At 71.5% G+C, this 96222-nt stretch carries 86 protein-coding genes, 2 pseudogenes and 1 riboswitch; of the genes and pseudogenes, 44 read left to right on the plus strand and 44 right to left on the minus strand.

All coding sequences use genetic code 11. The features are described from left to right. Nucleotides 1-1618, plus strand: a 1618-nt coding sequence (locus tag IEY93_RS08105) for a M1 family aminopeptidase (RefSeq protein ID WP_189162341.1), incomplete at its 5' end; no start/stop codon positions are given. A 1373-nt stretch (nucleotides 1619-2991) separates the two neighbouring features. On the opposite strand, the gene IEY93_RS08110 is transcribed toward IEY93_RS08105, so the two are convergent. The 9 genes from IEY93_RS08110 to IEY93_RS08145 all read right to left on the minus strand — a co-directional run bounded on the left by IEY93_RS08110 (nucleotide 2992) and on the right by IEY93_RS08145 (nucleotide 13614). Next, on the minus strand, nucleotides 2992-4215 hold the full coding sequence (locus IEY93_RS08110; protein WP_189162342.1) for an NAD(P)/FAD-dependent oxidoreductase: 1224 nt from the start codon (nucleotides 4213-4215) through the stop codon (nucleotides 2992-2994). Nucleotides 4216-4230: 15 nt separating this feature from the next. Then, nucleotides 4231-5571, minus strand: a complete 1341-nt coding sequence (locus tag IEY93_RS08115) for a metallopeptidase TldD-related protein (protein ID WP_189162343.1) — start codon at nucleotides 5569-5571, stop codon at nucleotides 4231-4233. Further along, a complete protein-coding gene (locus tag IEY93_RS08120; protein WP_189162344.1) occupies nucleotides 5555-6934 on the minus strand; it encodes a TldD/PmbA family protein in 1380 nt (459 codons plus the stop codon). The genes IEY93_RS08115 and IEY93_RS08120 overlap by 17 nt, the downstream gene beginning before the upstream one ends. Continuing rightward, nucleotides 6925-7830 carry a methyltransferase domain-containing protein gene (locus tag IEY93_RS08125; protein ID WP_189162345.1) on the minus strand — a complete coding sequence of 302 codons (906 nt, stop codon included), beginning with the start codon at nucleotides 7828-7830 and terminating at the stop codon, nucleotides 6925-6927. The genes IEY93_RS08120 and IEY93_RS08125 overlap by 10 nt, the downstream gene beginning before the upstream one ends. After that, nucleotides 7785-9305, minus strand: coding sequence for a radical SAM/SPASM domain-containing protein (locus IEY93_RS08130; protein ID WP_189162346.1), 1521 nt, complete (start codon nucleotides 9303-9305; stop codon nucleotides 7785-7787). Before IEY93_RS08130 ends, IEY93_RS08125 begins: the two co-directional genes overlap by 46 nt. Before the next feature lie 115 nt (nucleotides 9306-9420). Beyond that, entirely contained in the window at nucleotides 9421-9555 is a 135-nt protein-coding gene (locus tag IEY93_RS39315; RefSeq protein WP_259402773.1) for a hypothetical protein, read from the minus strand. 105 nt (nucleotides 9556-9660) lie between these two features. Then, nucleotides 9661-11337: an OPT/YSL family transporter gene (locus tag IEY93_RS08135; RefSeq protein WP_189162347.1), complete on the minus strand. Its 1677-nt coding sequence runs from the start codon at nucleotides 11335-11337 to the stop codon at nucleotides 9661-9663. 190 nt (nucleotides 11338-11527) lie between these two features. Beyond that, nucleotides 11528-12256 carry an MIP/aquaporin family protein gene (locus IEY93_RS08140; RefSeq protein WP_203968423.1) on the minus strand — a complete coding sequence of 243 codons (729 nt, stop codon included), beginning with the start codon at nucleotides 12254-12256 and terminating at the stop codon, nucleotides 11528-11530. Nucleotides 12257-12660: 404 nt separating this feature from the next. Further along, complete coding sequence (locus IEY93_RS08145; RefSeq protein WP_189162349.1) at nucleotides 12661-13614, minus strand: TIGR01777 family oxidoreductase; 954 nt, start codon at nucleotides 13612-13614, stop codon at nucleotides 12661-12663. Nucleotides 13615-13837: 223 nt separating this feature from the next. Between IEY93_RS08145 and IEY93_RS08150 the strand changes: the two genes are divergently transcribed. The 3 genes from IEY93_RS08150 (at nucleotide 13838) to IEY93_RS08160 (ending at nucleotide 15736) form a co-directional block, all read left to right on the plus strand. Next, the gene (locus tag IEY93_RS08150; RefSeq protein ID WP_229690967.1) at nucleotides 13838-14392 is read left to right on the plus strand and encodes a class I SAM-dependent methyltransferase; all 555 of its coding nucleotides are present in this window, start codon (nucleotides 13838-13840) and stop codon (nucleotides 14390-14392) included. A gap of 318 nt (nucleotides 14393-14710) precedes the next feature. Beyond that, nucleotides 14711-15052 (plus strand): DUF6153 family protein, encoded by a 342-nt coding sequence (locus IEY93_RS08155; RefSeq protein WP_268241544.1) that lies wholly within the window; start codon nucleotides 14711-14713, stop codon nucleotides 15050-15052. 168 nt (nucleotides 15053-15220) lie between these two features. Continuing rightward, the gene (locus IEY93_RS08160; RefSeq protein WP_203968425.1) at nucleotides 15221-15736 is read left to right on the plus strand and encodes a DUF305 domain-containing protein; all 516 of its coding nucleotides are present in this window, start codon (nucleotides 15221-15223) and stop codon (nucleotides 15734-15736) included. A gap of 74 nt (nucleotides 15737-15810) precedes the next feature. Here IEY93_RS08160 and IEY93_RS08165 read toward each other — a convergent pair whose 3' ends face one another. Together IEY93_RS08165 and IEY93_RS08170 are read right to left on the minus strand one after the other, a co-directional pair. Further along, the gene (locus IEY93_RS08165; RefSeq protein WP_189162352.1) at nucleotides 15811-18246 is read right to left on the minus strand and encodes a heavy metal translocating P-type ATPase; all 2436 of its coding nucleotides are present in this window, start codon (nucleotides 18244-18246) and stop codon (nucleotides 15811-15813) included. Between the two features lie 115 nt (nucleotides 18247-18361). Further along, a complete protein-coding gene (locus IEY93_RS08170; RefSeq protein WP_189162353.1) occupies nucleotides 18362-19336 on the minus strand; it encodes a C40 family peptidase in 975 nt (324 codons plus the stop codon). 257 nt (nucleotides 19337-19593) lie between these two features. Here IEY93_RS08170 and IEY93_RS08175 point away from each other — a divergent pair, with 257 nt between their 5' ends. Together IEY93_RS08175 and IEY93_RS08180 are read left to right on the plus strand one after the other, a co-directional pair. Continuing rightward, nucleotides 19594-19968, plus strand: a complete 375-nt coding sequence (locus IEY93_RS08175) for a BlaI/MecI/CopY family transcriptional regulator (protein WP_189162354.1) — start codon at nucleotides 19594-19596, stop codon at nucleotides 19966-19968. Beyond that, complete coding sequence (locus IEY93_RS08180; protein WP_189162355.1) at nucleotides 19965-20912, plus strand: M56 family metallopeptidase; 948 nt, start codon at nucleotides 19965-19967, stop codon at nucleotides 20910-20912. Before IEY93_RS08175 ends, IEY93_RS08180 begins: the two co-directional genes overlap by 4 nt. A gap of 134 nt (nucleotides 20913-21046) precedes the next feature. On the opposite strand, the gene IEY93_RS08185 is transcribed toward IEY93_RS08180, so the two are convergent. From IEY93_RS08185 to IEY93_RS08210, 6 genes are all read right to left on the minus strand, one after another. After that, nucleotides 21047-22540 carry a CehA/McbA family metallohydrolase domain-containing protein gene (locus IEY93_RS08185; protein WP_189162356.1) on the minus strand — a complete coding sequence of 498 codons (1494 nt, stop codon included), beginning with the start codon at nucleotides 22538-22540 and terminating at the stop codon, nucleotides 21047-21049. 174 nt (nucleotides 22541-22714) lie between these two features. Then, on the minus strand, nucleotides 22715-23596 hold the full coding sequence (locus IEY93_RS08190; protein WP_189162357.1) for a carbohydrate ABC transporter permease: 882 nt from the start codon (nucleotides 23594-23596) through the stop codon (nucleotides 22715-22717). Beyond that, nucleotides 23596-24537: a carbohydrate ABC transporter permease gene (locus IEY93_RS08195; RefSeq protein ID WP_189162358.1), complete on the minus strand. Its 942-nt coding sequence runs from the start codon at nucleotides 24535-24537 to the stop codon at nucleotides 23596-23598. The genes IEY93_RS08190 and IEY93_RS08195 overlap by 1 nt, the downstream gene beginning before the upstream one ends. A 74-nt stretch (nucleotides 24538-24611) precedes the next feature. Next, on the minus strand, nucleotides 24612-25979 hold the full coding sequence (locus IEY93_RS08200; protein ID WP_189162359.1) for an ABC transporter substrate-binding protein: 1368 nt from the start codon (nucleotides 25977-25979) through the stop codon (nucleotides 24612-24614). 201 nt (nucleotides 25980-26180) lie between these two features. Beyond that, on the minus strand, nucleotides 26181-28346 hold the full coding sequence (locus IEY93_RS08205; protein ID WP_203968426.1) for an alpha/beta hydrolase: 2166 nt from the start codon (nucleotides 28344-28346) through the stop codon (nucleotides 26181-26183). A gap of 144 nt (nucleotides 28347-28490) precedes the next feature. Continuing rightward, nucleotides 28491-29513, minus strand: a complete 1023-nt coding sequence (locus tag IEY93_RS08210) for a LacI family DNA-binding transcriptional regulator (RefSeq protein ID WP_189162360.1) — start codon at nucleotides 29511-29513, stop codon at nucleotides 28491-28493. A 490-nt stretch (nucleotides 29514-30003) separates the two neighbouring features. Here IEY93_RS08210 and IEY93_RS08215 point away from each other — a divergent pair, with 490 nt between their 5' ends. From IEY93_RS08215 to IEY93_RS08225, 3 genes are read left to right on the plus strand one after another with little or no spacing between them, the layout of a single operon-like run. Beyond that, nucleotides 30004-30903: a copper resistance CopC family protein gene (locus IEY93_RS08215; protein WP_189162361.1), complete on the plus strand. Its 900-nt coding sequence runs from the start codon at nucleotides 30004-30006 to the stop codon at nucleotides 30901-30903. Nucleotides 30904-30959: 56 nt separating this feature from the next. Further along, the gene (locus IEY93_RS08220; RefSeq protein ID WP_189162362.1) at nucleotides 30960-31337 is read left to right on the plus strand and encodes a cupredoxin domain-containing protein; all 378 of its coding nucleotides are present in this window, start codon (nucleotides 30960-30962) and stop codon (nucleotides 31335-31337) included. Between the two features lie 8 nt (nucleotides 31338-31345). Further along, nucleotides 31346-32665 (plus strand): hypothetical protein, encoded by a 1320-nt coding sequence (locus IEY93_RS08225; protein WP_189162363.1) that lies wholly within the window; start codon nucleotides 31346-31348, stop codon nucleotides 32663-32665. A 68-nt stretch (nucleotides 32666-32733) separates the two neighbouring features. Here IEY93_RS08225 and IEY93_RS08230 read toward each other — a convergent pair whose 3' ends face one another. From IEY93_RS08230 to IEY93_RS08240, 3 genes are all read right to left on the minus strand, one after another. After that, entirely contained in the window at nucleotides 32734-33954 is a 1221-nt protein-coding gene (locus IEY93_RS08230) for a Dyp-type peroxidase (RefSeq protein ID WP_189162364.1), read from the minus strand. A 4-nt stretch (nucleotides 33955-33958) separates the two neighbouring features. After that, nucleotides 33959-34504 carry a copper chaperone PCu(A)C gene (locus IEY93_RS08235; RefSeq protein ID WP_189162365.1) on the minus strand — a complete coding sequence of 182 codons (546 nt, stop codon included), beginning with the start codon at nucleotides 34502-34504 and terminating at the stop codon, nucleotides 33959-33961. Between the two features lie 189 nt (nucleotides 34505-34693). Continuing rightward, a complete protein-coding gene (locus tag IEY93_RS08240; RefSeq protein WP_189162366.1) occupies nucleotides 34694-35188 on the minus strand; it encodes an MFS transporter in 495 nt (164 codons plus the stop codon). Nucleotides 35189-35495: 307 nt separating this feature from the next. On the opposite strand from IEY93_RS08240, the gene IEY93_RS08245 reads away from it, so the two are divergent. The 5 genes from IEY93_RS08245 (at nucleotide 35496) to IEY93_RS08265 (ending at nucleotide 41368) form a co-directional block, all read left to right on the plus strand. Continuing rightward, nucleotides 35496-36065 carry a hypothetical protein gene (locus IEY93_RS08245; protein WP_189162367.1) on the plus strand — a complete coding sequence of 190 codons (570 nt, stop codon included), beginning with the start codon at nucleotides 35496-35498 and terminating at the stop codon, nucleotides 36063-36065. A gap of 161 nt (nucleotides 36066-36226) precedes the next feature. Beyond that, nucleotides 36227-37612: a PepSY-associated TM helix domain-containing protein gene (locus tag IEY93_RS08250; RefSeq protein WP_189162368.1), complete on the plus strand. Its 1386-nt coding sequence runs from the start codon at nucleotides 36227-36229 to the stop codon at nucleotides 37610-37612. Between the two features lie 173 nt (nucleotides 37613-37785). Next, nucleotides 37786-39012: an ATP-grasp domain-containing protein gene (locus IEY93_RS08255; RefSeq protein WP_189162369.1), complete on the plus strand. Its 1227-nt coding sequence runs from the start codon at nucleotides 37786-37788 to the stop codon at nucleotides 39010-39012. Continuing rightward, entirely contained in the window at nucleotides 39009-40220 is a 1212-nt protein-coding gene (locus IEY93_RS08260; RefSeq protein WP_203968427.1) for an MFS transporter, read from the plus strand. The genes IEY93_RS08255 and IEY93_RS08260 overlap by 4 nt, the downstream gene beginning before the upstream one ends. After that, complete coding sequence (locus IEY93_RS08265) at nucleotides 40217-41368, plus strand: acyl-CoA dehydrogenase family protein (RefSeq protein ID WP_189162370.1); 1152 nt, start codon at nucleotides 40217-40219, stop codon at nucleotides 41366-41368. The genes IEY93_RS08260 and IEY93_RS08265 overlap by 4 nt, the downstream gene beginning before the upstream one ends. 12 nt (nucleotides 41369-41380) lie before the next feature. Here the strand turns inward: IEY93_RS08265 and IEY93_RS08270 are convergent, their stop codons facing one another. Continuing rightward, nucleotides 41381-42220: a class I SAM-dependent methyltransferase gene (locus IEY93_RS08270; protein WP_229690969.1), complete on the minus strand. Its 840-nt coding sequence runs from the start codon at nucleotides 42218-42220 to the stop codon at nucleotides 41381-41383. A 67-nt stretch (nucleotides 42221-42287) separates the two neighbouring features. Here IEY93_RS08270 and IEY93_RS08275 point away from each other — a divergent pair, with 67 nt between their 5' ends. The 8 genes from IEY93_RS08275 to IEY93_RS08310 all read left to right on the plus strand — a co-directional run bounded on the left by IEY93_RS08275 (nucleotide 42288) and on the right by IEY93_RS08310 (nucleotide 49412). Then, nucleotides 42288-43028, plus strand: coding sequence for a class I SAM-dependent methyltransferase (locus IEY93_RS08275; RefSeq protein ID WP_189162371.1), 741 nt, complete (start codon nucleotides 42288-42290; stop codon nucleotides 43026-43028). 67 nt (nucleotides 43029-43095) lie between these two features. Further along, the gene (locus tag IEY93_RS08280; protein ID WP_268241545.1) at nucleotides 43096-44220 is read left to right on the plus strand and encodes a FecCD family ABC transporter permease; all 1125 of its coding nucleotides are present in this window, start codon (nucleotides 43096-43098) and stop codon (nucleotides 44218-44220) included. Next, entirely contained in the window at nucleotides 44221-45063 is an 843-nt protein-coding gene (locus tag IEY93_RS08285) for an ABC transporter ATP-binding protein (protein WP_189162372.1), read from the plus strand. Next, nucleotides 45060-46070 (plus strand): ABC transporter substrate-binding protein, encoded by a 1011-nt coding sequence (locus tag IEY93_RS08290; RefSeq protein ID WP_189162373.1) that lies wholly within the window; start codon nucleotides 45060-45062, stop codon nucleotides 46068-46070. Before IEY93_RS08285 ends, IEY93_RS08290 begins: the two co-directional genes overlap by 4 nt. A gap of 9 nt (nucleotides 46071-46079) precedes the next feature. Next, complete coding sequence (locus IEY93_RS08295; protein WP_203968428.1) at nucleotides 46080-46991, plus strand: GHMP family kinase ATP-binding protein; 912 nt, start codon at nucleotides 46080-46082, stop codon at nucleotides 46989-46991. After that, on the plus strand, nucleotides 46984-48009 hold the full coding sequence (locus tag IEY93_RS08300) for a pyridoxal-phosphate dependent enzyme (protein WP_203968437.1): 1026 nt from the start codon (nucleotides 46984-46986) through the stop codon (nucleotides 48007-48009). The genes IEY93_RS08295 and IEY93_RS08300 overlap by 8 nt, the downstream gene beginning before the upstream one ends. Before the next feature lie 63 nt (nucleotides 48010-48072). Then, nucleotides 48073-48630 (plus strand): hypothetical protein, encoded by a 558-nt coding sequence (locus IEY93_RS08305; RefSeq protein ID WP_229690970.1) that lies wholly within the window; start codon nucleotides 48073-48075, stop codon nucleotides 48628-48630. Nucleotides 48631-48833: 203 nt separating this feature from the next. Next, nucleotides 48834-49412, plus strand: a complete 579-nt coding sequence (locus IEY93_RS08310; RefSeq protein ID WP_189162377.1) for a sigma-70 family RNA polymerase sigma factor — start codon at nucleotides 48834-48836, stop codon at nucleotides 49410-49412. An 87-nt stretch (nucleotides 49413-49499) separates the two neighbouring features. Here the strand turns inward: IEY93_RS08310 and IEY93_RS08315 are convergent, their stop codons facing one another. Then, nucleotides 49500-51320 carry a cellulose binding domain-containing protein gene (locus tag IEY93_RS08315; RefSeq protein WP_189162378.1) on the minus strand — a complete coding sequence of 607 codons (1821 nt, stop codon included), beginning with the start codon at nucleotides 51318-51320 and terminating at the stop codon, nucleotides 49500-49502. Nucleotides 51321-51833: 513 nt separating this feature from the next. Here IEY93_RS08315 and IEY93_RS08320 point away from each other — a divergent pair. After that, nucleotides 51834-54119, plus strand: coding sequence for an alpha-L-fucosidase (locus IEY93_RS08320; RefSeq protein ID WP_189162379.1), 2286 nt, complete (start codon nucleotides 51834-51836; stop codon nucleotides 54117-54119). Between the two features lie 93 nt (nucleotides 54120-54212). On the opposite strand, the gene IEY93_RS08325 is transcribed toward IEY93_RS08320, so the two are convergent. The 3 genes and pseudogenes from IEY93_RS08325 to IEY93_RS08335 all read right to left on the minus strand — a co-directional run bounded on the left by IEY93_RS08325 (nucleotide 54213) and on the right by IEY93_RS08335 (nucleotide 56033). Next, the gene (locus IEY93_RS08325; RefSeq protein WP_189162380.1) at nucleotides 54213-55307 is read right to left on the minus strand and encodes a transcriptional regulator; all 1095 of its coding nucleotides are present in this window, start codon (nucleotides 55305-55307) and stop codon (nucleotides 54213-54215) included. A 32-nt stretch (nucleotides 55308-55339) separates the two neighbouring features. Next, nucleotides 55340-55615: pseudogene (locus IEY93_RS08330) on the minus strand (alpha/beta hydrolase); the annotation flags it as partial. A gap of 148 nt (nucleotides 55616-55763) precedes the next feature. Next, nucleotides 55764-56033 (minus strand): putative quinol monooxygenase, encoded by a 270-nt coding sequence (locus tag IEY93_RS08335; protein WP_189162381.1) that lies wholly within the window; start codon nucleotides 56031-56033, stop codon nucleotides 55764-55766. 19 nt (nucleotides 56034-56052) lie between these two features. Between IEY93_RS08335 and IEY93_RS08340 the strand changes: the two genes are divergently transcribed. From IEY93_RS08340 to IEY93_RS08350, 3 genes are all read left to right on the plus strand, one after another. Continuing rightward, nucleotides 56053-56544, plus strand: a complete 492-nt coding sequence (locus tag IEY93_RS08340) for a helix-turn-helix domain-containing protein (RefSeq protein WP_229690971.1) — start codon at nucleotides 56053-56055, stop codon at nucleotides 56542-56544. A gap of 215 nt (nucleotides 56545-56759) precedes the next feature. Then, on the plus strand, nucleotides 56760-57245 hold the full coding sequence (locus tag IEY93_RS08345) for an SDR family NAD(P)-dependent oxidoreductase (RefSeq protein WP_203968429.1): 486 nt from the start codon (nucleotides 56760-56762) through the stop codon (nucleotides 57243-57245). 179 nt (nucleotides 57246-57424) lie between these two features. Further along, the gene (locus IEY93_RS08350) at nucleotides 57425-58819 is read left to right on the plus strand and encodes a PBP1A family penicillin-binding protein (protein ID WP_189162382.1); all 1395 of its coding nucleotides are present in this window, start codon (nucleotides 57425-57427) and stop codon (nucleotides 58817-58819) included. Here IEY93_RS08350 and IEY93_RS08355 read toward each other — a convergent pair. From IEY93_RS08355 to IEY93_RS08370, 4 genes are all read right to left on the minus strand, one after another. Next, the gene (locus IEY93_RS08355; protein ID WP_189162383.1) at nucleotides 58764-59990 is read right to left on the minus strand and encodes an anhydro-N-acetylmuramic acid kinase; all 1227 of its coding nucleotides are present in this window, start codon (nucleotides 59988-59990) and stop codon (nucleotides 58764-58766) included. The two genes, IEY93_RS08350 and IEY93_RS08355, sit on opposite strands and share 56 nt — an antisense overlap. A 263-nt stretch (nucleotides 59991-60253) precedes the next feature. After that, nucleotides 60254-61039 (minus strand): glycoside hydrolase family 25 protein, encoded by a 786-nt coding sequence (locus IEY93_RS08360; RefSeq protein WP_189162384.1) that lies wholly within the window; start codon nucleotides 61037-61039, stop codon nucleotides 60254-60256. A 10-nt stretch (nucleotides 61040-61049) separates the two neighbouring features. Then, a riboswitch (cyclic di-AMP (ydaO/yuaA leader) is annotated at nucleotides 61050-61195 on the minus strand. A 225-nt stretch (nucleotides 61196-61420) separates the two neighbouring features. Beyond that, nucleotides 61421-62263, minus strand: coding sequence for an oxidoreductase (locus tag IEY93_RS08365; protein ID WP_189162385.1), 843 nt, complete (start codon nucleotides 62261-62263; stop codon nucleotides 61421-61423). 58 nt (nucleotides 62264-62321) lie between these two features. Then, on the minus strand, nucleotides 62322-62654 hold the full coding sequence (locus IEY93_RS08370) for a nuclear transport factor 2 family protein (protein WP_189162386.1): 333 nt from the start codon (nucleotides 62652-62654) through the stop codon (nucleotides 62322-62324). Between the two features lie 92 nt (nucleotides 62655-62746). On the opposite strand from IEY93_RS08370, the gene IEY93_RS08375 reads away from it, so the two are divergent. Continuing rightward, nucleotides 62747-63700, plus strand: coding sequence for a TetR/AcrR family transcriptional regulator (locus tag IEY93_RS08375; RefSeq protein WP_189162387.1), 954 nt, complete (start codon nucleotides 62747-62749; stop codon nucleotides 63698-63700). On the opposite strand, the gene IEY93_RS08380 is transcribed toward IEY93_RS08375, so the two are convergent. From IEY93_RS08380 to IEY93_RS39695, 9 genes and pseudogenes are all read right to left on the minus strand, one after another. After that, nucleotides 63649-64854, minus strand: coding sequence for an FAD-dependent monooxygenase (locus tag IEY93_RS08380; RefSeq protein ID WP_189162388.1), 1206 nt, complete (start codon nucleotides 64852-64854; stop codon nucleotides 63649-63651). The two genes, IEY93_RS08375 and IEY93_RS08380, sit on opposite strands and share 52 nt — an antisense overlap. Nucleotides 64855-65026: 172 nt before the next feature. Further along, complete coding sequence (locus IEY93_RS08385) at nucleotides 65027-65677, minus strand: PadR family transcriptional regulator (RefSeq protein ID WP_189162389.1); 651 nt, start codon at nucleotides 65675-65677, stop codon at nucleotides 65027-65029. A 177-nt stretch (nucleotides 65678-65854) separates the two neighbouring features. Then, nucleotides 65855-66940 (minus strand): AbrB family transcriptional regulator, encoded by a 1086-nt coding sequence (locus IEY93_RS08390; protein WP_203968430.1) that lies wholly within the window; start codon nucleotides 66938-66940, stop codon nucleotides 65855-65857. Between the two features lie 295 nt (nucleotides 66941-67235). Further along, entirely contained in the window at nucleotides 67236-67526 is a 291-nt protein-coding gene (locus IEY93_RS08395) for a hypothetical protein (RefSeq protein ID WP_189162391.1), read from the minus strand. Continuing rightward, nucleotides 67523-67957, minus strand: coding sequence for a hypothetical protein (locus IEY93_RS08400; RefSeq protein ID WP_189162392.1), 435 nt, complete (start codon nucleotides 67955-67957; stop codon nucleotides 67523-67525). Before IEY93_RS08400 ends, IEY93_RS08395 begins: the two co-directional genes overlap by 4 nt. Continuing rightward, nucleotides 67954-68229 carry a hypothetical protein gene (locus IEY93_RS08405; protein ID WP_189162393.1) on the minus strand — a complete coding sequence of 92 codons (276 nt, stop codon included), beginning with the start codon at nucleotides 68227-68229 and terminating at the stop codon, nucleotides 67954-67956. The genes IEY93_RS08400 and IEY93_RS08405 overlap by 4 nt, the downstream gene beginning before the upstream one ends. A gap of 660 nt (nucleotides 68230-68889) precedes the next feature. Further along, entirely contained in the window at nucleotides 68890-70107 is a 1218-nt protein-coding gene (locus IEY93_RS08410; protein WP_189162394.1) for a helix-turn-helix domain-containing protein, read from the minus strand. A 356-nt stretch (nucleotides 70108-70463) separates the two neighbouring features. Further along, a complete protein-coding gene (locus IEY93_RS08415) occupies nucleotides 70464-71471 on the minus strand; it encodes a hypothetical protein (protein WP_229690972.1) in 1008 nt (335 codons plus the stop codon). 3 nt (nucleotides 71472-71474) lie between these two features. Continuing rightward, nucleotides 71475-71687: pseudogene (locus tag IEY93_RS39695) on the minus strand (helix-turn-helix domain-containing protein); the annotation flags it as partial. A 140-nt stretch (nucleotides 71688-71827) separates the two neighbouring features. Between IEY93_RS39695 and IEY93_RS39700 the strand changes: the two are divergent. Then, nucleotides 71828-72007: a transposase gene (locus IEY93_RS39700; RefSeq protein WP_203968431.1), complete on the plus strand. Its 180-nt coding sequence runs from the start codon at nucleotides 71828-71830 to the stop codon at nucleotides 72005-72007. 126 nt (nucleotides 72008-72133) lie between these two features. On the opposite strand, the gene IEY93_RS08425 is transcribed toward IEY93_RS39700, so the two are convergent. Next, nucleotides 72134-72472: a VOC family protein gene (locus IEY93_RS08425; protein WP_229690973.1), complete on the minus strand. Its 339-nt coding sequence runs from the start codon at nucleotides 72470-72472 to the stop codon at nucleotides 72134-72136. 288 nt (nucleotides 72473-72760) lie between these two features. On the opposite strand from IEY93_RS08425, the gene IEY93_RS08430 reads away from it, so the two are divergent. Both IEY93_RS08430 and IEY93_RS08435 read left to right on the plus strand, forming a co-directional pair. Beyond that, nucleotides 72761-73747, plus strand: coding sequence for an NAD-dependent epimerase/dehydratase family protein (locus IEY93_RS08430; protein ID WP_189162397.1), 987 nt, complete (start codon nucleotides 72761-72763; stop codon nucleotides 73745-73747). A gap of 544 nt (nucleotides 73748-74291) precedes the next feature. After that, nucleotides 74292-74687 (plus strand): VOC family protein, encoded by a 396-nt coding sequence (locus tag IEY93_RS08435; RefSeq protein WP_189162398.1) that lies wholly within the window; start codon nucleotides 74292-74294, stop codon nucleotides 74685-74687. A gap of 200 nt (nucleotides 74688-74887) precedes the next feature. Here the strand turns inward: IEY93_RS08435 and IEY93_RS08440 are convergent, their stop codons facing one another. After that, nucleotides 74888-76702 (minus strand): hypothetical protein, encoded by a 1815-nt coding sequence (locus IEY93_RS08440; protein WP_203968432.1) that lies wholly within the window; start codon nucleotides 76700-76702, stop codon nucleotides 74888-74890. A 316-nt stretch (nucleotides 76703-77018) separates the two neighbouring features. On the opposite strand from IEY93_RS08440, the gene IEY93_RS08445 reads away from it, so the two are divergent. The 4 genes from IEY93_RS08445 (at nucleotide 77019) to IEY93_RS08460 (ending at nucleotide 81100) form a co-directional block, all read left to right on the plus strand. After that, the gene (locus IEY93_RS08445; protein WP_189162400.1) at nucleotides 77019-77675 is read left to right on the plus strand and encodes a glycosyltransferase family 2 protein; all 657 of its coding nucleotides are present in this window, start codon (nucleotides 77019-77021) and stop codon (nucleotides 77673-77675) included. Nucleotides 77676-78022: 347 nt separating this feature from the next. Then, entirely contained in the window at nucleotides 78023-78850 is an 828-nt protein-coding gene (locus tag IEY93_RS08450) for an MEDS domain-containing protein (RefSeq protein WP_189162401.1), read from the plus strand. A 301-nt stretch (nucleotides 78851-79151) separates the two neighbouring features. Then, complete coding sequence (locus IEY93_RS08455) at nucleotides 79152-80369, plus strand: class I SAM-dependent methyltransferase (RefSeq protein ID WP_229690974.1); 1218 nt, start codon at nucleotides 79152-79154, stop codon at nucleotides 80367-80369. Between the two features lie 2 nt (nucleotides 80370-80371). Then, nucleotides 80372-81100, plus strand: coding sequence for a class I SAM-dependent DNA methyltransferase (locus IEY93_RS08460; protein WP_189162403.1), 729 nt, complete (start codon nucleotides 80372-80374; stop codon nucleotides 81098-81100). A gap of 275 nt (nucleotides 81101-81375) precedes the next feature. Here IEY93_RS08460 and IEY93_RS08465 read toward each other — a convergent pair whose 3' ends face one another. Continuing rightward, the gene (locus tag IEY93_RS08465; RefSeq protein WP_189162404.1) at nucleotides 81376-82485 is read right to left on the minus strand and encodes a DegT/DnrJ/EryC1/StrS family aminotransferase; all 1110 of its coding nucleotides are present in this window, start codon (nucleotides 82483-82485) and stop codon (nucleotides 81376-81378) included. Nucleotides 82486-82519: 34 nt separating this feature from the next. Beyond that, the gene (locus tag IEY93_RS08470) at nucleotides 82520-83944 is read right to left on the minus strand and encodes an NDP-hexose 2,3-dehydratase family protein (RefSeq protein WP_229690975.1); all 1425 of its coding nucleotides are present in this window, start codon (nucleotides 83942-83944) and stop codon (nucleotides 82520-82522) included. A 170-nt stretch (nucleotides 83945-84114) separates the two neighbouring features. On the opposite strand from IEY93_RS08470, the gene IEY93_RS08475 reads away from it, so the two are divergent. Next, nucleotides 84115-85464 carry a nucleotide sugar dehydrogenase gene (locus tag IEY93_RS08475; RefSeq protein WP_189162405.1) on the plus strand — a complete coding sequence of 450 codons (1350 nt, stop codon included), beginning with the start codon at nucleotides 84115-84117 and terminating at the stop codon, nucleotides 85462-85464. 4 nt (nucleotides 85465-85468) lie between these two features. Next, on the plus strand, nucleotides 85469-86482 hold the full coding sequence (locus IEY93_RS08480) for an NAD-dependent epimerase/dehydratase family protein (RefSeq protein ID WP_189162406.1): 1014 nt from the start codon (nucleotides 85469-85471) through the stop codon (nucleotides 86480-86482). Between the two features lie 65 nt (nucleotides 86483-86547). Here IEY93_RS08480 and IEY93_RS08485 read toward each other — a convergent pair whose 3' ends face one another. Beyond that, complete coding sequence (locus IEY93_RS08485) at nucleotides 86548-87261, minus strand: class I SAM-dependent methyltransferase (protein ID WP_189162407.1); 714 nt, start codon at nucleotides 87259-87261, stop codon at nucleotides 86548-86550. Between the two features lie 366 nt (nucleotides 87262-87627). Between IEY93_RS08485 and IEY93_RS08490 the strand changes: the two genes are divergently transcribed. The 3 genes from IEY93_RS08490 to IEY93_RS08500 all read left to right on the plus strand — a co-directional run bounded on the left by IEY93_RS08490 (nucleotide 87628) and on the right by IEY93_RS08500 (nucleotide 91553). After that, entirely contained in the window at nucleotides 87628-88917 is a 1290-nt protein-coding gene (locus IEY93_RS08490; protein ID WP_189162408.1) for a nucleotide disphospho-sugar-binding domain-containing protein, read from the plus strand. 47 nt (nucleotides 88918-88964) lie between these two features. Beyond that, nucleotides 88965-89837, plus strand: a complete 873-nt coding sequence (rfbA, locus tag IEY93_RS08495) for a glucose-1-phosphate thymidylyltransferase RfbA (protein WP_189162409.1) — start codon at nucleotides 88965-88967, stop codon at nucleotides 89835-89837. Between the two features lie 438 nt (nucleotides 89838-90275). After that, a complete protein-coding gene (locus tag IEY93_RS08500) occupies nucleotides 90276-91553 on the plus strand; it encodes an acyl-CoA dehydrogenase family protein (protein WP_189162410.1) in 1278 nt (425 codons plus the stop codon). An 8-nt stretch (nucleotides 91554-91561) separates the two neighbouring features. Here IEY93_RS08500 and IEY93_RS08505 read toward each other — a convergent pair whose 3' ends face one another. Continuing rightward, the gene (locus IEY93_RS08505; RefSeq protein WP_189162411.1) at nucleotides 91562-92173 is read right to left on the minus strand and encodes a methyltransferase domain-containing protein; all 612 of its coding nucleotides are present in this window, start codon (nucleotides 92171-92173) and stop codon (nucleotides 91562-91564) included. Nucleotides 92174-92563: 390 nt separating this feature from the next. Here IEY93_RS08505 and IEY93_RS08510 point away from each other — a divergent pair, with 390 nt between their 5' ends. The 5 genes from IEY93_RS08510 to IEY93_RS08530 all read left to right on the plus strand — a co-directional run bounded on the left by IEY93_RS08510 (nucleotide 92564) and on the right by IEY93_RS08530 (nucleotide 96154). Then, the gene (locus IEY93_RS08510) at nucleotides 92564-92977 is read left to right on the plus strand and encodes a TOBE domain-containing protein (RefSeq protein WP_189162412.1); all 414 of its coding nucleotides are present in this window, start codon (nucleotides 92564-92566) and stop codon (nucleotides 92975-92977) included. A 13-nt stretch (nucleotides 92978-92990) separates the two neighbouring features. After that, nucleotides 92991-93779 carry a molybdate ABC transporter substrate-binding protein gene (gene modA / locus IEY93_RS08515; RefSeq protein WP_189162413.1) on the plus strand — a complete coding sequence of 263 codons (789 nt, stop codon included), beginning with the start codon at nucleotides 92991-92993 and terminating at the stop codon, nucleotides 93777-93779. 77 nt (nucleotides 93780-93856) lie between these two features. Then, complete coding sequence (locus IEY93_RS08520; RefSeq protein WP_229690981.1) at nucleotides 93857-94627, plus strand: ABC transporter permease; 771 nt, start codon at nucleotides 93857-93859, stop codon at nucleotides 94625-94627. A 191-nt stretch (nucleotides 94628-94818) separates the two neighbouring features. Beyond that, nucleotides 94819-95853, plus strand: coding sequence for an ABC transporter ATP-binding protein (locus IEY93_RS08525; RefSeq protein WP_189162415.1), 1035 nt, complete (start codon nucleotides 94819-94821; stop codon nucleotides 95851-95853). Nucleotides 95854-95878: 25 nt separating this feature from the next. Then, a complete protein-coding gene (locus IEY93_RS08530; RefSeq protein WP_189162416.1) occupies nucleotides 95879-96154 on the plus strand; it encodes a hypothetical protein in 276 nt (91 codons plus the stop codon). Nucleotides 96155-96222: the final 68 nt, after the last annotated feature.

Below are 96222 nucleotides of genomic sequence, written 5' to 3' on the forward strand. Positions count from 1 at the left end.
GGACGAGATGCTCTTCCACGAGATCTCCCATCAGTGGTTCGGCGACCTCGTCACGCTGCGCTGGTGGGACGACCTGTGGCTGAGCGAGGCGTTCGCCACCTGGGCGGGCGTCCACGCGCTGACCCGGCTCACGGGGGACACCGGCGCCTGGGCCGACTTCGCCGCGGGTAAGAAGGCGCACGCGTATCTCCTGGACCAGTCGGCCGCCACGCACCCGGTCGTGACCGGCGTCCCCGACGTGGACGCCGCCGGGTCGGCCTTCGACGCGCTGACCTACCACAAGGGCGCGAGCGTGCTGCGCCAGCTCGTGGCCCGCGTGCGGCTGGAGGCGTTCCTTGCGGGCATGCGGCGCTACTTCGCGGACCACTCCTACGGCACCGCCGGCCGGGCCGAGATGCTCGGCGCCCTGGCGGCGGCAGGCGGCCGGGACCTGACCGCCTGGACGGACGCCTGGCTGCTGACGGCCGGGCTCAGCGAGGTACGCGCCGACTTCGACGTCGACGAGGCCGGGTACTTCACGCGTTTCGACCTGCTCCAGACCGGATCGCCCCGGCCGCACCGGCTCGCGGTGGGCGTCTACGCCGAGGACCGCCAGGGCGAACTGGTCCGGGTGCACAGGCACGAACTCGACGCCGACGGCCCCCGCACGAGCGTGGACGCGCTCATCGGCAGCCGGTCCGGCCCGCTGGTGCTGCCCAACGACGGCGACCTGACGTACTGCCGGATCGTGCTGGACCCGCGCTCCACCGAGGAGGTCGTCCACCACATCGGCCGGCTGGCCGATCCCATGGCCCGCTCACTCTGCTGGACGGCGGCGTGGGACATGGTCCGGCACGGGGAGCTGCCGCCACGGCGGTTCCTGGCGATGGTCCTCGGCGGGCTGACGGCCGAGACGCAGATCGGCGTGTTCCAGCGGCTCCTCGTCCGGGTCTCCACCGTGCTGACGGCCTACACCGAGCAGGGCTGGGCCCGTGCCCACGGCTGGCCCTCGTACGTGGACCACCTGCTGCGCGTCGTCGGCACCGACGATGGCGACGCGGATCAGCGGCTGGCGGCGGCGCGGGCGGTCGCGGACGCGGCGCTGACGGCCGGCCAGCTCGACACGGTGCGGAAATGGTTCCACGGAGCGGCCCCTATCGACGTGGACGACGGGTTACGTCACCGGCTCGCCCGGTCCCTGGTCGCGCATGGCGAGCCCCTGGCGGACGTCAGCGGCGCCTTCACCGTGGTGGGAGACCGGCTCGCCGAGCGGCTGAAGGCGTCGGCGCCCACCGCGGAGGCCAAGCAGTGGGCGTGGACGACCATCCTGGCGAGTGAGAGCGTCGCCCAGGTCCGCGCGCTGGCCGACGGCTTCGCCCACCCCGCGCACCATCACCTGCTCACGCCGTTCGTGCGGCGCTACGCGCAGGACATCCCCCCGCTGCTGGCCGCCGGCGGAGACCGGGAACCGGCGCGGACGATCGCCGTCCAGATGTTCCCCGCCTGGGCGGTCTCACGGGGCACGCTCGGCGTGGTCGACCGCATGCCCGCCGACGACCGGTTCGTCAGGCTGGCCGGCGCGGCCCGGGCCGAACTCGCCCTCGCCGTGGACCTGTCCGAGCGGGACGCCGCCGGGTGACAGCCATTCCTCCGCGCCGTCGCCCGCGGCGAACCTCGCGAAGAGCTCCCGCATGGCCGGCCCGGCGTCCGAACCCGCGTACCACCGCTCCCCCGCCCGGCCGGCCAGGTGCTCCCACAGCGTCTCGCGCAGCGCGAACGCCTGGTGGTAGACCAGCGGATAGCAGGGCTTGCCCTCCAGGTACGTCTGCATCCGATCCCACGCGGCCCCTCGGTCCACCGTGACACCGAACTCCCGCTCGTACGAGCGCACGTACTTGGCGGCCGGGTCCGGGTGACCGTCGTGGACGGCCATCTCGAAGCAGAGGCTGGTCGCCACCAGGCGCCGGACGTGCTCACGCGCGAAGGCCAGTCGCTCCACGGCCTCGGCGTCCACCGTGACACCGAGATGGCGCCGCTGCCAGTCCGGCCGCCGGACGACCCGTTCCAGGGTGAAGCCGAACGCCTCGGTCAGCGCCGGATGCGTGCGCCACAGGTCGGCGGGGTGCCGGGTGCCCGCGGTGAAGTGCAGCGCGTGCCCGAACTCGTGCAGAAGCGTGGCGTAATGCCCCAGTGTCGTGCCCGGTGTGGTGGACACCCGCACGTCGGCAGGCGGCGCGACCGGCGAGCAGAACGCCGCGCCGGACTTGCCGGGCCGTGCGACGTCGTCCACGAGGATGCGTTCCAGGCATCCGCCGAAGCCCCACTCTCGTACGGTGGAGCGGACACTGGCGAGCGCGCCGCCGGCGCCCTCGGGCAGGACGGCACGCGCGGCGACCAGGCGGGCGTCTCCCATGGCCGGGGCGGAGTGCCCGTCGCGTGCCCGCCAGCCGTCCCAGCGCCGGAGGAACGCGGCCCGCGTGGCGTCCAGCCAGTCCCGGGCGTGGATGACGAACCGGTCCACCTCCGGGTGCAGTGCCCGCACGAGGGCGGCGTGCGTCGGGAACCCCAGCTCGGCCCGCGCCTCGGCGTACGCGTCGAGCCATCGCCGCCGGCCCTCGCGCAGCCGCTCGCCGACGTCCGCCAGCGCCACCCTGACCTCGGCACGCCGCCGGTCGTCGGTGACGGTCCGCGAGAAGGCGACCAGCTCGCCGTGGGTGAGCGCCCTGCCGCCGACCTCGGCGGTGACGGTGCGCTGGAGCAGCCGTAGCCGCGCGGTCGCCTCCGTCAACCGGACGCGGAAGTACCACAGGACCAGTTCCCCGGCGTAGTGCAGGTCCCCATGCTCCAGTGCGAGCAGGACGAGCCGGCCGTCGGTCAGCCGGTTCGGCCCCTCGGGCAACGCCGGGTGATCCTCGCCCTGTCCCGTCGCGGCCAGCCAGCGGGCATGGGCGACCCGGGCCTGGAGCGCCACGAGATCCTCGACATGACCGGCCAGATAGCCGGGAACGGTGGTCACGACGGGTTCACGGAGGCCGCCGGGGGCAGGCCGAGCACCTCCGAGGCGCCGTCGGCGACCCGCTGCCAGAAGTCACGCCGGTCCTCGGGGAGCCCGGCGAACAGCTCCGAGCAGCGGCGGGTCATCTCCAGTGCCAGCCCGGGATGGGCCAGCACGCCGCGGATCCAGGCGAGCTGGCCGGGCTCGGGCGGGGCGATGCGCAGTCCGGCGAGACCCGCGCGGACCTTGCGCCCGACGCGTTCGTCCAGGGTGGTCGCGTAGCTCTCCCGGGCCTGGGGCGTGTCGCCGTCCACCGCGAGGGGCACCGTGGCGGCGAGGGACTCCGCCGCCGCGCAGGCGTCGGTGATGCCCGCGCCGAACAGCGGGTCCTTGTGGCAGTAGGCGTCGCCCGCCAGCCGCCAGCCCGGCCCCGCCGGCTCGCGGTGGAAGTTCCGCAGGCTCTTTCCCGCGTACACGGGCGAGACCCGCCGTGCCGTGCGCAACCGGTCCGCCATGGCGGGGATCGACCGGAGCAGGCGCTCGTACCCCTCGTCTCCCCGGAGGGCGGCGTACTCCGCCACGGGCGCCGACAACATGATCACCCACCGCCCGCCGTCGCACGGGCCGACCTGGAGCAGATGGCCGCTGTCATGCCACAGCTCCAGCGCGGGCGAGGGCAGCGGGACGACGTCCTCCCAATAGGCGTGGAACGTGCAGCGCATGGCCCCGGCGTCGAAGGTCATGGCCGCGCCGGCCTGACGGGCGGTCGCGGATCCCCGCCCGTCCGCGCCCACGACGATCTTGGCCTTCTCCGACCACCCCGCGCCCTCGATGCCGACGACCTGGTCACCGTCCCAGGTCAGGGACCGGACCGCGCTGCGTTCCCTGATCTCGGCCCCGTACCGGCTCGCGGCGCGCAGCAGGACCCCGCTGAGGGTCTCCCGGCGTACGCACAGGTTGTAGTGGTACGGCGAGCGGGGCAGCATGGGCGCCCCGTAGTACCCGCCCTCCACCTCCAGGTGCCAGCGTCGCAGCGGTGGCGCGCCGGTGGCGAGCACCTCGTCCAGCACACCGAGCCGGTCCAGGAAGGCCAGCGTCGTCGGGCCGAAGAAGTGGGTGGAGACGGCCGGGGCGGGCAGCGGGGTGCGGTCGCACACCAGGACACGCAGACCCTCGCGCGCGAGCAGGGCGGCGCTCGCGGCTCCGGCGACGCCGCCGCCGACCACGATCACGTCATACATCGGCCACTCCTCGCGTCATGTCCCGCCGGCCAGTACGAACGGCAGGCGGCCCGACCAGATCCTGCTCACGGCCCACCGGCGGTCGCTGACCGCGCGGAAGCGGCGGCCGAGCACCTCACGCAGGTCCAGGGCGATCGGACGCTGGCGCAGGATCCCGGCCACCCGTCCGTCCCTGATCAGGAACCCGAGCCGCAGCCTGCCCTCCACGACCGGTGAGAGGCCGGCGCGCTGGTGCCCGCCCATCAGCGACTCGACGAGCACCCCCTCGCGGACGCCCGCCAGCAGGTCGTCGAAGGAACCGACGTCGGCCGGTTCGGCGGACAGCGTCGCGCCGTTGAGCACCGGCGTGGCGGGCTTGAGCACCGTACGGCGCAGTGCGTTGCCCCGGAACCCGTGCCCGGTGGGCGCCGTCCCGCATGCGGCCGCCGTCCGGACACTGTGGTACGCCCGGACCGGGACACCGCGCTCGACCAGCGTGAGGGGCGCGCACGGCACGCCGTCGTCGTCGCTGCCCGGCCAGACCAGCCCGCCGGTGCCCTCCTCGTCCGGTGCGGCCGGCGCCCAGGGATGGTCGCGCAGGCCGATCGAGGGGTGCAGGAACGGCTCGCCCAGGTGCCCGGCGACGAACGAGCGGCCCGCGGTGACGGCGGTCCCGTTCAGCGCTGTGACCAGCGGAGTGAGCAGGGTGTGCACCGCGGACGGGGCGAGCAGCACGTCATGGTCGCCGGAGGGCGCGTCGGCGGCGGGCAGCCCGTCCCAGCCGGCCGCGGCCGCAAGCCATGTGGAGAGCGCGGCGGGCAGCACCGGAGTGCGGGTCCAGCCCGTCCAGGGCAACTGGACGGCCGTTCCTTCCGCCAGCGCGGCGATGTGAAAGAACCGGTCGGAGGTCGTGGTCCGCCCGTCGGGGACCGCGCGGTGCACCGCCTGTTCGGTGCGGGTCACCGTGCCGTGCACCGTCAGCCCGGTCGCGCGTTGCAAGGCGCCCAACCGCTCGGCCAGGAGCCGGACCGATCGGGTGCCCTGATCCGCGGCGGACGTCCCGGCGGCCTCAGGGGCGGCGCTCCTCCCAATGACGGGGTCGCGTACCGCCGGGGGCCCGTGCGCCGCGTTCCGTACGGCATCGCCGACCAGCCCGTGCACGTCGTCGAGGCAGGTCGTGGTGGCCGTGCCCACCCGGCCGTCGCGGTGCACCCGCAGGCACAGCGCCGTCTCGCGCGCGGACCTGACCAGGTCGGGCACGCCCGAGCCGACCTCCACCACCGTGTCGTCGCGCTCGACGGCCAGGACCTCCCAGTGCTCGGCGTGCGCCGCGGCCTGCGCACCGACCTGGTCCAGCCGGTCAGCCAGAGGTGACACGGATGCCTCGCAATCGCAGCGCCGGGGCCCAGGAGCTGACCGGCAGCCGATTCTGGCCCTGCTTGCCGCAGCTCGCCGAGGTGTCGCCGCGCCACTGCTCCCGGCCGATCGCGTCGATGGCCGCGAAGGCGCCGAGCACGTCACCGGACAGCACCACGCCTCTGACCCGTCCGCGGACCTCGCCGTCGCGGATCTCCCGGCACTCCGCCGGCAGGAAGGTGAAGCCGGCGCGGTCGGTCTGCCCGCCGAGCACGCCACGCGCCAGCAGCCCGCGCGCCACACCGCCGATCATCTCCTCCTCGGACGCGGCGCCGGGGGCGATGGCGATCGTCCGCAGCCGGGGCAGCGGCGGGTGGCGGAAATTCAGGGCTCTGGCGTTGCCGGTGGGCTCCTCGCGGAAGGCCGCCGCGGTCGAGCGGTCGTGCAGCCGCGGCCGGGTGACGACGCCCTCGCGCAGCAGCTCCACCGGATGCCCCGCCGTGCCCTCGTCGTCCACCGGCACGAACCCCCGCGCGCCGGGACGTCCGGGGTGATCGGTGATCGTCAGCATTGGCGGGCCGAGCCGCCGCCCGGGAGCCAGGGACCGTTGCAGAGGCGCGTCCCCGAGGTGATGGTCCGCCTCGGCGAGATGCCCGATCGTCTCGTGGGCCCAGATGCCGGCCAGCGGGCCGTCGCAGACCACGTCGTACTCCCCGGGCGCCACGACGGGGGCGGCGCGCAGCTCCACGGCGGTCGCGACGGCGGCCTCCACGTCCGGGGCCAGGCCGCGTACCACGGAGAAGTCGCCGCCGCTACCGGCCGACACCGAGCCCGCGGTCCGCGCCGCGCCGCCGTCGGCGTAGACGGTGATCTGCAGTGTCAGGTCCCGGCGCCGGTAGGAGACGCCGGTCCCCTCGCTGGTGAACAGCTCCACGTCCGCGACCGATTCGCGGTAGTAGACCAGGGCCCCGGTCACGCCGGGGTGCGCTGCCAGCGCCGCCGCGTGGTAGGCGCCGAGCAGTTCCACCTTCTCCGCCAGGCCGACCGTCTCCGCGAGCTCACCGGCCTCGCCGGGAGGGTCGTCCCGGTAGGGCCGGTGTGCGGCGAGACGCCCCGCCGCACACCCCAGCTCGACGGCGTCACGCGCGGCCCGGCGCAGCACCGGGCCGGCGTCCATGGCGGTGCTCGACGCGAACGCCGAGCCGGACCGGCCGATCACCCGGGCACAGCACCCGTCATCACGGCTGGTCACGCTGCTTTCCAGGCCGTCGCCGCGCCACACCAGATCGACGGTCCTGGCGCGTTCGAGGCGGACCTCGGCGTAGTCGTCCGCCCGCAGGCCGGCGTCCCGGAAGAGCGCGGGTGACCCGCCGGTCAGCAGCACGGTTGCGCGGGGCTGTCGTCCCGGTAGGCGAAGATCATGGCGCTGGTGACCTGCGCGCCGTCCCGGTACGGGACGAGCCCGTCGCTGCGCATGTCCACGCTGCCGAAGCCCGCGCCGAGCACCAGGTCCCGGTACTGGCTCTCGGTCATGCCCACCACGCACCGGGCGAAGTCCTCCGCGCCGGCGGACTCGCCGGCCGCCACGTCCGCCGGGGGCGGGCCGTCGTCGGAGTACACGACGTCGGAGATCACCGCCACCCCGCCCGGGCGCAGGACGGCCGCGACCGCGTGGAGCACTTCCTTCTTGTCGGGGAACATGCCGAGGACGCAGTTGCTCATCACCACGTCCACGCTGGCCTCGCGCAGCGGCGGGCGCCGGATGTCGCCGACCCGTACGTCGATGTTGGTGAGGCCCATCTCCTTGGCCGCGCGGCGAGCCGTCCTGACCATCTGCATCGACGCGTCCACGCCGATGACCCGGCCCGTCTCGCCCACCCGGCGCGCGGCGATCAGCAGATCCAGGCCGGCGCCGCAACCGAAGTCCACGACCGTCTGACCGGGGCGCAGGCCGATCGCGTTCATGGGAGAGCCGCAACCGCTGGACAGCTCCAGGACCCAGTCGGGGATCTCGGCGAGCTCCTCCGAGGTGTACACCGACGTGGGAGAGCAGCACAGTGTGCTGGTGCCCTGCACCGCCAGCGCGTCGTAGCGCTTCTTGACGTGCGTCTCGACGGGGACGGGGCCCTGGTCGGCCGGGGCCGCGCAGCAGCCCGACGCCTGGTCCGCGCCCTCCGGCGCGCATCCGCAGGCGTCCGGCTCGGCGACCACCTCGGCGATCGGCCGCGGCCGGATCAGCTCATCCAGGGAAACGAACCCACGCGTGTCATCTGCTCCCACGTTCCCTCTTCTCCTTCCGGTCGGTTCGCGTGCTCCTGCCGCCGGCGCAGCGCCATGGGCAGCAGGTAGGCCAACTGGGTCTCGACACGCGTCGTGATGCTGGACACCTTGGGGCAGTAGCAGGTGTTGAAGTCGCCGCCGTTGGCCGCCCACGCCTTGATCGGGCAGCCGCCGCCCCCGCAGAACAACTTCACGTTGCAGTCGCGGCACATGGGCACGGTGTCCACGTGGCGGTGCCGCCAGGGGTCGCGGTAGCCGGCCGCGTAGCTGAACTCGGGGTAGAACGTCCCGCAGGCGTGCTGGGGACGGCCCACCGTCTCCGGGCAGCCGTAGATCTTCCCGTTGGGGTCGAAGGCGACGACGCTCGTACCCGCGCTGCACCCCTGGAGGTTGGGCCGGAGGCGGTCGCCCTCCAGGACGGCCGACCTGATGCGGGCCAGGTCGGGCTGCAGCATGCGGTCCACCAGGGGGTTCTGCTGGACCATGGCCCAGAAGGCGTCCTGGAGCCCGGCCTTGACGTCTCCCCGCACCATGCGCTTGCGCTTCTCCTCGGGGTGGTCGGGGGTGACGTACAGGAACGTGGTGGCCTTGGTGAAGCCGTTGAACAGGCGGATCTTCGGGTGGTCGATCCACCCCTTGGCCTGCGCGAACTCCGCGAAGCGCGGCATGTCGTCCACGCTGTCCTCGTCGATGAGCACCCGGATCAGCACGCGGATGCCGGCCTCCGCGGCCACGTCGATGCTGCGCTCGATGAGCTCGAACGTCGGCTTGCCGTTGCGGAACACCCGCCGGGTGTCGTGGGTCCTCGGCGTGCCGTCCAGGCTGACCTGGACCTCCTCGCAGCCGTACTTGAGCAGCATCGGCACGTACGCGTCCAGCGCCACGCCGTTGGTGATCGCGGTGACCGGGTAGCCGCGGTCGTAGGAGCCGCGCAGGATCTGCTCGACGGCGCCGCGCTGGTAGGCGGTGTCCAGCAGCGGTTCCCCGCCGAACAGGGTGATGTACGGCGGGCCGGAGTTCTGGTGCCGTTCCTGGATCTCCGGGATGGTGTCGAACGCGGCCTCGATCATCTCCTCGTCCATGCGCGGGCTCTTGGTGGTCAGCTCGCCCTCGAAGCAGTACGGGCACGCCAGGTTGCACACGAACGACGGGATGAACATGAACTGGAACGGCGCTTCCTGGATCGCCTGGAAGTAGCCGTCGACGATCGAGCGGTAGCGTGCCTCCTCCTCGACCGGGTCGGTGCAGACGTACCCGCGCTCGATCAGGCCGGCCACGAGCTCACCGCCGACGGTGGCGTCCCCGGCGCGCACCCGTTCCAGCACGGCGACTTCGGCGGTGGTGACGATGTCCATCGATCCGGACACCGCGTTGGCGAGGACGCTCACCTTGCCGCTCTCGTCGAGATAGGCCGGGTCCAGGGTGCCCTCGGGAAGCTCGACCGAGAAGGTGACGGTGTTCGGGCTCACAAGCATGGTGTGTCTCCCAGGAACGGTGTCCGTGGTGTCGCCGGGGGTCGGGTCAGGGGGTGGACCGGGGATTGGAGGGCGCGGCAGGGGATACCTCTGCAATACGGTCCGTCGGCCACGGTCACTCGCAGCCGTCGGGGTCGTTGGCCATGATGCTGGTCACGACGTCGAGGTTCTTCCGGCCGCGCATGGCGGTGCAGCAGTCGGTCTGCTTCTCGGACACTTCGGCGTTCTCGATCATGGAAATGGCGATCATAGGTATCACCTCCTCCGCTGTGATCTCTGCCGCGCTCTCCGGCCCGCTCCCCGGCGCGACGCGGCGGGGAGAGTCGTTGGTGGGGCACGCGCCCCAGGTGGCGGGTCACCGCAGGACCTCCCGCACGATGAGCACCGCCACGGTGATCAGGCCCTCGCCGATGATCAGTCCGGAGGCGACGATCTCGGTGGCGCTGCGCCGGCCGGGATTGCGGCGGGTGAGCAGCCACTGGGTCAGGCCTCCGGCGGCGAGGGTCAGCGAGTAGGCGGGGGGAAGCAGCACCCCGAGGCCGATCATCGTGGGCATGGCCGAGGTGAAGGCCAGGCCCAGGCCCAGCGGACCGGAGACGGCCAGCGCGAGGGCCACGGTGGCGGGGTAGTCGGCCGATCCCCGTACGGTGGCGTCCACGAACTGGACCGCCGTGGCCACGGGGGCGGGGAAGGAACCTCCTCCGAGCACACCCGCGCGGCTGAGCACCGCGATCACCAGGACTCCGACCACGGCGCCGGCCAGGCCGCCCGCCAGTTGCGTCCAGCCCGTCAGCCGCCTGGGCGGCTCGGACAGGCCCTCGGGACGTTCGTGCGCCACCTTCACCGAGTAGGTGAAGTAGACCGCGGCGAGGGCCGCGCAGCAGATGGTCGAGGCCATGAGCAACGCCGCCGTCTGGTCCGCGCCGGACATGGCGAAGACCACGACGCTGAAGTACAGCGCCGGGGACAACGGCACCAGCCCGATCTCGCCACCGGCCCGGGTGAGGAACACGGTCATCACGGCGAGCAGCACGACGCCGAGCAGGCCGTAACCGAGGTAGCGCAGCAGGGACGGGTACATCAGCGCCACGAGCGCCGTGCCCACGAGGACGGCGACGGCGAGCCATCGAGTACGCCCCGGGAGCGGGCGGCCTCCCTGGATGGAACGCACCAGCGGGCCGCGAACCCGGGCGATCGAGGCGAGGGAGTAACCGAGGATGAGGCCGACACCGGCGGCGAGCACCCAGGGATAGGACAGATGGTCGTTGTAGGCGACGGTCCGTCCCGCCGTGCCGTCCTGGACCGCCCACATGACGACGGTGTACGCCGCGCCGGCCGCCAGCCAGGCGCACGCGCGCGGGCCGATGAGGAAGCCGACCCCGTACAGCAACGGCGAGAGGGCCAGGGCGAGATGGGTGCCCGTGATCTCCGGCGTGACGTCGTGACCCCACAGGGCGATCCCCAGGGCCGACGCGGCGCCCACGCCGGCGGCGATGGGGAGCAGGCGGCCGAGCCGGTCGTTCTCCCCGTCCTTGGGAGTGCTGAGCGACGCCATCAGGGTGATGGCCGGCTTGAGGGTCGGATAGGGCAGTTTCTCGGCGACCACCAGCGTCCGCGCGACGAGCCCGCCGAGCAGGATGCCCACGGCGTTCGCGGCCATCGCCAGCACCATCAGGAAACCCCAGGCCGGCAACTCACCGGCCCGCAGTACGACCGCTCCGATGCCGGTGTCCAGCGCGGCCGTCGCCATGTATCCACTGGAGGCGATGGAGAAGACGACGAAGAGGCCCTGCCAGTTGAGCGCTCCCGCCACCCGGAGCAGCGCCGCGCCCAGCGCGGCCACCAGCGCCGACCCTCCGAAGGACGTGCCGGTGCGGAACAGGACCAGCACGTTGAGGACACAGAGCAGCACGCCGATGGCCAGGCCGATCAGCGTGGCGCGGACGTACGAGCCCTGCCAGCCGGCCGGGGCGTCCAGTGCCAGGGTCGATCGCGATGTGGCGGAGGATGCGGTGCGCTCCTTTCCTCCCACAGAACGCCCCCCATCTCGACCAAGTGAAAACATTGATAGTTATCGATGCAGCCGACGAGTGCACATTAAATGGGCCGACGGCGACGGTCAAGAGCCTTGACGACATTGCCTATTCGTGCATACAGCCCGTGTTACGTGACCATTGCGATACTTTTCGTAATTACGCCATGCACCATTTCGGCCCGCCGGATCACAGGGTGCGATCGGCGAGCAGAGGGTCGCCGTCCCCATGTCCGGTCGTCACCACGCCCGGATCCCGGCCGTACAGCCCGGCCACCAGAGCGAGACCGATCGCGCCGCCGATCAGCTGGACGACGACGAACCCCGGCACCGAGGACGGGGCGATCCCGGCGAAGGTGTCGGAGAAGGCACGGCCGATGGTCACGGCCGGGTTCGCGAAGCTGGTCGACGAGGTGAACCAGTACGCCGCGCCGATATAGGAGGCGACCGCGACCGGCGCCAGGCGGGCGTTGTCCGCGCGGACCAGCAGGAAGATGACGAGCACCAGGCCTGCCGTGGCGACCACCTCGCCGAGCAGGAGGTTTCCGGCCGAACGGTCGTGCGTGGACCAGGTGACGGCCGCCTTGCCGAACATCGCGTTGGCCAGCACGGCCCCGCTGATGGCGCCGGCGATCTGCGCGGCGGCGTACACCCCCACGTCGGAGAGCGAAAGCCTGCGGTGCACCCACCAGTCGGCCAGCGTGACCACCGGATTGAAGTGCGCTCCCGAGATCGGGCCGAGAATGAGGATCAGCACCCCGAGCCCGAAGACCGTCGCCATCGAGTTCTCCAGCAACTGGAGTCCCACGTCATTGGGCGAAAGCTCCTGCCCCGTGATCCCCGATCCGACCACCACCGTCACCAGCAGCAGCGTGCCCACGTACTCGGCCAGCGCCCGGCGGGGCAACGCCGGACTCATCGGGAACCACCGACCCGATCGAGGCGGACTGAGGATTCGCGCACGTTCAGGCCTTTCCCTTGACATGACACAGCGCATGACGCCCTGCCACACCGCACCAGCCGACCTGTCGTTACCTGACGCCAGGCACCCCTACCAGCACTATCCGAACCGATATTTACAGATATCAATGCGATTTGGTAGGGCCGATTTCCAGGAAGATCCGCCAAGCACGGCGCCAAGGCTCCGGCGCGCGATGACGCATTTACGGACAGACCAAAAAGGCGCGATCACTCGGCGGCAGACGGGCTTGCCCGTGCCGATCAGCGGCTCGACAACGGCCACCACCGAGACGGCCGCGTGGGACGACGTCAGGGACACTCGCCGGGTGCGCGAGCCGGTGGCGGCGAGGAAGGGCTCAGGGATCAGTTGCCGGTGGGCCCGGTGCGTGCGCGCTGCAGGAGGTCGGCGGCGGCGCCGGGCCAGTGGGGGTGGCCGAAGGTGAAGCCCGCCTCCAGGAGGCGGGCGGGGACGACGCGGCGGCTCTTCAGCAGGAGTTCGGTGTCCGAGCGCAGCGCGAACGCGCCGATCTCGGCCATCCATTTCGTGGCCGGCAGGCCCACGGGAACGCCGCACGCGGCGCGCAGCACTCGCATGAACGCGCGCTGGGGCACAGGCGCGGGAGCGGCGAGGTTCACCGGGCCGGCGAGGTCGTCCCGGGCGGCGAGGAACTCCACGGCGCGGACGAAGTCGTGGTCGTGGATCCACGACACGTACTGCGCGCCGCCCGCCACCGGGCCGCCGAGGCCGAGCCGTGCCAGCCGCAGCAGGACGTCGAAGACCCCGCCGCGGTCAGGGCTCATCACCATGGCCGTGCGCATGGCGACCTTGCGCGTGTGCGGGGTCTCGGCCCGGTCCTGCTCCCGCTCCCACGCTTTCGCGATCTCCACGCTGTAGGCCCAGTAACCCGGCACGCCGGGTTCCGCGCCGCCGAGCACGCCGGTCGCCTCGTCGTTGGCCGCGTCGAAGCGGTGGGCGTAGATCGTGGCGGTGCTCATCTGCAACCAGACCCGGGGAGGCCGCTCGGCCGTCGCGATGGCCTCTCCCACGACCCGGGCCGAACGCACCCGCGAATCCATCATGGCCCGCAGGTTGGCCGGGGTGTAGCGGCAGTTCACGCTGCGTCCGGCCAGGTTGATGACGATGTCGGCGCCGTCGACCTCCTTGGCCCAGGGCCCGAGGCTCGCGCCGTCCCAGTGGACCTCATGGCGGCGTGCCGGCCGTCTGGTCAGGATCACGACGTCATGGCCCGCGGCGGTCAGCGCACGGTCGAGGATGGCGCCTACCTGCCCGGTTCCTCCGGGTATCACTACCTTCATCGGTGATCCCCTCAGCCGGCTGGGACGAGCCTAACCCAGTGGCTTGAACGCGTTCAAGACAAGTCGATGCCAGATCCGGTGTTCCACATCTGGACGGCGTACGTTTCACATCCGGGCGGTGATTCGGCGTCCCGGCTTGGCGAGGATCGCTTTCGGCAGGTGGAACGGATCCGGCGTTCGCCGGGCGAGAGGGAAGCGAGCCGTGTCGTTCTTCGTCGAGTTCGTGAGAAGTCCCCTGACGGTCGGCGCGGTGGCGCCGAGCGGTCCGGCGCTGGCCGCGGAGGTCACGGCTCCGGTGCCCCGGACGGGGTCCCCGGTCGTCGTCGAGCTCGGTCCTGGCACCGGCTCGTTCACCGCGGCCATCCAGCGGCGCCTCGCGGGTGACGGCCGGCACATCGCCCTGGAGATCAACCCGCGGTTCGCCGAGCGGCTGGCCGGCCTCCATCCGAAGGTGGACGTCGTGACCGCGGACGCCGCGGACCTCGGCACCGTGCTGGCGGAGCGTGGCCTCGAGCAGGCCGATGTCGTGGTCAGCGGCCTGCCATGGGCGGCGTTCGCCGAGGGCCAGGAGCGCGACGTGCTGTCCGCGGTGGCCGCGGCCCTGCCACCGGACGGGGTGTTCACCACGTTCGCCTACGTGCACACCCGGTGGGCGCCGCCGGCCCGGCGCCTGCTCGGTTCGCTGCGCGGGCGGTTCGACGAGGTCATCATCAGCCGCACCATCTGGGGCAATCTGCCGCCCGCGCTGGTCTACCACTGCCGCCGCCCGAACACCTGAACCGCCCGCCCATACCTGTCCGGCCGCCGGCCCGTCCGGCACAGGTCGTGGTTCGCCGACCCCAACGGCCGTCGCGTTGGCCCGCTACGGGATATATCGCGTGCCGCCGTCGAGGGTGAGCAGGACCCGAGCTGCGGCCGCCGGCATGATCGGCAATGGCACGCGGGGGCTGTCAGGGGCGGTCCAGGACGGCCGCCGGTTCATCCGAAGGCGGATAGTAGCTCGCGGGACATCCGCTACGCTGGCTCTGTGGGCAGGAAGGGATCATCCGAGGTGATAGGCCAGGTTGTTGCCTGGCAAATCCTACTATGTGCACTAGTGGCGGGGTTGTTCGCCATGCATGGCCTTCAGCCCACGCCGGGGCCGGCCGAGATGCCCGTCGTCTGGACCATGCGAGTCGTCCAAGACGGGATGCCCTCCTACGCCCCGGGCGCCTCCGACGCCCACGACCGGCAGATGCCCGCCCATGACGGGCACGGTGGCGGGGAGGTGTGCCTCGGCCTGCTTCTGATGGTGGCCTTGACGTTCCTCGTGGCCAGAGCGCTCGGCACGAGCCGGGGCCTCGAACCTCGCGTCCTCGGCCGGCTCGTGCCCAGAGCCACCTCCGCGCCCCTGGCACGCGGACCTACTCTCACCCAACTCTGCGTGCTTCGGCGGTGACATCCTCTGCGGCGCTCTGCGGCCGCCTTCGGATCAGTCACCTAACCGAACCACGGAGTTGTGCACATGAAACGTCTCGTCATCGCTTCGGCCGCTCTGGCCACGGCCGGGCTGCTCGCCACCGCCTGCGGTGGACAGGAGCCAGGAAGCGGCCATGGCATGTCCTCGATGGCGTCGCCCGCCGCCACTTCCACCAGCGGTGCCACCGGCACCTCGTCGGCGGACCACAACGAGCAGGACGTGATGTTCGCCCAGATGATGATCCCTCATCATCGGCAGGCGATCGACATGGCCAAGCTCGCCGGCTCGCGGGCCTCCAGCCCTGACGTCAAGCGGTTGGCCGAGCAGATCGAGGCTGCCCAGGGACCCGAGATCACGACCATGAGCGGTTGGCTGACCGCCTGGAACGCCGAGAGTCCGGGCGACGACATGTCCTCGATGGGACACGGCATGGACGGAATGATGTCGGCCGACGACATGAAGGAGCTCGAAGGGCTGTCGGGCGGCGCCTTCGACAAGGCATTCCTCACGATGATGATCGAGCATCACGAGGGAGCGGTCGTCATGGCGGAGAAGGAGCAGGCTTCCGGGACCTACGCACCGGCCAGGGAACTGGCCGGCGCCATCGTCACGAGCCAGACGGCGGAGATCGGCACGATGAAGCAGATGCTTCGATCCAAGTAGCCCACAGGTGTCCTGGGGGCGCATCTCCCGATGCGCCCCCAGGGCGCTTCCCGACGAGGCAGGAAGCCGCGAACCTACTCCGTACGGCCGGGGAGGCGGAGGCGCTTCAGCATGAGGGCGTTGACCGCGACGATCACACTGGAGCCCGACATCGACAGCGCCGCGATCTCGGGCCGGAGAGTCAGGCCGAAGGCGGGCTCGAAGACCCCGGCCGCGATGGGCAAGGCGATGGCGTTGTACCCGACGGCCCAGCCGAGGTTCTGCCGCATCTTGCGCAGCGTCCCTCGGCCGATCCGCAGCGCCGTAGGGACGTCCAGCGGGTCGGAGCGCATGAGGACGACATCGGCGGTCTCGATGGCGACGTCGGTGCCGGCGCCGATGGCGATACCGAGGTCGGCCTGGGCGAGAGCCGGGGCGTCGTTGACGCCGTCGCCCACCATGGCCACCTTCCGGCCGTCCCGCTGTAGTTCGACGATCTTGCCTGCTTTGTCGCCCGGTAGTACATCCGCGATGACGGTGTCGATGCCCAGCCCTCCGGCGATGCGCCGCGCGGTCTGTTCATTGTCACCGGTCAGCATCACCACCTCGATGCCAAGGTCGTGCAGGGCTGCCACCGCGGCGGCGGAGGTGTCGCGCGGCGCGTCGGCGATACCGATCAGCCCGGCCGCGCGGCCGTCCACCGCGGCGACCACGACGGTGCGCCCGCCGGAGGCCAGTTCGTCACGCCGGGACATGAGCCCGCCCAGTGAGATCCCTTCCCGTTCCATGAGCCGCCGGTTGCCCGCAACGACCCGTCGGCCGTCCACGGTCGCGATCGCCCCGTGACCGGGGACGTTGTGGAAGTCTCGCGCCTGGAACACCGGGGCGTCCCGCCTCTCCGCGTAGCGGACGACGGCCTCGGCGAGCGGGTGTTCCGACTCGCGCTCGACCGCGGCCACCAAGGCGAGGAGCTCCGGTTCGCCGATCCCGGCGGCGGCCAGGTCGGTGACCTCCGGCTCACCCTTGGTCAGAGTGCCGGTCTTGTCCATGACGACCACCTCGATGCGGGCGCCGGTCTCGATGGCGCTCGCGTTCTTGAACAGCACGCCGCGCTTGGCGCCGAGCCCGGTTCCCACCATGATCGCTGTGGGGGTCGCCAGGCCCAGGGCGTCCGGGCAGGTGATGACCACGACAGTGATCGCGAACAGGATGGCCAGGCTGAAGGCCGCCCCCACCACCAACCAGGTCAGCAAAGTGGCCGCCCCACCGGCCAGGGCCACCAGGACCAGCCAGAACGCCGCCCGGTCGGCCAGTCTCTGGCCGGGCGCCTTGGAGTTCTGGGCCTGCTGGACGAGCTCGACGATCTGCGCGAGTGCCGTGTCGGAGCCGACCTTGGTGGTTCGCACGCGGAGCGTGCCGTTCTTGTTGATGGTGGCTCCGATGACGGGCGAGCCCGGCTGTTTGTGCACCGGCATGCTCTCGCCGGTGACCATCGACTCGTCCACCTCGCTGTCGCCGTCCTCGACGACCCCGTCCACGGCGATCTTCGTGCCCGGCCGGACGAGCAGCAGGTCGCCGACCACGACCTCGGCGGTGGGCACTTCGACCTGCCGGCCGTCCCGCAGCACCAGAGCCCTGGGGGGTGCGAGGTCGAGCAGCGTGCGAATGGCGTCGTTGGCCCCGCCCCGCGCACGCATCTCGAACCAGTGACCGAGCAGCACGAACGAGGCGAGCACGGTGGCGGCCTCGTAGAACGCCTCGCCGCCGCCGGTCAGGGTGACGACCAGCGAGTACCCCCAGCCGGCGCCGATGGCGACCGCGACGAGCACCATCATGTCCAGCGTCCGCGCGCGCAGCGCCCGGACGGCCCCGTCGAAGAAGATCGAGGACGAGTAGAAGATCACCGGCAGGCTGAGCAGCAGTGCCCAAACGTCCTCGCGCAGGCCGAACGGAACGGGGACGTGGAGGTTCAGCACCTCTCGGCCGATGGGCGACCACACCACGATCGGGATCGAGAACAGCAGCGCCACCAGGAAGCGGTTGCGCATGTCGGCCACCATGGCCGCCATCGACATACCCGCGTGGCCGCCGTGCCCCATCGCGTCATGCGGTGACATCGCCCGAGGTGGCGCCTCCTGAGCTGGAGCCGCCGGCCCGTGACGAGGGTGTGCCGGCATCGCCGGCGCGGGTACGACATGCCGGTCGTGCGCGTGGCCGGGCATCTCGAGGGCCGACGGCGCAGACGTCCCGTGACGGCCGCTGGGCGGATCCGGTTCCTGCATCGGGTCGCAGACATGAGTCGGCACCGACCGGCCCGCACAGTGGTACCCGCACTCGCGCACCCAACGGCGCAGCTCGGCCACCGACGTGAGCGCCGGATCGAACCGCACGGACGCCGTCTGAGCGACCGGGTTGACCTCTACCCGCAGCACGCCGGGCCGCCGGCCGAGGCTCGCGGATACGACGCCCTGCTCACTCGCCCAGTGCAGACCTCTCACGTCCAGCACCACGGTCTTGCCGTCATCCGCCATGCCGACTCCTACTAGTGGCCTTAGTACCAAGGTAGCGACAGGTGGCGCTCTCCGGACCGGCGGCACGTGCGTACGGCACGGTCACCGCATGCCTCGCGATACGTGCTACTCCGCCTCAGGGGCGGACGGCGCCGAGCAGGCGTCCACGCCAGTAGTCGTCCAGCGAGACGACCTTCACCACGTCGCCCGTGCGGGGGGCGTGGATCATCTTGCCGCCGCCGACGTACATGCCCATGTGGCCGAGTCCCTTGCTGAACAGCAGATCACCCGGCTGGAGCGCGTCCAGCGAAACGCGACGGCTCGCCCCCCAGGACCACTGGGTATAGGTGGTGCGCGGCAGGCTCACCCCCGCCTTCGCCCAGGACGCCTGGGTGAAGCCGGAGCAGTCGTAGGAACCGGGGCCGGTGGCGCCCCACCGGTAGGGCTTGCCGATCTGGGCGAAGGCGAACTGCAGGGCCACGCGGGCGTTGCCGGAGGCGGGACCGGTGTACCTGACCCCGGCGCTGTTGGGGTCGCCGGGGTTGAACCGATTGAGGCGGCGCAGCAGGCGTTCCTGCTCGCCGACGAGTTTCTCGACCTTCTTGCGCTCCCCGCGGACCTCCTCCAGGACGTCGCGGGCCTCATCCAAGGCCGCCTTGGCCTTGGCGCGCCTGTCACGCAACCCGCGGTTGGCCAGGTCGAATTCGCGCAGGACGCGGTCGCGCGCGGCGGCGAGCTGGTTGCCGGCCGCCAGCCCGGACAGCATCGCCGCCGGATCCTGCTGGTTGACGAAACCTGGCCAGAGCAGTATGTCACCGGACTGGTAGGTGCCCACGGCGGTGGCCACCAGGTCCTCGCGCAGCTCCGCCACCTTGGTCAGTTCGCTTTTGAGCTGCCCGCCGAGCCGGTCGTACTTCTTCTTCGACGCCTTGTACTTCTCCGCGACGGTGTTGTACCGCTCGACCATCTGGTCGGCCTGGTCCTCCAGCTTGGCCAGCTTCGCCTCGGCCTGAGCCACCGTCGGACGAGGCTCGGCGATGGCGCTGCCCTGCGTGAGCAGTACCACGATGGCTGCACATAGCGCGCCCGCCAGCGTGGCGCTCCGTCTCATGCGGCGCACGGCCAAGCGGCACCATCCTTGATCTACCGGCCTTTTACACGAACCCGACGCGTGATCCTACTAAGGGACGTAGGGGATCGCACCGGCAAGTACAGACCTGGGCCAGGGCCGGTTCATATGGTTCATGCGGATCTGGCCGGTCGGTGCGCGGGGCCGACCAGATCAGCCGTCAGAAGGACCTCATCGGGACCTGTGGCGCCCCTACGAAGCTCGATAGCATTGGCCGCAAGCACGGGAGAGGTAGGCGGATGCTACGGGGCCTTGGAGACCTTGAGTCGGTGGTGATGGACCGCATGTGGTCCTACCGCCGACCGGCGTCGGTCAGGGACGTGCTCGAAGACCTCCGCCAGGAGCGGCAGATCGCCTACACGACCGTCATGACCGTGATGGACAACCTCCACAAGAAGGGGCTGCTGCGACGCGAGCAGGTCAGCCGCGCGTATCTCTACGAGGCGACCGCCTCCAAGGAGGCCTACACGGCCGAGTTGATGCGTAGCACGCTGGCCAACGGTGGCAATCGAGCCGCCACGCTGGTGCACTTCCTGGAGCGCCTGACCCCCGAAGAGGCCGAGGCCCTGGAGGCCGCGCTCCAGGTCTATCCCCCCAGAGGCCGAAGCTCATGATCATCGCAGCCGTGCTGGCACTGTACGCCCTGTTCGGAGTGGTGGCCCTGCCGCGCCTGCTCGCCCGGGGCGGCTGGGCCGACCGGGCCCCTCGCCTGGGCATCGCCATGTGGCACGCGGCGTGCGCCTCCGTGCTCACCTCCGCCGTCCTGGCCGTGCTCGTGGCCGCCATACCGGCCTCAGTGGTCGGACACGGCCTCGCCGACCTCTTCGAGGCGTGCGCCGCGCTCCTGTCCGATGCCACGGCCGTGTCCCCCGCCGGAGTGCTGATCGCGCTTTCATCGGCCGGCCTCGTCGCGGGACGGCTGGCCTACTGCGCGGCAGCCGTGCTGCTGAAGGCCCGGCGGGAGCGGCGCGAGCACTCCGCGATGCTGGGCCTGCTCGGCAGGCACGACAGCACGCTGGGAGCGGTCGTGCTGGACCACACCGAGCCGATCGCCTACTGCCTGCCGGGCGAAGGCCGCACGGTCATCACAACAGGAGCCCTGCGCTCCTTGCCACCGGAAGAGGTGGCGGCCGTACTGGCTCACGAACAGGCCCACCTGCACGGCCGGCACCATCTCGTGGTCGCGGTCGGCGAGATCCTCTGCCGGGCCTTTCCACGCGTACCCCTCTTCCAGCGGGCCAGGAGCGAGATCGCCCGCCTGATCGAACTCCAGGCGGACGACGTCGCGGCCCGCCGGCATGCGCGCATCCACATCGCCAGCGCCCTCGTCCGCCTGGCCACGGGACGGGTGCCCGCCTTCTCCCTGGGCATGGGTGGCGAGAACGCCCTGACCCGTGTACGCCGGATGCTCGGTCCAGAGATCCCCCTCAACCGTCACGAACGCCTCACCACCGTTGCCGCTGTAGGCCTGTTGATCGCCGGACCGGTCGCCCTGGCGCTGACACCAGGTGTGAGCGCGTTCCTGACGCATCACTGCCACGATCTCCTGGCCTTGTGACCTTGAGCCAGCAGGGGTCGACAACCTGCACCCCAGGGTGACGGGCGACGCGTACGCGATCCCTGCGGCGCCTCGCAACGCAAGCCTGGCCGGTGGGGGCGGCCCGCGGGAGGCGGGCCGCCCTGATCAGCGGACTAGCGGACGCGGATGAACACGGGGTTGGAGTAGAACCACAGGTCCTCCCACGGGCTCTCCTTGCCGTCGGCCTGCGGCTCCATCTCGTCGGTGCTGGTGCCGCGCACCCGGAGGTAGCTGTCGGCCCCCACGTCGCGCAGGGTGTGGCGGATGACGCAGTCCTGTCCCTGGCGGCGCCAGTCCTTCGGGCCGAACCGCGCGACGACCTTGGTGGTGGGGTTGGTGTCGGCGTCGAGGTTGGCGCTGACGCCGGTGACCTGGCCGACGATGAGGTCGACGCGCCGCACCTCCGGGCGGTCGCCGTGGGCGTTCTTGCCGTCCAGCGGCCGGAAGCGGATCTCGACCTCGACGTCGGAGCGGTTGCGGCGGTTGACCACGAGCGTCTCGCTCACCGTGGCCTTGCCGCCCTGGCTGCTCGCGGTGACGTCGAGAGCGGTGACCAGGTCACCGGTGGTGACGAAGATCCGGCCGTTGCGCAGCCCGTCCATGATGTCGCCGTAGTCCTGACGCGCCGCCACGTAGGTCTTGCTGTACTCGCCCGGCCAGAAGTCCGAGCCGCCGCGGGTCCAGTGCACATGCGAGTCGGAGGTGGCGGTGATCCACCAGTGGCGGCCCTCGCCGAGGAGGGAGTCCCACAGACCGCCGACCCGGGCGGTCATCTGGTCGAAGCCGCCGTAGGTCGGGTGGTTGCCGTAGCCGCCGCGGGCGCCGCCGTTCAGCGGCCCGGCCTGGTGGCCGGGAGCGCCCTCGAAGCCGACGTAGACGTCCGGGGCGGCGTTGTTGCCGTTGCGGAACTCACGCGGGGTGTCCTGCCCCCACACGCCCAGGCCGGTCGCCGAGCGCGAGGCGTGGTGAGCGATCACCAGCGGCTTGCGGGGCATGTCGCGGGCGGCCTTGAGGAACTCCACCATCTTGGCCTCGGTGTCGCGGCCGGGGTCGGTGGGGAAGGCGTCGTACTTGGCGAAACGGCTCTCCAGCTCGAACAGCTGCCGGGCCTCGTCCGCGTGGTGCGGGATCATCAGCGTGTGGTGGTCGAGCGCCGGGGCGTCGAACTCCATGCCCCAGAACTGCAGCACCTCGGGGACGAGTACGCGCGAGCGCAGCAGGTCGGGGTAGGCCTGCTCCAGGTTGACCTTGGAGTGCGTCGGGCCACCGTGGTCGGTGCACATCGCCCAGGTCAGGCCGAAGTACTTGGCCATGATCGCGTTGGTGACGATCGGGTACACCGCGTCGGCGCCCTTGTGGAACGTCGGCGGGTTCGTCTTGGTGTCGAACTCGCCGCTGTACTCGGAGTGGACGTGATGGTCGCCGGCCCGCCACCTGCGGCCCTTGTCGCCGCCGTTGCCGAACTTGCGCTCGTCATCGGCCTGTGCGGGGGTGCCGCCCACGAGGGGGACCGCGGCGGCGAGGGTCGCGCCGACACCGGCGTACTTGACGAGCTGACGCCGCGAAAGCCCGGACTGCTCGGACTCCCGGGCCTTTTCGTTCTTCACTGTTGAGCCTTCCTGGAGGTCGCTGCCAGCCGACCAACCTCCTGCACAGGCCTGAACGTGACGTGAACGATGCCCGGGTAGTCCAAGAACAATAAATTTGCACCTTGTGTCCGATTAGCGCGTGGTCCACCGGCCCGGCGGGCGCGTGCCGCCGAGTACGGGGAATCAGCCGGGCTACCGCAGGCCTCCGACGGAGAGGCCGCCGCGCCAGTGTCGCTGGAGGGTGAAGAAGGCGATGATGAGCGGGACCACCGACACGAGCGCGCCCAGGATGATGAGGCTCCACAGGGAGGTGCCGCCGGAGTTGTTGGCCGAGGCGATGCCCTGCCAGACGCCGAGCCCGACGGTGACCGGGAACAGGCGGTTGTCGGAGAGCATGGCGAGCGGCAGGAAGTAGTTGTTCCACGATGCCACGGCCGACAGGAGCAGCACGGTGACCACCGCGGGCCGCATCAGCGGGAACGCGACCCGCAGGAACGTCCGCAGTTCACCCGCGCCGTCGACCCGCGCCGCGTCCAGGATCTCGTCGGGGACCGCGTCGCGCGCGTACACGTGCATCAGGTAGACGCCGAACGGGTTGAGCAGCGACGGGAGGATCACCGCCCAGATGGTGTTGGTCAGGCCGAGCCCGGAGAACATGATGAAGGTCGGGATCACCAGGGCCGTTCCGGGCACCATCAACGCGCCGAGCAGGATCGAGAAGCTGAAGCGCCGGCCGGCGAACCGGTACTTGGCGAACCCGTAGCCGGCCATGACGGCGAGGATGGTGGCCCCGAGTCCGCCCGCGAGCGCGTACAGCGTGGAGTTGAGGATCCACCTGCCGTAGATGCCGCCGTCGTAGGTGAACAGCCGCTCCAGGTTGCCGAGGTAGTCGACGTTGTCGGTGAACCACAGCGTGTTACCGCCGCTGAACAGGCCGGGGGAATCCTTGGAGCTGTTGACGATGACCCACCAGAACGGCACCAGGAAGTACACGACCAGGAAGCCGAGGAGCACCTGCAGGGGAAGGTGGCGTTGCGGCCTGCGGCGTCCGCCGGCGCGGGAGACGGTGGTCATCAGAGGAAGCTCCTCCGCTTGCGGGTGAAGAACAGGAAGGCGTAGACGCACGCGAACACGATGCCGCCGAGGGCGAAGGAGATCGCCGATCCGTAGTTGAAGTTGGCGAGCTTGAACGCCTGTGAGTACGCGTACATGTTGGGGGTGAAGTCCGGTCCGATCGTGCCGGCGGCGAGATAGCGCAGGATCTGCGGTTCGTTGAAGAACTGCAGGGTGCCGATGAGCGAGAAGACCAGGATCAGGACGAGCGCGGGGGCGATCAGCGGGATCTTGATCCGGAGCGCGATCTGCCACCTGCCGGCGCCGTCCATGCGGGCGGCCTCGTACAGCGTCGGGTCGATGCCCTGGAGCGCCGCGTACAGGATGATCATGTAGTAGCCGGCCCACTGCCAGGTGACGACGTTGAGCAGGCCGTAGAAGATCAGGTTCTTGCTGAAGAAGTCGGGCGCCGTGCCGCCGAACAGGGCGAAGATGTCGGTGAGCGGCCCGAAGCTCTTGCTGTACAGGAAGCCCCACATGACCGCCCCGATGACCGTGGGGATCGCGTACGGCAGGAAGATCATCAGCCGGGAGAAGCGGATGAACACCGAGGTCACCGCGTCCAGGATGAGGGCCATCCCGAGCGCGAGGAGGATCTGCAGCGGGATGGCGAACAGGGCGAAGCGGATGACGAACCACGCCCCGGACAGGAAGCTCGGGTCGGTGAACGCCTTCGCGTAGTTGTCGAGGAAGACGAAGCTGGTGCCGCCGATCAGCTTCTTCTGGAAGAGGCTGAGGTACAGCGCGTACGCGAGCGGCGCGATGAGGAACGCCAGGAAGACGAGGCCGAACGGCCCGACGAACAGCCATCCCATCAGGTGCTCACGGAGGCGCACCTTGCCGTGGGTGGTCTTCGCCTTCTCTTCGGTGCGTGGTGGGTTCTCCTCGATCAGGAGGGTCATCATGGGCTCCGGGGGTCGGTGCAGGGGGCGTGGCGGGGTGGGCCGGCCGGGAGCCGGCCGGCCCACCCTCGGGGTCACTGGACGGTGAAACCTTGCTCCTTGGCGTAGTTCACCACGTCCTCCTGGAGCCGGTCAGCAGCCTCGGCGCCGCTGACGGAGCCATCGATGATCGCGCTGATCTGCTTGGTCAGGGCATCGAAGTAGTACTGGCCGAACGGGCTGTAGGTGACGCCCTTGTAGCCGTCGGCCGCGGGGACGTAGACCTCCTTGTTCGCCTGCTGGCCGTCGAAGAACTGCACCTTGAGGTCCACGAACTCGGGGGACTTCAGCGCCTTGAGGTTCAGCGGGAAGATGATCTGGTTGGTCCAGCCGTCGGTGAGCGAGGCGTCGTCGGCGTAGATGCCGTAGGCCACCTTCGCCGCGAGCTCGGGGTTCTTCGCCTGGCTGGTCACCGAGAAGGCCGACCCGCCCCAGTTCACGTGCACCGGGTTGGCGGCGTCCCACTGCGGCAGCGGCGCCACCGCGAACTTGCCGGTGTCCTTGCCCTTGCCGACGCCCGCGCCGGTGAGGTATCCGGGCGCCCAGGCCGCCGAGATGTACGTCGCGTACTTGCCGTTGATCACGCCGGCGATGTACTCGGGGGTGAACTGGTCCTGGGTGCCGACCAGGCCCTTCTTCGCCAGGCCGCCCCAGTAGTCGAGCACGTCCTTGGACGCCTGGTCGTTCAGCTTGATGCCGATCGACTTCGGCTGCGCCGGGTCGTAGGTGAACGGGGTGGCGCCCTTCTGGATCTGCAGGGCCATCGTGACGGCCGCCACGTTCGAGCCGAAGTCGCCGAAGTTCGGGCCGCCCGCGTCCTTCACCTTCTGCGCGGCCTGCTCGTACTCGGCCCACGTCTTCGGCGGCGTGATCTTGTACTTGTCGAAGATGTCCTTGCGGTAGATCATCGCCATCGGGCCGCCGTCGACCGGCACCCCGTAGACCGCGTCGCCGACCGAGACGTCCTTCCAGGCGCCCTCGCTGTAGTTGGCCTTGACGGCGTCGTAGCCGTACTTCTTGATGTCGACGAGCGCGTTCTGGATCTGGAAGGTCGGGATGCGGTCCATCTCGACCATGATCACGTCAGGTGCGCCGGTGCCCGCGGAGATGGCCGTCTGGAACTTCTGGTACTCGTCACCGCCCTGGCCGACGTTGGTCCAGCAGACCTGCACCTCGTTGTTCTGCTTGTTGAAGTTGTCCACGACGAGCTGCGTGTTGGGGTACCAGCCCCACATCGTCACGACCGGCAGGTCCTTCTTGGTGATCGTGTTCGTGCAGCTGCTCGCGTTGTTCCCTCCCTCGGTTCCCCCACTGGCCGTGCCCTTACCCGCGTCGGGGGAGCAGGCGGCGAGCGCGGTCGCGGCCGTGAGCATGGCCGCCGTGACAAATAGGCTCTTCTTCATTGACATATTTCCCCTCCGGGATCGCGGCGCACGGAAAGTCCATGCGCCGCCGCTGCGGCCGAGCGATTGACCAGGACAGGGCACGGGTGACACCACGACCCGTGCCCTGTCCTGGCCGATCCTCGTGTGGAGGCTCAGGTTCGTGCCGGGCATCACCGGGGGCGGGAACGTCCCCGGTGATGCCGCCTCCAACGGGCTCGCCTAGCTCTTGAACAGGCGCGGCGCCAGGTCGATGAGGTTCTTCTGCCACACGTCCCAGCCGTGCGGCCCGGGGGTTACCCCGTCGAACTCATAGCGGACGCCGAGGTTGTCCATGGTGGTCAGTCCGGCCATGAAGGACGGGTACACGAAGTCGGTCACGTCGCCGACGTACACGCGGAACAGCTTGGTGCCGCTGTTGATCGCCGCCACGTCGACGCCGGTGCCGCCGCCGAACCCGGCCGAGAACGCCGCGACGTAGGCGAACCGCCCCGGGTAGGCCTTGAGCACGCCGATCGCCTGGCCACCGCCCATCGACAGGCCGGCGAGGGCCTGGCGCGAGGGGTCGTCAGAGATGTGGTAGCGGGCGCGGGCCGCCGGGACGATGTTCTCCAGCAGTTCCTTGGTGAAGTTGGACGAGTTGCCGTTGCCCATCACGACCACCATCGGGGTCAGATCCCCGTCGAGGAACTGGTGGTCGAGGATCTGCTTGGCGCGTCCCATCTCGGTCCAGTCGGTGTAGTTCTGACCGCTGCCGTGCTGGAGGTAGAGGACGGGGTACGGCTCCGCGCGGTCGGGGTCGTACCCGGGCGGAGTCCACACCAGCGCGGTCCGGTCGGCGTTCGCCACGTTGCTGCGGTACGTCAGGCTCTCCACCTTTCCGCCCTGGCCGGCCGGAACGTCGGTGAGCAGGCGCGCCGCCTCGCCGGGGACGAGGAAGGTGCTCCAGGCCGGCTCGGAGGTGACCTTCGTGGGGTTCGAGGCGTCCTTGACCCCCACCCGGTCCACGATCCACCGGTAGTAGTAGAACCACGGCTCCAGCGGGCCGATGGTCACCCGCCACCGGTCACCCTCACGGGACATCGGGACGCGCAGCCAGCTCCCGCCGGGAGCGATGTTCGCCCACACCGTGACGTGCTGGGCGTCCTTGTACTCGGTCGTGGTCTCGAAGGTGACGAAGCCGTCCTTGATGAACGGCGTCGGGGTGGTGCCGGGCGCCGGCGGGGTGAACTCGCCCTTCAGCGGCCCGTGACCGTCGCTCGGACCGTGGTCGCCCGCCTTGCGGAACAGCCGCGGCAGGAAGTCGATCAGGTTCTCCTGCCAGGCGGCCCAGTTCGGCCCGCCGTCGGGGTTGACCCCGTCGAACTCGTACTTGACCCGGGCGCGGTCGAGCGCCTTCGTCAGGCGGACGGTCGCGTTGTAGGCGGGGTCGGTCACGTTCCCGGTGTACAGACGCACCAGCTTGCCGGCGCCGGGGCCGGGCTTGCCGGCGACCTCGGTCAGCAGGCCCGAGAACGAGCCGGCGTAGGCGAACTGCCCCGGCCCGGTCAGCGCGGCGCGCAACGCCTGCGCCCCGCCCTCGGACACACCGGCGATGGCCTGGTGCTCCCGGTCGTGGTGGACGCGGTAGGCGTCCCCGACCGCCTTGCGGAGGTCCTTCAGCTCCTTGTCGTCGTCCGGTCCGCGGCCGTCGGTGATCACGACCACCATCGGCTCGATGGCGCGGTCGGCCGACAGGTTGTCGAGGATCTGCTTGGCCCGGCCGAGGTCGAGCCAGTCGCTCGCGCTCCGGTCCGTGCCGGACTGCAGGTACAGCACCGGGTACGGCTTGCCGGGCTTGGCGGAGTACCCCGGCGGTGTCCACACCAGGGCCGACCGCTGCTGCTGCTTGGTCCGGTAGGTCAGGGTCTGTACCGTGCCGCCCTGGGGCGCGTCCGCCAGCAGGCGCGCGGAGTCGCCCGCGACGAGGAAGGTGCTCCAGAGCGGCTTGGCGGCCACGCCGGTGCCGTTCGTCGGCTCCTTGAAGCTCTTGGTGTCATCGGCCGTGACCTGGTAGTAGTACAGCCCCGGCTTGAGCGGGCCGAGGGTTCCCGACCAGGCGTCGCCCCGGCGGGTCAGGCCGAACTCCGTCCAGCCGGATGAGGGGCCGAAGTTCCCCTCGATGACGACCTGTGACACCTGGCCCACGTTGGTCTGCACGTAGGCCGCCGGGACACTGAACGTCGCGTAGCGGTCGGCGGAGACGTCCAGCCATGGCGTGTCCGCCGCCGCGGCCGGTCGTGGCGCCGTGAGCAGGACCGCCGCGATCGCCGTCACCCCGGCCATGAGCATCGTGGAGAGCCTGCGTATGCGCTCGTGGCGCAGGCCGCCGTGATAGAGTCGTGTCATAATCACACTCCTTTGATGGCCGGTAGCGGATGCGACCCGACTGCCGGCCTGGTTTCACCGTTGGGTGTTGCCGTGGATTGTGCGCCTCACCTCCGTCGTGGCCTTGCCTGAGCCTTCGGTGTGCCTGGATGGTCTATGGGTGTGTCACGGTTCGACGGTGCTCGCCGGGGGTGAGGTGGAACCGCGGATCACCAAGCCGGTCGGGAGCAGCAGCCGGCGGTCGCCCTGCCACTCACCGGTCACCAGTGACTTGAGCATGCGCGCGGCCTCGTATCCGAGGCGGTACATCGACTGGTCCACCGTGGTCAGCCCCGGCTCGGCCAGCGCCGACTCCGGTATGTTGTCGAATCCGACCACCGACAGGTCGCGGGGAACGACGAGCCCCATCTGCTTGGCGACCTCCAGGACCTTCAGCGCCATCCCGTCGCTCGCCGCGAAGATCGCCGTCGGAGGGTCGGGCCTCTCCAGTAACGCGCGGGCCAGCGGAGCGGCGGACTCGGGGTTGAAGTCGCCTCTGCCGATCAGCTCCGGATCGACGGGCACCCCGGCCGCGACCAGCGCCCTGCGGTACCCCTCCTCACGCGACCACGCGGCCTCCAGCCGGGACCGGCCCGCGATGAACCCGATACGCCGGTGCCCCAGGGCGAGGAGATGCTCGACCACCGAGGTGGCACCCGCGAGGTTGTCCGCCGTCACCGACGGCACCGATGAACCTTTCACCGGGTCGATGACGACGACCGGGATGCTGCTCCGCACCTCGCCCCAGGGGGTGACCACGATGCACCCGTCCGTCAGCGTGCCCGCCAGCCGGGTCAGGTGCCGCTGCTCCCAGCCTTCCGAATACGTTTCGTACAGGTCGCTGTTGGCGTAGATGATCAGGTCGAAGCCCGACCGGCTCAGCGCCTGCATCACGCCTTTGAGCACTTCGGCGGTGTAGGACTGGAAGCTGTGGGTGACCAGGCCCAGGACGTTGGTACGGCTGCGCCGCAGGCTGGTCGCCACCAGGCTGGACTCATAGCCCAGTCGCTCGATGGCCGAACGCACCTGGGCGATCGTGCTGGCGCTGACGCCGTAACGGCCGTTGACCACCCGCGACACGGTCGCGGTGGAGACGCCCGCCGCTCGCGCGACATCGCTCATCGTCACCGGAGCACCGACCTCGGCCATTGCGGGCCTCTCCACTGCAAACGTTATCGATTACGTTTCCAGCGGTTAACGTAACTGAGAACTTTTCCGCACACAAGACCTTTTCGACCGTCCAAGAATGGGTTAAAGGGCGGGCCCGGATCGCGCGGCCGGCCGGGGTGGAGCAGCGCCGCACGAGGCGGATCCGCCCGCGAATCGGGCGGACCGGACGCCCGCGATCGGCCGGCCGGCGTCACCCGGTGCGGGCCCGCCGCGCCCGGGCTTCGCCGTCCGTACCACGCGGAAGGGTTGACGGTCGGCTGAACCGATGGCGAAGATGTGACCGGTATCCGCCGGGCCAGGGAATCGGCACCCTCACCGCCCGTCGGGGCTTACGTTGGATGTCACGTGGTCGGCGCACGCGTATTCCTGAGAAAGGATTTCGTTGCCTCCGTCCACCGTCACCCCTCCCTGGCCGGCGCCGTCAGCGGGCATCGCCGCGGCGCTCCGGCGGTCGCACCGCCGAGCGGTCATGCCGTTGCTCCGGATCCTGCTGCCGGCCCTCGCGGGATGTCTCGTCCTCGTCGGGCTGGCGTCTCCGGCGCAGGCCCACGGGCAGTTGGCGCTGTCGGTGCCGGCCAAGGACAGCACGGTCACCGACCCGTTGGACGCGGTGTCGCTGTACTTCACCGAGCAGCCGGTCTCGTACGGGTACTTCACCGTCACCGCCCCGAGCGGCGTCCGGGTGGACCGGCCCTGGTCCCCCGGCGAGACCAAGCGCCTGGACGAGCCGGTACGGGAACTGTTCCTGGTCAACGGCGTGTGGGAGCCGAAGCTCTACCACGAGGGGTTCGAGGCGCGCGTCCCGGTGGGCTACTGGCCGGAGAAGGGCGTCTACGTCGCGCACTACTGGCACGTGGCCTCGGACGGCGACAAGGTGCGCGGGGAGCTCCGGTTCACCTACACCGGCCCGACCACCAAGCCGCCCAAGGGCTGGAAGACGCCCACGAACGCTCCCGACCCCGCTCTGCTCGCCGCCTCCGGCGAGACCACGAGCGGGTCCTCCCCGGAGGGGGCGCAGGCCGGGCCGAGCGCCGGGGCCTCGCCGGCCTGTACGCCGAGGACCATGCCGGAGACCGGCTGTGACCAGGGCTCCGGCGACCAGTCCGGGGCCGCCACTCCCGTCGCCGCGCCGGGCGACGCGACCGGGTCTCCCGCGTCCTCCGGCGTGGACCTGTGGGTGTGGCTGCTGCCCGCCCTGCTGATCGTCGGCGTGGGCGTCATGGTTGCGCGGGCCGCACGACCGCGGACCGCCGGCGGGCGACCGGCGTCCAAGAAGCCCGCCGGCCCGCGCGGGAAGCCCGCCGCCGCACGCGGGCGCCCTACCCCGTCGAAGCGTGCCGGGAAACCGGCACGCCCCCCACGGCGCTGAACCCCCTCCCCAAGAGATCGACCCCTTTTCCGCTTTTCCGCACCTGGAGTACGACAGTGAGACTCTTCGCTTCCCGGATCCGTCTTCTCGCCACCGGCGCGCTGCTCGGCGCGACGCTGCTCGGCGCCTCCGCCTGTGGCGGAGCGGACGCCGGCGCGTCCGCCCCGGCCACGGTGAAGGAGATCGCGGTGACCATCAAGGGCCGGGCGGTGACACCGCCCCCGGGACGCGTCGAGGTCGCCAAGGGGCAGAAGGTGAAGATCACCGTGACCAGCGACGTCGCCGACGAGGCGCACGTGCACGGCTACGACAAGGGGGCCGACCTGCAGCCGGGCACTCCGGCCACCATCGAGTTCGTGGCCGACCAGACCGGGCTGTTCGAGGCCGAGACCCATGAGCAGGAGCTGCAGCTCTTCCAGCTCGTGGTGCGCTAGGCGACCGGGTGCTCACCCTCGCGCACGGCATCGGCGGCCGCCAGGACCTGCCGATCCCCTTCGTGGCCGCGCTGATCGGCGCCGTCGTGGCGTTGCTGGTGTCGTTCGCCGGGCTGGGCGTGCTGTGGACCGAGCCGCGGCTCGCCGGGGCGCTCCAGTACGCCCGCCCGGTGGCCGCGGGGATCCGGGGCCTGGTGAACGCGGCGGCGTGGCGCTGGGCCGTACGGGTGGCCGGGCTGCTGGCGGCGGCGTACTTCTGCGTCGGGTTGCTCTTCGGACCCGACCGGGCCGCCAACCCGACGGCCGGTGTGTTCTACGTCCTGTTCTGGGTGGGCCTGGTACCGCTGTCGCTGCTCTTCGGCCCGGTCTGGCGAGCGCTGAACCCGTTGCGCACGCTGCACCTTCTGGCCTGCGCCGCGCTGCGGCGCGACCCCCGGCGCGGGATGCGGCCGCTTCCTGAAGGGCTGGGGTACTGGCCTGCCGCCGCCGGGCTGTTCGCGTTCACCTGGCTGGAGCTGGTCGGCCCCGAGCGGGCCACGCTGCCGGTCATCGGCGCCTGGCTCGCGACCTACAGCGTGGTCATGCTCGCAGGCGCGGTGGTGTTCGGCTCGGGGTGGTTCGGCAAGGGCGACGCGTTCGAGGCCTACAGCGATCTCATCGGCAGGCTGGCCCCGATCGGCAGGAACCCGGACGGTGCCCTGACCTGGCGCAATCCGCTGGACGGCATGGCCGGGCTGGAGCGCGCGCCGGGCCTGGTCGCCCTGGTGGTGCTGTTGCTGGGCTCCACGATGTACGACAGCCTGTCGAACGCGCCGATCTGGGTGCGGTTCATCCAGGAGAGCGGGATCCCCGCGCCGGTGCTGGGCACGGCCGGGCTGGTGGTGGTGATCGGCCTGGTGCTCGCGGCCTACCTGGCGACCACGGCGTGGGCCGGGCGCCTGGGCGGCGCCGAGCCGGGGCGGACGGCCGGGGAGCTGGCCCACTCGATCGTGCCGATCGCGGTCGGCTACCTGATCGCCCACTACTTCACGCTGCTGCTGCTCGAAGGCCAGCGCACCCTGGCCCTGCTGTCGGACCCGCTCGTCGTGGGAGCCGACTGGCTGGGCACGGCCGGCTGGACCGTTAGCGCGGCGGGCCTGAGCCCGGCGTCCATCGCCATGCTCCAGGTCACGGTGATCATCGTGGGCCATGTCATGGGCACCGTCCTGGCCCACGACCGCGCCCTGGCCCTGTTCCCCCGGCGCACCGCGGTCATGGGCCAGATCCCGCTGCTCGTCCTGATGGTGGTCTACACGGTCACCGGCCTGATGCTGCTGTTCGCCGCCTAGCGGTCCGTCTGGACGGGCTCCGGTGGAGCGGCCCGGCCCCGGCGGGGCCGGACCGCTCCGTGGCCGGGTCAGCCGAGCAGGGTTTCGCCGACCCAGCCGGCCGGGCCGCAGCCAGGTGGGATGGCGAACACCGCCGATCCGATCGGTGTGGTCCACTCGTTCAGCAGATCGGCCTCGGCCAGGTTCCGTTGGACGGGGAGGTACTGGCCGGCGATGTCGGCCTGGTAGGAGGCGAACAGCAGCCCCGAGTCGGACCTGCCCTCCGCGGTGACCCCCTCGTCGTAGTTGTAGGGCCGGCGCAGGATGCGTATCGCGGGGTCCTGCACGTGGGCCCGCCTGATGTGGGCGTATTCGGAGATGACCGGCAGCCCGGCGGGGGTGAGCCGGTCGAAGTCCGGCTCGTCGTGTTCGGCCTGGCCGGTCAGGGGTGCGCCGTCGCCGAGGCGCCGCCCGATGGTGAACTCCCTGGCCGTCCGGTCCGCGGCGTCCCAGGTCTCCAGTTCCATGCGGATGCGCCGCAGCACCAGCGTGGTGCCGCCGCGCAGCCACTGCGGCCCGTCGGCGGCCCAGACCGCCTTGTCGAACTCCGGTGAGCCGGGCCGCGGGTTGACGGTGCCGTCCAGTTGGCCCATCAGGTTGCGCTGCGTCGTGCCGGCGGCCTGCGTGTGGGCGCTGCGGCGGAAGCCGCGCTGGGTCCAGCGCACCGTGGTGAAGGCCCGCGCGTCCTTGGTGATCACCCGGAGCGCGTGGGCCACGGTGAGCGCGTCGTCGGCGCAGATCTGTACCAGCAGGTCGCCTCCGCTCCACCGCTTCTGCAGCTTGTCGATGGAGAAGGACGGCAGGTCGGCCACCGAGCGGGGGCGCAGGTGGCCGGCGTCGACGGCGGTGAACAGTCCGGGGCCGAATCCGAAGGTCACCGTGAGCCGGGCGGGCCGTGCCGCCAGCTCGGCCTCCATGTCGGCCAGGGCGGGCCGTCCGGCGGTGAGCCGGCGGGCGTCGTCGGTGAGCAGGCGCATCAGCCGTACGACGGCGTCCCGATCGGTGCCCGGCCGCAGGTCCAGGCCGAGGAACACGGCGTGGGCCTGCGGATCCGTGGCGACTCCGGCCTGGTGCGGTCCGTGGAACGGCTCCACCGACGTGGCGGCGGCCACGGGTGCGACGGTGGCCGCCGGCTCCGCCGGAGCGGGTCGTTCGGCGGCACAGGCCGCGAGGGCGCCGGCCGCGGTGACGGCGGCGCCTCCGGTGAGCAGTCCTCTGCGGGTGAGGCGGGGTTCGGGGGTGGAGGGCACCGTCTCAGCCCTTGTCCATGTCCATGCCGGGCTGGTAGTCCTCCTTGCCGCCGGCGAAGTCCTTGCCGACCGCGGTGAACTCCAGCTTCCCGCCGGCCTTGAAGGTCAGGGTGAAGGGGACCTGCGCGCCGGGCTTCACCTCCTGGCCGACGTCGATGAGCATGATGTGGTCACCACCGGGCTCCAGCGCGTGGGTGCCGTGCGCCGGGACGGTGAAGCCGCCCTCCTTCGGCCGCATGATCATCTTGCCGCCGGAGTCGACGACCTCGTGCAGTTCGACCTTCGGGGCGGCCGGTGAGGCGGCGGAGACGATGGTGATCGCGGTGTCGGTGTCGTTGACGAGGGTGCCGAACGCCGCCGTCATCCCTTCCTTGGTCGTCTTGACCCAGGGGTCGGTGATGGTGAGGGCGGCGGCCGGGGTGGAGCCGGTCACCGCGGCCGCCGGCGTGGCGGCGGCCGGTGCCGGGGTGGCCTGCGAGCCGCACCCGCCGAGGGTGACGGCCGCGGCGAGGGCGAGCCCGGCGGGCAGGGTGAGACGACGAACGAACATGGTCAGGCCTTCCTGTGGCGGTCCGGGCCCGGCGCATGCCGGAAGAAGCCTCGGCGCGCGGGCACCGGACACGGGAGAAGAGGTCACGATGGCTTTCCTGCGGCCACGGCGGCACGAAGAGCGGCCGTGGCCCCCGCCGGAGCGGGCACAGGGGACGGCGAAGGCGTTCCCGGCGGCCGGAGCGGCCGATCAGCCGAGAACGCCGGCCGGTGCCGGGGAAGGCGGACCACGCCTGGTCAGCGCGTGGCGCAGCAGGGCCGAGCGCGGCTCCCGCGGCTCGGCGTCACCGGCCGGGACGGACGCCGGCATCGGTACGGGCCGCAGGTGGGCCAGTAGCAGCCGGCAGAGTCCGACGCCGAGCCGGCGCAGCAGTCCCCAGAGCACGGCCTCGCCGTGGGCGAGCCACAACGCGGTCAGGGTCACCGCCCACGCGTGCATGATCAGCATGCCGATGCCCGGCACCAGGCCGGAGTGCGCGTGCCCGCCGGGCGGCCCGAGCGGGACCAGGTGCGCGAGCGAGAAGATCAGGTGCAGCGCGACCTGCACGGCCGCCAGAAGGGGCAGGATGACCCGGAGCGTGCGCTCCCGGCCGGTCAGCGGCAGCGCCGCGCCGAACGCCAGGACCAGGCCGCCGAACACATGCGGCGTGGACAGCGCGCCGCCGGCCAGCACGTGCGCTCCCATGCCAAGCCCCAGGCACACCGCTGCGAACGTGGCGGCCCGGAGGAGACGGAAGGGGAGGCTCGCGGTCATGGTCCGGCCATCATCCTATGAGGCCACGCCGGGGCGATAGCTGGGGCGCATATTCAGGGGGCCCACACCGATGCGCACGCCGGGTGAGCGTTTCACGGGATTTGCGGAAATTCAGGCGCGTCTGACCGGCGAGTACGGGCCGGTCATCCGCCGTTCAGAACGAGCCCAGCGTTCTGGGGGGACATGTCCGTATTTTTACACATAGACGGCTTGTAGGGGGTCTGGCACGATTACGCCCGTGCACATCGGTCGGCCGTTCTGGCGCGCGCTACGTGCCGCGGTGTTCGCGGTGGCGTGCGTGCTGGTTTCGGCCGCACTGCACGTGCTGGCCGGCGGCGCCCCCGTGAGCGCGGGCACCCTGGCCGTCGCGCTGGTGCTGACCTGGGCCGGAGCGTTCCTGCTGGCCCGTCGTCAGCGCGGGCTGGACGTCCTGCTGGTGGCGTGCTTCGCCGCGCAGTACGGCCTGCACCACCTGTTCCTCGTCGGCGCCATGACCGGCCCCTCGTCACCGTGGACCGACGAGCACGGCACCGGCCTCGGCATGCTGCTGATCCACGCCACGATGGCGGTCTTCTCCGCGTTCACCCTCGAACGCGGCGAGACGGCCCTGGCGACCATCGTGCACCTCGCGGTCACGTCCGTCCACGCCCTGCTGGCCGTCATCGGCCTCCTGCTGGGCGCGCCCGCCGACATCGTCCCGCACCGGCACGGTCGCGTACCCGACACCCGTTCCAGGGCGCCCCGCCGGTCCGACTTCGGCGTCGTGGTGTCACGGCGCGGTCCACCGCTCAGCCTCTCCGTTCTCTGATCCGGGCTGCCGCCGTGTCCGACCGGCGGCAACGGCTCGTCATGCCGTACGCCCGAATGCCGCCCCGCGCCGCGTGCGCGCGTACCTGCGGCCGGACATCCCCTCGCTGACGTGACGCGCATCGTTGACGTGCGTGTTCACCGTGAACGGAGAAGCTTCTCGTGACCTCTACCGCTGACGTCGACCGCGCCGTCGACCCCGCCCGAACTCCCCCGCCCCGGCGGGCCACCTGGGCCGCGCTGCGCCCGCTGGTGCTGCGCCTGCACTTCTACGCCGGCATCCTCATCGCCCCGTTCCTGCTGGTCGCCGCGACCACCGGCCTGCTGTACGCGCTCTCCTTCCAGATCGAAAAGGTCGTCTACCAGCACGAGCTCACCGCACCCGTGGGCCAGACGCGGCTCCCGCTGAGCGGGCAGATCGACGCGGCCCGTAAGGCGCACCCCCAGGGCACGATCACCTCGGTACGCCCCGCCGCCGAACCCGGTGAGACCACCAGAGTCCTGTTCGACCAGCCGGGCCTGCCCGAGAGCACGCAGATGGCCGTGTTCGTCGACCCCTCGACCGGGCAGGTGCGCGGCGAGCTGGCGAGCTACGGCGGCTCCGGCGCGCTGCCGGTGCGCGCCTGGATCTCCGAGCTGCACCGTCGCCTGCACCTGGGCGAGCCGGGACGCATCTACAGCGAGCTCGCCGCGAGCTGGCTGTGGGTCGTGGCCCTCGGCGGGCTCGCGCTGTGGCTGAGCAGGCGCCGCCGCAGCGGCGGCCGGCTGCGCGGCCTGTTCACTCCCGACCGCGCCGCCACCGGGTCGCGCCGCACGCTGTCCTGGCACGGGTCGGTCGGCCTGTGGGCGGTCGTCGGCCTGCTGTTCCTGTCCGCGACCGGTCTGACCTGGTCGAAGTACGCCGGGGAGAACATCGGCGACCTGCGCGCCGCGTTCGGCTGGCAGACGCCCTCGATCAACACCGGCGGCGGCGGGCACGCCGGGCACTCCGGATCGGACGCTCCGGCGGCCGGCTCCCCGGACGCGGGCATCGACCAGGTCGTGACGGCCGCCGCCGGCAAGGGGCTGTCCGGCCCGCTGGAGATCGTGTGGCCCGCCAAGCCCGGCGGCGCCTACGTGGTCAAGGAGATCGACAAGACCGTGCCCGAGCGCCTGGACCAGGTCGCGGTCAGCCCGGCGGGCCAGGTGGTGGGCGAGCTGCGGTTCGCCGACTACCCGCTGGCCGCCAAGCTGACCACCTGGGGCATCGACGCCCACATGGGGCTGCTGTTCGGCCTGGTCAACCAGATCGTCCTGGCGGCGCTCGCCGCCGGCCTCATCGCGCTGATCCTGCTCGGCTACCGGATGTGGTGGCGCCGCCGGCCGACCCGCGGCTTCGGCCGGCCGTACCCCCGGGGCACCTGGCGGGCGGTGCACTGGGCGGTGCTGGCGCCGCTCGTCGTCGTCGCGCTCGTGGTCGGGTACTTCCTGCCGCTGATGGGGATCTCCCTGGCCGTCTTCCTGGTGATCGACGTCCTGCTGGGCCTGCGCGCCCGGGCCGCCCGCTAGGCCGTACCGGAGTCCGGAGCCGCCGGGGCATCCCGCCCCGGCGGCGCACCGGTTCGGGCTCCGGACCCGCGATCCGCGCGACACGCCGCCGCAGGGGAACCGATCGCGCGCGCCGGACGACTACTGTCCCGACGGGCGAGGAGCGGACGCGGCATCGTGGATTGGAGCGCCGGGTGACCATCGCCGTACTCGAAGCACTCACCTTCGGACTCGGCCGGCTGGCGGCGGCGGCGGGCGAGGCCGGGGAACGGCTCTGCCTGCTCACCGGGAACCGGGAGATCTACCGCCACGAGCTGGACGGACCGGCGTCCGACGCGCTCACGATCGTCGATGTCGACACCCGTGACGTGGCGCGGTGTTCGGCGGTGCTCTCCGCACTGCCGGACCTGCGCGGACTGATCAATTCGACGGACACCTGGCTGGTCGCCGGCGCCGAGCTGGCGGCACGGCACGGTCTGCCCGGCACCGATCCGGCCACGGCCCGGCTGATCAGGGACAAGCTCGCGGTGCGCCGGCTGCTGCACGCGCGCGGCCTGTCCCACGGCACGGCGGTGGCGGTGCCACCGGACGCCACCGCCGAGACGGTTCGGCGGGCCGTCGGCCTGCCCGCCGTACTGAAGGACTCGGCCGGCACGGGATCGCGGAACGTGTGGCTGGTGCGGGACGCCGGGCAGCTCGGCCGGGCGCTGGCGGAGGCGGCCACGCGGTCGCTGATGGGACGGTTGTTCGCCGAGCCCTACTTCACCGGCACCCTGTACAGCGCGGAGACGCTGAGCTGGGCGGGCCGCACCCGGCTTCTCGGTGTCACCGGCCGGCTGCTGTCGGCGCGCCGCTTCGGCCGCGAAGAGGTGCTGTCGTTCCCCGCGATGCTGCCCGCCGCCGATCTGACAGCGATCGAACGGTGGGCCGGCGAGGTGCTGGCCGCGGTGGGCCATGGTCAGGGGTTCGCCCATGTGGAGTTCGTCCTGACGACCGGCGGCCCCGAGCTGGTCGAGATCAACGCGAGGATCGGCGGCTGCCTCGCCGGCGAGGCGATGTGCCGCTCGCTCGGGGTGAACGTCTACGCAGCCATGATCGACATGGCCCTCGGTCGTGCACCCGCCCTCCTGGACGCCCCGTTGGACCCCGCGGCGACCATGGAGGCGACGGCGACCGTGCTGGTCTACCCGGACGGGACCGGAACGCTCGCCGCCGTCGAGGGCGTGAAACAGCCGGCCTCGCATCCCGGCGCGCCCGAGTGGTACCCGACCATGGCGATCGGAACGCGAGTGGCGGACCTCGGCGACCAGCGGGCCTGCGCCGGGCTGCTGCTCGCCACGGGCCCGACGACCGAGCTCGCGCTGTACAACGCGCTCAGCGCCGCCCGCGCGGTCCGGCCGGTCATGGCGGACGGCAGTTGAGCGGTGCACCGGCCTTCACCGGTCCCCAGCGCTTCATGCTGGTGAGCTCCTTCGTCACCACGCTCGGCAGTTTCGCCGTCCTCCCGTTCACCTCGGTCCTGCTGCGCGAGCGGCTCGGCTGGGAACTCGGGACGGTCGGGAGGGTGCTGGCGGTGGCCTCGCTGCTGCAGTTCGCCGGCTGCGTGGCGGGCGCGGCCGTCGCCGAACGCCTCGGCCTGCGCCGGACGCTGCTGATCGCCCTGGTGCTGCACGTCGCGGGATTCGCCGGCTTCACGGCCGGGGCACGATGGCCGGTCGTGACGGTCGCCGGCCTGGTCACCGTCTGCTGCGGCGCCGCGCTGTACCTGCCCGCGGCCAAGGCGTACCTGGTGCAGGACGCGGACGAGCGGCGACGTCCGCGGCTGCTCTCGGCGAGCAACGCGGCGCTGAACGCCGGGGTCGCCCTGGGACCCGCGGCGGCGGGCCCCTTCGCGCTCGGCTCCTCCACCGCGGTGTTCACCACGGTGACGGTGCTGCTGGCGCTTCTCACCCTCGGGCATGTGGCGCTGCCGCCGCCCGCTCCCGATGACGGGCGCCGGCCGGCGGAACCGGTGTGGCGCGTGCTGGACCGGATCGCGGCCGCGCCGTTCGCGGTCACGGCCTGGACGCTCTATCTGCACATGTGCTTCTACTACTACCTGCCGGTCTACACCGTCCCCCGGGTGTCCGCGGCGTTCTACGGTCTGGTGCTGATGCTGCACTCGCTGATCCTGGTGGTGCTGCAGCCGCTGCTGGCCGAGCGGGTGGGCCGGGCCGGCTACGTCCCGGCGATGTGCCTGGGGTTCGCGGCCATGGCCGCGGGCATGGCCGTCCTGGCGCTGGGCGGCGCCGCCGCGATCGTGGCCGGGGCGGTGGTGATCTGCCTCGGCGAGGTGGTGCTGTTCCTGAAGAACGACCTGGAGGCCCTGGCCCGCTCCCCCCGCTCCGCCGCCGTGGTCTTCGGGCAGCAGCGGGTGGCCATGGGCATCGGCGCGTTCGGCGGCGGCCTCGTCGGCGGGGCCGGGTACGGCGCCCTCGACCAGGCCGGGCACGCCCCGGTGTTCTGGCTGGCCGTGGCCGCGCAATGTGCCCTGGTGCCGCTGCTCGTCCCCTTCGCCCGGCGGGCCCTGGCAGGACGTGCGGGACGAGCCGGCGTCCCGGCCGGCGACGACATCGCGAGGATGGGATGAACACTGACGATGCTTTGACGGCGGCACGGAAGGTGGCCGGGCTGCTGCACGGCGACGCCGCCGAACGCGATCGAGCCGGCCGGCGGCCGGTGCGGGAGGTGCGGGCCCTGCGCGAGTCGGGCCTGCTCGGCCTGGCCCCGGACGACCACGTGACGACGCACGCGGTCGTCCGGATCGTCGCCGCGGCGGACGCCTCGATCGGCCACCTGCTCGGCTACCACTACCTGCACCTGTGGCGGATCGGCCTCTTCGACCGGCCGGAGCAGGCCCGGCGGATCTGGCGGGACACCGCGGAACGGAACTGGTTCTGGGCCGCCGCCACCAATCCGCAGGACACGATCCGCGCGACCCCCTCGCCGGACGGGCTGGTCGTCAACGGGAGCCGGGCCTTCGCCACCGGAGCCGCGGTCGCCGACCGGCTGGTGGTCAACGCCACCCGGGACGACGGTGGTGACCGGCTGACCATCGTGATGGACGCCCGCCTCCCCGGCATCGGGCACCCCGACGACTGGGACAACATGGGACAACGGCTGTCGGCCAGCGGAAGCGTCACCTTCGACGGCGTACGGGTGCCGCACGAGCAGGTGGTCGGCGCCCTGCCGGCCGGCCGGGACGACCCGAGGATGGTCCGCCTGTCGCTGTCGGCCCTGGCCTACCAGTCCGTCCTCACCCAGGTGCTGGTCGCCATCGCCGAGGGCGCGCTCGCCGAGGCGGCCCGCTACACGCGCGAACACGCCCGCCCCTGGCCGCTCGGCGGGGCCGAGTCGGCCGGGCGGGACCCGTACATTCTGGCGGGCTACGGTGAGCTGGTCGCGTCGGTGCGCGCGGCCGGACTGCTCGCCGACCAGGCGGCGAGCGCGTTGCGGGCGGCGTCGGATCTCGGCCCGGCGCTGACGGCCGAGGTGCGCGGCGAGACGGGCGTGACGATCTCGTCGGCGAAGGTGGTCGCCACGCGGGTGGTCCTGGAGACGACGACCCGGATCTTCGACTTCATCGGCGCGCGGGGTACGGCGGGCCGGTTCGGCTTCGACCGGTTCTGGCGTGACGCTCGTACGCTGACCCTGCACGACCCGGTGGTCTACAAGGCGCGGGAGGTCGGCGCGCACTTCCTCACGGGCGAGTTGCCCCCGCCGACCGCCTACAGCTGAGGCCGGCCGAGGTCAGCGCACCGCGACCAGGACCACGTCGTCACCCGCCTGCCACACCGTGCCGACTTCGCGAAAGCCGCCGGCCCGCAGGAGCTCGGCGTGCCGGCGCACCGACAGTTCGGTGAGGCCGCCGCGCGCGCCGCGGCGTTGGCGTTCGGCGACGGCGGCGGCCAGCGCGGGCTCGGCCGTCACGGCCCGCCACCAGGTGGCCCAGTCCTCGCCCCCCGCCCCCGCCCGGGCGGCCCGCTCCTTCAGCACCGCGGCGGCCAGCCGGGCCACGGCCGGCTGCTCGTCGTAGAGGTTGTCGGCGTTCACCAGCACACCGCCGGGACGCAGCAGCGTGGCGGCCTCCTCGTACAGCCCGCCGAGCCGGTCCTCGGGGATCCAGTGCAGCGCGGTGGAGGACACGATGGCGTCGACCGGGCCGGTGAGCCCCAGTTCCTTCGACCAGCCGGGCGCGGCGAGATCGGCGTCGGCGAAGCGCGCGATGTCGCGGTAGGCGTCGCGCGCCAGGGCCAGCAGGACCGGGTCCTGGTCGACGCCCACGACGGCGGCGCCGGGAAACCGGCCGGCCAGCCGGACGGACATCGAGCCCGGTCCGCAGCCGAGGTCCAGGATCAGCGGCGGCGGACCACCGGCGGTGACGCCGGCGACCACGTCCCCGACCACGGTGAAGCGTTCCTCCCGGTCGGGGAGGTAGTTCTCCTGCTGGCGGTCCCAGCGCCGCACCCAAGCCCGAGCCTCGTGCGCGTCCATCATGCGTGCCTCCTCGGCGTCCCGCGCGGTCATCCCAGCTAGTCGTCGCGGGCGGTCGCCGGGTTCCACCGGCCGGGAACCGGGGGCGTCGTTCACCCGACTCCTCCAACAGGACGGTGTCGCGCACCCCGTGGCGGGCGCCCCTTCGAGGAGGTCGGCGGACATGGACTGGTACGAGGACGAGGACCTGTGGACCGGCTTCGCGGAGGTCATGTTCTCCCCGGAACGCGCGGCGCAGGCCGAGCGGGCCGTCACCGACTCCCCGGTGCTCCGCTTCCCGGACGGGTCCCGGGTGCTCGACCAGTGCTGCGGGATGGGCGTGTTCACCGTGCCGCTGGCCCGCGCGGGCCACGCCGTCACGGGGATCGACCTCAGCCCGATCATGTTGTCCCGCGCCGAGCGGGCGTGCGCCGAGGCCGGGGTGCAGGCCGAGCTGGTGCGGAGCGACATGCGGGACTACGTGCGGCCGGGGGCCTTCGACGCGGTGATCAACCTGTACACCTCGTTCGGGTATTTCGCGGAGCCGGAGGAGAACCTGCGCGTGCTGCGCAACGCACACGACTCGCTCGCGCCCGGCGGCGTGCTCGTCGTCGACCTCATGGGCAAGGAGACCTACGCGCGCTGGGCCGGGCGGCCGAAGGTCGTGAACGTCCCGGGCGGCCAGGTGTTCATGTCCGACACCATCCTGGACGACTGGACCCGTTATCGCACCGAGTGGACGCTGGTGCGCGACGGGACGGCCCGGAGCGCGGCGCTGACCTGCTTCGTCTACAGCGCGGCCGAACTGCGCGCGCTGTTCCAGGACGCGGGATTCGCCCGCGTGGAGTGCTTCGGCGGGTTCGACGGCCGGCCCTACGACGACAGGGCCGACCGCCTGATCGTACGCGGCACCCGTTCGCGGTGATTCGCCGGGAACTTTCCGGGCGTCGCGCCCGACTGGTGAGGCGACGGCGGCCGAAGGGAACACGGCGATGACACCGGACGTGAACTCCGTTCCGGGGTCTGCCATGCCTCCCGTCGTCGCGGACGCGGAACCGGATGACCGGGGTTCCCGGCGCGGCGGACGCGGCCGCCTGGTGTCCGCCCTGGTGCTGTCGGCCGCCGCGCTGCTCGTGACGGTCATGGCCGGGGTCGCGCTCGGCCCGACGGTGATCCCGCTGGACCAGGTGGCGCGGTACGTCGGCGCCGCCGTCACCGGCGGGACGATCAACGCCGACGAGGTGCCCGCCTACAGCATCATCTGGCAGGTCCGCGTGCCCCGCGTGCTGCTCGCCGTACTGGTGGGCGCCGGGCTCAGCGTCGTCGGCGTGGCCGTCCAGGCGATGGTGCGCAACGCGCTGGCCGACCCGTTCGTGCTCGGCATCTCCTCCGGCGCGTCGGTGGGCGCCTCCGCGGTCGTCGTGTTCGGCCTGTTCGCCGGGCTCGGCATCTACGCGGTCTCGGCCGCCGCCCTGCTGGGCGCGCTCGGCGCCTCGGTGCTGGTCTACCTCGCCGCGCGCGGCCGGGCCGGCCTGACCCCGCTCCGGCTGGTGCTCACCGGAATCGCCCTGGCCTACGGCTTCCAGGCGGTGACCAGCCTCGTCGTGTTCCTGTCCCCCAACTACCAGGCGGCGGCCACGGTGCTGTTCTGGCTGCTCGGCAGCCTCGGCGCGGCCACGTGGGGTTCGCTGCCGCCCGCAGCGGCCGGGGTGCTGTGCTGTGTCGTCGTGCTGCTCCGCCACGCCAGGGCCCTGGACGTGCTGTCGATGGGGGACGAGACCGCGGCGAGCCTGGGCGTCGACGCGATGGCCACCCGCCGGTGGATGTTCGTCCTCACCTCGGTGGTCACCGGCCTGCTGGTGGCGGTCAGCGGCGCGGTGGGCTTCGTCGGCCTGGTGATGCCGCACCTGGTGCGGATGCTCGTCGGCTCCGGCCACCGCCGGGTGCTGGCGGTCGCGCCGCTGGCCGGCGGGTGCTTCATGGTGTGGGCCGACATCGCCTCGCGGACGTTCTTCTCCCCGCAGGAGCTTCCGCTCGGGGTGGTCACGGCGCTGGTGGGGGTGCCGGTGTTCATCGCCCTCCTGCGCCGCCACGGCTACCTGTTCGGGGGACGGTAGATGGAGCTGCGCCTGGACGGGGTGTCGGTCGAGGTCGCCGGCCGGGCACTGGTCCGCGAACTCCGCCTCGACGTCGGCGCCGGCGAGGTGGTCGGCCTGATCGGCCCGAACGGGAGCGGGAAGTCCACCACGCTCCGCTGCGTCTACCGCGCGCTGCGCCCGACGGCCGGAGCCGTGCTGCTGAACGGCGCCGACCTGGCCGCGATGACGCTCCGCGACAGCGCCCGGGTCATCGCCGCGCTCACCCAGGAGAGCCACGGCGAGCTGGACTTCACCGTCGAGGAGGTGGTGGCGCTCGGCCGTACCCCGCACCTGCCGCACAGCCGGGCCCTCAGCCGGGAGGAGCGCGAACTGTGCCGGCGGGCGATGGCCCGCGTGGATGTCGGCCACCTGGCCGGACGCGGCGTGCTGACCCTGTCCGGCGGTGAGCGGCAGCGGGTGCTGATCGCCCGTGCTCTCGTGCAGCAGCCCCGCGTGCTGGTCCTGGACGAGCCGACCAACCACCTCGACGTACGCCACCAGGTGGAACTCGTGACGCTGCTGCGCTCCTGCGGGCTGACCGTGCTCGTCGCGCTGCACGACCTCAACCTCGCCGCCGCGACCTGCGACCGGCTCGGTCTCCTGTCCGGCGGACGGCTCGTGACCACCGGGCGCCCCGCCGACGTGCTGACCCCTGAACTGGTCCGGCGGGTGTTCGGCGTGGACGCCACGGTCGTGCGCCACCCGCGGACCGGCGCGACGCAACTGCTCTACGACCTCACCACCCCGGCCGGTACGGCCGCCGACGGCCACGACGACGCCGGGCCCACCGGCGACGCCATCGCGAAAGGTATCCGCCCATGAGGGGTTCCCGACTCCGCCGGACGCCGGCCCCGTTCCTGGCCGCGTTCCTGGCCGCGGGAGTGCTCGCCGCCGGGTGCGGTGCGAACGTGCGGCCCCGCGCCGACGCCGCCCCCGCACCGGTCACCATCACCAACTGCGGCGAGCAGGTCACCTACCCGCGCCCGCGGCGGCCGGTGGCCTACGACGTCAGCGCGATCGAGAAGATGTTCGCTCTTGGGCTGGCGGGGCGGATGCAGGGCTACGTGATGAACACCCTCTTCGACAACGCGATCGCGAAGTCGCCGTGGCGGGACGACTACCGGCGGGTCCCGCGGCTCGGCAACGGGCGGATCAGCAAGGAGATCGTGGTGAACGCCAAGGCCGACTGGGTGATGTCCTACTGGGGCGGCGGCTTCAGCGAGGACCGGGGCATCACCCCGAAGCTGCTCCAGCAGGTCGGCGTGCACAGCTACGTGCAGAGCGAGAGCTGTTTCGGCTACGGGGACATGAAGCCGGTGCCTCCCATGGAGTCGGTGTACACCGACCTCGGCAACCTCGGGAAGATCTTCGGCGTCGAGGAGAAGGCGCGATCCGTCGTCGCCGGGCTGCGCGGGCGCATCGACGCGCTGAAGCGGTCCCGGCCCGCGGGGGCCGCGCCGCCGCGGGTGTTCGTGTACGACTCGGGCACCGACCAGCCCTACACCGCCGGGAAGTACGCCTCGCCCACCGCCATCATCGAGGCGGCCGGCGGGCGCAACGTCATGGACACCCTGGCCAAGGGATGGACGACGGTCGGCTGGGAGCCGGTCGTGGCCGCCAGACCTGGGGTGATCATCATCGTGGACTACGGCGACCAGCCGCTCGCGGCCAAGCGCGCGTTCCTGGAGTCCGCTCCGGCGCTGCGTTCGGTGCCGGCCGTCCGGGACCGCCACTACTTCGTGCTGGACTACGGCGCGGCGGTCAGCGGCCCGCGCAACGTCGCGGCCGCGGAGGAGTTCGCCGCCTACCTGCGTTCGATCGGCCGGTGAGCCATGCCGGTGTCGCCCCGAAGGTCATCGGTCACCACCCGGGCCACCAGGGTGAACGTCCGCACCGCCGGAGGAGTGTGCAACGGCACGCTCGGCGAGCTGTTCCAGGGGCCGGTCACCTATCACGGGAGGGAGAGCATCGGACTGATCTCCTTCCCGGTCGACCGCTACGCCTGGGCGTACTTCGCGGAAGGCGACGGTGATCCCGACCCGGTCCCGGCGATGCCCAAGGCGGCACGGGCCGCCCGGCTGTTCCTGCGCCGGTACGGCCTCCGGCTGCCTCCCGGGCGCTGGAGCCGGCACAGCGAGCTCGACGTCGGCGCCGGGATGGCCAGCTCCACGGCCGACATCGTCGCCACGCTCCGGACGCTGTTCCAGTTCTTCGGACTGCCCTACGACCAGGAGGTGGTGACCGGCGTCCTGGCCCGCATCGAGCGGGCCGACAGCGTCTTCCTCGACGACTTCGCGCTGTACCTCAGCGATCGGCACCAGGTCGTGGAGGGCCTCGGCACCTCGGTGGGCTTCCACACCTGCTCGGTGGTGGAGGCCGGCGTCGTGGACACCTGTGCGGTCACCCCGGCGCTGCTGCGGCACTACCGGGCCCACCGCCACTCCTACGAGGCGTGCCTCGCGGAGATGCTGCGGGGCTTCCGGACCGGGGACGCCGCCGCGGTCGCCCGGGCCGCCACCGTCAGCGCCGGCCTGTCCCAGCAGGTCCTGCCCAAGGAGACCTACGAGGCCGTCGCCGCCAACCGCGCCCACTTCGGCGCGGACGGCGTCTTCGTCGCCCACACCGGGGGTGTCATCGGCTACCTGTTCACCCGGCGCCTCGCCCGGTCGCGGATGGACGACCTGTCGGCGTTCTTCCGGGAGCTGGGCCACCAGTGCTCGTTCGCCTGGGGCGGCTATGGCGGTGCGTGACCACATCGCCGAGGCACTCAAGACGCCGCACCTGGTGCGGCTCGGGCCGAACCTGGTGCTGGCCAGGTTCGAGACGCTGAAGATCTACTCGGCGCTCGCCGCCGTACGCCACCTGCTCGAACAGGGGAAGATCACCCCCGGGCAGACCCTCGTCGACAGCTCCAGCGGCATCTACGCCACCTCCCTGGCCCTGGCCTGCCACCGCTACGGGATGCGCTGCCACATCATCGCCTCCACCACCGTGGACGCCGCGGTCCGCGCCCAACTGGAGATCCTCGGCGCGACGGTGGAGCAGATGCCCCCGTCATCGTCGCTGCGGCTGGATCAGGAGGCCCGCGTACGGCGGGTGCGCCGGCTCATGGCGGAACGGCCGGACGTGCACTGGATGCGGCAGTACCACGACGACGTCCACTACCTGGGCTACGCGGAGTTCGCCGACCTGGTCGCCGGCGAGCTCGGCGTGGACGGGCTCACCATCGTCGGCGGAGTCGGTTCGGGCGCCTCGACCGGTGGTCTCGCCGAGTCGTTGCGTCGCCGCGTTCCGCAGGTGGAACTCGTGGGGCTGCAGCCGTTCGGCAGCGTCACCTTCGGCAGTGAGCACTTCGACGACCCCGAGGCGATCATCGCCGGCATCGGCAGCTCGATCCCGTTCGACAACGTCCGCCACGAACTGTACGACGCCGTCCACTGGCTCGACTTCCGGCACGCCATGGCCGGAACGGTCGCGCTCATGCGCGACCACGCCGTGTTCGCCGGTCTGTCCACCGGCGCCGCCTATCTCGTCGCGGGATGGCTCGCCGCGCGCGCACGCGACCGGACCCACCTGCTGATCGGCGCCGACACCGGGCATCGCTACGTCGACCGGGTCTTCGCCCGCCACCGGGAGGCGCTGGAGGTGTCGAAGCTGACGCCCAAGGAGATCCACTCTCTGGCGGACCTGGAAATGCCCTGGTCGGCCATGCGGTGGGATCGCCGCCCCTGTCCTTCCCGGCCCGAGCGGGAGCGGCCGGTCGCGTGAACGGCGCCGAAACCCCGCCCGCCGCCCTTCTCATCGGCATTCGCGGCTGAAACCATGGAGGTCGTGTCGGCCGAGGACCGCATCCTGCGCCTGGTAAGGGCCGCCGTCTTCGCGACGGTGTGCGTCGTCATCTCGTCGGCCGGACACACCTTCGCCGGCGGAGCGCCGATACGCCCGGACATGGTCGTCATGGGAACGCTCGGCGCGCTGGGCCTCGCCTACACGCTGAACGGGCGGGAACGCGGGCCCGAGGTCGTGCTGGCCGCGTCGATGGGCGCGCAGATCGCCCTGCACGAGCTGTTCGCCGCGACGTCCGTGCCGATGACCGTCGTGGCGGGCCCGCGGCACGGCCACCTGACCTTCGGCATGACGCTGCTCCACCTGACGCTCGCGGCGATCACCGGCTGGTGGCTGTACCGGGGCGAGAGCGCCGCATGGCTCATGCTTCGTCTCTGGCGCATGCCCTTCCCCGCGCTGTCGTGGCTCCTCCCCTGCGTCGCCACGGCCTTCCTTCCCCCGCCCTCGCCATTGGGGGCCGGGGAGCCATGGCTGTGCCCCGTGGCGGACATCCTCCCGGCCCTCCACCGCCGCGGCCCCCCGGTGCGGCCCACCGCCGGCTGACGCTCCTTCTCGCGCCGGCCGGCCCACCGGTGTACCGGCGCCCGCGGCACCGCGCGGCGTCCGTCCGCCCTGCCCGGCGACGGTCCGGGACCTCGTGCGCACAGCTCCACGGGCACCGCTCCCGGCCGTGCCCGTCGTCGCCCGCGCCCAGGCCGTCGCCGGTGCGCCCGGCACGTCACCCGCGACCCCAAGGAACCAACACCATGACCTCTGGCTCCCGCACCGACCGGAACACCGACGACCAGCGGTTGACGTCACTGGCATTGGCCGCGCGGAAGGGCCGGCCCGGAGACGTCGAAGCCTTCACCCGTGCCGCCTACGCGGACGTGCAGCGGTTCCTCACCTACCTGACGGATCCGCAGTCCGCGGAGGACCTCACCCAGGAGACGTTCGTGCGCGTGCTGCGCAGCCTGCCGGGGTTCGCCGGACGATCGTCCGCGCGCACGTGGCTGCTGTCCATCGTGCGGCGCGTCGTCGTGGACCGGTTCCGCGCCGCGGCGGCACGACCGGTCATCGCCGACCTGGCCGACTGGCGCGTCGCCGCGGAACGCTGCCAGCCCCGGGGAATGCTGGGAGCCGAGGAGAGCGTGGCCCTGGCGGACCTGCTGGACAAGGTGCCGAGCGACCGGCGCACGGCGTTCGTCCTCACCCAGGTGGTCGGCCTTCCCTACGCCGAGGCCGCCGAGGTGATGGGCTGCCCGGTGGGCACCATCCGCTCCCGGGTGGCCCGGGCCCGTGACCAGCTCATATCGTCCTTACTGGAGGCCGACCGGGCCGCCTAGGTGCCGGCCATGGCCGCGTACCGGGGAAAGGCCGGGGCCCCGCGCCGCGGGTCGGCGGCGGCGGGGCCCGGGCTCACCTGCGCCGGGTCAGGTCGCGGTGCAGGTGATGGGAGACGGGACGCCGCCGGTCCCGTTGGCGGTGAAGCCGAACGTGGTGGACGCGCCCGCGCCAAGCGCGCCGTTGTAGCTCGCGTTCTTCACGGTGACCGCGGCCCCGGACTGGCTCAGCGTGCCGCTCCAGAGCTGGCTGATCGTCTGGCCGCCCGTGTAGGTCCAGCCCACCGTCCAGCCGTTGATCGCCCGGCCCGCGGTGACGGTGACCTCGCCCTGGAAGCCGCCCGGCCAGGAGTTGGTCACCCGGTAGGCCGCGCTGCACCCCTGCCCAGGGGACGGGGACGGGGACGGGGACGGCGACGGGCTCGAGCTCGGTGAGGGGGTGGGCGACGGGCTCGGGGACGGGCTGGGCGAGGGGTTGGAGCCGCCCGAGCCGGCCTTCAGCACGGTGATGGAGTACGGCGGGAGGGTGATCGACGTCGCCGAGGACCCCGTGGTGGTGCTGATCGAGGTCGCACCCTTCTGCCACTGCACGACGGTCGGGCTGCCGGACGGCGAGAACCCGGAGTAGGACAGCGAGACCGTGGTGGAGTTGTTCAGGTCCTTGTTGACCAGCACGACGTTCAGGCCGGTGGCGGTCTTCACCGCGTGCGCGGACAGCAGCGAGTTGGACGAGGACGCCTGCACGAGGGTGTCGCCCGGCGATCCGGCCTTCCCGACCATGGCCAGGCCGTAGTACGTCGGGAACGGGGTGTTGGCCGCCGGCTCCCCGGAGGCGCCGGAGGACAGGATGCCCTCGTCGTGGTAGTCGGTGGTCCCGTCGTCGTTGCGGCCGGGGCTCTGGCTGGTGCCGTTGTGCAGGTTCCACCAGTCCAGGTTGATCGCGCCGTTCTCGAACCAGGTCAGCGAGCTGTCGGCGGCGAACAGCGCGGCGGTGGCGCTGTTGAGCTGGTAGCTCGGGTTCATCTCGGTGACCGCGATGCCGATGGAGGAGGCACTGCTCCCGGCGTACCTGCTGATCAGGGAGCGGACCGTGCTGGTGATCGTCGAGATCTGCGACACCTTGTTCAGGCTGTCGGCCGCCGACGAGGCGCCCGGATACCAGTGGACGATCGCGAAGTCGGCCTTGTCCTTGACGATGGACATGACGGTGTTGTTCCAGTCGGCGCTGTCCCCCGAGCCGACGATGCCGTCGGGCCAGCCGCCGGGCGTGGTGAGCACGACGCCGATCTTGATCGAGGAGTCCACGGCCTTCATCGCCGAGATGTACTGCAGGACGTTGTTCGCGTACGCCCGGGGGCTCTTGTCCGCGTGGTTGTCCTGCTCCCAGCCCGACCCGTAGTGGCCGTTGCCGTAGACCTCGTTGCCGATCTCCCAGTACTTGACGCCGTATCCCTTGGTGACGTTGGCGTACCGCACCCAGTCGGCCGCCTCCTGGGCGGTGCCGGTGCCGTAGTTCGCGATGACCACCGCCTGCGCGCCGGCCGACCGGACCGTGTTCATGTAGGTGTCGAACTCGGTGCCGGGGGCGACGTACCCGCCTTCGGTGGTGTGGGTCTTCCAGTGGTAGATGTCGCCGTAGGACCCGCCGGGGTAGCGCACCGCCGTGAAGCCGGCGTTGCGCAGCAGGCCCGATATGGACGAGTGGTTCATGTTCCCGTCGTAGACGGCGACGTTGACGCCGTGCCCGGCGGCGGGGATCGTACCCCGGCTGTTGTTAGCGCTAACAGTCACGCTCGCGGAGGTGGCGGCCGACGCGGGGTCGACCGTGACCCCGGTCATCAACGCCGCGGCCAGCGCCGTGGCGGCGAGCAACGCCACGCCGGCACGGCGGCGGGGAAGCGGGCCAGGCATGTGAACTCCTTGGAGGGCGGGTGCGCGAAAGAACGCACTGAGTCCCGCGGAGCGTGCGTTCCCCTGCGGCCTCCGGTCAAGCGAGCGATCGGCGGTGACCGGGTGACCTGCGCTGACGCCGAGCGGCCCGTGCAACTTTCAGTTCAGGAGTCCATGCGATCCCGCGCCGTTCGGGCCGTGCGGAACACCCGCGTCCTACCTCCGCGGCGAACCGCGCCGGCCGCCGCGAAGCATGCTCGGCCACCACCACACCCGTCTCCCGCACCTGCCCTCCGCCCGATTCGCGGGCGTCCGTTCTCTCCCTGCTCGCGCGCAGGATCGCTGCACCGCCTCCTTGGCCGCTTGTCCGAAACGTCGGGTCGACCAGATCCTACGTTCATCGGATGTCTAAAGCTAGATAGTTGTCGATTGCCCTGTTTTGGTGGTTGACGAGCCAATTTTGGCTACCTAACATCGGGTGAATCTTGGATGTTGGATCGGCATCCTGCTTTCCGGACCTCCCGAGGAGAGGGTATGGGGCTTGCCAGAATCAGGTCACTGCCAGGACTGTCCGCCATCGGAATCGCGACCATCGTCACCGCCGCACTCACACCGCCCGTCCCGGCGGCGGCCGACGAGCCGGCCCCCAGCGCGGTGACGCGCTACGAGGCCACCTGGGACTCGGTGAACCAGCACCCGGCGGCGCCGGAGTGGTTCAAGGACGCGAAGTTCGGGATCTACTTCCACTGGGGGGCGTTCAGCACCCCGGCCTTCGGCAGCGAGTGGTACGGCCGCGACATGTACCGCTCCGGGAGCCGCGAGAACCAGCACCACATCGCGACCTACGGGAATCCGGCGGAATGGGGTTACGACAGGTTCATCAACGGGGGCACCGACAAGAACGGCAACCACGTCCAGTTCGCCCCGAAGTTGACGTCCGAGGGCGGCAAGTTCGACCCTGACGAGTGGGCGAAGCTGTTCCGCGACGCCGGAGCGAAGTTCTCCGGCCCGGTCGCCGAGCACCACGACGGGTTCTCGATGTGGGACAGCAAGGTCAACGAGTGGAACTCCGTCGCCAAGGGTCCCAAGCTGGACCTGTTGCAGCTGTTCTCCACGGCGATCCGCAAGCAGGACATGAAGCTGCTGGTGTCGATGCACCACGCCTTCAACTACAACGGCTTCTACTACCCCGCGCCGAAGCAGACCGACCCGAGCCTGCAGAAGCTCTACGGCCAGCTCCCGCGCGAGCAGGAGGACCAGCTCTGGTTCGACAAGCTCAAGGAGGTGGTGGACGAGGCCAAGCCGGACATCATCTGGCAGGACTTCTCACTGAACAGCCCGGGCTGGTGCCACGAGGCGACCTCGCCCTGCATGGTGGACGAACAGCAGCGGCTGAAATTCCTCGCGTACTACTACAACCAGGCCGAGAAGTGGAACAAGGAGGTCGTCACCACCTTCAAGCACTTCGACTCCGGGTTCAACACCAACGGTCAGGTGGCCGACTGGGAGCGGGGCGGCCCGGCGGACATCACCACCCCCTACTGGCTCACCGACGACGCGATCAGCAGCAGCAGCTGGAGCTACACCGACGGCATCGGCTACTACTCCTCCCCGCAGATGCTGCACGCCCTGATCGACCGGGTCAGCAAGAACGGCAACATGCTGCTGAACATCTCGCCCACCGCCGAGGGTGAGATCCCCGACAAGCAGCGAGCCGTCCTGCTCGACATCGGCGCCTACCTGAAGCGGAACGGCGAGTCGATCTACTCCACCCGCGCCTGGGACGTCTACGGCGAGGGGCCGACGAAGATGGGCGGCGGGATCTTCAGCACGCCCCGGGTCGGCACCGCCAAGGACATCCGATTCACCAGGAACAAGAAGGACAACGTCCTGTACGCCACCGTCCTGGGCTGGCCCGGTGACGGCGCCACCCTGGACATCGCCACCCTGGGCGGCGACCGGATGAATCTGGACAAGCTCAGCAAGGTGCAGCTGCTGGGCGCGTCGCAGGGGTCGTACATCGACGTGGACCATCAGCAGTCCGCGGAGGCCCTGCACGTCACCCTCCCGGCGCAGAAGCCGGTCGAGTCGGCGGCCTACGTTCTGAAGCTCACCTTCCGCGGCACGATTCCGGCCCCGGAGCCGAGCGACGGCGCGTCGGTCTACGAGCGGGCGGGCTACGTCGGCCACAGCGCCGTGCTGAAGCCCGGCGACTACACCACCGCCGACCTGAAGGAGCTCGGCGTCAAGGCGAAGAAGATCTCATCGCTGCGGGTCGCCGACGGATACCAGGTCACCGCCTACCCGCAGGACGATTTCCAGGGCACCCCGACCACCTACACGGCTGACGTACCGACCGTGCAGGGGCACCTGAAGGCGGGATCGCTGAAGGTGGGCCGCGACTTCAGCCGGCCGTTCGTGGTCCAGAACGTGACCAACGGTTTCGCCGTCGACACCGGCGCGACGCCCACCGCCGGCTCCTCGCCGCAGCTTCGGAAGGTGGACGGCGGCGCGACGCAGACATGGCGGATCGTCGAGACCGAGGACGGCTTCGTCCGGCTGGAGAACCCGGCCACCGGGCTGGTCATCGACGGCGCCGGCGGACAGTCCGGATCGTTCGTGAAGCAGTCGGCCTGGACCGGCAGCCCGCAGCAGCAGTTCCAGCTGTCCGCGGTGGGCGACGGCGTCTACAACATCGTCAACCGCGCGAGCGGCCTCGCGCTCGACAGCGGCGGCAACGTGCCGGAGGGATCGTCGCTCAAGCAGTGGAGGACGGACACCAGCCCCAACCTGCAGTGGCGGCTGAACCGGATCGGCTGAGCGGCACCGCGCCATGACGCATGGCCGACCGCGTCCTCTCGCGGTCGGCCACTGCTCGTCGACGCATCCGAAACCCTCCAGAACGCCGGCGCGTCAGGACCGCAGGAGGTCGCGGTGGCGCCAGGCGAGCGCGAGGACGGCCGCGCCGGCGGCCTGCATCGGCTCCCTGGAGGTCAGGCGCTCCACGACGTCCCGCTCGAACGGGAAACCTCGCGCGCCGTGCGCCACCACCCGTCCCTCGGGGTTGACCTCGACCAGGCCCGCGAAGATGTCGTCGTACACCGGCGCGTCCAGCACGGTGACCGCGAGCAGATCGGTGGCGAAGGTCAGCGGGTCCACCCCCATGCCCAGCACGTACGAGCGCACCAGGCCCCGATCTCTCGCCTCGGTCAGCGACCGGTAGAACGGCCATTCCTCGTAGTCGAACGCCTCGCCGTAGTCCTCCGCGGTCCCCAGGAACTCCTCGCTGTACTCCCGGACGGCGCACCGCCACAGGTCGAGATCGCGTTCTCGCGCCCGCGCACCTTCGTCGGCCGGCTGGAACACCCCGACCGGCATGACCTGGTAGAGGCCGCCGCCGTGCGCGACCCGGGCGGGGTCACGCCAGTGCAGGACGAACGTCAGCTCGCCCCGCCATGCGTCGCGGCGCAGGGTCAGCATGCTGATGGCCGGCAGCACCGGACGGCGCGACAACAGCGTCGGATCGCCGACCGACGCCCGCAGGGGCAGCTCCGCCAGGCCCGGCCGCAGACCACGCCGCACCTGCTCGGCCAGCTCGTGCGCGACGGCCTCGCCCACGTTCACCCCGTCGAAGTAGGCGGCCGGGCCGTACCGCATCCGCCGTTCGCCGAGAGCGACGTCGAGCAGCCGGTAACTGGACCGGTTCTCGAACAGCCGCGGCGGATCGATGGCGGCCATGGCCGCCGCGTAGGAGGAGTGACCCGCGCAGATGGGCCACGCCTTGGCCTCCGTGCCGGTGACGGCCGGGGGCCGGGCGTCCGGGGACCAGGCCGGACGCAGGGCCGTCAGCTCGATCGGTTCGGCGGGCGACCAGTCGGCACGGCCCAGCAACGGGGTGCCGGCGACCCGGTCGACCCCGGGGTAGAGCTCCGCCGCGACGGCCGCGAGGTCGTGGCGGTGCTCGTTCAGGTAGCGCCGCACGGAGCGCCACCGCTCGGTAGGGGGCACGCCACTCCTCCGCCTCATGTTCCGCGGCCAGCCTACGACGCCGCCTGAACGACCGCGTCAGGCGACGGGGTGGGGGTCAGGACGCGGGCGAGCCAGTCGGTGCGGGTTCGCCGGGCCGTTGCCGAGATGTGCGCCTGCGGGTACAGCGCGTCGAACCCGTGGAAGCCGCCCGCCCAGACGTGCAGTTCGGCCTGGCCACCGGCCGCCCAGATGCGGGTGGCGTACTCGGCGTCCTCGTCCCGGAAGACCTCGGCGGAGCCGGTGTCGACGTAGGTGGTCGGCAGGCCCGACAGGTCGCCGGCCAGCGCCTTTCGGAGGATGGTGCGAGGGGGCGGGGAACGAACCGGGGTTGCTCGGAAGGGGGCTCGCCGCGGATTCAGACGGCCCGCGGACTCGGAAGGCCGTGGACTCGGAAGGCCGTGGACTCGGAAGGCCGTGGACTCGTAGGCCTCGGGCTTAGAAGGCGGCCTTGCCGCGGACCGGTACGTAGTCGGTGTACTCGGACTCCTTGGCGAGCAGTCCGCCGATCCGCGCCACGATGGCCTGGGCTGCCTCGCCGGCGAAGATCCGGTGGTGGTCCTCCTCGCTGATCCAGCCCTCGGTGACGTGTACGACGTCGGGGTCGGACGCGGAACGGGAGACGAGGTAGACGACGCAGTGTTCGCTCGCCCCGGGGCTGCCCTCGTCCAGTCCGGTCAGCAGCAGCTCGACGAGCCGGTCGCCCATTCCGGGCCTGGCGGTCAGGGTGGCGTTGAAGCTGCGCCTGCTCGACGAGCCCCGTGACCGCGCCGTGCTGGCCCCGCTGGTCAAACGCGAGATCCTGTGGCGTCTGATCACCGGCGAACAGGGGGCGACGGTGCGCCAGCTCGGCCTGGCCGACAGCGGCCTCAGCCACGTCTCGCGGGCCGTGCGCTGGATCCGCGAGCACTACGCCGAGCCGTTCCGGGTCGAGGACGTGGCACGCCTGTGCGGCATGAGCGCCTCCGCCTTCTACCGCAACTTCCAGGCGGTGACCGCGATGAGCCCCATCCAGTTCCAGAAGCAGATCAGGCTGCAGGAGGCCCGGCTGCTGCTCGCCACCCGGCCCGGCGACGTCACCGGCGTCGGCCGGCGCGTCGGCTACGACAACCCGTCGCAGTTCAGCCGGGAGTACCGCCGCCTGTTCGGCGCGCCACCGAGCCGGGACGCCACCCGCCTGCGGGACGCCGTACGCACCCCCGTGAGCGTCCTGCCCTGAGCCGAGCCGGGCGGAGGTGGAGGATCGTGCAAGAGGAAGCGAGGATGGTTCTACTATCCACGCAGGTCAAGGCGATGGAATGGGATCACCGATTCTTCCGCGGAGCAGGAAAGTGCCTGCCGGCCGCGGATCCCACCACGTCGCGAAGGACGCACCATGCAGACGATCCTGATCACCGGCACCTCGTCCGGATACGGGCGGGAGACCGCCCGCCCATGTCGCGTGTGCGGGAGGTGTTCGAGACCAACACGTTCGGCGTGATGGCGACCACGCAGGCGGTGCTTCCCGGTTTCCGCGAGCGCGGCTCCGGCGTGGTGGTGAACGTGACCTCCAGCGTGGTGCTGGGGCACATGCCGCTCTCGGCGGTCTACAAGGCGAGCAAGATGGCCATCGAGGGGTTCACCGCGTCCCTCGCGCTCGAGCTCGCGCCCTTCGGTGTACGGGCGAAGACGGTCGAGCCGGGCGCGTGCCTGACGACGGACTTCGCGGCCAAGGCGACGAGCGGCGGGCCCCTGGACGAGCTGGTCCCCGCGCCGTACGCGGAGTGGGCGAAGCAGGCCATGGACGGTTTCGCGGGCCAGGACCTGTTCACCACGGAGAACGACGTCGCCGAGACGGTGTGGCGAGCCGTGCACGACACGACCGGCCAGTTGCGCTTCCCGGCCGGCCCCGACGCCCACTGGCTCGCCCAGGCGAAGTGACCGCCCGGCGGCCCGGGTGAACCCGGCGGCGGCATGCCCGTGGACGGGTGATCCGGCATAGGCTCGGGTGGATCCAAGGCGCAGTGTCGACTTCCTCGCCTCGTGCACGACGGGATTTCCGGCCCTCACGGGTCGGGCTTCCCGCTTCACCGCCGGCCGCCCGCCGAGGAGGTCTCCGCATGAAGGCATTACTGGTCGTTCTCGGTGTCGCCGTGGTGGGCGTACTGGTGGCGGTCCTGCTGTTCCTGCGGGTCCCGCCGGGCGGCGGCCCGGACGAGATGGGCGCGGCCTCGGGCGTCACGACCGCGGCCTCCGCTTCCCCGTCGGCATCCGCGGCTTCCCCTGCGGCGCGCACCAGTGTGCTGCTGGACGCCGAGGGCGCCGTCATCGAGGAGTTCTCCGGCGACTGCGCGGGCAGCGCGCACCGCGACCTCTGCCGGTACGTCCGACGGCACCTGCTCGCCGAGGACCCGGCGGCGCTCACCCGCACCGGCCTGACGATCCGGACGACGATCGACCCGCGGTTCCAGCAGGCCGCTCAGCGGGCCATCGACGCCTACGTCCACCGTGACGACCCGCAGCTCGCCGTCATGGCGATGGTCGTGCCCGGCGAGGGGACCGTCCGGGCCCTGGTCGAAGCCGGAGGCGGCGGGGTGGCCGAGACCGCTTCGGGCGAGGAGGGTGCCGCCGGCGAGCGAGGCTTCCAGCAGGGCACGACGGCGATGCCCTACACCCTGGCCGCCGCGCTCGCCGCGGGTCTGCGCTACGACGACGGGCTGCGCGTCTCCGATGATTACCGCGCCCGCACCTACCAGTCGTTCCGCAACTGCAAGGACCAGAACGTCGGAGATCCGTACCATTACGCGCACAATCGGAAGGCGGTCGGCGACCGGTTCGCCACCCTGCGCTGGGGCACGGAGCAGGCCGTGAACACCTTCTTCCTGCAGCTCCAGGAGAAGATCGGCCTGTGCGAGACCGTCACGATGGCCGAGCGGCTCGGGCTCAGGCGCACCGATGGGCGGCCGCTGCTGGAGGTGGAGACGTTCACGCTGGGGGTGAACGAGACGGACCCGGTCTCGGTGGCCAACTCCTACGCGACCTTCGCCGCCCGGGGCCGCTTCTGCGAGCCAAGAGTGATCGCGGAGATCCGCGACGCCGCCGGTACGACGCGGAGCTTCCCGCCGCGTTGCGAGCAGGTCCTGGACCCGGAGGTCGCCGACGCGGTGACCGGAGTGCTGTCGGGCGTCCTCGCCGGCGGCCCGCTCAAGGGCATCGGCCGCGAGGCGGCGGGCATGCCCGGCTCGTCGGACGGCTTCATGACCGCCGGATACGCCGGTTACACACCCGGTCTGGCCGCGGCCGTCGACCTCGGTGACCCGCGCGGCGCCTACCTGCACCCGCTGAGGGACGTCACCATCGGCGGTCGGCGCTATCCGCAGGTGGACGGCATGTCGATCCCCGGCCCGGCCTGGAAGAAGGCGATGTCCGAAGCCCTGCGCGGGACGCCCGAGAGCGGGTTCACCCGGCCGGATGCCGGGCGATTCGGGGGGTGCCGGGAGGCGTGTCCCGGCTGACCGCGCGCAAGGTGAGGGCGTGTGGCGCCTCAGGTGCGGGGGCCGGCAGGGCGAACGGCCCGGCACCCGGGGTGAGGCTGCCGAGGATGCGGGGAGCACGTGCTCCGGTGCCCGCCGGGATCGTCCCCGGCAGGCCGTGCACGGTGTGCCAGCCGATCAGGGCGAAGGCGATCGCCTCCTTGTCGTCGGCGGGCGCGCCGTAGTCGTCGCTGAGCCGCAGGGTCACGTCCCGGAGTGCGCGGCGCAGCCCGGCCATGAGCACGGGGTTGCGGCAGCCGCCGCCCGAGACGACGAGAAGGCCGATGCCGGTCGCCGTGACATCGCGGGCGACCGTGCGCACGGTGAGTTCGGTGAGGGTCGCCACCAGGTCGGCGGCCCCGGGACGGGTGCCGGCCCTGGCCATGGCCTCCTCGACGTGGCCCAGGTGGAAGAGTTCCTTGCCGGTGCTCTTCGGGGCGGGCAGCCGGTAGTAGGGGTGGTCGAGCAGGACGGCGAGCAGGCTCTGGTCCACGGTGCCGGAGGCGGCGAGACGTCCGTCCTCGTCGAAGCCGCGCGCGGTCAGCCCTAGGCTCGCGACGACCGCGTCGATCAGCGCGTTCGCCGGTCCGATGTCGTACGCGGTGACCTCGCCGGGGCCGCGAACGACCGTCATGTTGGCGATCCCGCCCAGGTTGAGCGCGACCGCGCCGCCCAGGTGCCCGCCGAGCAGGAGGGCGTCGAGCAGGCAGACGAGCGGAGCACCCTGGCCGCCCGCTGCGATGTCGCGGACGCGCACGTCGGCCAGGACGGGTGTCCCGGTGCGCTCGGCGATCCACGCGGGCTGCCCGATCTGCAGGGTGCCGTGGACACGCGTGCCGTCCACCCAGTGGAACACGGTCTGCCCGTGGGAGACGATCAGGTCGACCGGTCCGGCCCGGTCGATTGCGGTGGCGGCGGCCTCGGCGAAGCTCCGGCCGATCAGGGTGTCCAGCTCGCACACCTCGGCGAGGGTGGTGGCCGCCGGTGGGAGCGCCGCGGCGAGGCGGGCGCGCAGCCCGGCGGCGTAGGGCGTGGTGGCGGTGAACTCGACCACCCCACTGAGCGTGCCACCGCCCGAGACGGGGTCGAAGCCGACCAGGGCCACGTCGATGCCGTCGTGCGAGGTGCCGGAGATCATGCCGAGGATTCTCATCAGATGACCTCCGAGAAGACCCCGCCTTCGGGCGAGGAAGGGATTGGGCTCCTGCCGCGCACGGCAGGAGATGGCGAACCCGGCGTGCCGTCCTCCCGGCCACGACTCGGCCCCGCTGTCGAAATTCTCGCCGCTTCGGCCGGCGCCGCCGTGTCCGGGGCTTCGTGACGCGCCGTGTTTCCCTGGGCTCCCCTGTGTCCGGGGCGGGCGCGCCACGGCCCGGGACCGGAGGTCCGGTCCCGGGCCGGTCGGGGAGGCGGGGGTCAGTGGCGGCCGAAGGCGCGGAGTTGGGCCGGGGTCAGCGCGGAGACGTTCTGGTCGACGGGGACGTCGGTGTACTGGTGGATGGTCCAGCGCTTCCAGTCGGCGGGCGGGGTGACGTCGCCCGGGGAGCGGCCGTAGTAGGCCACCCACAGCGGGTAGTCGGCGAGGCCGTGGCCGTAGGTGTTGGCGAAGTTCCAGCCGCTGTAGAACAACGGCGTGGTACCGGTCTTGGCCTTGACGTACGACAGCCAGGTCTTGGCCCAGGCGTTGACGCGGGCGACCGGCAGGCCATCGGCCGTCTCCAGGTCCAGCACCAGCAGGTCGCCCCGCTTGACCGGCTGGGAGTTCACCATGGACAGGAAGTAGTTCGCCTCGGCGATGGGATCGTTGCTCGGGTGGCCGTAGTGGTAGGCGCCGCGCACGATGCCCTTCTTGGCGAGTTCCCGCCAGTGGCGGACGAACGCGGAGTCGCGGAAGGTCAGCCCTTCGGTGGCCTTGATGAAGCCGAACTGCGCCGGGCTGGTGTTCCAGTCATGGTCGGCCTCGTACTCGGAGACGTCCTGACCGTAGATGTGGTTCTGCGGCGCCGCGTGCGCCAGGCCGGCCTGGACGGTCCCGGCCGCGTGTGCCGGGCCGGCCACGAGGGTCCCGGCTACGGCCGCCACCAGGGTCATCCCGGCAACGGCCGAGCGGAACCGCACGAGGGAGCGGCCCAGGCGTGCGCCGGAGCGGGTCGACCGGTTCTTGCCGGAGCGGACGATCGAGGAACACCGGTAGGTGGGCATGAAGGGCTGGCTCCTTGCTTCCGTACGCCTACCGGGTGAGCTGACGGGTTCGGGTGGAAAGTACCCTACGGGCGCGCCTCTGGGGGCCGGCGCTCCGATTCACCCCGGGATGTGGGTCCCCGGTTCCGCGAGAGGCGGATTCGGCGGGCGTGCCGTCCCGGCGGGAGTCGTCCTCGCCGAAAGCACGCGATCTGGGCAACGAACGGCAACGAACCCGAGGCCTCTGGCCATCGGTACAGCTGCCGCTGCCTACCAAAGGTACATGCAACACCATGCACGTGTAAACAGGACAAAATTCACGTCTTGCCTGGTCAAGGCGTCAGGACCGCCGCTGGACCGCTCACGATGGAGCGGTCCAGCGAGTGCCGGGGGCCCGGCGGATCACCGGCCGGGCGGGAAGTCGGCGCCGCGCGAGACGGCCTCCTGGGACCGCAGTTCGGTGAGCATGCCCGAAAGCCGCTCGGTCACCCGGTCGTATCCCGCGCCGCCGAGCACCAGACGCCGGGGCGGATCGTCCTGGCGCATCGCGTCGAGGACGGCCGACACGCCACGGCGCGGGTCGCCGGGCTGCCTGCCGTCCTCGTCGATCATCGCGGCCCGCACGGCCTCCAGCATCGGCCGGTAGTCCTCGATGGTCTCCGCGACCGGCTCATCGGCGAAGCCCGCGTACGCCCGGGTGCGGAAGGCCCCCGGTTCGACGGCGAGCACCTTGATCCCCAGCGGCGCGACCTCCTCGCGCAGCACCTCCGTCATCCCCTCGACGGCGAACTTCGCCGCGCTGTAGAAGCCGAAGCCGGTGACGCCGGCGAGGCCCGCGACCGACGACATGTTGACGATCCACCCGGCGCGCCGGGCACGCATCCCGGGCAGCACGGCACGGGTCACGGCCAGCACCGCGAAGAAGTTCAGCTCGAACATCTTGCGCACCGCGGCCTCGTCCATGCCCTCCACCGAGCCGTACCAGCCCCGGCCGGCGTTGTTGACCAGGACGTCGATGCCGCCGAACCGCGCCTCCGCGGCCGAGACCGCCTCGTGGACCTGCCGGGTGTCGGTCACGTCGAGCGGCAGGACCAGCACCCGATCGCCGTGCTCCTCCACCCAGTCGCGCAGTTCGTGCGGCCGGCGCGCGGTGAGCGCGACGCGGTCGCCGTTCTCCAGCGCGGCCTCGGCGAAGGTCATGCCGAACCCGCCGGGTGTGCCGCCGGTGATGAACCAGGTCTTCATGCGTCTCTCTTCTCGGATCGCGCCGCGGACGGCCGTGCTCGTAGGTGCGGGTGCGGGCTCACGGCGCGATCTCCAGCCGGTGGACGCGGTCGCCGTCGAGAGTGAAACGCCACTTCAGTTCGGCGACGCCGCCGGGGAAGTCGCCGGTCAGGCGGCCCGCGACCAGGACGGCGTTCTCGCCGAGGGCCTCGGCGCCGAGCACCTCGACCGTGTACTGGTACCGCGACGCGGCGTCCTGCTTCCAGGCGCGGATCTCCGCCGTGCCGTGGTGGGTGCGGCCTTCGTCCACGACCTCGGCGTCCTCGGTGAACAGCGCGAGGAACGCGTCGATGTCGTGGCGGGCGTCCGCCTCGAAGTAGCCGGCGACCACGCCGGGAAGTGTGGTGTGCATGAGAGTCCCCTTCCGGAGGGCGCCGTCGAGCCGACCCCTCGCTACATTCGCTATAGCACTTCGTATAGCGCTACATAAGCTAACATAGCGATATGAAAGCTCGGACCCGGGGCGACGGCGGCGCCCGCGATCGGCTACTGCTGGCCGCCGCCGAACTGCTGGAGAGCTCCGGCGACCGCACGCTGTCGACCCGTGCCGTGTGCGAGCGCGCGGGGGTGCAGGCCCCGACGCTGTACCACCACTTCGGCAGCAAGCAGGGCCTGATCAACGCGGTGATCAACCACGGGTTCACCCAGTACGTCCAGCCGCCGGACCCGGCCGACGCCTCAGGCGACCCGGTGGACGGCCTCCGTACCGGCTGGGACCGGCACGTGCGGTACGGGCTGGAGCACCCGGCCTTCTACGCACTGCTCTACGGAAGGGTCGAGCCCGGCAAGCCCTGCGCCATCACCGCGCCCGCGCACGCCATGCTGCGTGACCTGCTGGCCGCCGCGGCCCGTCAGGGACTGCTCACGGTCACCGTGGACGACGCGGCCGAGCAGATCCTGGCCGCGAACGTCGGGGTCACTCTGAGCCTGATCACCCAGCCCGGCGACACGCGCGATCTGGGCCTGTCCGACCGCGTCCGCGAGGCGGCCCTGGCCGGCGTCCTGCGTCTCGACGGCGCACGGTCGTCACCCGGCCCGCGGATCACGGCGGCGGGAGCGGCGGTCACCGGGACGGCCGGCGCGCCCACCCGGGCGAACGCCGCGCTGACGCTGCGCGCGCTCATCGAGCAGGAGCCCGCCGGGCTGACCCCCGGCGAACACGCGCTGCTCGGCGAGCTACTGGACCGGCTGGCCGGCTCCCGGCTCCGGCCCGGCCCGCCCGCGGAGCCAGGCAGATCAGGCGCGGAACCGGGCAGGTCGAGCGCAGAGGCGGGCGGGTCGTATTCGGCGCACGGCGGGTCAGGCGCGGAGCCGGGCGGGTCGGACGCGGAGCCGGGCGGGTCGCCTCAGCGCAGGGCCGGGTCGGCGGACACCGGGGCGTCCCAGTCGATCAGGTAGCGCTGCTCGGGGCCGATGGTCTTCTCCGGGTTCATGGCCGCTTTCACGAAGAGCGGCATGAGCAGCGGCATCACCGCCCTGGCCACCGCGCCGGGCGCCTTGGTCCGGTTGATCCGCGCGGCCCGGGCGGCGACCTTCTCCACCCGGTCGCGCCGCAGCCGCTCGAAGGCGGCGAACGCCGACGGGACGTCGGGCAGGTCGCGCAGGCAGCGGGCCAGTTGCACCGCGCTCTCCAGTGCGAGCGAGGCGCCCTGCCCTGAGCTGTTGGACGGCGCGTGCGCCGCGTCGCCGACCAGCACCATGCGGCCGCGGTACCAGTGCCGGACGCTGGGCATGATGTGCAGCGCTCCCACGACCCGGAGTTCACCGGCGTCGCTGGTCCGCAGCAGTTCACCTGCGGGGTCGTCGTCCCCGTAGGCGTCGCGCAGCCTGCGCATCCACTCGTCCGCGGGCACCGCGCGGGCCTCGGTGAGGCTCATCTCCCGTTCCCCGGGCAGGTTGACGCCCCAGCGCGTGCCGCCGCCCGGCTCTGGCCAATAGAGGTAGTAGCCGCCGCGGCCGAAAGCGAAGGTCATCGTGCCGGGCTCGGCGCCGGTGTCGTACCGGGCCACCGCCTCGAAGCCGAGCAGCCCGGTGAACCGCGGGCCGGGCGCCTGCGGGTCGATGAGCCCACGCACGGCCGACCGGATGCCGTCGGCCCCGATCAGAATGTCGGCGCGGGCGGTGCCGCCGTCGGCGAACGTGGCGACGACGCCCGATCCGTCCTCCCGCGCGTCCACCAGCCGCCTCCCGTACTCGACGGCCACCCCGGCCACGACGGCCCGGTCGTGCAGGACGCGGGACAGTTCACCGCGGTGCACCACCTGCAGCGGCGGCACGCCGGCCAGGCCGGGCAGCGCGACGCGCTTGCGTCCCACGGCCAGCACCTGACTGGTGATCGGCGTCCCGATCGCCCGCACATCCTCGTCCGCGCCGAGCGGGCTCAGCGCCGCGACACCGTTCGGCGCGAGCGCCAGCGTGCCGCCGATGCCGTCGGCCGGGCTCGGGTACGCCTCATAGACGGTGGCCTCGATGCCGGCCTTCCGCAGTGCCAGCGCGGCCACCGGTCCCGCGATGCCACCGCCGATGACGATCGCCGTCTTGACCTGGGTCATGGTCTTCTCCCTGATGATCGGTTCGGTTGTCGTGCAGCCCGAACCCACCTGGGAGGAACCCGGCTATCCTCATGGTTGCCGCCTCGGACTGAGGGCCCGCCCAGGTGTGGTTCGAGGTCTTTCGAGGTGAAAGGCCCTGGCGCGGTGTTGCAGCACCGTGCCGGGGCCGTCGTCACTCCTGTGCTCCGGCCGCCCCTTCCGCCAGCTCGGTCAGCTCCGGCGGCATGACGCCGGTCTCGTGCACGGTCCGCCAGACGTCCAGCCCGGGGTAGGTGCCCGAGGTCAGCTCCGTGAGCAGGGCACGCACCCAGGCGGCCTCCGCCTCCTGGAGAGCCAGGTCGTACTCCGACTCCACCAGGAACAGCCGCGGAACGGTCCGCGCGTGCCGGGTGAGCGCGTCGCGCGCGGCGGCGATGCCGTCATCGAGCAGGTCCAGCCGCTGCCGCAGCAGGCGGGTGGCCTCGTCCGGATGCAGGACGGCGAGCACCGACAGGCCCGCCCGGAAGCGCGGACGCTCCTGCACGGGGGTCGAGACCAGCTCGCGCGCCCAGTCCACCATCTCCTCACGGCCGGAGTCGGTGATGCGGTAGACGGTGCGCTCGGGCCGGCGGCCTTCGCGCACGCTCTCGACGGCCGCGATGAGCCCGTGCTTCTCCATGTTGCGGACGACCGTGTACAGAGACCCCCACTTGATCTCCATGTCGTCGTCCTTGCCCCAGCCGCGCAGCACCGTGGCGATCTCGTAGGGGTGCATCGGCCGCTGCGTGAGGGCCGACAGCACGGCGAGCGCCATGAGGTTGCCGACCTTCCGCGGCTTCGGCACGCCCCTCACCCACTCCCTTGTCGACGATTACTCGCATGCGAGCATACGCCGACGAGTATCCCGTAGGCAAGAACGGACAAGGCCGCCCGGCTTCACTCATGTCGAAGACCCAGGCTCGTACGGGAAGGTCCGGGACACGCGCCGGCTCACGCGGCACGATGCGCGAGGCGACCGCCCTCACCGGGCCGTGGACGACCACCTGCCGAACCGGACGAGGAGTGGCACCAGTAAGAGCATCATGACGAGCCGCAGACCCTGGACGCCGGAGATCAACGGCACGTCGGCGTTGCTCGCCACGGCGATGCCGAGAACGGCGTTGATGCCGCCGGGAGTCGTGGCCAGATAGGCGTCACTGATCGGGATGTCCGCGAACCGGGCGAGCAACCATGCCAAGATCCCACAGGCTCCGCTGAGCACGAGCGTGCACAGGGCGGCGAGCGGCAGCAGACGGCCGATGTGCGCGAGGGCGGAGCGGGTGAACCGCAGGCCGATGTCCAGCCCGATGATCGTGAACAGCACGGTACGCAGGGCGCCCGTGGGAGCGAAACCCCCTACGGCCCCGCTCGCGGTGAGGGCGGCGGTCAGCAGCATGGGCCCCAGGAGCGCGGGACTCGGCAGGCGCACGGCACGCGCGACCAAGGTGCCGGCGAGCGCCACCAAGGCCAGCAGGACCAGTCCCAAACCCTGGTGGCCGCCGGTGACCACCGGCCCGATCTCATGATCAGCGTCGGCCAGGGGCCACATCGCGCCCGGGGTCAGCAGCCAGTGCGCCAGCACGGGGGCAGTCCCCGCGACCATCGCGACGCGCAGGTACTGCAGCACGGCCACCACCCGCCCGTCCGCGTCCATCTCCCGGGCCGTGGAGACGACCGCCGCCGAGCCCCCGGCCACCATGCCGAGCATGGCGCTGGCCCGGTCGACGTGGCCGACCCGGGTCATGACGGCACCGCCGCCCAGGCTGAGCAGGATGGTGACCACGGTCACGACGGCCAGCGGGATCAGCCCCGGACCGGTCTGGAAGAGGCTGTGCGCGTCGAGATAGCCGCCCACCAGCACGCCGAAAGCGGCCTGGCACACCTGGGTGACCGCGCGCGGGACCTGGCGCGTCGTCAGACCCGTCAGGGCGAGAGCGAGACCGGCCAGCAGCGGGGCGAGCAGGTGCGGAGCGGGCAGCACGGGCTCGGCCAGCTCTCCGGCGGCGAACCCTGCTGCGATGAGCGCCGGCCAGATCGCCCAGCGCCGCCAGGCTGCCAGAGAGCGCACTGGTGACGCGGACGCAAGGCCGTCCCCCCGAACGGCTCTTCCCACGTCCTCACAGTACAGAACCCCACACACCGCCCCGTACCTCCTCCTGCGGCCCATCCGAGGCCGTACGCGGCACGGCCCGGCGTACCCGATCACGTGGTGGCCGCGCGCCCCCACGTGCGCATGGCCACCACCGGCCCGACCATCGCGGTGAGCAATGGATCATGGCGGAGGTCGTCTCCGGTACGGTTCCGCCAAGGTGCGACGGCGCGCGAGGTCCGGGCTCACCGCACCGCCGCACCGGTTGAGCGGGCTACACCGCCTGGCCGAGCAGGATGTGTTCCCACAGCGTGGCGGTGTCGGAGTGGCTCATCCGTTCGGTCTGCGTCGTCGGGTGTCCCCTTCGGGTGCGTTCGATGTAGCCGCGGCCTGCTGCGGATACCAGGTAGTAGACGGTGGGGCGGCATTCGCAGGTCCAGCGCAGTACGCGGCGTCGTTGCTCGGGGCGGGTGGCGGGCTGCCAGGTGATGTGGCGGGTGGTGGGGTCCGGTTCGCAGGCGTGCGGGCCGCATCCGGGGGTGCCCTCGGTGGGGGTGAGCGTCACCTGTCCTCCTGTGAACATGGCCGCTCCGTGGGGGCGGTGATCGCTGCGGCGCAGTTCTCGCAGGCCAGTGGGTCGAGCGTGGTCCAGACGACCGGGTGCCGGGAGATGATGCCCACCCGCGCCTCGGTTCGGCACGTCGTCCGGGTCACGACCCCGGGGATGGCGATCGCCCAGGGAACGGCGTGCCGGATCGGCGAGCCCGGGACGAACGCGACCGCGTACAACGGCGGCGCAGCCATCGCCGGGACGGGCCCGCTCGTGGTGTCGGGGCCGCCGCCGGTGGCGCCGGGGAGCCGGTCCGTGGCGCCGAGGCGGCCGCCCAGGGTGCCGGACAGGTGGCCGGCGACGGCGGGTAGGTGGTCCCCTGCTGGGAGGTGGGCAGCCGAGGACATGATGTACGGGTCGTGTCGCCCGTCGTGGTGGCCGGTCATGCGGGGGTCACCGCCATCTCGGCCTCGCGCATGAGCATGCGCAGTTCCTCGGTGGTGGTGGCCTCGACCCGCAGGCCGGTGGGTGCCTGCCACAGGGCGATGGCGGTGAAGCGTCGGCTGCCGACGCCGTAGAACACCGTCCAGGCGGGTTCGATCTGGTCGAGCTGGGCGGCCGCCGCCCGCTTGGCGGGGTCCCATCGGCGAGGAGCCTGGTGGGGGATGCGCGGCACGGCGCCGATGTGGTGGCGTCCGGCGGGGCGTTGGCGCTTCACGCGGCGGCTCCCTGGCGGTACGGGCGCCGGTCGGCCAAGGCCCTTCGGTCCGGCGCCCGGCCCCGGCCGGTCGGGGCGGGCGTCATGGCCGGGCGCTGGTGGAGGCCGGTCAGGCCCGACGCGGCCACGGGCGGGTGCACCCTCGGCGGACGAACCGGAGCGAGCGTGGCCGGATGGCCCGGTACGGCCGTGGACGGACGGACCGAGGCGGTCGTAGAGGGGCGAGCCGGGGCGGTCTTGGACGGGCGGACTGAGGCGGTCGCGAGCGGGTGGACCGGCGGGCGGGCCGGGGAGGCCGGGGGTGTGCCGCACAGGCCGAGGCGGCGCCGGGCGTCCAGGCGGGCGCGCATCTGGGCGTTGGTCGGGTGCTCCCACTCGTGGCGCCGCCGGTGCGGCAGGCTCTGCGCGTCATGCGCGTACGGCGGATGCCCGCACCACCGGCACCCGAGCGGCTTGGGCGGGGCGTCCGCACCGTGACGAATACGGACCAACCGGGGCGTAGGCCGGTTATGGACAACCCTAGGATTGGCCATGGGTCAGGACCTCTTTTCCTGATCAAGGCCCCGGGCACCGGTGTTCGCGCACCGGCCGGGGCCGTCTTCGTTCGCGGCAACCTAAGACGCGAAGACGGCCCCGGTGTTTCCGGATGGAAACCCTTGTTCAGATGAGGTTCATCCGCCAGGCCAGTCCGCGGAGATCACGACTGATCGCGTTGTCGTACATGTCCGCGACCAGTTCACGCACCATGGGGTTCTTGTGGACGCTGGCGACCGAGAGCCTCTCGGCATGGCGCAGCTGCCGTACGGCGGCGTCGCTCCTGCCGAGCATGGCCAGCGCGCGCCCCTGCTCGATCGCCAAGGCGGCTTTTCTGCTACGCCTGCGGAGCGCCTTCGCTTCCACACCGCTGGCTACCTCAAGGGCTTCTTCCGGCTTTCCCGCCTCTACCGCCAGCATCGTTCTCCAGACACCGACATTCGCGGGCCCGAAACTCTGCCAGCCCTCGCCGGTCGACCCGTCGGGTTGTTCTCCGAGCCGCTCGGCGATCCGACCGGCTTCGGCGATCCTGTCGGCCGCCCCGGCAGCGTCGTTCTGGAGGTGCCGGGCCAGCGCGGCGTACAGCTGGAGCATTCCGTAGACCTCGTGGGCGGTCCGCTCGTCACCTAGGTGTCCCGCAAGCATGTCCGCAGCGCGTTCAGCGTCACGAAGGGCCCGCGAAACCGTGGCGGCCGGCCGAGAGCCTGCCTGTGCGAACGCCGCCGCTCCGATCATCACCGGATCGTTGAGCAGTCGTGCGGCCCTTTCAGCACGGTCGGCCGCGATCCAGGCCAGGTCAACCTGTCCAAGGTGCCGAAGCACGTTGGTCGCCGAAGTGCAGAGATCGACCAGCAGACGAAGCGCGGTGGCACGATCTCGCTCGTCTCCCGTGGCCGCGTACATGTGAAGCTCGGCCAGCACCGGCGGCAAGGCGGTGGCGAGCTGGGCATCGTCGGCGTTCCGCCGGTATTCGCGAATGTCGCTATTGATCAGCTCTACCAGTGCACGGAGAGGTCGCGCCTGGATGTCCAGAGGGCTGTCGAGAGAGGCATCGAGGAACACCTCCCGGAGGCGTACGACGTCCCCATATGCCCTGTCCCTCGGACGAATGACCGGAGCCGGCTCCCCGAGCAGATCAGAGGCCGAGACCTCCAGGGCGTCTGCGAGGTCGCGGATATCGCTGCGACGCTCGAGCCTTGCGTGGCCGTTCTCGATTTTGCTGAGCCAGCCCTTGGACCGGCCAGTGAGACCGGCGAGAGTCTCCAGCGACATTCCACGGTAGCGACGGGCGGCTCGTACGTTTTCGCCGATCCGCCGCATGCCGTCGTCAACGGCGCGCGCCATGGTCGAGCCTTCCTCACAGGTTCCGATACCGACCGCCACGGTACGCGGCACGCCGTCGCCCGCGCATGGCGATGGCGGTGAAGCGGCGGGTGCCGACGCCGTAGAACACCGTCCAAGCGGGGGATCTGGTCGAGTTGGGCTGCCGCCGCTCGCTGGGCGGGGTCCCACCGGCGACGCGCCTGGTGGGGATGCGCGGCACGGCGCCTCCTCGATTCCTGATCAAGGGACCCGTACGGCGCTGGAACGCCTGCGGGTCCCGCTGACTTCTGCCTGCCTCCCGATGGTCGCTACACACAAGGGGCTCTGCGTTGCGCCTTTGGCAACACAGAGCCCCTTGACTCTCCGCTATCCCTCTGTTACACACCGCTCCATTGGGCGAAGTCACGGAGCCGGTCGGCCGCACGCTGGCGAGCCCGCAGCAGCGTCGCCACGGTCTCGCGGACGCCGGGGTGATACCGCGTCTGTTGTGGCGCGATCCGGCGGGCCTGGTAGAGCGATTCCAGCGCCTCCTCGTGATGGGCCGTCCATGCCTCGGCACGAGCCCGGTCGACCCAGTAGTGCCCTGCCCTGGCAGGTGGATAGTCCTCCGGCAGACGGACCTTGACGGCCTTCTCCAGCGCCTTGCCGTACTGATCGCGGTCGCTCGCAGCGGCCATGCTGTGGATGGCCACGTTGACCGGCCCGAACACGAGCCCGTAGTCGCGGGTCTCTCCTGTTCGGACCGCGATGTTGTTCGCTTCGCCGAGCCAGTCGTCGGCCGTGACGGTGTCACCGCGTCTGCTGGAAAGGACGGCCGCCTTCAGATGCAGCGCGCCGCGTACCGCTCGTGTCGGGCGTTCGCCGTCATCCTCCAGGTCACGCAGCGCCTGTTCGACCAAGGCCACGCCACGATCAGGACGAGCGGCGTCCGCCAGCAGTTGCGCACGGTCCCAACGCTCGATGGCCACCTGCCGCGGATCGCCGGAATCCCGGGCGGCGACCGCCATGCGGGCCAGAGCCAACCGCGCCAGATCCAGATAACCGATCTGCCTGCCCACGACGTACACGGTCCGTGCGGCCTCCGCCTGCAACCACGCCGCGCGCTCGCGATCCCGCCCAGGCCGGTCGTGCATCAGAGCCCGGGCGTTGATCTCAGCCAAGAGGCCGGGCAGGCCAGTGGCGATCTCGATGAACTCCGCTCGGGCACGCCGGCCCTCAAGGCGAGCCACTTCGGCGTGCAACTCCCCGAGAGACCGCGGTACAGGGTCGTCGGCGCTCGGCGGAATGTCCCAGTCGTCCAGCGCGGTGCTGATCGGCGTGGTGAGCCTGTCGAGTTGGTCCCGCTGCAACGTCTGGATGTAAGGCTGCCCGTGCAAGACCGACACGGACACTCCAAGAGCCCTGGCCACCGCAGCTACAACAGCCGGGGTGGCAGGCCGGTCGCCTGACTCGATACGAGACAGGTGCCCGGTCGAAACATGGGCACGGCGGCCCAGTTCAGCGAGGGAGAAGTCGCGGATCGCGCGGAACTCCCGGATGCGCGCCCCGATGCCCTCCGGCTCCTCCTCTCGGGGACGCCTAGGCGTGTCACGGTCGTTCACAGGCCCCTGACCTTTCCCGAAACCTCGACCTCTTCAGGCTAAGGGTCAGGGTCTTTCCCATGCCGAACAATCGAGCAACGAACGAGCCTCCCTAGGGCGTGTACCGAAAGTGGATCTTGGACCTGAGATGATCTTGACTCGTGGCACGTGGAGATCTGACGGACGCGCAATGGGCGGTGTTGGAACCGTTGTTGCCGAAGGGCAAGAAGCCCGGCCGGCCGCCGACGTGGACCTGGCGGCAGCTGATCGACGGCATACGGTTCCGGGTCCGCACCGGCTCGCGGTCCGCTACGAGGCGACCGTCCTCGTCGCGGCCATAAACGAGTGGCTGTGACCAGCACAGCCGACGCCATGCCCTCTCCGAGGCGGCCGGCAGCTGATGAACCGCCCGACCACGCCTGAGCGCTACGGCGTCTGACGGGGGATACCTGTCAACGCCGGGGATGTCAGGAAGACGTCAGGCAGAAGGGGTGGCCAGCCGGATCCAGGAGTACCCGCCAGCGTCCGTCCCCGGGCTGATGGGCCGGTTTGGCCGCGCCGAGTTCCAGCGCCAGCTCTTCCATCGCATCGAGGTCGTCAGCGCGGAAATCCAGGTGGAACTGTTGTGGCACGTCCTGACCCGGCCACTGCGGAGCCCGGTATCCGTCAACCCTCTGGAATCCCAGATCACAGCCGGAGTCGTCCGTCAGAGCGACGAACTCGTCCGTACTGAAGAGTTCGCGCATCCCGGTCAGTGCACCGTAGAAGCCCGCCAGCACCTGCGGGTCGGCACAGTCCAAGATCACCCCTCGCAGTACAGCGCCTGGCACCATTCGCTCCTTCGTGTCCGCGCGCCTGTCTCCGTAAGCCGCCGCTGCACGCGATCACCGGCCTACAGCCACACCGTACCCGCCACATCCACCGCTGAAGTAGCGGTTTATCCCTGCTCAGAGCAACGGGTGACTGTGACCGGCGCCTTCGATACACGCCCTGGGCGTGTGCCAACGAGATGGTCATAAGAGCAGTTCTTACGAGCTGCGAACGGTGGACGGATGGGCCGCCGGGAGGTGCGGGGTGCGGCCTACGCTCGGCGGGTGAGAGTACTCGTGACCGGTTCGGCCGGGTTCATCGGAAGCCATGTCGTCGAAGCGCTCGCCGAGGCGGGGCACGACGTGACGGGTCTCGACCTGCGGACCGGGGACGACGTGCGCGACGACGCCGCCGTGGACCGGGCGCTGGCCGGTGTGGAGATCGTGGTGCACCAGGCGGCCAAGGTCGGGCTGGGGGTGGACGTCTCCGACCTGCCGGAGTACACCTCGGTCAACGCCTACGGCACCGCCGTCCTGCTCGCGGCGATGGCCAGGCACGGCACGACGCGGCTGGTGCTGGCCTCCTCGATGGTCGTCTACGGGGAGGGCGCCTACGACTGCCCTCGGCACGGACGGGTACGGCCCGGCCCGCGTGACCCCGCCGACCTGGCACAAGGGCTGTACGAACCGCGCTGCCCCGGGTGCGGCTCGCCGCTGACGTCCGGCACGATCAGCGAGGACGCCCCCCTCGATCCGCGCAACGCCTACGCCACCACCAAGCTCGCCCAGGAACACCTGGCCGCCAACTGGGCCAGGGAGACCGGCGGCACGGCGGTCGCGCTGCGCTACCACAACGTGTACGGGCCGAGAATGCCGAAGGACACCCCGTACTCCGGGGTAGCGGCGATCTTCCGGTCCGCGCTGGAGGCCGGGCGCGCGCCGAAGGTGTTTGAGGACGGCCGGCAACGCCGGGACTTCGTCCACGTCCGCGACGTCGCCCAGGCCAACCTCGCCGCCCTGTCCGGCGGCATGCCGGGGACACTGACGGCGTACAACATCGCCAGCGGCGAGCCGCACACCGTCGGGGAGATGGCCGCCGCGCTGGCCGCCGAGCGAGGAGGCCCCGATCCGGTCGTCACCGGCGACCACCGGCTCGGCGACGTACGGCACATCGTGGCCTCGCCCGCCCGCGCCGCCGACGATCTCGGGTTCCGGGCGGGCATCGCCTTCGCCGACGGCATGAAGGAGTTCGCCACCGCCCCCCTCGGCTGACGATGGCGATGTGGGCGTCGGACACACCCGTCGGCCGGCCTGATGCGGTAACGCGCGGGGTGCGCCGACTTCCCGCCGCAGCACGGCGCCGGATTCGCCGCACACCATCCCGCCGACCCGGCGCCGATCACACAACCCATCGAACGGACGGAAAGAACACAGCCCGGCTCAGACAAGGCTGCGCCAACCCATCGATCGACCGGCCTGATGCGGGCCCCCGCCATAGAACGACGCCGGACTCGCCGCACACCACCACACCGACCCGGCGCCGATCAGAGGACCCGTGGCCGGACAGAACACGATGCTCCTACGTTGCGCACAGTGAGTTGACAGACACGGATGTGGACCTGTCTACTGGCGTCAATCGCGCCATCGAACTCGTGTCGATGGTTGAAGGCCCCGCCCATCGGACGGGGCCTCGTCAATCTCTCTGCTGCGGCTACTCCTGCTAGAGCGCGGGGCCGCACTTGCTCACGGTCGCCTCTAGATCATTGATTGCAAGGCCCATAGGGTGAGCCCTCGTCTGTACTGTTTGGAGGAGCTCATGACCAGTAGGTTCACCGAGTTGGTCGTCGACTGCCACGACTCGGAGCGGCTCGCGGCCTTCTGGTGCGCGGTCCTGGACTTCAAGGTGATCGACCGGAGCGAGGGCATGGTCGAGATCGGCTCCTGGGAGCCGACCATCGAGGAGGTCCGGGCCCGCCAGATGCCGCCCACCCTGATGTTCATCCAGGTGCCCGAGGGCAAGACCGTGAAGAACCGGCTCCACCTCGACGTCAGCCCGATCGACGGCAGTACCGACGACGAGGTGGCCAGGCTGCTCGGCCTCGGCGCCACCAAGGTGGACGTGGGGCAGGGCTCCGGCCGTAGCTGGGTGGTCATGGCCGACCCTGAGGGCAACGAGTTCGACGTCGTGCGCAGCCTGGCACCGTCCACCTAGATGATCGCCCCCAAGGGTTGGTGGTCGTAGGCGGTCGGTGAGCGCAGGACGGGCTGTCCCGTGCGGTCGTTGTGCCCGATGGCGGCGGTCGGCATGAGGATGTGCCGCATCACGCGGGCGACGACACCGGCGGGTGTACGGCCGTTCCGCCGGCCTCGCCGCTCCGGCCCGGCCGCGGCCGGGAAGACGCGGAGTGCCGGTTACCAGGGGGAGGCGACGAGGCACTGCAGGAGCAGGCCGGTGAGCGCCTGGACGGCGAGCATACGGCGGGCGGGGGCGTACGCCGCGGCCAGTCCGATCCATACGGCGAAGGGCAGCCAGATGCGTTCCACCTCGCCGCGGGTCACCCCGCTGATGTCCAGCGCCAGCACCGCCACCAGGGCCGCGGCCACGACGGTGCCCGTGCCGTGGCGGCGGGCCGCGTCCAGCATGGCCGCGGGGGTGAGGGCTTGCCTGCGCGGGAGGCGGGGCGCATCCGGCGTGGCGGTGCCCGTGAGAGGTTGCCGGCGCGGGGCAGGTGGCACGTCCAGCGCGGCCGCACCTTGCCGACGCGGGAAGCGTGCCATGTCCAGCACGACCGCGCCGGGGACAGATCGTCGGTGCGGGACGCTGGACACGTCCAGTGTGGCCGTGGGGCTGAAGGGTTGCCGGCGCGGGAGGCGGGCCATGTCGAGCACGGTCGCGGTGGGGAGGGCTTGGCGGCGCGGGAGGCGGGGCAGCAGGCGAGCGAGGCCCATGGCCGTCGCCGGGCCGGTGATCAGGGCGAGCACGGCCAGGTTGGCCACGAGGAAGTACCAGTAGGGGCGGGCGGCGCCAGGGTCGGCGGCCCACTCGGCGTGCGTGGCCGCCACCCCCGCGGGCCAGGAGAAGCCCGCCGCCGCGAAGGCTGCCGTCACCGCCGCCGCTCCGGCCACGACCGCGGCCACCACCGGCCATGACGGGCGCACCAGCACCGCGACGGCCACCGGGATCGCCAGGTACGGGACCAGTCCGTAGCTCAGGTACGGCAGCGCGCCGAGCAGCACTCCCGCCCCCGCCGCGTACCCCAACCTGCCCATGTACCCGGTCGCGGCCGCGTACCCCGACCTGCCCGCGTCTCCGGCTCTGGCCGCGTACCACCCCACCCTGCTCACGTACCAGGCCCCCGCCGTGTATCCCAGCCTGCCCACGTACCGGGATCTGGCCGCGTACTCGGCTCTGTCCGTGTACCCCGGCCTGCCGGCGTCCCTGGTCGCGGCTGCGTACCGCATCCCGGCCGCGTCCCCGGCATCGGCCGCGTACCGGTCTTTGGCCGGTGACCGGATGCCGAGCACCAGCAGGGCGACGCCCCAGGCGCCCACGCCGGCGAAGAAGGCGTCCATGGTGGTGGCGATCCAGACCGAGGCCGGGGTCAGGGCGAGGTACGGCAGCGCCCGCCGGGCCGCCTCCTCCCCCGCGAGGTGGCGCACGGTGAGCCCGATCGCGACCGTGGCCGAACAGCCGGCGGCGATCACCACGATCGCCGCCCACAGCGGGCCGGGCAGTCCCACCGCCGCCAGTGCCCACACCACCAGCACCGGCAGCGGTGGATGCCCGCGCACGTGCGTCGGGTACTCCGGCAGGTGCCGGGTGAAGCCGGCCAGCCACCCGAGCGGATCGTCGCCCACCGCGGGCAGCACCGCCAGGTACTCCTGCGGGTGGGTGAACGGCGCGGCCGGCCCGTCGGCCGACACCGCCAGCAGGAATGTCCAGGCCAGCGCGAAGCCGTAGGCGATGAGCGACGCCCGCCCGAACCCGCCCCGCCGCACCAGGCCGGGCAGCACGCGTACGGCGACGACCGCGAAGAGCACGGCCGGCAGCAGGGTGAAGGTGAGCACTCGGAAGTGGGCGTGCAGCGGAGGAAGGTGGTCGATGCGCAGCACGCCGAGCCCGTGCAGCACCGCGCCGGCCCCTCCGGCCACGGCGATCAGCGCGGCCCAGCCGACGAGCGCCCTCCGCTCCGTACCGCCGCCGCTCCACACCGATCGTGCCCTCACGTACTCCCCGCCGTCCACGCCTTCACGCTGCCCGCTCGATTCACGCCGTCCACAGGTGCCGTCCGCATCCGCCGGTGCGCTTCGCGCCGCCCGGGTGCTCTGGGTACTCCCCGCCGCCCACGTACTCCCCCGTCCGCATCGCCGTGTTCTCCGCGCTTCCCTGTCCGGCGGGTCGATGCGTCATCGTCCGTGGCGGCGTCCGGCCCGCGCGGCCAGGCGCTCCGCGTGGCAACAGTAGGTCTGATCTGGAGGCGGGTTGAAGGGACGTCACCGGTCCGTAAGACTTCTCCGGGGCCGGCTGTCCTAGCGTCGGATCATGGTGATCGACGTGATCCTGCCGTGCCTCAACGAGGAGGCCGCTCTCCCGTGGGTACTGGAGCGCATGCCGCCCGGATACCACCCGATCGTGGTCGACAACGGATCGACGGACGACTCGGTGAAGGTCGCCACGGGTCTCGGGGCGCGGGTGGTCGTCGAGCCGCGGCGCGGGTTCGGCGCCGCCTGTCATGCCGGGCTGCTGGCCGCGACCTGCGACATCGTCGCGTTCATGGACGCCGACGCCTCGCTCGACCCGCGGCACCTGCCGCGCGTGACCGGGCCGGTGGTGGCCGGTGACACCGACCTCATGCTCGGCCGGCGCATCCCGCGCTCGGCCCGGGCCTGGCCGCCGCACGCACGCGCCGGGAACGTCCTGCTCGCCGCCATGCTGCGCCGGCGCACCGGGGCCGCCCTGTACGACCTCGGCCCGATGCGGGCGGCGCGGCGAGCCGAACTCATCGACCTCGGGCTGCGTGACCGCCGGTTCGGCTACCCGCTGGAGATGGTGCTGCGCGCCGCGGCGGCCGGCTGGCGGATCGGCGAGACCAAGGTCGACTACCTTCCCCGCGCGGGCCGTTCCAAGGTCACCGGTACGGTACGCGGCACCCTGCGCGCCATCGGCGACATGCGCCGAGTCATCCGCGAATCCTCTTGAAACGACGTATACCGCCTCTGCGGCGTGACAAGGTGCCCCAGGTTCCCGCCATAGGGCGGCGCCGGCTTCGCCGTACACCGACCCGCCGACGCGGCGCCGATAGGTACCCATCGGAGAGACGGCGGGAAGGCAGCCGACGGAGGTGTGGGGCAGGGGCCAGGCAGCGGGGGTGGGCGAGGAGGTCGGGGTGGAGCAGGGCATGAGGTGAAACGTGTTCGAGTGAACACGGAGAGGAGTTAGGCTGTATCAGGCCCCGGCCGCTCCCCGGGTCGCGGTCGCTGATGCCCGCACAGGGAGCGGACGACGGCCCTTCGTGGATGTGTCGTCCAACTCCCTCGGTGTCGGTGATGGCCTTTTCCCCTGATGACCTCCAGCTCGGTGACCACGTATGCCTGGTCGGCGAGTCCGTTGACGAATATCTGGACTTCCTGGCCGCCTTCACGCACAGCGGGCTGGCGGCCGGCCACAAGGTGATGGTGCTCGCCGAGGTGATGACGACGGCGGCCACCCGGGCCTGGCTGGAGGCGCGGGTGCCCACCGCCGAGGCCGCGGTGGCCTCCGGCGCACTGGAGATACAGCCGGCCCGCGAGATGTACCTGCGCACCGGAGACTTCAGTGCGGACCAGGTGATGAGCGCTTTCGCCGAGACGTGCGACCAGGCCGCCCGCGACGGTTTCAGCGGGCTGTGGGTCTCCGGCGACATGTCGTGGGCCCTGTACGACTCGGTGTCGGCCGCGCACCTGATGGACTACGAGTCGGCCGTGAACCGGCTGTTCCTGGACCGGCGCATCGCGGGGGTGTGCCATTACGAGCTGCGGATGTTCGACCCGGTCGTCCTGTCGAAGGTCCGCACCGCCCATCCGCTGGTGGCGGGCGGGCACGCGCTGCGGTTCACCCGCGTCGGCGACCCGCCCGGCCTGCGGCTGACCGGGACGGCCGGCGCCGCCAACGCCGAGGCGCTGGAGGCCGTCCTCGCCTCCGAGTCGCACACCGCCGGTCCGGTCACCATCGACGCCACCGGCCTGGTGGTCACCGACGGCACCCCGCTGCGCCAGTTCGCCGACCTGGCCGCGGCCCGCCATCCCCACCCCACCATGCTGCGGGCCGGACCGGACACGCTGGCCAGGCTGCACCAGCTCCCCACCGGCCCGCTGATCGTCCACCCGGCCGACTGACCGCGCCGCCTGATGCGGCCGACCGCTTCCCGGGCCGCGCCGGCCGGTGGCGTTGGTCTCCTTCACCCGGTTGCCCGCGGCCTCGTACTCGGTCGTGGTGGTCTTGCCCGCCGCGTCTGCCTGCCGCCGACTCCGCATGGCTCGGAGCCGGGCGATCGGCTGGCCTGATCCGGACGGCCGCCGCCCGGCGCACGTTGGAAGATGCGCCACCACCCGCACGCGGACATGCTGGCAGATGGACGTGAGGACGAGCTTTTCCCGAGCGGCCGGAGAGCGGCCGGTAAGAAAGGTGGCGGCGCCGGTGACCGAATGCCGAATCTGTGGCGGCGAGGTCGAGGAGTTCCTGGACCTCGGACGCCAGCCGCTCTCCGACGCGTTCCCGCGCCCGGGCGAGGTCGAGGGCGAGTTCTTCTACCGGCTCGCCGTCGGACGCTGCCTGGCGTGCACGATGGTCCAGCTCATGGAGGAGGTCCCCCGCGAGCGGATGTTCCACCAGGACTACCCCTACCACTCGTCGGGGTCGTCGGTGATGCGGGAGCACTTCACCCGTACCGCGCTGAACTTCATCGACACCGAGCTCACCGGCGCCGACCCGTTCTTCGTCGAGATCGGCTGCAACGACGGGGTGCTGCTGCGCACGATGGCCGAGTCCGGCGTCCGGCACCTGGGGTTCGAGCCGTCCGGAGGGGTGGCGCAGGTCGCCCGCGAGCGGGGCGCGCGCGTGCGCACCGAGTTCTTCGAGGAGGCCACCGCGACCGCCGTGCGGGAGGCCGAAGGACCGGCCGACGTCATCTTCTCGGCCAACACCATCTGCCACATCCCCTACCTCGACTCGCTGCTGCGCGGCGTGGACGCGCTGCTCGCCCCGAACGGGATCTTCGTCTGGGAGGACCCCTACCTGGGGGACATCGTGGAGAAGACCTCCTTCGACCAGATCTACGACGAGCACTTCTTCCTGTTCTCGGTGCGTTCGGTGCAGGAGATGGCCGCGCGGTTCGGGTTCGAGCTGGTCAACGTCGAGCGGTTCCCGGTGCACGGCGGTGAGATCCGCTACACCATCGCCCGGACCGGCGCCCGGACGCCGTCCGCCGCGGTGGCCGAGCTGCGCGCCCAGGAGGACGCCCGGGGCCTGGCCGAGCCCGAGGTGCTCCAGGGTTTCGCGTCCTCGGTGTCCCGCATCCGCGACGACCTCGTCACCCTGCTGCGCTCGCTGCGCGCGGAGGGCAAGACCGTGGCCGGGTACGGTGCGACGGCCAAGAGCGCGACCGTCACCAACTTCTGCGGCATCGGCCCCGAGCTGGTGTCGTACGTGTGCGACACGACCCCGGCCAAGCAGCACCGCGTGACCCCGGGCGTGCACATCCCGGTCGAGCCGCACGAGGTCTTCGCCGCCTCCTATCCGGACTACGCGCTGCTGTTCGCCTGGAACCACGCCGAGGAGATCATGGCCAAGGAGCAGGAGTTCCGTGACGCGGGCGGCCGGTGGATCCTCTACGTGCCCGAAGTGCGGGTGGCGTGATCATGGACGAGCTGTCGCCGATCTACCGCCAGGCCGAGGTGTACGACGCGCTCTACGAGGGGCGCGAGCGGACGTACGAGGCCGACTCGCAGACCATGGTCAAGAACATCCGTGACCGCAACCCGTCCGCCTCCTCGCTGCTGGACGTGGCGTGCGGCACCGGGCGCAACCTCGGCTACTTCGCCGGCGCCTTCGACCACGTGGAGGGCGTCGACCTGTCGCAGGACATGCTCCGGGTCGCGCGCAAGCGGCTGCCGGACGCGCCGCTGCACCAGGGCGACATGAAGGACTTCCACCTCGACCGGCGCTTCGACGTGATCACCTGCCTGTTCAGCTCGATCGGCTACCTGGAGAACGCCGAGCAGCTGAACACCGCGCTGCGCTGCTTCAGCCGGCACCTCAACCCGGGCGGGCTCATCGTCATCGAGCCCTGGTGGTCCCCGGAGAACGCGCTGTCCGGGCGCATCATGGGCGACGTCGTCACGGTGGACGGGCAGACCATCGCCCGGCTCTCGCACACCGTGGTCGAGGGCAAGCGCCACCGGATGACCGCGCACTACCTGGTGGCCACGGCCGAGGACGGCATCCGGCACTTCACCGACCTCCACCTGCTGACGCTGTTCACCCGGCGGGAGTACGAGACGGCCTACGCCGAGGCGGGCATCTCCTCCGTCGAGCTGCTGCAGACCGGGCCGGACCGCCCGGGCCTGTACATCGGCGTCAAGTCCTGACCTGCTCATAGGTCCGCCGGCCGATGGCCGGCGGGCCCGGAGCGGCAGCTGAAAGCACCGAACGCGCCGGAAGCGCCCTGCGACCGGGACGCCCCGGGCCTCGCGGCCCGCGGCCCCCGATCACGCAGGGCGCTTTCCGTGTCTTCGTACCACGTCGTCCGCCGGTCGTCCTCGCAGGTCATTCCGGGTCCGGACGCGCGTACGCGACGACCCCGGCACGAGACCGGACGGACCGGTTCGTGCCGGGGTCGGCGCGCGAGAACGAGCGGCGGGGGTCAGCCGCGGGCGAGCACCTTGCGCAGGGCGGTGATGATGCGGTCCTGCAGGTCCTCCCCGAGCGCCGGGTACATCGGCAGCGAGAAGATCTCGTCGGCCGCGGCCTCGGTCACCGGCAGGTCGCCCTTGGCGTAGCCGAGGTGGGCGAACCCGGTCATGGTGTGCACCGGCCACTGGTAGCTGATGTTGAAGTGGAGGTCGAACTCCTTGAGCGCCTCCAGGATCTGGTCGCGGGCGGGATGGCGCACGACGTAGATGTAGTAGACGTGCTCGTTGCCCGGCGCCACCTGCGGCAGGAACAGCTCGGTGTCCCCCAGGCCCTCGGCGTACCGCTGGGCGATGTCGCGGCGGGCGGCGATGTAGTCGTCCAGCCGGCGGAGCTTGCGGCGCAGGATCTCGGCGTGCAGCTCGTCCAGCCGCGAGTTGTGGCCGGGGGTCTGCACGACGTAGTACTGATCCTCCATGCCGTAGCGGCGCAGTTTGCGCAGCTCGCGCTCGGCCTCGTCGCTGGAGGTGATCACCGCGCCGGCGTCGCCGTACGCGCCGAGGACCTTGGTGGGATAGAACGAGAACGCGCCCGCGTCGCCGACCGTGCCGGCGATCCGGCCGTTGCGCCGCGCGCCGTGCGCCTGCGCGCAGTCCTCCAGGAGCTTCAGGCCGTGGCGCGCCGCCAGCTCCTGCAGCGGGACGAGGTCGACGCACTGCCCGTACAGGTGGACCGGGATGATGGCCTTGGTCCGCTCGGTGATGGCGCCGGCCACCCGGGCGGTGTCCATGAGGTAGGTGTCGCGGTCGATGTCGACGAACACCGGCGTCGCGCCCACCCCGTCGATGGCGAGGACGGTCGGCGCCGCGGTGTTGGACACGGTGATGACCTCGTCGCCCGGCCCGACTCCCAGGGCCTGCAGGGCGAGCTTGACCGCATTGGTGCCGTTGTCGACCCCGACGCAGTGCGTCACACCGTTGTAGGCGGCGAACTCTCGCTCGAAGCCCCGCACGCTGTCGCCGAGGATGAGCTGGGGCGAACGGAGCACCGTGTCGACGGCGTCGAGGATGTCCTCGCGCTCCTTCTCGTACTCCGGCCGGTGGTCCCATACGTAAACAGGCATCGGTGCACGAACTCCTTCGGGATCGCTTCTTCTGTCACAGGCTGTTCAGGCACAAGAGCAGGGTTCTGGCCTCGATGCCGAGGTAGTAGCTGTGCCGTTGCAGAGCCAGCAGTTGCTCGACCGTGATCCACGCGAAATCCGGCGGCACCTGTAAGGGGAACTCCTCGCCGGCCTCCACCACCAGGTAGCGGGTCTCGGCGTGGTGGAACCGGCCGCCCTCTTCGGACTGCACGACGTCGTAGCGGACGACGCCTTCCGGCGCCGACAGCAGGTAGTCGAGGTACTCGGGACGGTGGTCCGGCGGCGTGCCGGGATAGTCGGTCATCATGAAGCGCACGGTGGGGCCGATCTCGACGGTGTCCCGGTAGCCCGGCAGCGCCTCGGCGCGCACCAGCGCGTGCAGCCGCCCGCGGATGCGCCGGACGACCAGCCCGGCGAGGCCGAGGCCGTGCGGCGCCAGCAGCGGCTGCTTCCAGCTGTGCACCTCGCGGGTGTCGGCGTGCACGCGGACGCCGACGATGCTGAAGTTCCCGCCGTGCACACCCTCGTGCCGCGGGCTGATCCGGTAGGCGTCCCTGTGCCATCCGGTCACCGAGTCCAGCGGGACCAGGCGGGTGGCCAGCTCGTACTCACTCTTGCGGCCGGTGAACCAGCTCAGGATCTCCGTCATCGAGTGCAGACCGGCCGGGTCGCCCACCTCCCACGGCGCGGCGCCGAGCACCTCGCCGCCGTCCGGGCCGGTGAAGGGCAGGAAGCCCAGAGCCGTACGGGCGTCCATGTTGATCACGTTGGGCTGCCGGAGCAGCCGGCGGATCTGGCCGAGGGTCAGCCAGCAGAAGTCCTCGTGCTCGGGCACGTCCTCGGTGACCTCGACCACGACGTTGCGGTTGCGCTTGAGGTGGAACCAGGCGCCCTGCTCGGACTGCAGGATGTCCACGACGACCCGGCCGCGGCCCGGCTCGGTGAAGTACTCGACGTAGGCCGCGCGCCTGCCGCGGTGCACCTGCGTGTAGTTGCTGGACGTCGCCTGGACGGTCGGCGAGAGCTGCACCAGGCCGAGGTTCCCGGGCTCCATCTTGGCCTGGAGCAGGAAGTGCAGGACGCCGTCGAACTCCTTGGCGATGATGCCGAGAATGGCGATGTCGCGCTGCACGAGAATGGGCTGCGACCATTCCCTGACCCGGCCGTGGTTCGCCCGGACGTGGAGTCCCTCGACGCTGAAGAACCGGCCGCTGTAGTGCTCCAGATTCCCGGTTCCCGGGGCGAAGAGCCAGCCGCCGGGCTCGGTCAGCTCGTCCAGCGGGATCAGGGTGTTCTCGAACGGCTGCCGTCTCTTCGCGGCGAGCCATTCGTCGATGTCCGGGGACATCCGTGAGGTGGTGACCTGCGCCGAGGCGGCGACACGGGCGGCGAGGCCGACGGACGGGCGCAGGTCGAGCTGATCGAGTCGCGCAGACACCGGTAGCCCCCCAGGAGGTCGTGTGACTGCCTGCATCGTCATACGCCCGCGCTCGGCGACGCACCTTCCGGATTGCGGTGTGCGCACGGCATCACAGGAGATGCGTCATCGGCCCGGCGGCCTGCACGCTGTTTCCATGCCAACCGGCGCATCCAGGAAGTGGGTGACCCATGCAGTTCTTGTCTGAGCAGGAGAATTCCTCCGCCGCGGTAATCGGAATGGGTTATGTGGGATCGGCCGTCGCGGGGGTCCTGGCCGGGGAAGGCGTGGACGTCGTCGGGATCGACGTCAATCCGTCGCTCGTCGCCCAGCTGGAACAGCGCCGTTGCTGGTTCAGTGAGCCGGGCCTGCCCGAGCTGCTGTACAGCGGCCTGGACTCGGGCCGGCTGCGGGTCACCACCGACTACGACCTGGTCTCCGGCGTGGACGTCGTGATCATCGCCGTGGGCACCCCGGTGCAGGACACCGAGCTGGTGGACACCTACCTGCGTACGGCGTGCACCGAGCTGGCGCCGCGCCTGCGCAAGGGACAGCTCGTCATCCTCAAGAGCACGGTGCCGCCGGGCGTGTCGAGGAACGTCGTCGCCCCGCTGCTGGAGAGCGGCGGCCTGAAGGTCGGCGAGGACATCGGCCTGGCCTTCTGCCCGGAGCGGCTCTCGGAGGGACAGGCCCTCCAGGAGATGCGGACGTTCCCGATCGCCATCGGCGGCTTCTGCCCCGACAGCGCGGCCGCCGCGGCGGCGTTCTGGGAGCAGACGGTCGGCGTCCGCACCATCACCTGCACCTCCATGGAGAGCGCGGAGATGGTGAAGCTGGCCAGCAACTGGTGGATCGACCACAACATCGCGATGGCCAACGAGCTCGCCATGCTGTGCGGCGCGCTGGACGTGGACGTGCTGGAGGTCATCGGCGCGACCAACACGATGCGCAAGGGCAGCGGCAACGTCAACATCCTGCTGCCGAGCGTCGGCGTCGGCGGGTCCTGCCTGACCAAGGACCCGTGGATGGTGTGGCGCGCTGCCCGCGACCGGGACGTCGAGCTGGAGACGATCGCCGTGGCCCGCGAGGTCAACGACTCCATGCCCGCCTACACGGTGGACCTGATCACCGACGAGCTGGCCAGGACCGGCCGTACCCTCGCCGGGTCGAAGATCGCGATCTTCGGCGTGGCGTTCAAGAACAACACCGGCGACCTGCGCGCCACCCCCGCGCTGCCGGTGGTGACCCGGCTGCAGCAGGGCGGCGCCGAGGTCGCCATCTTCGACCCGCTCGCCGACGCGGGCGAGGTGAAGAAGATCTTCGGGCAGGCGCCGGTGGAGACGGCACGCGAGGCGCTGTCCGGCGCCGACTGCATCGCCGTGCTGGCCCGGCACGACCAGTTCGACGACGTCGACTTCGTCGCGCTCCGGGACGCCGTCGCGCCGTCGTGCGTCATCATCGACGGCCGCGCCTACTACTCCCGGGAGACCATCGACCGGTTCCGGGAGAACGGGTTCGCCTACCGGGGAATCGGAAGGTAACGGCATGGCACGGGTCGTGGTCACCGGAGGATGCGGCTTCCTGGGCAGCCACCTGGTCGACGAGCTGGTCCGGCGGGGCGAGCAGGTCACCGTGTTCGACGGCGGCGCGCCGCCGCCCGACCAGGCGCCGCCGCCCTCGGTCCGCTACGTGGCCGGTGACATCAGGGACGCGGCGCAGGTCGCCGAGGTGGTGACCGACGGGGTGGACATCGTCTACCACCTCGCCGCCGTCGTCGGCGTCGACCGCTATCTCGCAAGCCCTGTCGACGTCATCGACATCAACCTGCTCGGCACCCGCAACGTCCTGGACCTCGCCTCGCGTACCGGGGCGAAGGTCGTCGTCGCGAGCACCAGCGAGGTCTTCGGCAAGAACCCCGCCGTCCCGTGGCGGGAGGACGACGACCGCGTGCTGGGCAGCACGGCGGTGGACCGGTGGTGCTACTCCTCCAGCAAGGCGCTGGGCGAGCACCTCGCGTTCGCCTTCGTCCGCGACCGCGGGCTGCGGGCGTCCATCGTGCGCTACTTCAACGTGTACGGCCCGCGGCAGCGGCCGGCGTTCGTCGTCAGCAGGAGCCTGCACCGGGCGCTGAACGGCGAACCGCCGGTGGTGTACGACGGCGGCGGCCAGACGCGGTGCTTCACCTACGTACGGGACGCGATCGACGCGACCATCACCGTGGGCACCAGCGCCGCCGCCGACGGCGAGTGCTTCAACGTCGGCAGCTCGGTCGAGACCACGGTGGCCGAGCTGAGCGCCCTGGTCGCGGAGCTGACCGGCTTCGCGTCGGTCGTGCCGATCGAGACCCGCGCCAAGCTCGGCGACCGCTACCAGGACCTGCGCCGGCGCGTACCGGACACCGGCAAGATCGCCCAGGTGCTCGGCTGGCGTGCCTCGACCGACCTGCGGGAAGGGCTCGCCCGGACGATCGCGTGGGCGCGGGAGAACCCCTGGTGGCTCGCCCAGCCCGACAGCGGCGCCGCCCCGGACCCCGCCCTGGCCGGGAGCACGTCCGCCTGACCCCTGGCAGGACCGCGTCCTCGCCTGCCGCCCCGGGTGCCCGTACGGCACCCGGGGCGGCGGGGTCAGTGGCGGACCGCCACGTACAGGCCGCGGCCGCACAGACCGTCCTCGAAGTACTCCGCCGTGCAGCCCGCGTCGGCGAACGCGGCCAGGTACTCCTCGCGCGGATAGGTGTACATCACCTGGTCGTCGGCGAAGTGCCGGATGCCGTCGGCGTCGGCCACCAGGAAGTGCGTCGCCAGATGGTGCCCGTCGCCGCGCAGCTCGCCGTGCGAGACGCGCGCGATGGTCAGGCCGCGGTCGGTGCGCACGATGTCGCCCACCACCCTGCGGTCGACGATCCGCTCCGGCGGGTACCACGGCTCGACCATGAGCACCCCGCCCGGGTTCACATGGCGGGCCATGCAGGCGATCGCCGCCTTCACCCCCGGCAGCGGCAGGAAGGCGACCGCGCTGTGCAGGCAGACCACCGCGTCGAAGGTGCGGCCGAGGTCGAAGTCGCTCATGTCGCCGGCGTGGATCGGCACCCGCGGCAGCTTCCGCATCGCCTGCTCCCGCATGGCGGGGGTGATGTCGAGCCCGGCCACGTCCGGGAAGACGTCCTGCAACGTGCGCAGATGCTCTCCGGTGCCGCAGCCGACGTCCAGCAGCGAACGCGCGTCCGGCTTGCGGGCCCGGATGTGGCCCGCGACGGCCTCGGACTCGGCGGCGTAGTTCTTGCGCCGCCGCGTGTAGACCAGATCGAAGAGCTTGGCGTGTTCGGTGTCGTAGAGCATGACCGGCCCTTCTCGTCATGCCGGTTCACCGGCGTCCGTCGATCAGCGCCACCATCATCAGCGGGCGCGCCCCGGCGGCGCATCCTTGTGGGTGCGCAGCTCCCGGACGGCCGCGCCCCGCGCCGGAACGGTGGTCAAGCACGCAATCCAGAAGACGCCCCGGACACCACCCCCGGCCCATACTGGGGAACGTCGACTCCAGTCAACGGGACCGAAAGCAGCCGGAACCACTCCACAGCCCCACCGGCGCGGCGCTCGCCGCGGCGCGCTCCCCCGGCTCGGGCGCGAGGGCCCCAGCGGCCGCCGGCCGCCAGGGCGTCTCCGGGCACGGCCGCTGCCGCTCACCATTTAGGAGGAAGGGCTCCGATGCGAATCCTCTTCGTGACCAACCCCTTCAAGTCACACCTGTACGTGCAGGTGCCGCTGGCCTGGGCGCTCCGTACCGCAGGGCATGAGGTGTGCATCGCCGGCCCGCCGGACATGGCCGACGACATCGCGCGCACCGGCGTCCCCGGCGTGTCGATCGGCGAGACGCTGCTCCTGGCCGAGAAGGTCGCCGCGGTGCCGCCGATCCCCGAGGCCACCGGCCCCGCCGACCCGCGCGGGCTGCGCACCGGCAAGTCGGTGCAGAGCGACTTCGGCTGGGGCGACCCGTACATCGAGTTCAAGGACCTCATCTCCGGCGTCAAGGGCGTGTTCTACCCGGACTCCACCGTCAACGACATGGTCGACTTCGCCAAGACGTGGCAGCCCGACCTGGTCATCTCCGACCCCACCGCGCTGCCCGGCGTGGTGGCGGCCCGCGCCGTCGGCGCCGCGCACTGCCGCATGCTGTTCACCGTCGACCGCATGGCCCAGCTGCGCGCGGCCTGCCGCGACCGGTTCGCCACCGACGGCGACCCGCTGCGCGACTGGCTGGAGCCGCTCCTCGCCCCGTACGGCGCGCAGTTCGACGAGTCGGCGGTGCAGGGGCAGTGGACCCTGTCCCCGATGCCGCAGTGGGTGTGGCGGCCGGAGGGCGTCCACTACGTCCCCATGCGCAACGTTCCGTTCAACGGCCCGGCGACCACCCCCAAGTGGGTGTACGAGCCGCCCACCCGCAGGCGCGTCTGCGTCACGCTGGGCATCTCGCACCGGGACGCCAACATCGAGGGCACGTCGGCCTCGGCCGCCGAGCTGTTCGACGCGGTCGCCGACCTCGACATCGAGGTGATCGCGACCTTCAACGCCAAGCAGCTCGAATCGGTGCTGAAGATCCCGGACAACGTGCGCACCGTCGACTTCGTCCCGCTGAACGCGCTGCTGCCCTCGTGCGCGGCGATCGTCCACGAAGGCGGCTGCGGCACCTTCGCCACCTCGATCGAGCACGCCGTCCCGCAGGTCATCGTGCCCAACGACTTCAAGGTCGAGAAGTGGTGGGGCTCGATCGCCATGGCCGACGCCGTCGAATCCCGCGGCGCCGGCGTGTACTCGGTGAACGCCGGCAGCATGACCGCCGACGTGCTGCGCGACTCCCTCAAGCAGGTCCTGGAGGACCCCTCGTACGCCGAGAACGCCGCCAAGGCGCGCAGCGAGGTGCGCGGGATGCCGACGCCGTACGACGTCGTGCCGATGCTGGAGAAGCTCACCGCGGAGTACCGCACCTCCCGCCCCTGACCCGGTCCCGCCCACCGAACGAAGAACTCGAAAGGACGGACGGGAAGATGAAGGGAATCGTCCTCGCCGGCGGGAGCGGCACCCGGCTGTTCCCGCTCACCCTGGTGACGTCCAAACAGCTGCTCGCCGTCTACAACAAGCCGATGGTCTACTACCCGATCTCGGTGCTGATGCTGGCCGGGATCCGGGACATCCTGATCATCTCCACGCCGTCCGCCGTCCCGGTCATCGAGAACCTCCTCGGCGACGGCTCGCAGCTCGGCCTGAACCTGTCCTACGCGGTACAGGACGAGCCGCGCGGCATCGCCGAGGCATTCCTGATCGGCGCCGGCCACGTCGGCGGCGACAGCTCGGCGCTGATCCTCGGCGACAACCTCTTCCACGGCGCAGGGTTCCCCGAGCTGCTGCGCGACGCCCGGGAGTCGCTCGACGGGTGCACCCTGTTCGGCTACCCGGTGACCGATCCGGAACGGTACGGCATCGGCGAGGTCGACGCCTCGGGCCGGCTGGTCTCCATCGAGGAGAAACCGGCCATCCCGCGCTCCGACAACGCCATCACCGGCCTGTACTTCTACGACAAGGACGTGGTCGACATCGCCCGGGGCATCAGGCCCTCCGCCCGCGGCGAGCTGGAGATCACCGACGTCAACCTCGAATACCTCAGGCAGGGCCGGGCCAAGCTGGTCGGCCTCGGCCGCGGCCACACCTGGCTCGACTGCGGCACCTACGACTCCCTGCTCGCCGCCAGCCAGTACGTGCAGGCGGTCGAGAAGCACCAGGACGAGCGGGTCGCCTGCCTGGAGGAGATCGCCCTGCGCATGGGCTTCATCGACGCCGAGGCCTGTTACCGGCTCGGCGCCGGAATGGGCCAGTCGCACTATGGGCGTTATCTGACGGAGATCGCCTACGCGCACGACTGACCCCTCCCGCCGTTCCGCCCGGCCGCCCAACACAGCGGCCGGGTCGAATGGCGGGCCGGTCATTCTCCGGCCGGAAAACGGCCGCGGTGATTGTCCGCCGAAACGGCGTGCCGGTGATCCTCGAGCCGGCTGAACGACAGGCCATCGCCCACCGTAGCCGGGCGGAACAGCGAACCGCTGGTCGCGAGGCCGGACGGAGCCACCGGCCGGCGACGCCGCAGCCAGGCGAAACGACCGCCGTCTTTATATTCATCGCGCGGTCCGCCGTTTATCGTGCCGTCCCGGCTCTGTTTCTTCCGCGTTGCGCATTATCCATTGGTCCGCCGGGCCCGGGTCCTATATCCGCGGCCCGGTGTTACGCTCGAATTCGAGCCCCGGTCCGGTCGTCCGCCGAACGCAAATGGCCGTCATCGCCCCTCAGACATAGCGGAGTTTCCATTGTCGACTTGGAGCGCCACTCGCAGCCCCGCCGGACGGTTCGGTACGCCGGTCACCCCGAACGGCCGAGCATTGCTGACCCTGGTCGAACAGGATGCCGCCCGCATCCGGGACGGCGCGGCCGCCAACGACCGGCTCGGCGAGTTCCCCACCGACGTCTTCGAACGGTTCCTCGACAACGGCGTCATGGCGGGCACCGTCCCCGAGGAACTCGGCGGCATGGGCGTCTCCTGCCTGTCCGACGTCGCCACCGTGCTGGAGACCGTCGCGGCGGCCGACGCCTCCACCGCGCTCGCCCTGCACGTGCAGTTCAGCCGCGGCCTGACCCTGACCTACGAGTGGCGGCACGGCTCGCCCCCCGTACGGGCGCTGGCCGAACGACTGCTGCGCGGCATGGCCACCGAACGACTGGTGATCTGCGGCGCCGCCAGAGACCACCACACGGCGGTGACCCGGCTGACCCCGGACGGGAACGGCGGCTGGCTGCTGTCCGGCCGCAAGACGCTCGTGACCCTCACCCCGATCGCCACCCACTTCCTGGTCCACACCCAGAAGGTCGTCGACGGCGAGCCGGTCACCCTGGCCGCCGCGATCGTCGACCGCACGGCCCCCGGCCTGACGGTCGTCCCCAAATGGGACGGCCTCGGCATGCGCGCCTCGGGCACCTACGACATCGCGTTCGAGAACTGCCCGGTGAGCGCGGACGACGTGCTGCAGCGGGAGACGATCGGCGCGCACAGCGACCGCACGCTGTCGGGGCAGACCGTCAGCTCCATCACCATGCTCGGCATCTACGCCGGCGTCGCGCGCGCCGCCCGCGACATCGCCGTGGGCACGGCCGCGCACCGGTCGGCCGCGCGCGGGACCCTGCCTCCCTCCGCCATCCGCACCATGGTCGCCGACATCGAGACCAACCTGTTCACCCTGCGCGCCGCGGCCGCGGCGGCGCTGACCAACGCCGACGAGCTCAACGAGGACCTCGACGGCGACCTGGACGAGCGCGGCCGGCGGATGATGGTGCCGTTCCAGTGCGCGAAGCTGACGGTCAACCGCCTGGCCCAGTCGGTGGTCAACGACGCGGTGACCATCGTCGGCGGCGCGGCCTACGACGCCGCGCACCCGCTGTCGCGCCTCTACCGCGACGTGCGGGCCGGCTGGTTCATGCAGCCGTACACCTACATCGACGCGGTGGACTTCCTCAGCGGCCTGGCCCTCGGCATCGACCGCGACAACAACTACCTGAGCTACCGCGTGACCCCCGCCGTCGCCGCCCAGTAACCGGCCTTTCAGGTCAGGGTGGCGAACCAGCGGCCCGCCTCGTGCCACGGCTCCACCGACGGAAAGCCGCAGCGTCGCGCGAGCGGGCCGATGTCGTCGGCGGAGACCGTCGCCCAGGTGAACCAGTCGGCCGCCCGCCCGCCACGGCGCAGCCGTACCCGATCCACCCCGCTGGGCGAGCCGGGCGGCGCCAACTCGGTGATCACCGCGCCGCCGGGCCGTACCAGCTCGCGGAGCCGGCGTAGCAGGGCCTCCGGGTTCCCGCCGATGCCGATGTTGCCGTCCGCCAGCAACGCCACCGCCCACCGGCCGGTGCCGGGCAGCGGCTCGAAGACGTTCCGGCACAGCGCCGGCGCGCCGGCCCGCCGGGTCAGCGCCACCGCCAGCGGAGTGACGTCGATGCCGAGCACCGGGACGCCCATGCCCGCGAGCGCCGCGGTCAGCCGTCCCGGCCCGGAGCCGACGTCCAGCGTCGGACCGTCGCACCTGGCCAGCAACCGCTGGTCGCCCGCGATCGGCCGCAGCCAGCGCTCGGCGCCCAGCGGCCGGACCGTACCGTCGGAGTACTCGACGTCCACGTCCCTTCCCTGCAGCGCGTCCTCGTAGAAGGCACCGATCACGCGGCCTCCCCGCGCTCGGCGGATCGGACGGCGAGGAATGGCGGACGACCGTACCCGCCGAGGTCGCCGGACGCCGCGACGCGGGCGCCGGGCAACGGCGGCGGACGGCGGCTCCGGGCGGAACGCTGGATCACGCAGCGAACGTACAGCCGCCGGTGCCCCCTGATCCTTACGGATCAATGACGGGCACCGGACCCCCGGTGACCTGGGAAAGCACGACCTGCCCCCGATGGCTCGCACCGGCACGGACGCGGGACACCTGCTTTTCCTATTGCGCTCCGCAAGAGTGAGATGATGTCGCGGATACGGCAGTAAGTGAGTGAATCTCATTGCTGATGCGAGCCAGAATCGGTCTTTAGGATTGCATGTGCGAAGGGTATGGTGAAGTTCGTGGCAACGTTCCGGATCAGCGAGGCCGCCGCGCTGCTCGGGGTCAGCGCGGACACCGTCCGCCGATGGGTGGACGCCGGCCGGCTGACGGCCGAGCGGGACGAGCACGGCCACCGGCAGATCGCCGGCGCCGACCTCGCCGCCTTCGCCCGTGCCCAGGTCGGCGCCGACGGCGACGGCGCCCGCTCCTCCGCGCGCAACCGCTTCCGCGGGATCGTCACCGAGGTGATCCGGGACGAGGTGATGGCGCAGGTGGAGATCGCGGCAGGGCCGTTCCGCGTGGTGTCGCTGATGAGCCGGCAGGCCGCCGACGAGCTCGGCCTGGTGGTGGGCGTCGTGGCGGTCGCCGTGATCAAGTCCACCAACGTCGTCGTGGAGATCCCCGGTCACGAACGCGTGGCCGGTACCTCATAAGGAGCCCCCCTTGGTGTTCAGGCGTCTTTCCCGGTGGGCCGCCGCCCTCCCCCTCGCGCTCGTCCTGGCCGGCGCGGCCGGCTGCGGCTCCAGCGACCCGGCCGCGTCCGCGGGCGCCTCGGCCGGCGGAACCACGACAGTGACGGTGTTCGCCGCCGCGTCGCTCACCGGCACGTTCACCGAACTGGGCAAGGCCTTCGAGACCGCCAACCCCGGCACCACGGTCCGGTTCAACTTCGGTTCCAGCGCCACCCTCGCCCAGCAGATCACCCAAGGCGCGCCCGCCGACGTCTTCGCCGCGGCCAGCCCCGCCACGATGAAGACGGTGACCGACGCCTCGCTCGCCGCGGCGCCGACGACGTTCGTCCGCAACAAGCTGGTGATCGCCGTCCCCACCGACAACCCCGCCAAGGTGGACGAGCTCAAGGACCTCACCGACCCCAAGGTCAAGGTGGCGCTGTGCGCCGAGCAGGTGCCCTGCGGCGCCGCGGCGGTCAAGGCGCTGGACGCCGCCGGGCTGACCGTGAAGCCCGTCACCCTCGAACAGGACGTCAAGGCCACCCTCACCAAGGTCGAACTGGGCGAGGTGGACGCCGCGCTGGTCTACAAGACCGACGTGATCGCCTCGGGCGGCAAGGTGCAGGGCATCACTTTCCCCGAGGCCGACAAGGCGATCAACGACTACCCCATCGCCACGCTCGCCAAGGCGCCCGCCGGTGACCTCGCCAAGCGGTTCGTCGACCTCGTGCTCTCCCAGCAGGGCAAGGACGTCCTGACCAAGGCCGGCTTCGAGGCGCCCTGACCGTGACCACCACCACCAGCACGGCACCCGCCCGGCGTCGCGACCGCGACCCCGGGCAGGGCGCCGTCACCGGCCGCCTGCCCTGGGTCCTCCTCGTACCGGCCCTGCTCGGCCTGGGCTTCCTGGTGCTCCCCCTGGCCGGGCTGCTGGTCCGCGCGCCCTGGTCCACGCTCGGCACCCGGCTGGCCGAGCCCCAGGTGCTGGAGGCGCTACGGCTGTCACTGGTCACCGCCACCCTCGCCACCGCCGTGTGCCTGCTGCTCGGCGTACCACTGGCCTGGCTGCTGGCCCGGGTGACCTTCCCCGGCCGGCGGCTGGTCCGCGCCCTGGTCACCGTGCCGCTCGTCCTGCCTCCCGTGGTCGGCGGCGTCGCCCTGCTGCTGGTGTTCGGACGGCGCGGGCTCGCCGGACAGTGGCTGGAAGCCGCGTTCGGCATCACGCTGCCGTTCACCACCGTCGGCGTCGTCGTCGCCGAGGCGTTCGTGGCCATGCCGTTCCTGGTGATCAGCGTGGAGGGCGCGCTGCGCGCCGCCGACCAGCGCTTCGAGGAGGCCGCCGCCACACTGGGCGCCTCCCGCCTGGTCATCTTCCGGCGGGTCACCCTGCCCCTGGTCGCGCCAGGCATCGTGGCCGGGGCCGTACTGTGCTGGGCCAGAGCGCTCGGCGAGTTCGGCGCCACCATCACCTTCGCCGGCAACTTCCCCGGCCGCACCCAGACCATGCCCCTGGCCGTTTACCTGGCCCTGGAGACCGAACCCGAAGCCGCGATCGTCCTCAGCCTCGTGCTGCTGGCCGTGTCGGTCATCATCCTGGCCGGCCTGCGCGACCGATGGGTGACCGCACCATGACCCCGAACGCCCGCCTGGTCGTCACCCTGCCCGGCCTACCCGACCGGTGGGTGACCGCACCATGACACTCCACGCCCGCCTGGCCGTCATTCCGGCCGGCCTGCCCGACAGGTCGGTGACCGCGCCATGACCCTGAACACACGTCTGGTCGTCCCCCTGGCCGGGCTGCGCGACAGAAGGGTGACCGCGCCATGACGCTCCACGCCCGCCTGGTCGTCACCCGGCCCGCCTTCCGCCTGGACATTGAGCTGCACGTCGGCGCCGGAGAGGTCGTCGCCCTGCTCGGCCCGAACGGCGCCGGCAAGACCACCGCCCTGCGCGCGCTCGCCGGGCTCACCGGCCTGTCCGAAGGCGGCCACATCGAGCTGGACGGCGAGCCCCTGCACACGCTGGCCGTCGAACACCGCCCGATCGGCATGGTGTTCCAGGACTACCTGCTCTTCCCGCACCTGTCCGCGCTGGACAACGTCGCTTTCGGGCCGCGATGCCGCGGCGCGTCCAAGGCGGACGCCCGCCGCGTCGCCGCCGAACTCCTGGACCGGGTCGGCCTCGCCGACAAGGCCACGGCCCGGCCCCGGCACCTGTCCGGCGGCCAGGCCCAGCGCGTCGCCCTGGCCCGCGCGCTCGCCGTACGCCCGCGCCTGCTCCTGCTGGACGAGCCGCTGGCCGCGCTCGACGCGCACACCCGCCTGTCGGTCCGCTCCCGGCTGCGCCACGACCTCGCCGGATTCGACGGCGCCACCGTCCTGGTCACCCACGACCCGCTCGACGCCATGGTGCTGGCCGACCGGCTGATCGTCGTCGAACACGGCGCCATCGTCCAGCAGGGCGCCCCTGCCGAGGTTGCCCGCCACCCGCGCACCGACTACGTCGCCCGCCTGGTCGGCCTCAACCTGTACCGAGGCACCGCCGCCGGGCGGCAGATCAAGGTCGGCGAAGTGCCGTTCAACGTCGCCGACCCCCTGGAAGGGCCCGCGTTCCTGGCGTTCTCCCCCGCCGCCGTGGCCCTGTACCGCACCCGGCCGGACGGCAGCCCGCGCAACCTGTGGCAGGGCGTCATCGAGGGCATCGAACGCCACGGCGACAGCGTCCGCGTCCACCTCGGTGGCCCGATCGCCGCCTTCGCCGACATCACCCCGGCCGCCCTCGCCGACCTCGACCTGACCCCGGGCCGGCAGGTGTGGGTATCGGTCAAAGCCACCGAGACCCACGCCTACCCGGCATGACCCCCGAGACCCACGCCTATCCGACATGACCACCGAGCCCCGGGCGCCGGACGGCCGCCACGACCCCGACGCCAACGCCATCTGCCTGGGCGGCCCCTGCCACGGCCTGCTCACCCACATCGACCAGGACATCGGCATCCTGTCCGTCCCGGTCCCCCGCCGCTCCCCCGAAGAACCCGAGGCCTGCGCCTGCTACCGCGTCACCCGCGAACGAGTCCGCTACTGGGGCCAACCCCAGCCCTACATAGCCCTCCACTGGACCGCCCAACCCCAACCCACCTGCCCCCACCCTGCCTCCTAATGGGAGTTACCGGGTTGCCTGATTGGGCAGACTCGGTGCCTGGTAGCCGTCGGTGAGTGAGCACTCTC

It is taken from the genome of Sphaerisporangium melleum (genome assembly GCF_014646695.1).
GTDB classification, from domain to species: domain Bacteria; phylum Actinomycetota; class Actinomycetes; order Streptosporangiales; family Streptosporangiaceae; genus Sphaerisporangium; species Sphaerisporangium melleum.

Bases quoted from the DNA above. Each gene is read 5' to 3' on its own strand.
- IEY93_RS08110 (WP_189162342.1), bottom strand. From the start codon at position 4,215: ATGTATGACGTGATCGTGGTCGGCGGCGGCGTCGCCGGAGCCGCGAGC.
- IEY93_RS08130 (WP_189162346.1), bottom strand. From the start codon at position 9,305: ATGCTTGTGAGCCCGAACACCGTCACCTTCTCGGTCGAGCTTCCCGAG.
- IEY93_RS39315 (WP_259402773.1), bottom strand. From the start codon at position 9,555: ATGATCGCCATTTCCATGATCGAGAACGCCGAAGTGTCCGAGAAGCAG.
- IEY93_RS08140 (WP_203968423.1), bottom strand. From the start codon at position 12,256: ATGAGTCCGGCGTTGCCCCGCCGGGCGCTGGCCGAGTACGTGGGCACG.
- IEY93_RS08145 (WP_189162349.1), bottom strand. From the start codon at position 13,614: ATGAAGGTAGTGATACCCGGAGGAACCGGGCAGGTAGGCGCCATCCTC.
- IEY93_RS08160 (WP_203968425.1), top strand. From the start codon at position 15,221: ATGGCGTCGCCCGCCGCCACTTCCACCAGCGGTGCCACCGGCACCTCG.
- IEY93_RS08165 (WP_189162352.1), bottom strand. From the start codon at position 18,246: ATGGCGGATGACGGCAAGACCGTGGTGCTGGACGTGAGAGGTCTGCAC.
- IEY93_RS08170 (WP_189162353.1), bottom strand. From the start codon at position 19,336: ATGAGACGGAGCGCCACGCTGGCGGGCGCGCTATGTGCAGCCATCGTG.
- IEY93_RS08175 (WP_189162354.1), top strand. From the start codon at position 19,594: ATGCTACGGGGCCTTGGAGACCTTGAGTCGGTGGTGATGGACCGCATG.
- IEY93_RS08180 (WP_189162355.1), top strand. From the start codon at position 19,965: ATGATCATCGCAGCCGTGCTGGCACTGTACGCCCTGTTCGGAGTGGTG.
- IEY93_RS08190 (WP_189162357.1), bottom strand. From the start codon at position 23,596: ATGACCACCGTCTCCCGCGCCGGCGGACGCCGCAGGCCGCAACGCCAC.
- IEY93_RS08195 (WP_189162358.1), bottom strand. From the start codon at position 24,537: ATGACCCTCCTGATCGAGGAGAACCCACCACGCACCGAAGAGAAGGCG.
- IEY93_RS08200 (WP_189162359.1), bottom strand. From the start codon at position 25,979: ATGAAGAAGAGCCTATTTGTCACGGCGGCCATGCTCACGGCCGCGACC.
- IEY93_RS08205 (WP_203968426.1), bottom strand. From the start codon at position 28,346: ATGACACGACTCTATCACGGCGGCCTGCGCCACGAGCGCATACGCAGG.
- IEY93_RS08210 (WP_189162360.1), bottom strand. From the start codon at position 29,513: ATGGCCGAGGTCGGTGCTCCGGTGACGATGAGCGATGTCGCGCGAGCG.
- IEY93_RS08215 (WP_189162361.1), top strand. From the start codon at position 30,004: ATGCCGTTGCTCCGGATCCTGCTGCCGGCCCTCGCGGGATGTCTCGTC.
- IEY93_RS08235 (WP_189162365.1), bottom strand. From the start codon at position 34,504: ATGTTCGTTCGTCGTCTCACCCTGCCCGCCGGGCTCGCCCTCGCCGCG.
- IEY93_RS08240 (WP_189162366.1), bottom strand. From the start codon at position 35,188: ATGGGAGCGCACGTGCTGGCCGGCGGCGCGCTGTCCACGCCGCATGTG.
- IEY93_RS08265 (WP_189162370.1), top strand. From the start codon at position 40,217: ATGAACACTGACGATGCTTTGACGGCGGCACGGAAGGTGGCCGGGCTG.
- IEY93_RS08275 (WP_189162371.1), top strand. From the start codon at position 42,288: ATGGACTGGTACGAGGACGAGGACCTGTGGACCGGCTTCGCGGAGGTC.
- IEY93_RS08280 (WP_268241545.1), top strand. From the start codon at position 43,096: ATGACACCGGACGTGAACTCCGTTCCGGGGTCTGCCATGCCTCCCGTC.
- IEY93_RS08285 (WP_189162372.1), top strand. From the start codon at position 44,221: ATGGAGCTGCGCCTGGACGGGGTGTCGGTCGAGGTCGCCGGCCGGGCA.
- IEY93_RS08290 (WP_189162373.1), top strand. From the start codon at position 45,060: ATGAGGGGTTCCCGACTCCGCCGGACGCCGGCCCCGTTCCTGGCCGCG.
- IEY93_RS08310 (WP_189162377.1), top strand. From the start codon at position 48,834: ATGACCTCTGGCTCCCGCACCGACCGGAACACCGACGACCAGCGGTTG.
- IEY93_RS08315 (WP_189162378.1), bottom strand. From the start codon at position 51,320: ATGCCTGGCCCGCTTCCCCGCCGCCGTGCCGGCGTGGCGTTGCTCGCC.
- IEY93_RS08320 (WP_189162379.1), top strand. From the start codon at position 51,834: ATGGGGCTTGCCAGAATCAGGTCACTGCCAGGACTGTCCGCCATCGGA.
- IEY93_RS08335 (WP_189162381.1), bottom strand. From the start codon at position 56,033: ATGGGCGACCGGCTCGTCGAGCTGCTGCTGACCGGACTGGACGAGGGC.
- IEY93_RS08345 (WP_203968429.1), top strand. From the start codon at position 56,760: ATGTCGCGTGTGCGGGAGGTGTTCGAGACCAACACGTTCGGCGTGATG.
- IEY93_RS08350 (WP_189162382.1), top strand. From the start codon at position 57,425: ATGAAGGCATTACTGGTCGTTCTCGGTGTCGCCGTGGTGGGCGTACTG.
- IEY93_RS08355 (WP_189162383.1), bottom strand. From the start codon at position 59,990: ATGAGAATCCTCGGCATGATCTCCGGCACCTCGCACGACGGCATCGAC.
- IEY93_RS08360 (WP_189162384.1), bottom strand. From the start codon at position 61,039: ATGCCCACCTACCGGTGTTCCTCGATCGTCCGCTCCGGCAAGAACCGG.
- IEY93_RS08365 (WP_189162385.1), bottom strand. From the start codon at position 62,263: ATGAAGACCTGGTTCATCACCGGCGGCACACCCGGCGGGTTCGGCATG.
- IEY93_RS08370 (WP_189162386.1), bottom strand. From the start codon at position 62,654: ATGCACACCACACTTCCCGGCGTGGTCGCCGGCTACTTCGAGGCGGAC.
- IEY93_RS08375 (WP_189162387.1), top strand. From the start codon at position 62,747: ATGAAAGCTCGGACCCGGGGCGACGGCGGCGCCCGCGATCGGCTACTG.
- IEY93_RS08380 (WP_189162388.1), bottom strand. From the start codon at position 64,854: ATGACCCAGGTCAAGACGGCGATCGTCATCGGCGGTGGCATCGCGGGA.
- IEY93_RS08400 (WP_189162392.1), bottom strand. From the start codon at position 67,957: ATGACCGGCCACCACGACGGGCGACACGACCCGTACATCATGTCCTCG.
- IEY93_RS08410 (WP_189162394.1), bottom strand. From the start codon at position 70,107: ATGGCGCGCGCCGTTGACGACGGCATGCGGCGGATCGGCGAAAACGTA.
- IEY93_RS08435 (WP_189162398.1), top strand. From the start codon at position 74,292: ATGACCAGTAGGTTCACCGAGTTGGTCGTCGACTGCCACGACTCGGAG.
- IEY93_RS08445 (WP_189162400.1), top strand. From the start codon at position 77,019: ATGGTGATCGACGTGATCCTGCCGTGCCTCAACGAGGAGGCCGCTCTC.
- IEY93_RS08450 (WP_189162401.1), top strand. From the start codon at position 78,023: ATGGCCTTTTCCCCTGATGACCTCCAGCTCGGTGACCACGTATGCCTG.
- IEY93_RS08460 (WP_189162403.1), top strand. From the start codon at position 80,372: ATGGACGAGCTGTCGCCGATCTACCGCCAGGCCGAGGTGTACGACGCG.
- IEY93_RS08465 (WP_189162404.1), bottom strand. From the start codon at position 82,485: ATGCCTGTTTACGTATGGGACCACCGGCCGGAGTACGAGAAGGAGCGC.
- IEY93_RS08475 (WP_189162405.1), top strand. From the start codon at position 84,115: ATGCAGTTCTTGTCTGAGCAGGAGAATTCCTCCGCCGCGGTAATCGGA.
- IEY93_RS08480 (WP_189162406.1), top strand. From the start codon at position 85,469: ATGGCACGGGTCGTGGTCACCGGAGGATGCGGCTTCCTGGGCAGCCAC.
- IEY93_RS08485 (WP_189162407.1), bottom strand. From the start codon at position 87,261: ATGCTCTACGACACCGAACACGCCAAGCTCTTCGATCTGGTCTACACG.
- IEY93_RS08490 (WP_189162408.1), top strand. From the start codon at position 87,628: ATGCGAATCCTCTTCGTGACCAACCCCTTCAAGTCACACCTGTACGTG.
- rfbA (WP_189162409.1), top strand. From the start codon at position 88,965: ATGAAGGGAATCGTCCTCGCCGGCGGGAGCGGCACCCGGCTGTTCCCG.
- IEY93_RS08525 (WP_189162415.1), top strand. From the start codon at position 94,819: ATGACGCTCCACGCCCGCCTGGTCGTCACCCGGCCCGCCTTCCGCCTG.
- IEY93_RS08530 (WP_189162416.1), top strand. From the start codon at position 95,879: ATGACCACCGAGCCCCGGGCGCCGGACGGCCGCCACGACCCCGACGCC.